The sequence below is a fragment of the Ramlibacter sp. Leaf400 genome (genome assembly GCF_001424545.1).
Classification (GTDB): domain Bacteria; phylum Pseudomonadota; class Gammaproteobacteria; order Burkholderiales; family Burkholderiaceae_C; genus Ramlibacter.
Genome location: NZ_LMQL01000001.1, coordinates 56688 through 167628, shown reverse-complemented (window position 1 = coordinate 167628; position 110941 = coordinate 56688). Strand labels below are relative to the sequence as shown.

Here is a 110941-nt window from a genome sequence, read left to right as displayed (position 1 = left end):
GGAATACGCCTCCAGCGGGTCCTTCCCGAGCGCCACGCCGCAGGGGTTGGCGTGCTTGACGATCACGCAGGCGGGCGTGGTGAAGCTCTTGACGCACTCCCAGGCCGCGTCCGCGTCCGCGATGTTGTTGTACGAGAGCTCCTTGCCCTGCAGCTGCCTGGCGGTCACCAGGGAGCCCGGCGCCGGATACAGGTCGCGGTAGAAAGCGGCCTGCTGGTGCGGGTTCTCGCCGTAACGCAGGTCCTGCACCTTCACGAAGCGGCCGTTGGCCTGTCCGCCGAACAGCGCGCGCGTGCCGTCCTCCTGCAGGCTGGAGAGGTAGTCGCTGATCGCGCCGTCGTAATCGCTGATGCGGTTGAAGGCGGCCACGCAGAGCGCGAAACGCGTCTTGTCCGACAGCTTGCCGGCGCTGCGCAGCTCCTCCAGCACCGGACCGTACTGCGCGGCGTCGGTGAGCACGCCGACGTCCTTCCAGTTCTTGGCCGCGCTGCGCACCATGGCCGGCCCGCCGATGTCGATGTTCTCGATCGCGTCCTCCAGCGTGCAGCCCGGCGTGGCCACGGTCTTCTCGAACGGGTAGAGGTTGACCACCAGCAGGTCGATCGTCCCGATGCCGTGCGCCTGCAGCGCCTTCATGTGCTCGGGCATGTCGCGGCGCGCCAGCAGGCCGCCGTGCACCATGGGATGCAGGGTCTTGACCCGGCCGTCGAGCATCTCGGGAAAGCCGGTGATCTGCGCCACCTCGGTGACCGGCAGGCCTTCGGCGGCCAGCAGCTTGGCGGTGCCACCGGTGGAGACCAGGCGCACGCCCAGCGCATGAAGCCCGCGGGCGAAGTCGACGATCCCGGTCTTGTCCGAGACGGAAAGGAGTGCGTTCATGGTGTGGTGGGGCCGGCGGCCCGTTCGAAGACGAAAAGGGGGATCTACTTGAGCAGCTTGTGCTCGACCAGCTTCTTGCGCAGCGTGTTGCGGTTCAGGCCCAGCCATTCGGCCGCGCGCGACTGGTTCTGGTCGGCCTTGGCCATCACCACCTCCAGCAGCGGCTTCTCGACCACCTTGACCAGCATCTCGTACATGCCGTCGGGCTCGGTGCCGCGCAGGTCCCGGAAGTAGCCCTCCAGGCTGTTGCGCACGCACTCCTCGATCTGTTTCTTGCTCATGCTTCCTGACGCGAGGTTTCTTCCTCGTCCTCCTCCTGGGCCGCCGGCGGCATCCGGTCGCCCTGACCGGCCAGCTCGTCGAAGAACCCGGCCACCGCGCGCAGCTGCTCGCCGCAGTCCTCGATGGCATTCATGCGTTCGCGAAAGGACGTTGCGCCGGGCAGGCCGCGCACGTACCACGCGATGTGCTTGCGCGCGCTGCGCACGCCCGTGTACTCGCCGTACAGGCCATAGTGGTCTTCCAGGTGCGCCAGCAGCAGTCGCCGCACCTCCACCACCAGCGGCGGCGCCAGCAGCTCGCCGGTGGCCAGGAAGTGCGCCACCTCGCGGAAGATCCACGGGCGCCCCTGGGCGGCGCGGCCGATCATCACGGCGTCGGCGCCGGTGCGCGCCAGCACCTCGCGCGCCTTCCACGGCGAATCGACGTCGCCGTTGGCGACCACCGGGATGCGCACCGCTTCCTTGACGGCGGCTACGGTGTCGTACTCGGCCCGGCCCTTGTAGCCCTGCTCGCGGGTGCGGCCGTGCACCGTCAGCATGCGGATGCCGGCAGCCTCGAACCCGCGCGCGAGACCCACCGCGTTGCGATGGTCCGCATCCCAGCCGGTGCGCATCTTGAGCGTGACCGGCACGCCGCGCGCCTCGCCCACGTTCACCACCGCCTGCGCGATCGACAGGGCCAGCGGCTCGTCCTGCATCAGCGCCGAGCCGGCCCACTTGTTGCAGACCTTCTTGGCCGGGCAGCCCATGTTGATGTCGATGATCTGCGCGCCGCGGTCGATGTTGTAGGCCGCGGCCTCGGCCATCATGTCCGCGTCGGTGCCCGCGATCTGCACCGCCACCGGCCCCGGCTCGCCCTCATGGTTGGCGCGGCGCGAAGTCTTCAGGCTGTTCCACAGCTCGCGCCGCGAAGTCACCATCTCGCTGACCGCGTAGCCGGCGCCGAGCGTGCGGCACAGCTGCCTGAAAGGCCGGTCGGTGACGCCCGCCATCGGCGCGACGAACAGGTTGTTCGCCAGGACGTGGGGGCCGATCTGCATGGATGGGGACGCGGGACGGGTTGCTGAAAAATGAGGCATGCATTGTAGGCCGCGCGCCTGACGCCGGGCCAACCTGCCGCGACTGCGTATGCGCCTACAGGTTTGCGCCGCTTGACTGCCTTAACATCCGCGCGCATGCAAGAGTGGCTCGAGTCCCTGCTGGCGCTGATGGCGCTTCCCCGCTTCGGCCTCTCGACGCTGTTCATCGTCGCCTTCGTGTCGGCCACGCTGCTGCCGCTCGGCTCGGAGCCGGCGCTCTTCGGCCTGCTCAAGCTCAACCCCGAACTGTTCTGGCCCGCCGTGCTGGTGGCCACCGCGGGCAACACGCTGGGCGGCATCGTCGACTGGTGGATGGGTTACGGCGCCCACCAGGTGGTCGACAAATGGGGCCACTCGCGATCGCACGTCAAGGCGATCGAATGGCTGGAGAAGCTCGGACCCAAGGCCTGCTTCCTCTCCTTCCTGCCCGCGGTGGGCGATCCGCTGTGCGCCGTCGCCGGCTGGCTGCGGATGCCCTTCTGGCCCTGCGTGGGCTGGATGCTGGTGGGCAAGTTCCTGCGCTACGTCGTGATGACGGTGGCGCTGCTGCGCATCTTCCCGGGGGGCATCCCCGGGATCAACGCGCCCTAGACGTTGAACAGGAAGTTCATCACGTCGCCATCCTTGACGACGTACTCCTTGCCTTCGCTGCGCATCCTGCCCGCGTCCTTGGCGCCCTGTTCGCCCTTGTACTGGACGTAGTCGTCGAAGGCGATGGTCTGGGCGCGGATGAAGCCGCGTTCGAAGTCGGTGTGGATCACGCCGGCAGCCTGCGGGGCGGTGGCGCCGACGCGCACCGTCCAGGCCCGCACTTCCTTCTCGCCGGCGGTGAAGTAGGTCTGCAGGCCCAGCAGCCGGAAGGCCGCGCGGATCAGGCGGTTCAGGCCCGGCTCGTCCTGGCCGATCTCGGCGAGGAACATCTGCTTGTCCTCCTCGCTCATGTCGGACATCTCGGATTCGATCTTGGCGCAGATGGCGACCACGGGCGCGCCCTGCTTCTCGGCGTACTCGCGCAGGCGGTCGAGGTAGGGGTTGTTCTCGAAGCCGCTCTCGTCGACGTTGGCCACGAACATGGCCGGCTTGGCGGTGATCAGGAACAGCGTCTTGAGCAGCGCCCTCTCCTCGTCGCTGAACGACAGCGTGCGCACCGGCTGGCCCTGGTCGAGCGTCGCCTGCAGCCGCGTGAGCAGCGCCACCAGCTTGGCCGCTTCCTTGTCGTTGCCGGACTTGGCGGCCTTGGTATAGCGCGAAAGGCTCTTCTCCACCGTGCCCAGGTCGGCCAGGCACAGCTCGGTCTGGATCACCTCGATGTCGGAGACCGGGTCAACCTTGCCGGCCACGTGGATGACGTTGGGGTCGTCGAAGCAGCGCACCACGTTGACCACGGCATCGGTCTCGCGGATGTGGGCCAGGAACTGGTTGCCCAGTCCCTCGCCCTTGCTCGCGCCCGCCACCAGGCCGGCGATGTCGACGAACTCGACAATGGCCGGCACAATGCGCTCCGGCTTCACGATGCCGGCCAGTTGCGCCAGACGCGGGTCAGGCAGCTCCACGATGCCGACGTTCGGCTCGATGGTGCAGAAGGGGTAGTTCTCGGCGGCGATTCCCGCCTTGGTCAGGGCATTGAACAGGGTCGATTTGCCCACGTTGGGCAGACCCACGATGCCGCACTTCAAGCTCATGGCAGTTCCAGACAGACAAGCGGGAAAGTGTATGCCATGGGCCCTGGCGGCCCGGGCGCTGGGGTCTGCGCGCCGCCTTGCCGGCGCGGCGGTCCTGCTGTTCCTGGCCTGCGCGGCCGCCGCGCAACCGCCGGCACCCCCAGGTTCGCGCGCCGGCGCGGTGGTGCTGACCGACGGCGTCGGCGCGCTGTCCGCCGAGTCGTTCGCCCAGGTGTGGCTGGACCCGCAGGGTGTCGCCGGGCTCGACCAGGTCCTGCAGACCCGGGCGCGCTTCGAGCGCGGGCAGCCCGACGCCGTCCACCCGCTGGAGCCTGGCGCGGCGCTGTGGATGCGGCTGCGGCTGCTGCGCGCCGAGGGCGAGCACCAGCAGTGGCTGCTGGTCTTTCCCAATCCGCTGGTGGACGAGGTCCACGTGTGGCAGCGCGACGAGCGCGGCCGCTGGCGCGTGCAGAGCGCCGGCGACCGGCTGCCGGTCGACCACTGGCCGGAGGCGGGCCGCTATCCGGTGTTCCGGCTCGACCTGCCCGCCGGCGAGCCGCACGACATCTACGTCCAGGTGCGCAGCGCCGTGCGCACCAGCGTGCCCGTGCGCCTGACCACCGGCTCCGCCCACAGCCAGCAGCAGCAGCTGGAGTACCTGGGGCTGGGGTCGGCCATCGGCGCCCTGCTGCTGCTGATCGCGGCCTGCGTGGCGCAGGGCTGGGCCTACCGCGATCGCGCCTGGGCGGGGTACGCGACCTATGCGGGCCTGAGCACGCTCTGCGTGCTCGCATACACCGGCGTGGCGGCGCACCTGCTGTGGCCGTTCGCCCGGTTTTGGTCCGACGCCGCGCCCGGCGTGCTGGCCTTCCTGTCCGCCGGCGCCGCCGTCCTGTTCGTTCGCGAGCTGACGGCGCTGCCGGCGCGCCACCGGCTGCTGGGCCGGGCCTCCTCGCTCTGCGGCTGGCTGGCCGTTCCCTTGTCGCCCGCCTACCTGGTGCTGGACCGGGCCGTGGCCCTGGACATCCTCTCGGCCTACCTGGCCGCGGCCTCGCTCCTGAACATCGGCGTGGCGACGCTGGCCTGGCGGCGCCGCGACGTGGTCGGGCTATGGGTGCTGTTCGCCTACCTGCCGCTGGCGGCCGCAGTCGCGGCGGCGATGCTGCGCCTGATGGGCCTGGTGCCGATCTCGTTCGTCACCCAGTACGCCGTCGTCGCGGCCATCGTGCTGGAAGTGCCGCTGATGCTGGTGGCGCTGTCGATCCGCTCGCGCGACCGCCACGGCGCGCAGATCCGCGAGCAGGCCCTGTCCACCCAGGACGCGCTCACCGGCCTGCTGGCGCAGCACCTGTTCCACGACCAGCTGCGCCAGGTGGTCTCGCGCTTCAAGCGCGACCGCGAGGACGCGGCCATCGTCTTCATCGACCTGGTGAACCACGCCCGCATCAAGACCCACTACGGCCCGACCGTGGCCGAGCAGGGCCTGCTGCGCAGCGTGATCAAGCTGCGCCGGCTGGTGCGCGACGTCGACACCGTCAGCCGCATCGGCGAGGCGCGCTTCGCCTTGATCCTGGAAGGCGTGCGTTCGCGCGCCGCGGTCAGCGACCGGGCCGCGCGCCTGATCGCCTCCGGCCTGATGCCGGTGGAAGGCCTCACGCCCGAGGTCACGCTGCACTTCCATGCGGCCGCGGTGCTGATGTGCGAGAACCCGGTCGAGGCCGATGAAGTGCCCAAGGCGCTGGGCGACCTGCTCGCGTCCATGTCCCCGCGCACGCGCCGGCCGATCCGTTTCCTCGAGCCGCCGACCACGCTGCCGGTGCCGCTGCAGGGCGACACCTCGGGCGGTCCCGGCGACGACAGCGAGCTGCCGCCGCAGCCGGTGCGCGGCTGACCGCGCCTTTCCGTTCCTAGTCGAACTTCCAGTCGCCCGAGACCGGCTGCCCCACGCGCAGCACCGCGTCCTCGCCTTCCAGCAGGATGGCGTTCATGGCGAAGGTGACCCGGCCGTCCAGGCGCGGGTTCTGCCGATAGGACTGCAACGTATCGCCCACGACGGGACTGGTCTCGCCGGTCTGCGGGTCGACGTTGGGGATGGGGCAGCGCGGGCAGGGCTTGACCAGCTTGAGCACGGTGCCGGGCTCCGAACCGATGCGCAGCGCGTCGGCGCGGTCCTCGTCGTGCGCCTCCACGCCTTCGATCACGATGTTGGGCCGGAAGCGTTCGATGCCCACCGGCGCATGGCCGGCGCTCGCCAGCCGTTCGTTCAGGCCCGCGAGCGAGGCGGTGCTCGCCACCAGGAAGGGGTAGCCATCGTTGAACTGGTTGGGCGCCTCCAGGCCGCCGGTCCACTCCAGGTTGGACAGGCGCCGGTGGTCCGGGTCGAAGCGCACCAGCCGCAACCGCTGGCCGAGGAAATCGCTGAACCACTGGGCCGCCACGCTGCCCATGTCGTAGGCCGGAACCTCGTCGTCCCAGAGGCGCACCTGCACCGGCTCTTCCACCGCGTCGATGGTCAGGTGCAGGGCCAGCATGCCCGGCGCGCGCAGGATCACCTCGTGGATCTTCAGCTGCGGGCGGATCAGTGCCATCCGCGGCAGCTCGCGCTGGCTGACGAAGTTGCCTTCGGCATCCACCACCATCCAGGCGCGGTCCAGGTCCAGCCCGGCGGGCGTGACGACCGCCTCGGCCAGTTCGACGCCGGCGCAGGACTTGACGGGGTAGACGAACAGGCGCGCGATGCGGCCGGAAAGGCCGGCGCCGGACTCGGGTTTCGGGGCTGCGGAACTCATCGGACCGATTGTGCCCCGGCTCCTACAATCGAACGATGGCGCCTGTTCTCGACGTCTGTATCCGCGGCGCGGGAATCGTCGGCCGCACGCTGGCGCTCCTGCTCGCCCGCGAGCGCCTGCGCGTGGGCCTGGTGCAGGCCGCGCCCACGCCAGGCCACGGCGACGTGCGCGCCTACGCGCTCAATGCGGCCTCGCGCCAGCTGCTCGAATCGGTGCGGGCCTGGCCCGACAGCGCCCACGCCACGCCAGTCACCGGCATGGAGGTGCACGGCGACGAAGGCGGCCGGGTGCAGTTCCGCGCCGGCTCCGAGCCAGCCCTGGCCTGGATCGCCGACGTGCCCGCACTCGAGCAGCGCCTGGCCGAGGCCCTGCGCTACCAGTCCCTGGTGACGATGCTCGACGCGCCCGCCAAGGCGGCGCTCACCGTCGTGTGCGAGGGCCGCGCCAGCGCCACGCGCGCCGATTTCGGCGTGCAGTACGACGTCCAGCCGTACGGCCAGAACGCCGTGGCGGCGCGGCTGAACAGCGAAAAGCCGCACGGCCACGTGGCGCGGCAGTGGTTCCTGGGCGGCGAAGTGCTCGCCCTGCTGCCGATGGGCGGGGAGGCGCCGGCGGAAGGCGGCAATTCCCTCGCGCTGGTCTGGTCCGTGGGACAGGATCGCGCCGAATCGCTGCTGCGCTGCCCGGCCGCGGACTTCGAGGAACAGCTCACCGCGGCCTGCCAGCAGGCCCTGGGCCGGCTCACGCTCACCAGCGAGCGCGCCGCCTGGCCGCTGCAGCTGGCGCGCGCCGACCGCTGGTGCGGCCCGGGCTGGGCGCTGGCAGGCGACGCGGCGCACACCATCCATCCCCTGGCCGGCCAGGGCCTGAACCTGGGCCTGGCCGATGCCCGGGCGCTGGCGCAGGTCTTGCACGAGCGGGAATACTGGCGCCCCGTCGGCGACCTGCGCCTGCTGCGCCGTTACGAGCGCTCGCGCAAGATGGACGTGCTGGCGATGGAGGCGGCCACCGACGGCCTGCAGCGGCTGTTCGCGCAGGATCACGCCGCCTTCGCCGCCGTTCGCAACACCGGCATGCGCGGCTTCGACGCCAGCGGGCCGCTCAAGCAGTGGGCGATCCGCCAGGCCGCCGGCCTGTGATCTCAGGAAGCATTGGAAAGAACATGAATCGCACCCTCACCGCCCTCCTGGCCGGCGCCCTGCTGGCGGGCGCCGCCTTCGCGCAGGAAGCCACCATCCGCAAGAACCTGCTGGAGCGGCTGCCGCAGATCGGCAAGATCGACGAGGTGACGAAGGGACCGGCCGCCGGCCTGTACGAGGTGCGCGTGGGCAGCGACATCTTCTACACCGACGCCGAGGGCAACTACCTCATCGAAGGCCAGGTGCTGGACCTGCGCACGCGCCGCAACCTGACCGAGGAGCGCCAGAACAAGCTGCTGGCGATCGACTTCGACAGCCTGCCGCTCAAGGACGCCTTCACCGTGGTGCGCGGCGACGGCAGGCGCCGCATGGCGGTGTTCCAGGACCCCAACTGCGGCTACTGCAAGAAGTTCGAGCGCGACCTGCAGAAGGTGGACAACGTCACCATCCACATGTTCCTCTACCCGATCCTGGGCAACGACTCGGTGGTCAAGTCGCGCAACATCTGGTGCGCCAAGGACAAGGCCCGCAGCTGGCAGGACTGGATGGTGCGCGACGTCGCCGCGCCGGCCGCGCCCACGCCCGGCTGCGACACCACGGCGCTGGACCGCAACCGCGAGTTCGGCCGCAAGCACCAGATCACCGGCACGCCCACCCTGCTGTTCGCGGATGGCCGCCGCGTGCCCGGCGCGCTGGGCGCGCCGGAGGTGGAAAAGCTGCTGTCCGGCGCCAAGTGAGCCCGCGCGCGCACGCCGCCCCCGCCTGGCGACTGCACTACCGGGTCGAGGCGGCCGACCTCCACGCGCACCTGTTCCACGTCGCGCTCACCATCGAGCAGCCCTCGGCGGCGCAGCGCGTGTCGCTGCCGGTCTGGATCCCGGGCAGCTACCTGGTGCGCGAGTTCTCCAAGAACCTGCAGAAGCTGGTGGCCCGACAGGACGGGCGGCCGGTGCCGGTGCACCAGCTGGACAAGTGCACCTGGCAGGTCGACTGCGTGCCCAGCAGCCCGCTGGTGCTGGGCTACGAGGTCTACGCCTTCGACAACTCGGTGCGCACCGCCTGGCTGGACGCCGACCGCGGCTTCTTCAACGGCACCAGCCTGTGCCTGCGGGTGCATGGCCAGGAGGCGCAGCCCCACGCGCTGGAGCTGGTGTCACCGCGCCCGGGCTGGGAGGCGGCCACCGGCCTGGCGCCGCTCAAGGCGGGCAAGCGCGGCTTCGGCCTGTACCTGGCGCACGACTACGACGAACTGGTCGACTGCCCGGTGGAGATGGGCGTCTTCTGGAGCACCGAGTTCAAGGCCAACGGCGTGCCGCACCGGCTGGTGGTGGCCGGCGCCGCCGAGTCCTTCGACGGCGCGCGGCTCGCGTCCGACGTGCAGAAGATCTGCGAGACCGAGATCCGCTTCTGGCACGACCGGCGCAAGCCGCCTCACAAGCATTACGTCTTCATGCTCAACGTGGTGGACGACGGCTACGGCGGGCTGGAGCACCGCAACTCCACCGCGCTGATCGCGTCGCGGCGCGACCTGCCGCGGCTGGGCGACGCGCGCATGAGCGACGGCTACACCACGCTGCTGGGGCTGATCAGCCACGAGTACTTCCACACCTGGAACGTCAAGCAGCTGAGGCCCGCGGAATTCGGCCGCTACGACTACTCGCAGGAGAACTACACCCAGCTGCTGTGGTTCTTCGAGGGCTTCACCAGCTACTACGACGACCTGCTGCTGCGCCGCGGCGGCCTGATCGACGAAGCCGCCTACGTGCGGCTGCTGAACAAGACCATCAACCAGGTGCTGCAGACGCCCGGGCGCGAGGTGCAGCCGGTGGCCAACGCCAGCTTCGACGCCTGGGTGAAGTACTACCGCCAGGACGAGAACACGCCCAATGCCACGGTGAGCTACTACACCAAGGGCTCGCTGGTGGCGCTGTGCTTCGATCTCACGCTGCGCGCCGAGGGCCACACCACGCTCGACGATGTGATGCGCGCCCTGTGGGTGCGCTGCAAGGGCGGCCCGATGACCGAGGCCGACTTCGCCGCCGTGCTGCGTGAGCTGGGCCAGCGCAGCTTCGCCCGCGAGATCGCGGCGTGGGTGCACGGCACGCGCGAGCTGCCGCTGGCCGACCTGCTGCGCAAGCAGGGCATCTTCGCGCTGGACGAGCCCTCGCAGCTGCAGCAGCGCCTGGGCATCCGCGCCGACGAGTCGGGCGCCACGATCAAGCTCAAGACCGTGCTGCGCGGCGGCGCCGCCGAACAAGCGGGCATGGCCGCGGGCGACGAGTGGCTGGGCGTGGAAGTGGGCGGCAACGCCTGGCGGCTGGCCAAGCTCGACGACCTGCTGCTGTACGCCGGCTCGCACCGCCGGCTGACCGCCCTGGTGGCGCGCGACCGCCGCCTGCACCGGCTGGAGCTGCACCTTCCGGCCGCGTCCACCACCTGGCGCCTGGTGCTGCGCGACCCGGCCCTGGCGCAGCCATGGCTGTCCCTCCAGACCTGAACCGCGGCTCGCGCCGGCGGCTGCTCGCGGTGGTGGCCGTGGTGCTGCTGGCGCACGTGGCGGCGCTCGAAGGCCTGTCGCGCTGGCAGGCCGAGACGCGCCTGCTCAAGCCGATGGTGTCGCCGCTGTACACGCGCATCCTGGAGCCCGAAGCGCCCAAGGCGCCGCCGGCGGTGGTGGCCCAGGCCGCACCGCCCTCCCCGCCGACGGCGACGATCCGGCCGACGCCCAGCCTGCCCGCGCAGGCGACGCGCACCTTGCCGCAGCCCAAGGCCGAGGAACCCGCGCCCGAGCCCCGGGCCGCGGCGCCCGAACCCGCGGTCCCCGAACCCGAGCCGCCGGCCGAAGTCGCGAGCCCGCCCGAGCCGCCGGCGCCCGCGGTGGCGCAGGCGGCCGATCCGCCTTCACCGAGAGCCTCGGCGCCGGCCACGGCCGGCAGCAGCGCGGTCGGCACCGGGACCGACACCGCCGCCGTCACCCCGGGATCGACCGAATCCTGGCCGTCCGACACCCGCCTGCGCTACCGTCTCGGCGGGCGCTTCCGCAGCGGCGAGCTGTATGGCGACGCGCGGGTGCTGTGGCAACGCGAGGGGGCGAAGTACCAGGTGCGGGTGGAGGTGGAACTCACCTTCATGGCCAAGCTGGTGATGACGAGCCAGGGCGAGGTCGGGCCGACGTCGCTTCAGCCCCAGGTCTATGAGGAGGTGCGCAACGGCCGGCCGCGGGGCTTGCGTGTCGGCGAGCGCGAGGTGTTGCTGGGCAACGGCAAGGTGGTGCCGCGACCGCCCGGCGTGCAGGACACCGCCAGCCAGTTCGTCGAGCTGAGCCACCGCTTCGCCAGCGGTCAGGAGCGGCTGGAGGTCGGCCGCGCGGTGAGCTTCTGGATGGCCCGGCCGTCGCAGGTGGACCTGTGGACCTACGACGTGGTGGCCAGCGAGACGCTGCGCACGAAGCTGGGCGACATCGAGGCCTTCCACCTCAAGCCCCGGCCGATCGCCAACCCCCGGGGGAACATCACGGCGGAGATGTGGTTCGCGCCGAGCCTGCAGTACCTGCCGGTTCGCATCCGGGTGAACATGGGGGACGAGGCGCACATCGACCTGCTCGTGGAGTCGATCGAGCAGCGGTGAGGCAAGTCACGGTCGTCCCCGCACAAAACCGTCATTCCCGCGAAGGCGGGAATCCAGTGCTTCCCTGAAGTCCGCTGAAGGCGGACGCTCTGGATTCCCGCCTTCGCGGGAATGACGACGGGGACGGGGACGGAGACGGGCGGTCAGCTCACTTCGGCCGCTTGTCCACCACCCGCTTGGCCTTGCCGACGCTGCGCTCCACGCCACCCTCGGCCCTCAGCTCGATCACCGCGGTGGTGCCGACGTAGGTCTTGATCTCGTGCGCCAGCGCGTCGGCCGCGCCGCGTGCTTCGGCGCTCTCGTGCGACAGCCCCTGGCGCGCTTCCACCGCCACGGTGAGGCAGTCCAGCGGCCCCTCGCGCGTGAGGATGCACAGGTAGTGCGGCGCCAGTTCCGTCCGCTTGCAGATCAGCTCCTCGATCTGCGTGGGGAACACGTTGACGCCGCGCACGATCATCATGTCGTCGCTGCGGCCGGTGATCTTCTCCATGCGCCGCATGCTGCGCGCCGTGCCCGGCAACAGCCGCGTGAGGTCGCGGGTGCGGTAGCGGATGATGGGCAGCGCCTCCTTGGTCAGGCTGGTGAACACCAGCTCGCCCAGCTCGCCGTCGGCCACCGGTTCGCCCGTCTCGGGGTCGATGATCTCGGGATAGAAATGGTCCTCCCAGATCGTCGGTCCGTCCTTGGTCTCGACGCATTCGCTGGCCACGCCCGGCCCCATCACCTCCGAGAGGCCGTAGATGTCGACCGCGTCCATGCCCATGCGCTGCTCGATGGCCAGGCGCATGTCGTTGGTCCAGGGCTCGGCGCCGAAGATGCCCAGGCGCAGGCTGGCTTCGCGCGGGTCCAGCCCCTGGCGCTCGAACTCGTCGGCGATGGCCAGCATGTAGCTGGGCGTGACCATGATGATGTCGGGCTTGAAGTCGGTGATCAGCTGCACCTGGCGCTCGGTCTGGCCGCCGCCGAACGGCACCACGGTCAGCCCCAGGCGCTCGGCGCCGTAGTGCGCGCCCAGCCCGCCGGTGAAGAGGCCATAGCCGTAGCTCACGTGCACCATGTCGCCCGGCCGCGCTCCGGCGGCGCGGATGCTGCGCGCCACCACCGTCGCCCAGGTGTTGATGTCGTTCTGCGTGTAGCCCACCACCGTCGGCTTGCCGGTGGTGCCGCTGGAGGCGTGGATGCGCACGCACTGCTCGCGCGGCACCGCGAACATCCCGAACGGGTAGTTGTCGCGCAGGTCGTGCTTGGTGGTGAAGGGAAACTTCGCCAGGTCCGCCAGCGAGCGGCAGTCGGACGGGTGCACGCCGGCCTTGTCGAACTTGGCCCGGTAGACCGGTGAATTCGCATAGGCATGGGCCAGCGTGGCCTGGAGGCGCTTGAGCTGGAGCCCGCGCAGTTCGTCCAGGCCGGACTTCTCGATCGCCTCGAGGGGGAAGGACTTCATGGTGCCTCCGGAAACACGGTGCCCGGGATCTGGGCGCTCTTGCCGCGGAACATGGCCACCACCTCGCCGCGCTGGTTGGTGACCCGCATGTCGTACACGCCGTGCCGGCCCTGCAGCACCTGCTCCACGCCCTCGCAGGTGAGCACGTCACCCAGCTGGCCCGGCTTGAGGAACTCGATGCTGCAGCCGGCCGCCACCGCCACCTTGTTGTGGCTGTTGCAGGCGAAGGCGAAAGTGGAATCGGCCAGGGTGAAGATGAAGCCGCCGTGGCAGATGCGGTGGCCGTTGAGCATCTCCTCGCGCACCACCATGCGCATGCTCGCGCGGCCCGGGGCGCAGCTGACGAGTTCCATCTTCATGAACTCGCGGCTGGCCAGGTCGGCCGCGAACATGGTTTCGCCGACCTTGGCGGCCTTCTGTTCGGGCGACATCGCTCACTCGCCCTTGAACTTCGGCGCGCGCTTCTCGCGGAAGGCCTTCACGCCCTCGATGTAGTCGTGCGTGCGGCCCAGGGCCGACTGGGTGTCGCGCTCCAGGTCCAGTTGCTTGTCCAGGTCGTTGCTCGCCGCCGCGCGCAGCACCTTGCGGGTGGCGACCAGGCCCGCCGTGGGCAGCACGGCCAGCCGCTCGGCCAGCTTGATCGCGGCCTGCAGGCAGTCCTCGCCCTCGGGCGCGACGTCCCAGATCATTCCCCACTCCCTGGCGTCCTGCGCACTGACCTTGTCGCCCAGCATGGCGCAGCCCATGGCGCGGGCCAGGCCCAGCTTCTTGATCAGGAAGTACGTGCCGCCGGCATCGGGGATCAGTCCCAGCTTGATGAAGGCCTGGATGAAGGTGGCGTTGTGCGCGGCGATCGCCAGGTCGCACGTCATCGCCAGCGAGGCGCCCGCGCCCGCGGCGACGCCGTTGACGGCCGCCACGGTGGGCACGCGCAGCGCCTGCAGGCGGCGCACGGTGGGGTTGAAGGCCTGGTCGATCAGCGGACCGGGGTCGGCGCGCCGGACCAGGTCGGGGCCTTCGGCGAAGTCGAACTCCGCCAGGTCGGCGCCTGCGCAGAACCCCCGGCCGGCGCCGGTGATCACCGCCGCGCGGACCGACTTGTCGGCCTCGATGCGCTCCAGCGCGGCCCACAATTCCTTGTGCATGGCGCGTGTGAAGCTGTTGAGCGCCTGCGGGCGGTTCAGCGTGATCAGCGCGATGGCGCCACGGGTCTCGTAGAGGACGGTCGGTTCGCTCATGTCGGGGGGTCTCCTGCGCCGAATCTAACATTCACCGACCGCTCGGTCGGGCCACGTTTTCGCTTGGGTATAGTGCCCGCTCCAAGGAGACGCCATGGCCTACGAGACCATCGAAACGCGCATCGAAGCCGGCAAGGTCGGCATCGTCGCGCTCAACCGCCCCAAGCAGCTCAACGCACTGAACGACCAGCTCATGGACGAGCTGGGCGCCGCGCTCAAGGCTTTCGACGCCGACGACGCGATCGGCTGCATCGTCGTCACCGGCAGCCAGAAGGCCTTCGCCGCCGGCGCCGACATCTCGGTGATGACCAAGTACAGCTTCGCCGACGTCTACAAGTCCGAATACATCAGCCGCAACTGGGAGCACGTGCGCAGCATCCGCAAGCCGGTGATCGCCGCGGTGGCCGGCTTCGCGCTGGGGGGCGGCTGCGAGCTGGCGATGATGTGCGACTTCATCATCGCCGCCGACAACGCCCGGTTCGGCCAGCCCGAGATCAAGCTGGGCATCATCCCGGGCGCCGGCGGCACCCAGCGCCTGCCGCGCTCGGTCGGCAAGTCCAAGGCCATGGACATGATCCTGACGAGCCGCATGATGGACGCGCAGGAGGCCGAGCGCGCCGGGCTGGTGAGCCGGGTCGTGCCGCTGGACAAGCTGATGGATGAGGTGCTGGCGGCCGCGATCGTGATCGCCGACATGCCCCGGTTGGCGGCGATGGCGGCCAAGGAATCGGTGAACCGGGCTTTCGAATCGCCGCTGAGCGACGGGGTGATGTTCGAGCGGCGCCTGTTCCACGCGCTGTTCTCGACGGCCGACCAGGAAGAGGGGATGGAGGCCTTCCTGGCCAAGCGTGCGCCCTCGTTCAGCCACCGCTGACGCCTGTTGGCTATAATCACGGGCTCTCGGCGCTTTAGCTCAGTCGGTTAGAGCGATGGAATCATAATCCACAGGTCCGCGGTTCGAGTCCGTGAAGCGCCACCAGACCCCCAAAGGCACTGTCCCGTACAGTGCCTTTGTTTTTTCCACTTCAGCCTCTGGATCAACACCATGAACCGCTGGATCCTCCTTCCCGCCGCCCTCCTGCTGGCCGCCGCCGTCGCGCAGGCCCAGGTCGTCATCCGCAGCGCCCCGGCCGGCGTCAAGCCGGCCAGGCTGACCGTCACGGCCCCGCCGCAGATCACGCTCAACGGCCAGCCCGACCGGCTGTCGCCCGGCGCCCGCATCCGCGGCACCAACAACCTCATGCTGCTGTCGGGCAGCGTAGTCGGCCAGGTGCTGCCGGTGGTCTACCGCCGCGATGCCGCCGGCCTGGTGCACGAGGTCTGGGTGCTCACGGACGAGGAGTACAGCCGGGTGGCCCCGGCGGAGGACGGCAGCCCGGACGGCCACAAGCGCTTTGCCGAACTGCTGGACCTGATCTTCGGCGCCCGGAAGTGACCGCCATGAAGAAGGTTTACGTCAAGACCTTCGGCTGCCAGATGAACGAGTACGACTCGGACAAGATGGCGGACGTCCTGCACGCGGCCGAAGGCTACGAACCGACGCAGGACCCGGAAGAGGCCGACCTCATCCTCTTCAACACCTGCTCGGTGCGCGAGAAGGCGCAGGAGAAGGTCTTCTCCGACCTGGGCCGGGTCAAGCACCTCAAGAAGAAGGGTGTGCTGATCGGCGTGGGCGGCTGCGTGGCCAGCCAGGAAGGCGCGGCCATCGTCGAGCGCGCGCCCTACGTCGACGTGGTGTTCGGCCCGCAGACCCTGCACCGCCTTCCCCAGCTGCTGGCCGAGCGCCAGCGACTGGGCCGGCCGCAGGTGGACATCCGCTTTCCCGAGATCGAGAAGTTCGACCACCTGCCGCCCGCGCGGGTGGAAGGCGCGACCGCCTTCGTCTCCATCATGGAAGGCTGCAGCAAGTACTGCAGCTACTGCGTGGTGCCCTACACCCGGGGCGAGGAAGTCTCGCGTCCGCTGGACGACGTGCTCGCCGAGGTGGCCGAGCTGGCCGACCAGGGCGTCAAGGAAGTGACGCTGCTGGGCCAGAACGTGAACGCCTGGCGCGGCCCCATGGGCGGCACCGCCGAGATCGCCGACTTCGCGTTGCTGCTCGAGTACGTGGCCGAGATCCCCGGCATCGAGCGCATCCGCTACACCACCAGCCACCCGAACGAGTTCACCCAGCGGCTGGTCGAGGCCTACGGCAAGGTGCCCAAGCTGGTCAGCCACCTGCACCTGCCGGTGCAGCACGGAAGCGACCGCATCCTGATGGCGATGAAGCGCGGCTACACCGCGATGGAATACAAGAGCACGATCCGCAAGCTGCGCGCCGTGCGACCGGACATCTCGCTGTCCAGCGACTTCATCGTCGGCTTCCCGGGCGAGACCGAAGAGGACTTCGGCAAGCTGATGAAGCTGGTCGAGGACGTCGGCTACGACGCCAGCTTCAGCTTCATCTTCAGCCCGCGGCCGGGCACGCCGGCGGCGGCGCTGCACGACGACACGCCGCACGAGGCCAAGCTGCGCCGCCTGCACCACCTGCAGGCCGTGCTGGAGGACAACGTGCGCCGCATCAGCGCCAGCCGCGTGGGCACGGTGCAGCGCCTCCTGGTCGAAGGCCCTTCGCGCAAGGACAAGACCGAGCTGATGGGCCGCACCGAATGCAACCGCATCGTCAACTTCCCCGGGCCGCAGCGCCTGGTGGGGCAGATGGTCGACGTCACCATCACCGAGGCGCTGCCGCACTCGCTGCGCGCGCAGGTGGCCGTGCGCGAAACCGCACCCGCCTGACCCCGGCGCATGGCCGGGACGCGCTTCCACCTGTCGTTCCATCAGCTGCTGCTGATCGCCTTCATGCTCGTGGGCGCGCTCCTGGGCGGCACCGCGCTGCGTGCGGTGGTGGTGCTCGACCGGCTGATGGCCCAGAGCGGCTCGGCCACCGCGGCCGCACTCGACCTGAACGCCAGCGCGCAGACGCTGGCCGAGCGCACCGTGGACATGGAACGTGCGGCGCGCCAGTCGCTGATCCTGAGCGATTCGGTGCTGCGCCGACGCTTCGATGAGGAGGCGTCCCGTGCCCGCGCGGCCCTGCGGCGGCTGACCGAGCAGGGCCTGACGCCTTCGCAGGGCCAGCGCTGGAACGAGCAGCTCGATGCCGTCGAGGCGCTGTTGTCCGGCCCGGCCGCCACCGCGCTCGAGCGCGAGCGCGTCGCGGCCCAGCGCTTTCGCGAATTCGACAGCCTCAACACCGGGATCACGCGCGAGGTCCAGCAGCTCATCGGCGAGCGCAACCGCCAGCTGCGCGAGCGCCTGGACAACAGCCGCGCGCGCCTGATGCAGCAGGTGGTGGTGGTGCTCGCGCTGACCTCGCTGCTGATCGCCGGCCTGGGCATCTGGCTGGCGCGGCCGTTCAAGCGGCTGGAGGCGGCGATCACAGGCCTGGGGCAGAACCGGCTGGACGAGCCGATCGAGATCCGGGGTCCCAACGACGTGCGGCGCCTCTCGCGCCAGCTCGACTGGCTGCGCCTGCGCCTGACCGAGCTGGACGCCGACAAGGCCCGCTTCCTGCGCCACGTCTCGCACGAGCTCAAGACCCCGCTGGCTTCGCTGCGCGAAGGCGTGTCGCTGCTGCAGGAGGGCGTGGCCGGCGAGATGAACAGCCGCCAGCAGGAGGTTGTTCGCATCCTGCAGCACAACGCCGCGGGGCTTCAGGAGCGCATCGAGGCGCTGCTGCGCTTCAACGCCGCCGCGTTCGAGGCGCGCCAGCTGCGCCGCAAGCCCACCGACCTGCTGGCCCTGCTGCAGGACCAGGTGGAGGCGCAGCGGCTGCAGTGGGATGCCAAGGAGCTCACCGTCGAGGTCGAGGGCGACAGCGTGGTCGCGCCGGTGGACCCGGACAAGCTGGGCACCGCCCTGGCCAACCTGCTGACCAATGCCATCCGCTTCTCGCCGCACGGCGGCCAGCTCCGCCTGCAGCTGCGGCGCCTGCCCGCCGCCGTGGAGATCGACGTGCGAGACCAGGGACCGGGCGTCGCCGAGGCCGACCGCGACCGCGTCTTCGAGCCCTTCTACCGCGGCGAACACCAGCCGCAGGACGCGCCGCCCGGCACCGGGATCGGACTGTCCATCGTGCAGGAATACATTGCAGCCCATGGCGGCCGGATCATCCTGCTGCCGCACGCCGGACCCGGCGCGCATTTCCGGATCGAACTGCCCCATGCCACTTGAGCCCGCCGCCCTTGTCCGCCTGCTCGCGCCCGGCCTCGCGGCCGCCGCGTTGACGGTCGGCTGCGCCGCGCCCATCCCCCTGCCGCCCCCGCCGCCGGAGCCGCCGCCGATGGTGATCGCGGTGATGCCCGAGCCGCCGCCGGCACCCCCGCCCCCGCCGGCCGCGGCCCCCGCCCCCGTCGAGACGACGCCGGCGGCCGCCATGCTCGCCTACGCCGACCGCGTCCGCGGGCTCACGCCGCCCAATGCGGCGGCGGAGCTTTCTCGCCTGACCGGCCAGGACCCCACGCCGGGCAACCTGTTCCAGATGGCGCTGGTGCTGATGCAGACCCGCGCGCCCGGCGACAGCGCGCGCGCCGCGCAGCTGCTGCAACGCGTGCAGGCCGAGGACACGCCGGACGCGCGCACGCTGCATCCGCTGGCGCGCCAGCTGCTGGCCCATCTGAACGAGCAGCGCCGGCTGGAGGAGATGGTGGACCGACAGTCCCAGCAGCTGCGCGACACCCAGCGCCGCGCCGAGCAATTGCAGGACCGGCTCGAGGCCCTGCGGGCCATCGAGCGGGCCCGCCCCAACCGCCCGGCCACGCCATGAGCACCACGTCCGGTCCCCGCATCCTGGTCGTCGACGACGATGCCGACATGCTGCGGCTGCTGTCGATGCGGCTGCACGCGGCCGGCTACCAGGTCAGCGCGGTCGGCTCGGCCGAGGCGGCGCTGTCGCAGCTGGCGGTGGAGCGGCCGCAGCTGGTGCTGAGCGACGTGCGCCTGCCCGGGCGTGACGGCCTGAGCCTGTACGACGAGATCCGCGGCCGCCATCCCTCGCTGCCGGTGATCCTGCTGACGGCGCACGGCACCATTCCCGACGCGGTGGAGGCCACCGCGCGCGGCGTGTTCGGCTACCTCACCAAGCCCTACGAACCTCGCGAGCTGCTGGACAAGATCGCGCAGGCCATCTCGCTGAGCAGTGCGCCCGTCACCGGCGAAACCGCCGACGAGCGCTGGCGAGAGGAGATCGTCAGCCGCTCCAGCCGCATGGCCGAACTGCTGGCCGAGGCGCGCATGGTGGCGCGCTCCGATGCGTCGGTGCTGCTGCGCGGCGACAGCGGCAGCGGCAAGGAGCTGCTGGCCCGCGCCATCCACAAGGCCAGCCCGCGGGCACGCCGGCCCTTCGTGGCGGTGAACTGCGGCGCCATCCCCGAGGCGCTGCTGGAGTCCGAGCTGTTCGGCCACGTCAAGGGCGCCTTCACCGACGCGGTGGCCAACCACAAGGGCCTGTTCCAGGCGGCCGACGGCGGCACGCTGCTGCTGGACGAGATCGGCGACATGCCGCCGGCGCTGCAGGTCAAGCTGCTGCGCGTGCTGCAGGAGCGCGCGGTGCGCCCGCTGGGCTCCAGCCAGTCGATCCCGGTCGACGTGCGCGTGATCTCGGCGACCCACCGCGACCTCGAAACCGCGATGGCCAGCGCCCAGTTCCGCCAGGACCTCTACTACCGTCTGAACGTGGTGACGCTGACGCTGCCCACGCTGGGCGAGCGCCGGGAGGACATCCCGCTGCTGGCCAACCACTTCCTGCACAAGCTCGCGGGCAAGTACACCAAGCGCGTGTCGGGCTTCGCGCCGGAGGCGCTCAAGGCGCTGGCTGCCGCGCCCTGGCCCGGCAACGTGCGCCAGCTCTACAACGTGGTGGAGCAGGTCTGCGCGCTGTCCACCACCGCCCTGGTGCCGCTGGCGCTGGTGCAGCGGGCGCTGCGCGTGCCGGGCGTGGAAGTGCTGACCTACGTCGAGGCCAAGCAGCGCTTCGAGCGCGAGTACCTGGTCGGGCTGCTGAAGATGACCGACGGCAGCGTGGCCGACGCGGCCCGGCTGGCCGGCCGCAACCGAACGGAGTTCTACCGGCTGCTGCAGAAGAACGAGCTCACGCCGGGCCTGTTCAAGGGCGACGCACAGGGCCTGTCGCCGGATGACGACAGGGCCGATGCCACCCCTGCCAAGGCGAAGGACCGGTAGAGAACGTTTCCCTGTCGCCCACCGGCGACAAAAACAGGCTTTTCGGGGCGCCTTTCCGGCCAAGGCCCCAACCCAACAGCAAAAAGCGCTCGTAAGTCCCTGTCAACAAAGGACTTTCAACCTGGCCTAGGGTTTGCACTAGCCAGGGCATGCCTTTGGTTCTTGCCGTGCTCGCGCCGGCCCGTCGTTTCTTCCTCGCCGCAGCGGTCTGGCTGCTTGTCGCGCCCCTCTCGATGGCCCAGGTCGGGCCGCTGGATTCCGTGGCCGAGCTGGCCCGCTCGCGCTCGACGCAGCCGTGGCGGGTTCCGGCCGCCGACCTGCCGGCCGAGCTGGCCGCGCTGGACTACGACGGCCTGCGCGACATCCGCTTCCGTCCCGATCAGGCCCTGGGGCGCGATGCCGGCCTGCCGTTCGAGACCATGTTCTTCCACCGCGGGCGCTACCACCCGCAGCCGGTGCGGGTGCACGAGGTGCTGGAGAACGGCCAGGTGCGCGACGTGCCCTGGCGCCGGACCGACTACGACTACGGCAAGAACACGCTCTCCACGCAGGGCTGGCCCGACCTCGGCCATGCCGGGTTCCGCGTCCACTACCCGCTCAACAACAGCGCCTACAAGGACGAACTGGTCGTCTTCCTGGGCGCGAGCTACTTCCGCGCCCTGGGCGCCGGCCAGCAGTACGGCCTGTCGGCCCGCGGCCTGGCCATCGACACGGCGGGCGCCAGCGGGCCGGAGGAGTTCCCCCGTTTTTCCGAGTTCTGGATCGAGCGGCCGCGCGCGGGCGCCACCGAGCTGGTGATCCACGCGCTGCTGGAGTCGCCGCGCGCCACCGGCGCCTACCGCTTCGTCGTGCGGCCGGGCCGCTCGACGGTGATGGACGTGAGCGCCCGGGTGTTCCTGCGCACCGGCGTCGCCCAGCCGGTCGCCACGCTCGGCCTGGCGCCGCTGACCAGCATGTTCCTGTTCGGCGAGAACCAGCCGCGGCCCGGCGACTTCCGTCCGGAAGTGCACGACTCCGACGGCCTGCTGGTCGAAAGCGCCAGCGGCGAATGGCTCTGGCGTCCGCTGCAGAACCCCGACAAGCCCGTGGTCACCAGCTTCGCCGTGCCCGGCGTGCGCGGCTTCGGCCTGATGCAGCGCGACCGCGCCTTCGCCAGCTACGAGGATGCCGAGGCCCGCTACGAGCGCCGCCCCAGCGCCTGGGTCAAGCCGGTCGGCGACTGGGGACCGGGCCGGGTCGAGCTGCTGCAGCTGCCCACGCCCGACGAGACGCACGACAACATCGCGGCCTACTGGGTGCCGGCCAGGCTGCCCGCGCCCGGCGAGGCGATCGCCTTCGCCTACGAACTGCACTGGCAGGGCGACGCGCCCCAGCGCCCGCCCGGCGCCTGGACGGTGCAGTCGCGCCGCGGCCAGGGCTACCAGCGGGCCGAACAGGCCGCGCTGACGGCCGGCCAGGTGCAGTTCGTGGTCGATTTCACCGGCCCGGCGCTGGACGCGCTGCCGCCGGACGCCCCGGTGCGCGTGGTCGCCAACAGCGACGCCAACGGCCGCATCGAGCAGCAGCTCGTCTATTTCAACGCCGCCAGCCGCAGCTGGCGCATGACCTTGCGGGTGCGCCCCATCGATCCGGCCCAGCCGGTCGAACTGCGCGCCTTTCTCCAACACGGCAACGACACCCTGAGCGAAACATGGACCTACATCGTGCTACCCGACGCCGCCCACTGAGGCAGGCCGGCGTTTCCGAGACCGGCGGCGACTCACCCGTTGCCCCCGTCGCGGTCCCCTCGCGCCGCAGCCGGTTGCGCGCCGAGCGCCATCCGAATGCGGTGACGGCGCCGCCCATCCACCGCGGCTCCATGCCGGTGGTGCCCTGGCGCGGCTTCTGGAACAGCGTCGCGCTGGCCACGCTCACGCGGCTGCAGCGGCTGCTGGGCGGCGGTGCGCCTTCGCGCGCCGCGTCCCGCCAGCCCTGGGAACGGGCGGCGCAACGCCGCCGCGCCGCCTTCGCCTCGATCGCGGTCCTGAGCAGCGCAGTCGCCACCGCCCTGTTCGCGTCGGCCCAGCCCCAGTACGACAACGCCTGGCTGTTCTACGGCGAAGTGGCCCTGTTCGCTGCCCTGTCGGCCTGGGTGGTCACCGGCTTTGCCACGGCCCTGATGGGCTTCTGGGTGATGGTGCGCGGCGATGCGCACGGCATCTCGGCTCGCGCGGTGCGCGACCAGGCGCTGGCTCCTGACGTGCGCACGGCGGTGATCATGCCGATCTGCGAGGAGCACGTGCCCACCGTGTTCGCCGGCCTTCGCGCCACCTGCGAGTCGCTGGCCGCAACCGGCCAGGGCCGGCAGTTCGACGTGTTCGTGCTGTCGGACAGCCGCGACCCGGCCACGCTGGCGGCCGAGCGCGGCGCGTGGGAAGCGCTGCGCGCCGCGCTCGCGGCCCAGCCCGAAGGCCCGCAGGTGGAGGTCTACTACCGCCACCGCACGCGCCGCACCCACCGCAAGGCCGGCAACGTGGCGGACTTCTGCCGCCGCTGGGGCCCCGACTACCGCTACATGGTGGTGCTGGATGCCGACAGCGTGATGAGCGGCGACTGCCTGGTGACGCTGGCCAAGCTGATGGAGGCGCATCCGCGCGCCGGCATCCTGCAGACCGCCACGCAGCCGATCGGCCATGCCACGCTGCACGCGCGCTCGCAGCAGTTCGCCGCCCGCGTCACGGGCCGCCTGTTCACGCTGGGACTGCAGTTCTGGCAGCTGGGCGAGTCGCACTACTGGGGCCACAACGCCATCATCCGCGTGGCCCCATTCATGGCGCACTGCGGCCTGGCGCCCATCCCCGGGCGTGGCGGCCTGTCGGGCGGCATCATGTCGCACGACTTCGTGGAAGCGGCGCTGATGCGCCGCGCCGGCTGGCAGGTGTGGCTGGTGACCGACCTGGCGGGCAGCTACGAGCAGCCGCCACCGGACCTGCTGTCCGAGCTGCAGCGCGACCGCCGCTGGTGCCAGGGCAACCTGCAGAACGCCCGCCTGATCGCCGAGCCCGGCTTCCACCGGGTGCACCGCGCCATGTTCGCGATCGGCGCCATGTCGTACCTGTCGGCGCCGCTGTGGCTGGCCTTCCTGCTGTCGGGAACGGCGCTGTGGCTGTCCGGCGCGCGCGTGCTGCCCGACCTGGGCGCGGCACCCGCCGAGCTGCTGGGCCTGTGGGCCTGGACGCTGTGCATGCTGTTCCTGCCGCGCGTGCTGGGCCTGGTGGCCGTGGTGATGCGCGGCGAGCAGCGCGAGTTCGGCGGCACCCCCCGCATGCTGGCCAGCGCGGCGCTGGAGACGGTGCTGGCCCTGGTGCAGGCGCCGGTGCGCATGCTGGCCCACACGCTGTTCGTGGCGGTGGCGCTGACCGGCATCCAGCTGCACTGGACCTCGCCCCCGCGGGAGGCCGCCGTCATCCGCTGGGGCGACGCGCTGCGCCAGCTGCTGCCGCTGACCCTGGTGTTCCTGGCGCTCGCCGCGGGCGTGGCCCTGGTGGAGGGCGGCGCGGCCCTGTCGCTGCTGCCGGTGGCACTGCCGCTGATGTTCGCGGCGCCGCTGGTGGTGCTCACCAGCCACGTGGAGCTGGGGCTGTGGCTGCGCTCGCGCGGGCTGATGCTGGTGCCGGAGGAGGCGGGCTCGCCGCCGGTGCTGCGGCGCGCGCGCCTGCACGCAGGGCGCGCGGCACGCGAACTGCGCGCCGCCTGAGACGGCGCGCGTTCTGCTCGTTCGTTATTCGATGCGGGCGCCGGACGCCTTGACCAGCGCGCCGGCGCTGTCGTAGTCCTCGCGCAGCAGCTTCTGGAACGGTTCGACCGCCAGGTTGCCTCCGACTTCCACGCCCAGGTTGGTCAGGCGCTGCTGCACGGCCGGATCGGCCAGCACCTTGTTCATCGCGGCGTTGAGCTTGTCCAGTTCGGCCTTGGGCATGCCGGCGGGCGCCAGCAGGCCGATCCAGGAATCGAACTTGTAGCCCTGCACGCCGGCTTCGGCCACCGTGGGCAGCTCCGGCAGGAAGCGGGAGCGCTGCGAGCCGGTGTAGGCCAGCAGCTTCACGCGCGCGTCCTGCTTGAACGGCACGATGCCGATCAGCGAGGACGTCACGCCCTGCACGCGGCCAGCCAGCAGCTCGTTGACGGCGTCGCCCGTGGACTTCATCGGCACGTGCTGCATCTCCACGCCGGCCTTCGACAGGAAGTACGCCATGCCCAGGTGCGTGGCGCTGCCGTTGCCGGCCGACGCGTAGTTGGTCTGCCCGGGCTTGGACTTGAGCAGCTTGACGTAGTCGGCGAGGTTGTTGACGCCCAGGTTGCCCGGCGCGGCGATGACGTAGCCGGAGTTGCCGATGTAGGCCAGGCCGGTGAAGTCCTTGATCGGGTCGTAGGCCAGCTTGCTGTACAGGTGGCCGGCCAGCGTGTGGCTGGCCGCGGCCAGCACCAGCGTGTTGCCGTCGGCCGGCGACTTGGCCACCTGGGCGGTGCCCAGCGTGCCGCCGGCGCCCGGCCGGTTCTCGACCACCACCGAGGCGCCGAGCAGCTGCCCCAGTTCGGCGTTGAAGGTCCGCGCGACCGTGTCCTGCACCGCGCCGGGACCGAACGGCACCACGATGCGGATGACGCGCTGGGCCAGCGCCGGCGATGCCGTGGCGGCGACGAGGGTGAACGCCATGACGGCGCGGGCGATGCTGCGAGGGCTCATGGAGGCTCCGTTTGCTTTGCTTGTGGACTCAGGGTTGGGCCAGCCACCGCTGCGCCAGCCGCACGAAGTAGCTGGCGCCGATGGGGATGATCTCGTCGTTGAAGTCGAACGAGGTGTTGTGGATGATGCAAGGACCGGGCCCGTGGTCGGCCAGGCGGTGCCCGCCATCGCCGTTGCCGATGAAGGCATAGCAGCCCGGCTTGACGCGCAGCATGTGGGCGAAGTCCTCCGCGCCCATCACGGCCGGATAGCTTTCATCCACCATCCCGTCGCCCACCACTTCGCGCATCGCCTCGGCCGCGAAGCGGGCCTCGGCCTCATGGTTGACCACCGGCGGCGACGCACGGCGGAAGAACACGTCGGCGCTGCAGCCGTGCGCCTGCGCGATGCCGCCTGCGAGTCTTCGCAAACCCTCTTCGATGCGGTCGAGCGCGTCCACCGAGAAGGTGCGCACCGTGCCGCCGACCGCCGCCGTGTCGGGGATGACGTTGGGGGCGTCGGACCCCTGCAGCTGGGTCACCGCCAGCAGGGCGCGCTCGGTGGAATTGACGACCCGGGGCACCAGCGACTGGAGCTGCTGGCCGAGGTCGATCACGGCGCCGATCGGGTCGATGCCGGTGTGCGGCATCGAGGCATGGGTGCCGCGGCCGGTCATGGTCACGCGCCAGGTGTTGCTGGAGGCCATCAGCGCGCCGTGGTTCAGCGCGAAGCCGCCCACGTTGCCGATCGGGAAGTTGTGCAGCGCGAACACCGCGTCGCAGGGGAAGCGCTCGAACAGGCCGTCCTGGATCATCTTCAGCGCGCCCGCCTTGCCCATCTCCTCGGCCGGCTGGAAGATGAAGTTCGCCGTTCCGCTGAAGTCGCGCGATTGCGAAAGGTGCCAGGCCGCCGCCAGCAGCATGGTGGTGTGCCCGTCATGGCCGCAGGCGTGCATGCGGCCATCGTGCTGCGACCGGTGCGGGAAGTGGTTTTCCTCCTGCAGGGGCAGCGCGTCCAGGTCGGCCCGCAGGCCGATGGTGCGCGGGCCGTTGCCGCAGCGCAGGACCCCGACGACGCCGGTCCCGGCGACGCCGGTGTGCACCTGGATGCCCCATTCGCGCAGCAGCTCGGCCACGATCTTCGAGGTGCGGTGTTCCTCGAAGCCGAGTTCAGGATGCATGTGGATGTCGCGGCGGATGGCGACGAAGCGGGAGATGTCCGCGAAGGAGTCGACGATCTTCATGGCGGGGCAGTATAGGAGCGGCCCCGCTGCAGGGCTGCCCCTAGAAAGGAAGCTTGGGCATGCCGCCCTTGCCGCCCATCCCGCCCATGCGCTTCATCATCTTCATGAGGCCGCCGCCCTTCATCTTCTTCATCATCCCCTGCATCTGCTCGAACTCGTTGAGCAGGCGGTTGACCTCCTGGACCTGCACGCCGGCGCCGGCGGCGATGCGGCGCTTGCGGGTGGCCTTGATGATCTCGGGCTTGCGGCGCTCGTGCGCCGTCATGCTGCAGATGATCCCTTCCTTGCGGCGGATGTCGCGCTCGGCCTTGTCCATGTCGACCTGGCCGGCCTTGGCCTGGACCTGCGCGGGCATCTTCTCCATCAGCGTGGACAGCCCGCCCATCTGCTTCATCTGCTGGATCTGGGCCAGGAAGTCGTTCAGGTCGAAGCCTTCGCCGCTCTTGACCTTGGCCGCCAGCTTCTGCGCGGCCTGCATGTCGACGCCGGCCGTGACCTGCTCGACCAGGGCGACGATGTCGCCCATGCCCAGGATGCGGCCGGCGTGGCGCTCGGCATCGAACACCTCCAGCCCGTCGATCTTCTCGGACACGCCGGCGAACTTGATCGGCGCGCCGGTGATCTGTCGCACCGACAGCGCCGCGCCGCCGCGCGAGTCGCCGTCGGTCTTGGTCAGCACGATGCCGGTCAGCGGCAGCGCTTCCTTGAAGGCCTTGGCGGTGTTCACCGCGTCCTGGCCCTGCATGGCATCGACCACGAACAGCGTCTCCACCGGCTTGAGCTCGGCGTGCAGGTCGCGGATCTCGCGCATCAGCACTTCGTCGATGGCCAGGCGGCCGGCCGTGTCGACCAGCAGCACATCGAAGTACTGCTTGCGCGCGTAGTCCAGCGCCGCGCGGGCGATGTCCAGCGGCTTCTGGTCGGGCGAGCTGGGGAACCACTCGGCGCCGGCCTGGTGCGTGACGGTCTTGAGCTGCTCGATGGCGGCCGGACGGTAGACGTCGCCGGAGACCGTCAGCACCTTCTTCTTGCGCTTCTCGATCAGGTGCTTGGCCAGCTTGGCCGTGGTGGTGGTCTTGCCCGCGCCCTGCAGGCCGGCCATCAGGATCACCGCCGGCGGCTGGGCCGCCAGGTTGATGTCGGACACGCCCTCGCCCATGGTGGCGACCAGCTCGCGGCTGACGATGCCCACCAGCGCCTGGCCGGGATTGAGCGAGCCCACCACCTCCTGGCCCAGCGCCTTTTCCTTGACCCGGGCGACGAAGTCGCGCACCACGGGCAGCGCCACGTCAGCCTCGAGCAGGGCCATGCGAACCTCGCGCAGCATGTCCTGCACGTTGGCTTCTGTGATGCGCGCCTGGCCGCGCATTTCCTTGACCAGGCGGGAGAGTTTGTCGGAGAGGGCGGAGGCCATGGGGGGTGCGCCGTAACCCGGCGGATGCGGGGCGAGCGACTAAACTGCGGCTCATGATTCTAGCGAGTGGTGGGTCCACGACCGGTGCCGTGCTGTCCCTGGCGGCCGCCGCGGCCTATGCCGTGCCCGCGGCGGGCGCGGCGCGCCTGAGCCAGCGCGCGGCGCGCTGGGCGCTGGTGGTCGCCTGGGTGCTCCATGCGGTGGTGCTGGGCTGGACCCTGCTGGGCGATTCGCCCCGATTCGGCTTCGCGCCCGCCCTGTCGGTCACGGCGTGGCTGGTGCTGACCGTCTACGCCGTCGAACGGGAGCTGTTCCCGCAACTGCAGGCCCGCTGGGCCATGGCCGGGCTGGGGTCGGCGGCGGTGCTCCTGGCGCTGGTCTTCCCCGGCACGCCGATGCACGCCACCACGCCGCTGCTGCCGCTGCACCTGGCCCTGGGCATCGCCTCCTATGGGCTGTTCGCCGCCGCCGTGGTGCACGCCTGGCTGATGCGCCGCGCCGAACAGATGATGCGGCTGGCCGCCGAACCGCGGGCCGGCCTGCCGCTGCTCACGCTGGAGCGCCTCACCTTCCGCTTCGCCTTCGCCGGCTTTGTGCTGCTGTCCGCCACGCTGCTGGCGGGGCTGCTGTTCGGCGAGTCGCTGTACGGCCGGGCCTGGCGCTGGGAGCACAAGACCATCTTCTCGGTGCTGGCCTGGGTCGCCTTCGCGATGCTGCTCCTGGGGCGCGCGCGCTTCGGCTGGCGCGGCCGCACGGCGGTGCGTGTGCTGTACACCGGCTCCCTGCTGCTCCTGCTGGCCTACGTGGGCTCGCGCTTCGTGCTGGAAGTGGTGCTGGGGCGGTCGACATGAAGTACCTGCTGGTGCTGGCGGTGCTGGTGATCGCCTGGCTGGTGTGGCGATCGGGACGCGAGCGCGAGCGCGATCGCGCCCGTGACGAAGCCGCGGCCGCCGCGCGTCCCAGCCCCGCACCTGCACCCGCCCTGCCGCAGGACATGGTGCGCTGCCCCGTCTGCGCGCTCCACCTGCCGCGGCCGGACGCGGTGCCGGGCGCCAGCGGGCGCCTGTACTGCAGCGCCGACCACCGCCGCGACGGCGGCAATTGAACATGGCCGCGGCGCCGTTCGACTCCGTCCTGCAAGAGTCGGGCGCTTCCCAGGAATCCGCCTTCGTCCGCCTCTGGCTGGGGTTCGCCACCGCGCGGGTCGCCATCGGGCTGTCGGTGCTGCTGCTCCTGATCGGCTCCCGGCTGCTGGGGCCGCAGACGGTCTCGGGCTGGCTGATCGGCCTGTGCGGCACCTACCTGGCCGCCGCGCTGGCGGTGCGCCTCTTCGTGCGGCCGCCCGATCCCGGCGCACCGTTCGATCCGCAGTGGGTTTCCAGCATCGGCGTGGACCTGCTGGTGTTCTCCTGCCTGCAGTTCCTCCAGGCGGGCGGCATCTATTACGCGCCGCTCTTCGCGGTGCCGGTGCTGATGGCGTCGGTGCTGGGCTCGTCCCTGCTGGCGCTGGGCACGGCGGCGGCGGTCGCCCTGCTGCTGCTGGCCGAGGCCTGGGTGCTGGCCCTTCAGTCGCCGGTCGACCTCGCCCCGCGCTTCCTGCAGGCGGGCCTGAGCGGCATCGGCTTCTTCGCGCTGGCCTTCCTGGCGCACCAGCTGGCCCTGCGGCTGGCGCGCGAGGAGGCGGCGGCGGCGCAGGGGCGCCGGGCCGCCCTGATGCAGATCCGGGTCAACCAGCTGGTGATCGAGACGCTGGCCGACGGCGTGCTGGTGGTGGACCTGAGCGGCCAGGTGCAGGCCGCCAATCCCGCGGCCCGCGAGCTGCTGGGTGCCGGCGCCCGGCAGCGTCGTCCGCTGCTGGCGCAGCCGGCCTGGGCGCCGCTGGCGTCGATGGCGCAGCGCACCTTCGACACCGGCGAGCCGCAGGTGTCGGACGTGGCGATCCCGCACGACGACGCGGTGCGCCGCATGGTCGTGCGCACCCGGCTGGCGGCCGCCGGCGACCAGCCGGGCGACAGCCTGTGCGTGGTGTTCCTGCAGGACCTGCGCGAGATGGAAGCGCGCCTTCGCACCGAGAAGCTGGCCGCCATGGGGCGCATGTCCACCGCGGTGGCGCACGAGATCCGCAATCCGCTGGCGGCCATCTCCCAGGCCAACGACCTGCTGGAAGAGGAACTGCAGGACCCCGGCCAGCGGCAGCTGAGCGCGCTGGTGCGGCAGAACGCGCAGCGGCTCTCGCGCATCGTGGAGGAGATCCTGGACGTGGCGCGGGTGCAGCACCAGTCGGCCGCGCCCGGCCAGGTCCGGCCCGAATTCGATCCGGCCGTGCGCGCCTGCTGCCAGGACTGGACCGACCAGAACCACAGCGGCGGGCAGCTGCAGCTGGTGCTGGAAGCCCCCGGCCAGGTCATCGCTTTCGAGCCCGACCACCTGCGCCGCCTGCTGGTGAACCTGCTGGACAACGCCCTTCGCTACGCGTCGTCGGCCTCCGATGCCATCCAGGTCGAGACCACGGTGGATGGCGCGGCGCCGGTGCTCACCGTGTGGAGCGACGGGGCCGCGCTGGAGCCGGCCGTCGAGCGCCATCTGTTCGAGCCCTTCTTCTCGTCGGAGAGCCGCTCCAGCGGGCTGGGCCTGTACATCTGCCGCGAGCTGTGCGAGCGGCATGGCGCCAGCATCGGCTACCGGCGCGGACCGTCGCCCCGGGGCGACGGACGCGCAGGCAATGCCTTCTTCGTGGCCTTCCGTACGACTTCCCCTATGGCCGCCACGGCTGCGTTTGCCAAAATGACGGCGTGAACGCCCCGGCTGCCGCCCCCGACCCCCAGATCCTCGTCGTCGACGACGAACCCGACCTGCGCACCCTGTACGAACTGGCGCTGCTGCGCGAGGGCTACCACGTCGATTCCGCTGGCACCCTGGCCGACGCCCGGCAGCACCTGCAGGACCGCCGCTTCGACGTCGTCATCACCGACATGCGGCTGCCCGACGGCCAGGGCCTGGAGCTGCTGCAGCACATGCTGGTGCAGCAGCGTCCCGAGCGCTGCATCGTGATGACCGCCTACGGCTCGGCCGAGAACGCGGTGGAGGCCCTCAAGGCCGGCGCTTTCGACTACCTCACCAAGCCGGTCGACTTGAAGCAGTTCCGCAGCGTCGTGGCCTCGGCCATCCAGGACCGCCAGTCCGGTGCCCGCGCGCGCCTGGCCGGCGGCAACCGCGCCGAGCGCGCGCCGGCCACCGGCCAGTCCTCGCTGGACCGGCTGGTGGGCACCTCGGCGCCCATGCAGCAGGTCAAGGAGAGGATCGCCAAGGTGGCCCGCAGCATGGCCCCGGTCCTGGTGCGCGGCGAATCGGGCACCGGCAAGGAGCTGGCGGCGCGCGCGCTGCATTCCTGCAGCCACCGCAGCGACGGGCCGTTCGTCGGCGTCAACTGCAGTGCGATCCCGGAGGCGCTGCTGGAGGCCGAGTTCTTCGGCGCCCGCAAGGGCTCCTACACCGGCTCCACCGCGGACCGCGAAGGCTATTTCCAGGCCGCCAGCGGCGGCACGCTGTTCCTCGACGAGATCGGCGACCTTCCGCTGGCCATGCAGTCCAAGCTGCTGCGCGCCATCCAGGAGCGGCACGTGCGCGCCCTGGGCTCCACGCAGGAGGACGCGGTCGACGTGCGCATCGTCAGCGCCACCCACCGCGACCTGGCCGCCGACGTTACCGCCGGGCGCTTCCGCCAGGACCTGTACTACCGCCTGAACGTCATCGAGATCGTGGTGCCGCCGCTGCGCGAGCGCCGCGAGGACCTGCCGGCGCTGTGCGACGCGCTGCTGGCGCGCATCGCCGCCGAGACCGGCATGCCGGTGCCCAAGCTGTCGGCGGCGGTGGCCGAGCAGCTGGCCCACCACCCGCTGGCCGGCAACGTGCGCGAGCTGGAGAACCTGCTGCACCGGGCCGTCGCCCTGTCCGACGGCGAGGCGCTGCAGGTCGACGGCGTGGCCAGCGCCCCCGCGCCGCTGAGGGCCACGCCGGCGGCGCAGGACATGCCTGTTCCCGGTGCGGCGCAGGTCGCCGACGTGCCCGCGCCCGCCGGCGATATCCCAATGCCCAGCGACCTGCAGGCCTGGCTGGACCACCAGGAGCGCGAGATCCTGGTGCGCGCGCTGCAGGAGACCGGCTTCAACCGCACGGCCGCGGCGCAGCGCCTGGGCCTGAGCCTGCGGCAGATCCGCTACCGCATCGCGCGGCTGGCGATCGCGGTGCCCGGTGGCGAAGAACCCAATGAATCCGTCGCCTGACGACGCGCTCTGGTCGCGGGGCTGGTACCGGTTCGCGCGCCGGCTGGATTCGCCCAACTTCGGTCCGCGGCCGGCCGGTTCGGCGATCGACCTGGTGGTCGTCCATTCCATCAGCCTGCCGCCCGGCCAGTACGGCGGCGACGAGGTGCAGGCGCTGTTCACCAACCGCCTGGACTGGGAAGCCCACCCCTATTTCAAGGCGATCGAGGGGATGCAGGTCTCGTCCCATTTCTACGTTCGCCGCGGCGGGGAGCTCTGGCAGTTCGTGAGCTGCGACGACCGCGCCTGGCACGCTGGCGCCTCGTCGTGGCAGGGGCGCGACAACTGCAACGATTTTTCGGTGGGCATCGAACTCGAGGGCCTGGAGGGTGGAACGTTCGAGCCCGCGCAGTACGAGGCGCTCGCGGGCCTGTGCGCGGCGCTGGCGCAACGCTATCCGATCCGCCACGTCGCGGGCCACGAGCACGTGGCGCCGGGGCGCAAGCAGGACCCGGGGCCCGGCTTCGACTGGATCGAATTGCAGGACAGCCTGGGCTGGCCACCGGCGTCGTTCCCTCCCACCGCCTGAGAGGCGTGTGTTCCTCTGCGGTCGAGTTGCGCGTTCGCCTCGCGCCGTGATGCGTGCCCGCGTCCTTGCACGTCGACACACGCCTGCTTCGCACGGCGAAACGCGATGCGCGCCGCACCGGCGCCGAGCCAGCAGCCGCGCGGCCTGCAAGGGCATTTGAGGCGCGAGCCCGCGCCGTCATTGGCCGGTGGATGATGGTTCTCGAAAACGCGCGGCCGAAGTCCGCGCGACGCACCGGGTGCCCACATGCTGTCCACAGCATCTCCACTCGTGATCCACGGGTCAACCACTACCTATAGTGCTTGATCTGCCCCGAGGCGCTATATATAGTGCCTCTCAGGCGAAGCGGCGTTTAAACTTCGCGCCCTTCAAAGAACAACTGCAGCAGAGGAACGACATGCAATCTGTGTCCAGCGTCGACAGCATTTCCCCCCAGACCCTGACCTCCTTCGACGCCCCCGCGGGCAGCGGACAGGCTGCCGCCAGCCCGCTCGCGCACTACCAGATCATCCGGCGCAACGGCGCCGTCGTCCCCTTCGAGCCGAACAAGATCGCCATCGCGATGATGAAGGCCTTCCTGGCCGTGCACGGCACCCAGGGCGCCGCCTCGGCCAGCGTGCGCGAGACGGTCGACGGCCTCACCCAGCAGGTGATCCGCGCCCTGGTGCGCTCGCGCCCGGGCGGCGGCACCTTCCACATCGAGGACGTGCAGGACCAGGTCGAACTGGGCCTGATGCGCGGCGGCCACCATGACATCGCCCGCGCCTACGTGCTGTACCGCGACCGCCGCGCCCAGGAGCGCGCCCGCCAGGGCACGCCGGCCGTGGTGGAGGCGCCGCTGCTGCACGTGGTCGACGGCGGCCAGCGCATCCCGCTGGACCTGGGCCAGCTCAAGGCGCTGATCGAGAACGCCTGCTCGGGCCTGTCGGCCGACGTCAAGCCCGATCCGATCGTGGCCGAGACCATGCGCAACCTGTACGACGGCGTGCCGATCGACGAGGTGTACAAGGCCGCCATCCTGGCCGCCCGCACCCTGATCGAGAAGGATCCGGACTACACCTACGCCACCGCGCGCCTGCTGCTGCACACCATCCGCAAGGAGGTGCTGGGCCAGGACATCACGCCGTCGGCCGCCGCCGAGGCGTACGCCGACAACTTCCCGCTCTTCATCAAGAAGGGCGTGGACGCCGAGCTGCTCAACCCCGACCTGCTGCAGTACGACCTCAAGCGCCTGGGCGGCGCCCTGAAGGCCGACCGCGACCTGAAGTTCGACTACCTCGGCCTGCAGACGCTGTACGACCGCTACTTCCTGCACGTGCGCAAGACCCGCATCGAGCTGCCGCAGGCGTTCTTCATGCGCGTGGCCATGGGCCTGGCGCTCAACGAGATCGACCGCGAGGCGCGCGCCATCGAGTTCTACGAGGTGCTCTCCAGCTTCGACTTCATGTCGTCCACGCCGACGCTGTTCAACAGCGGCACGCTGCGCTCGCAGCTGTCCTCCTGCTACCTGACCACGGTGCCGGACGACCTGGACGGCATCTACGAGTCGATCAAGGAGAACGCGCTGCTGTCCAAGTTCGCCGGCGGCCTGGGCAACGACTGGACCCGCGTTCGCGCGCTGGGCTCGCACATCAAGGGCACCAACGGCGAATCGCAGGGCGTGGTGCCGTTCCTGAAGGTGGTCAACGACACCGCCGTGGCGGTCAACCAGGGCGGCAAGCGCAAGGGCGCGGTCTGCACCTACCTGGAGAGCTGGCACCTGGACATCGAGGAATTCCTCGAGCTGCGCAAGAACACCGGCGACGACCGCCGCCGCACGCACGACATGAACACGGCCAACTGGATCCCGGACCTGTTCATGCGCCGCGTGATGGAAAAGGGCGAGTGGACGCTGTTCTCGCCCTCCTCCGTGCCCGACCTGCACGACAAGTTCGGCACCGACTTCGAGAAGGCCTACGTGGCCTACGAGGAGAAGGCCAAGCGCGGCGAGATCAAGCCCAGCAAGACGGTGCCCGCCAGCGACATGTGGCGCAAGATGCTCTCGATGCTGTTCGAGACCGGCCATCCCTGGATCACCTTCAAGGATGCCTGCAACGTGCGCTCGCCCCAGCAGCACGCCGGCGTGGTGCACTCGTCCAACCTGTGCACCGAGATCACGCTGAACACCAGCGACACCGAGACGGCCGTGTGCAACCTCGGCTCGGTCAACCTGGCCCAGCACCTGAAGAACGGCGCCATCGACCACGACAAGCTGAAGAAGACCGTGTCCACCGCGATGCGGATGCTCGACAACGTGATCGACATCAACTACTACGCGGTCAAGAAGGCGCGCGACTCCAACATGCGCCACCGCCCGGTCGGCCTGGGCGTGATGGCCTTCCAGGACGCGCTGTACGAGCTTCGCATCCCCTACGCGTCGCAGGAGGCCGTCCAGTTCGCCGACGAGTCGATGGAAGCGGTCTGCTACCAGGCCTACTGGGCGTCCACCGAGCTGGCCCGCGAGCGCGGCCGCTACTCCAGCTACAAGGGCTCGCTCTGGGACAAGGGCGTGCTGCCTCCCGACACGCTCGACCTGCTGGCCCGCGAGCGCGGCGGCTGGGTCGAGGTCGACCGGTCCTCCACGCTGGACTGGGAAGCCCTTCGCCGCAAGATCGCCCAGGACGGCATGCGCAACAGCAACTGCGTCGCCATCGCCCCCACCGCCACCATCTCCAACATCATCGGCGTGGACGCGTCGATCGAGCCCTGCTTCGGCAACCTGTCGGTCAAGTCCAACCTGTCCGGCGAGTTCACCGTCATCAACCACTACCTGGTGCGCGACCTCAAGCGCCTGGGCCTGTGGGACGACGTGATGGTCATGGACCTGAAGCACTTCGACGGTTCGCTGCGCCCGATCGACCGCGTGCCGCAGGAGGTCAAGGCCCTGTACGCCACCGCGTTCGAGGTCGAGCCGGTGTGGCTGGTGGAAGCCGCCGCGCGCCGCCAGAAGTGGATCGACCAGGCCCAGTCGCTGAACATCTACATGGCCGGCGCGTCGGGCAAGAAGCTGGACGACACGTACAAGCTGGCGTGGGTGCGCGGCCTCAAGACCACCTACTACCTGCGCACCATCAGCGCCACGCACGCGGAGAAGTCCACCGTGCAATCGGGCCGGCTGAACGCCGTGTCCTCGGGTGCGAGCGGCGGCATGTCCGCTCTCGATGCAGCGGCTGCCGCGGCGCAATCGCAGATGAACGCGACGCCCGCCACCGACATCAAGTTCTGCGCGATCGACGATCCGACGTGCGAGGCTTGCCAATAACAACGAGCAAGGTATCGGCGTTCTCCGACAGGACGCCGATGCAAACGAGCAACAAAATCGCGGCGTGATGTGAATGGACACTTTTCAATACACATCACTGCCCGGATAATCCGAGCACTGGACATCACATGCTGACCTGGGACGACGAAGTCAAGCCCCAACCGCCAATTCCGCCGAGCAGCGGTTCAAACTGGAACCGCGAGGTGAACCCTTCACCGTTGCCGACGGCGGCGCTCCAGATCCAACCCCTGAACTCCACCGCTTCACCGGTGCGCACGCTCGACGACGGTGCGCGCGTTCCGGTGGCGCAACCCGCTCCCGCGCGCGCCGCGGAACCCACCAGCCAGCGCCGCGTCAACGCGGCCGACAAGCGCATCATCAACGGCCAGACCGACGTCAACCAGCTGGTGCCGTTCAAGTACAAGTGGGCCTGGGAGAAGTACCTCGCCACCTGCGCCAACCACTGGATGCCGCAGGAAGTGAACATGACGCGTGACATCGCGTTGTGGAAGGACCCCAACGGCCTGACCGAGGACGAGCGCCGCGTCATCAAGCGCAACCTCGGCTTCTTCGTCACCGCCGACTCGCTGGCCGCCAACAACATCGTGCTGGGCACCTACCGCCACATCACGGCGCCCGAGTGCCGGCAGTTCCTGCTGCGCCAGGCGTTCGAGGAAGCGATCCACACCCACGCCTACCAGTACATCGTGGAGTCGCTCGGCCTGGACGAGGCCGAGATCTTCAACGCGTACAACGAGATCCCGTCGATCCGCGACAAGGACCAGTTCCTGATCCCGTTCATCGGCGCGATCATGGATCCCAACTTCCAGACCGGCACGCCGGAAGCCGACCAGACGCTCCTCAAGAGCCTGATCGTCTTCGCCTGCCTGATGGAAGGCCTGTTCTTCTATGTCGGCTTCACCCAGATCCTGGCGCTGGGCCGGCAGAACAAGATGACCGGTGCCGCCGAGCAGTACCAGTACATCCTGCGGGACGAGTCGATGCACTGCAACTTCGGCATCGATCTGATCAACCAGCTGAAGCTGGAGAACCCGCACCTGTGGACGGCCGAATTCAAGGCCGAGATCCGCGGCCTGTTCATGAAGGCCGTCGAACTCGAATACCGCTATGCCGAGGACACCATGCCCAGGGGCGTGCTGGGCCTCAATGCCTCCATGTTCAAGGGCTACCTGCGCTACATCGCCAACCGGCGCGCCACGCAGATCGGCCTGGAAGCGCTGTTCCCCAACGAGGAGAACCCCTTCCCCTGGATGAGCGAGATGATTGACCTGAAGAAAGAGCGCAATTTCTTCGAAACCCGCGTGATCGAATACCAGTCGGGTGGCGCACTTTCATGGGATTGAAGGCAACTGCGAGTAGTTTGGGTTCGTGAATTCGCCCGCAGGGCAGACCGGCCAGGAAGAAGCCGGCGTCCTGCGGGTTACGGTGTTCATGCGGCTGGGCCCCGGCCCAACCGCATGGATCGCTAGTCGCCACCAACAAGGCTGCTAGTGCTTCTTTCGTTGATATTGATGTCAACTTGAACAGGAGAATGGAAATGGCAACTGCGAAGAAAGCCGCCGCGAAGAAAGCTCCGGCGAAGAAATCGGCCGCCAAGAAGGCGCCGGCGAAGAAGGCCACCGCCAAGAAGGCCCCGGCCAAGAAGGCGGCAGCCAAGAAGGCTCCGGCCAAGAAGGCCGCTGCGAAGAAGGCTCCGGCCCGCAAGACCGCGGCCAAGAAGGCGCCGGCGAAGAAGGCCGCTGCCAAGAAGGCCCCTGCGAAGAAGGCCGCCGCGAAAAAGGCGCCTGCGAAGAAAGCCGCTGCGAAGAAGGCGCCTGCGAAGAAAGCCGCTGCGAAGAAGGCGCCTGCGAAAAAGGCCGCCGCGAAAAAGACCGGCGCCAAGAAGGCCGCGAAAGCGCCTGCGAAAAAGGCCGCGAAAAAGGCTGCGAAAAAGCCGGCTGCGAAAAAGGCCGCCAAAGCCCCTGCTGCCAAGCCCGCGGCTGCGCCAGCCGCGACCGCGGCTCCTGCGGCGCAGACCACTCTGAACCCGCAGGCCGCCTGGCCTTTCCCGACGGCTTCCAAGCCTTAAAGCGGCAGTACGCGCTTTATCCCAAGCCCGGCTTCGGCCGGGCTTTTTCGTTTTCGGGCCCGACGTCGCCCCTTCCGATGGGCCGCGCGGAGCGACACTGCGGCTTGTGAGCTTCTCGCAGTCCGACCTCTTCGGTTCCCCACCGGCCGTGGCGCTGCCGACCGGCTTGCGCTACGAAACCGATTTCCTCGATGCCGCGCAGGAAGCGGCGCTGCTGCGGCAGATCGAGGCGCTCCCGCTCGCGCCGATGAAGTACCAGGGCTTCAGCGCACTGCGCCGCGTGGTCAGCTACGGCGGCCAGTACGACTTCAGCGCCCAGCGCCTGAACGAAGCCGAGCCCCTGCCCGACTGGCTGCAGCCGCTGCGCGAGCAGGCGGCCGCCTGGCTGGGCATCCCGCCCGAGCGCTTCACGCAGGCGCTGGTGGCCGAGTACCGGCCGGGCACGCCGCTGGGCTGGCACCGCGACGTGCCGGACTTCGAGGACGTGGTGGGCATCTCGCTGCTGGACGAGGCCGTGATGCGGTTCCGCCCGTATCCGCCGAAAACCCCGAAGCGGGCCGACGTGATCAAGCTCACCCTCGAGCCGCGCTCCATCTACCTTCTGCGAGGACCGGCCCGCTGGGAATGGCAGCACAGCGTGGCGCCGACGAAATCCCTGCGGTACTCGATCACCTTCAGGACCCCTTCGGGCCGCCGCTGAAGCAACGCCGCGGACGCACCGGTCAGGACGGCGCCGAAGCCAGCGCGATGCGCCTGCGCAGCAGCGCCGCCTCTTCCTGCGCGCCCCGCTGCTCGGCCAACTGCAGCTGCGCGCCCAGCCAGGCGAGCAGGGGCCTGCGCCAGCCCTGGCGCGACGCCGTGTCCGCCGCCAGCTGCATCAGCTGCGGCGATCCGCCTCCCGAGCGCATGAGGACACCGGCGGCCACGAGCCTCGCAAGCGGGTCGGCCATCGCTTCCACCGCCTTCGCATCCGCGGCGCCGCCCGCGACGCTGCGGTGCTGCGAAGGCAACAGCTCGGGCGACACGCGCGCGCCCTGCAGGTAGTCGGCATAGGCCCTCTCCGGCGCCCCGACATCCGCGCGCAAGGCTTCAAACCCCGCACAAGGCTCGAACACCAGGCTGGCCACCTGCAGCGCGCACCGGGTGAGCTCCGCCCGCGCCACCAGGCTGGCCTGCGCCGTCGCCGCCAGCTCGCGCCGCGCGCGCGCGAACTCCGCATCGGCCGCACGCGTCTGGCCGGCGAGCCAGGCCTGCTCGAAGCGCTCCAGCGCGCCATGGGCATTGACCTGCCAGTCCGGCGCCGGCGGCTTGCTGCCGCAGGCGCCGAGCAGCGCGGTGACCAGGACGACAAGGGCTAGCTTCACGGAAGCTTGATCTCCGTCTCGCGCGCGAACGGCCACTTGCGGTTGATCTCGTTGATCAGCGACTCGACCTTGCGCAGGTTGGCTTCGACCTCGCCGCGCAGCGGCGCCAGGTCCTGGGTGGCGCCGCGCACGTTGGCGCCGACCGCCTGCGCCTCCACCAGCACCGCATCCACCTTCTGGAGACTCGCGCGAGTGTCGGCCAGCAGCCCGTTGAGCTGGACCACGGTGGCGCGCGCCTCGCGCACCACGCCCTCGGGCCCGAACACCTGGGTGTCGGCCTTGGCCGCCAGCGTGTCGAAGCGCGCCAGCAGCGCATTGGTGCGCTCCACCGTCGCCATCAGCTTGCGGGCGTCGGCCTCGTTGCCGAACAGCACGCCCAGCGCACCCTGCGGCCCCTTCAGCTTATCGGTGATGGCCTGCACGTTGCCGATGCTGTTGCGCAGGGCCGCGTCGTTGGCCGTCATGGCGGTGAGGTTCTCCAGCACCTCGCGGGCCGAGGCGATCACCCGCGGCAATTCGGCCGTGGCGTCCCCGCGCAGCACCGGCCGCACCGCGCCATCGGGCAGCGGCGGATCGGTCAGGACGCCGGTGAACGCGCGGATGGCGGTGCCGCCGACCAGCCCGCGCACCAGCGTGAAGACGCTGCCCGTTCGCAGCCAGCGCGCGTCCTTCCGGGCCACGTCGATCAGGATGCGCACCTCCCCGGTCGGGCCGAGTTCGACGCGGCGCACGCGTCCGATCGGAAAGCCGGAGAACGTCATGTCCATGCCGACCGCCACGCCCTCGGAGTCGTCGGTGGTCAGCACCAGCTGCTGCGTCGGCTCGAACACGCCCCGCGCGTACAGCAGGTACATCACGGCCGCGCCGATCAGCAGCACCGTGAACAGCAGCAGCAGCCGCGCCTTGGCGGCCAGGTGCGGCACCGCGGGCGCCGCCGCGGGTTCCGAATCCTGCAGGGGGGTCTGGTCCATCGCGCCCTAGTAGTAGTTGCCCACCAGCGAGACCGACTCCAGCAGCAACAGCACGGCGAACATGCGCACCAGCCCCTGCAGGGCCGCGCTCTCGCGCGAGCTGGGCGTGGCGGTGTCCTCGTGCGCGCCGGACGCCATCGGGATGGTGGAGACGGCCAGCGCGAAGAACGCTGTCTTGATCGCGAAGATCATGCTCACCGACGGGTTGAACACGTGGCCGAACATGCGCGTGTACGCTGGCAGCCCCGCAGGCGTGAGCTGGTAGACGGCCAAGTAAGCCAGCACCGCCGCGACGAAGCAGCTCAGGGCCGCCAGCGTGATGGTGGAGAAGGCGCCGGCCAGCATGCGCGGCAGCACCTCGCGCACCAGCGGGTCCACGCCCGCGCGGCGCAGCGCCTGGAAGCGGCCGCTGCGCCGCATCTCCGCCAGCGCGGCGCCGTTGGGGATGGTGCAGCGCAGCGCCACGAACAGGGCCGCGGTCAGCGGGATCAGCTCCAGCACCAGCACGCGGATCACCATCTCCAGCGCGTACTGCGACAGGCCGTAGCTCTGGGCCGTGACCACCACGATGCGCGTGAGCACCACGGTCAGCAGCGCGCACAGCATCGAGAAGCCGAGGAGGATCGGCGCCGTGTCGGTCCACGCATGCCGCGCGAGCGCCGCGCGCGTGCGCGGATCGCGGTAGCTGGAGGGCGACAGCGCCAGCACCATCAGCACCGCGCCGAAGAAGATCACGTCCCACCAGCTCAACAGCCAGCGCAGCGGTGCCGAGGCGGGACTCGCGCCCAGACGGTGCTGCCGGAGAGGAGCCGATGTCATGCGTCCGATGATAGCGAGCCCTTCCCTTCCCCACAGGCTCGGGCGGTGCTTCTGCAAGTGCACCGCGATCGTGCTGCAATCCGTCGTCACCGGAGGCCCCCATGCGAGACCACGACTTCGACCTCTTCGTCATCGGCGGCGGCAGCGGCGGCGTGCGCGCGGCGCGGATGGCGGCCCAGCGCGGCGCCCGGGTGGCGCTGGCCGAAGCCGCCGCGCTGGGCGGCACCTGCGTCAACGTCGGCTGCATCCCCAAGAAGCTTTACAGCTACGCCGCGCACTATTCGCACGACTTCGCCGAGGCCGCGGGTTTCGGCTGGGACGTGGGCGAACCGGCGCTGGACTGGCCCCGGTTGAAGGCCAACCGCGCCCGGGAGATCGCACGTCTGAACGGCGTGTACGAGCAGCTGCTCACCGGCGCCGGGGTGCAGTTGATCCGAGGCTGGGCGCAACTCCTGGACGGCCATTCGGTCAAGGTGCAGACGACAGCAGGCCCACGCACGCATTCGGCCCGACACGTGCTGATCGCCACCGGCGGCACCGCCTCGGTGCCTCCGCTGCCGGGAAGGAACCTGGCCGTGACGTCGGACAGCATGTTCGACCTCGATCCCTTCCCACGCCGGCTCGTGGTGGTGGGCGGGGGCTACATCGCCTGCGAGTTCGCCTCCATCTTCCGGGGCCTGGGCGCGCAGGTGAGCCTGCTCTACCGTGGCGAACAGATCCTGCGCGGCTTCGACGACGAGGTGCGGCACTTCATCGCCGGCGAGATGCTCAAGTCGGGCATCGACCTGCGGCTGGGGACGGAGGTCGAATCGATGACGAACGCGAACGACGGGGTGGACGTCGCGCTGCGGGATGGCAGCCGCCTGGGCGCCGAGACGGTGCTGTTCGCCACCGGCCGCGTGCCGAACGTCGAAGGGCTGGGCCTGGACGCCGCGGGCGTGAAGCAAGGCCATCTGGGCGCCATCGAAGTGGACGCCCACCATCGCACCTCGCGGCCATCCGTCTACGCGGTGGGCGACGTCACCGCCCGCCTGCAGCTCACGCCGGTCGCCCTGGCGGAGGCCATGGCGGTCGTGGACCACCTGTTCGGCGACGGCCGCCGGCGCATGGACTACGACCTGGTGCCCACCGCCGTCTTCACCCATCCCCCCATCGGCACGGTGGGACTGACCGAGGAGCAGGCGCGCGAGAAGTTCGCGCGGGTGGCCGTATTCCGCAGCGAGTTCAAGCCGCTGCGCCACACATTGAGCGGCAGCAGCGAGCGTTGCCTGATGAAGCTGGTGGTGGACGTTGCGAGCGACCGCGTGGTCGGCCTGCACATGGTGGGCCCCGAGGCCGGCGAAGTGGTCCAGGGCTTCGCGGTGGCGATGAAGGCGGGCGCCACCAAGGCGCTGTTCGATGCCACCATCGGCATCCACCCGACCGTTGCGGAAGAGTTCGTCACGATGCGCGAGCCGGTGCGCTGAAAACAAGAACGCCGTCGCACCCGAAGGTGGACGGCGTCCAAAGGAATGAGGGAGCGGGCCGGTCAGTTGTAAGGACGGCCGTAGCTGCGGGTGAGCGAAGACTGCTTGCTGTCTTCTTCCGGCGGCAGGTAGATGGTGGTGCGATCGATCTTGGAGTCGTAGGCCGCCAGTTCGGCGGTGGCGCTGCGGATCACCGCGCGGTCCAGGGGATGGCATTGCCGCTGACTGAGCTTGGAGAGCTGCTCGGACTTCTCGATCGTCTCCCGCACGGCGGCCGGATCCATCATCAGGGCGAAGGGGTTTGCGGCCAACGCTGCTGTCGTCATGGACTCACTCCTGTTCAAGTTTTCTGAGGTGTTCTCGGGTGGGAGTGAATGTCGCCGTTGGGCCAAAGATGTAACGTCAGGTGAGTTCGTTACGCTTTGTAGGACGCCTTCGCACGGCCCGAAAGAGGGGTCCGGACCCTCGAATGAGAGCCACTGCACAATAAGCCGCATGCCCTACATGCCCCCCTTCATCGCGCCCACTCGCCACAGCGATCCGGAGAGCGCGCTGGCCCAGGTGAGGACCATCTACACGCAGCAGATCCACCATCTGCGCGACGCCATGCAGCGGTTCGTGTCGGGCGAGACGCTGCCGGGCCATGTGCGGGCCTGCTATCCCTACGTGCGCATCAGCACCGAAACGGCGGTGCCGCAGGATGTGCTGGAGAACCTCGGCCTGTCCTACGGCTTCGTCTCGGGCGCGGGCCGCTTCGAGACCACGCTGACCCGGCCGGACCTGTACGGCAACTACTACCTCGAGCAGTTCCGGCTGCTGCGGCAAAGCCACGGCGTCGACCTGGAGGTAGGCACCAGCACCGAGCCGATCCCGGTGCACTTCTCCTTTGCCGAGAACGACCACATCGAGGGCACGCTCAGCCCGGCCCGCCGCGCGATGCTGCGCGACATGTTCGACCTGCCCGACCTGGGCGCGATGGACGACGGCATCGCCAACGGCAACTGGGAATCGCGGCCGGGCGAGGCGCTGCCGCTGTCCCTGTTCACCGCGGCGCGGGTCGACTATTCGCTGCACCGGCTGCGCCACTACACCGCCACCGCGCCCGACTGGTTCCAGAACTTCGTGCTGTTCACCAACTACCAGTTCTACATCGACGAGTTCGTGCGGCTCGGGCACGAGGAGATGGCCAACGGCGACAGCGACTACACGGCCTTCGTGGAGCCGGGCAACGTGGTCACGCGCCGCGTCGGCCTGGGCTCGACGGGCCCCGAAGGCCACGGAGGCACCGCGCCCGCGCGGCTGCCGCAGATGCCGGCCTACCACCTGATCCGGCCCGACCACACCGGCATCACCATGGTCAACATCGGCGTCGGCCCGGCCAACGCCAAGACCATCACCGACCACATCGCCGTGCTGCGGCCGCATGCCTGGCTGATGCTGGGGCACTGCGCGGGCCTGCGCAGCAGCCAGCAGCTGGGCGACTACGTGCTGGCCCATGCCTACGTGCGCGAGGACCACGTGCTCGACGAGGAACTGCCCGTGTGGGTGCCGATCCCGGCGCTGGCCGAGATCCAGCTGGCGCTGGAGAAGGCCGTGGCCGACGTGACGCAGTGCGAAGGCGCGGCGCTCAAGCGCATCATGCGCACCGGCACCGTGGCCAGCACCGACAACCGCAACTGGGAGCTGCTGCCCGGCAACGAGCCGCAGCGCCGCTTCAGCCAGAGCCGCGCGGTGGCCCTGGACATGGAAAGCGCCACGATCGCGGCCAACGGTTTCCGCTTCCGCGTGCCCTACGGCACCCTGCTTTGCGTGAGCGACAAGCCGCTGCACGGCGAGATCAAGCTGCCCGGCATGGCCAACCAGTTCTACCGCGAGCGGGTCGACCAGCACCTGCGCATCGGCATGCGGGCCATCGAGATCCTGCGCGCCGGCGGCAGCCAGCGGCTGCACAGCCGCAAGCTGCGCGCTTTCGACGAGGTGGCTTTCCAGTAAGTCGCTAGAGCGGGCTGGTGGCGCCCGCGATGGCGCCCATCGCCTCGCCCAGGCGCACGGGCTTGGTCGGCGCCCAGTCGGGGTGGAAGCTGACCACGTCCTGCGGGAACAGCATCACGATGGTGGAGCCGAGCAGGAAACGGCCCATCTCCTGGCCCTTGCGCAGCACGATGTCCTGGCCGCGGTAGTCCCAGCGCACCACGCGGTGCGGCCGCGGCGGGTTGACCACGCCATGCCACACCGTGGCCACGCTGCCCACGATGGTGGCGCCCACCAGCACGTTGACGAAGGGGCCGAACTCGGTCTCGAACTCGCAGACCACCCGCTCGTTGCGCGCGAACAGGCCCGGCACGTGGCGCGCCGTCACCGGGTTCACCGAGAACAGGTCACCCGGCACGTAGGCCATGGACACCAGCCGGCCGTCGCAGGGCATGTGGATGCGGTGGTAATCCTTGGGCGCGAGGTACAGCGTGGCGAAGTGGCCGTGGTCGAAGCGGCGCGCCAGGTCCGCGTCGCCGGCCAGCAGCGCCGTCGTGGAGTAGCTGTGGCCCTTGGCCTGGAAGATCTGGTCGTGCTCGATCGGCCCGTACTGGCTGATCGCCGCATCCACCGGGCAGACCAGGGATGCGTCGGCGATCGGGCGCGCGCCCGCGCGCAGCGCTCGGGTGAAGAAGTCGTTGAAGCTCGCGTACGACTCGATGCGCGGATCGGCCGCCTCCTGCATGTTCACGCCGTAGTGGGCGACGAAGCGGCGCACCAGGGCACGGGTGAAAGCCCCGCCATGAAGGTCCGCGAGCTTGCCCATCAGCACGGTGAGCAGTTTCTTGGGCAGCAGGTACTGCTGCTGGATGGAAAGAGGTGGGAACAAGCGCGAACACCTTGGAGTGGGCCAAAAATTCTAAGCGGCGGCGCGGCTTTGCGGGCTGCGACACAATGCCCCGCACATGTCCGTGCCCCTGTTCGAAGCCCGCGAGCTGCGCAAACGCTACGGCGGGACCGTCGTGGTCGACGGCCTGTCCTTCCACATCGCCCCCGGCGAGTGCCTGGGCGTCATCGGCCCCAACGGCGCCGGCAAGACCACCACCATCCGCATGTGCCTGGGCCTGACCGCGCCGGACGAAGGCGCTATCACCGCCCTGGGACTGACCATGCCGCGCGATGCCCTGGCCATCAAGGCGCAGGTCGGCGTGGTGAGCCAGTTCGACTCGCTCGATCCCGACTTCAGCTGCGCCGAGAACCTGCTGGTGTACGGCCGCTACTTCGGCCTGCCCGGCGCGCTCATCCATGAGCGCATCCCGCGGCTGCTGGAGTTCGCCGCGCTGTCGCACAAGGCCAAGGCGCGGCCGGTGGAACTCTCGGGCGGCATGCGCCGGCGCCTGTCGCTGGCCCGGGCGCTGGTGAACGACCCGCGCCTCTTGATGCTGGATGAGCCCACCACGGGCCTGGACCCGCAGGCCCGCCACCTGATGTGGGAGCGGCTGCAGCTGCTGCTCCAGCAGGGCAAGTCCATCCTGCTCACCACCCACTTCATGGATGAGGCCGAGCGCCTGTGTTCGCGCCTCATCGTGCTGGACCACGGCCGCAAGATCGCCGAAGGCACGCCGCGCGAGCTGATCGCGCGGCACCTGGAGCCCGACGTGGTCGAGGCCTACGGCAACGGCGCGCTCGCGCTGGTCGACTCGCCGCTGCGCCATCTGGCCGCGCGGGTGGAGGTCAGCGGCGAGACGGTGTTCTTCTACACGCAGGATGCGCGCGCCCTGCTCGATGCCCTGTCGGCGCATCACGGCCTGCGCACCCTGCACCGGCCGGCGAACCTGGAGGACCTGTTCCTCAAGCTCACCGGCCGCCAGATCCGGGAGGATGGATGACGGTCCGCAGCGCCCTGCGTTTCCCCGACCTGTCGCTGCGCTGGTGGCCGGTGTTCCAGCGCAACCTGCTGGTGTGGCGCAAGCTCGCCGTGCCCAGCCTGATCGGCAACATCGCCGAGCCGCTGATGTGGCTGGTGGCGTTCGGCTACGGCATGGGCGCGCTGGTCGGACAGGTGCAGCTGGAGGGCCGCGCCGTGCCCTACATCGTGTTCCTGGCCAGCGGCTCGATCTGCATGAGCGCGATGAACGCGGCCTCGTTCGAGGCGCTGTACTCGGCCTTCTCGCGCATGCACGTACAAAAAACCTGGGACGGCATCATGAACGCGCCGGTCAGCCTGGACAGCGTGGTGCTGGCCGAGATGCTGTGGGCCGCCTTCAAGTCGATCTTCACCGTCACGGCCATCCTGGTGGTGATGCTGGCACTGGGGATCAGCCACAGCCCCAAGCTGCTGGCCGCCTGGCCCATCCTGCTGGGCGCGGGCGTCACCTTCTCCTGCGTCGCCCTGATCTTCAACGCCCTGGCCAAGGGCTACGATTTCTTCACCTACTACTTCACGCTCTTCCTCACGCCGATGATGTTCCTCTCGGGCGTCTTCTTCCCGCGCGATCAGCTGCCCGGCGCGCTGCGGCAGGTCTCGGACTGGTTGCCGCTGACCAACGCGGTGGAGCTGGTGCGCCCGCTCTTCATCGACGAATGGCCCGCGCAGCCCCTGCGCCACGCGCTGGTGCTGGCGGCGTACGCCGTCGTTTCCTTCTGGCTGGCGCTCGCCCTCACGCGGCGCCGCTTCGGGCAGTAGCCATGGCCGACACCGTCCGCCTTCCCGCCGACCTGCTGGCCATGATGTCCCGCGGTGTCTCGGTCATCGTGGGCTCGCGCGACGAGGCGCTGCGGCCCAGCCTCATGCGGGCCGTGGGCAGCGAGGTCGCGACCGACGGCGCGAGCATCACGGTGTTCCTGGCGCGCAGCCAGTCGCGCCAGCTGCTGCAGGACATCGCCAGCACCGGCCACGTCGCCGCGGTGTTCAGCGAACCGTCCTCGCACCGCACGGTGCAGCTCAAGGCGCGCCAGGCCAGCATCCGCGCCGCCACCGAAGCCGACCGGCCGGCGCTGGACAGCTACCTGGCCTCGATGGAGCACGAGATCGAGCGCGTGGGCTACACGCGGGTGATGGCGCGCGCGATGCTCGCGCACCGGCTGGAAGACCTGGTGGCCGTCACCTTCACCCCGGAGCAGGCCTTCGACCAGACGCCCGGCCCGCGCGCCGGCAGCACGCTGGGGAGCCGTCCGTGACGCGCCTGGCCGAGATCCGCGCCTGCCTGGAAGGCGCCATCCCGGCCGTGCTGGCCACCTGCGGCGCGGACGGGGTGCCCAACGTGGCCTACATCTCGCAGGTGTTCCACGTCGACGAGCGGCACGTGGCGCTGTCCTTCCAGTTCTTCAACAAGACGCGGCAGAACATCCTGGCCAACCCGCGCGCCACGGCCCTGCTGCTGGACCCGTACACGGCGGCCTTCTGGCGCCTGCACATCCGCTACCTGCGCACCGAGTCCTCGGGCCCGGTGTTCGAGAGCATGAAGGCGCAGCTGGCCGGCATCGCCTCGCACAGCGGCATGGCCGGCGTGTTCCGGCTGCTCGGCTCGGACATCTACGAGGTGGAGAAGGTCGAAGGCGTGGCGGGCGATCCCCTGCCCGCGCCGCCGACACCGGCCGGGCGCCTGGCGGCCCTGCGCTCGCTCAGCGAGCGGCTCGCGCGCTGCGCCTCATTGGACGAGGCGCTCAATTCGGTGCTGGCGGTGATGAGCGATGCGATGGGCATGCGCCACGCCATGGTGCTGATGCTCGACGAACCCGCGCAGCGCCTCTACACGGTGGCCAGCGCCGGCTACGCCGTCTCGGGCGTGGGCTCGGAGATCCGCATCGGACAGGGCGTGATCGGCGTGGCGGCGCGCGAGCGCACGCCGGTGCGCATCTCCCACATGACGAACGCGGCGCTCTACAGCCAGGCGATGCGAACCAGCTTCGAGCGCGACATCCCGGACATCGAGCCGGTCACCGAGATCCCCTACCCCGGCCTGGCCGAACCCCACTGCCAGCTGGCCGTGCCCATCCAGTCGGCGGGCCGTTTGCTCGGTGTGGTCTTCGTCGAGAGCCCGCAGGAGATGCAATTCAGCTACGAGGACGAGGACGCCCTCGTGATCGTGGCCGGTCATCTGGGCGCGGCCATCGACCTGCTGCAGGCCGGCGCCGAGAGCGCCGAGGAGCCCGTCGCGCCCCCGCAGCCGGCGCCTTCGCGCGGCGAGGTGCTGCTGCTGCGCCGCTACCCGGCCAACGCCAGCGTCTTCCTGGACGAGCAGTACCTGATCAAGGGCGTGGCCGGCGCCATCCTGTGGAAGCTGGCGCGCGACCACGTGCAGCAGGGCCGCACCGAGTTCTCCAACCGCGAGTTGCGGCTCGATCCCTCGCTGGGCCTGCCCGACATCAGCGACAACCTGGAGGCGCGCCTGCTGTTGTTGCAGCGCCGGCTGCAGGAGCATGGGCCGCACCTGCGCATCGAGAAGACCGGCCGCGGGCGGTTCCGCCTCGTGGTGAACCGGCCGCTGAAGCTTCAGGAGGCCTAGACCTTCAGGCCGCGACCAGGCGCGGCACGGGCGGCAGCCCCAGGCCGCGGGCCAGCTTGGCCCATTCGCCCGCGGTGAGGTGCGGCCGCGCGACCTCCAGCATCGCCTCGAAGGCCGGCGCCGGCGCCTTGCCGCGGATGTCGGACAGCACGGCCAGGCGCTCGGCCGGGTTCAGGGCCGGCAGCATCCAGCGAGCGATCTGCATCATCTTCTCGGGCGGGATCGACGCCACCAGCGCGTCGTGGACCGCGGCCAGCTCCGCATCCGTGTAGCGTGCCCAGAGCACGGCGTTGTGGGCCGTTTCCTCCACGTTCATGTGGCGGAAGTTTTCGGCGGTGAACAGCGCCACCTGCCGATAGAGCTGCTGCGCGAGCACCGCGCGACCTCCGGGCGCACTGCCCTGCAGCGCCTGCGTGAGCGAGCGCAGGTGGCCGATGTGCTCGCCATGCTCGTCGTGGTCGTGGGCGACGGCCGCCGAGGCGCCGGCCGCCCGCGCTTCGATCGCGCGGTGCACGAAGTCGTTCTCGTGCTGCAGGTGCGAGGCGCAGATGTCCAGCAGGTCCAGCACGCGACGGCTGGCGGCGGCCACGTCCTGGGCGTCGTCCGCATCCAGGCGGCCCAACGCCAGCAGCGCGTCGGCCATGCAGGCGCGCAGCGCCTTGTGGATGCCGCTGTACATGTCCATGCGCGGCTGGGGGGCGGCGAGCCGTTCGAGTTCCTGGGCGTCGATCTTCATGGGGAGGTCCTTTGGGAGAGTGCGTTTTCGGGGTGGCGACGCGGTGTTCCGCGCCACGGAGGGCACTCTAGGGACGGGACGCCAGGGGCGTTCTGAAGATTTGCTTAAGCGTTCCTTCACCAAACCTTAAAAGAAGGTACGGCCGGGCATTCCAGGGATCGATGCCCATCGCGCGCCCTCGCAGCGAGCGCGACAGGAGCCTTCGCAAGCCGATCAATTGCACGCAATTGAATTTGGTGCTATATTTACGCCCATGACGAAGCAGGGCACCGCGTTGAAGGACCAGGCATTGCGCCTGGACAACCAGCTTTGCTTCGCCTTGTACTCCGCCTCCCTGGCGATGACCAAGCTGTACAAGCCCCTGCTCGATGAGCTGGGCCTGACCTATCCGCAGTACCTGGCCATGCTCGCGCTGTGGGAGGAGGACGGCCTGTCCGTCTCGCAGCTCGGCGAGCGCCTGCGGCTGGATTCCGGCACGCTCACGCCCCTGCTCAAGCGCCTGGAGGCGGCCGGCCTGGTCACGCGCCTGCGCGCGGTCGAGGACGAGCGGCGCGTCCACCTCACGCTCACGCCGGCTGGGCGCAAGCTGCGCGCCCGGGCCGAGAAGGTGCCCGGCTGCCTGCTCGAAGCCAGCCAGTGCACGCCGGCCGAGCTGGTGAAGCTCACCCGGGAGATCCAGTTGCTGCGCGACCGTCTCGCGCGCTGACCGGCCCTCCTCTTTCTTCCTGTTTCCTTCCCGTTCCGTTTCCCTCCCACCCCAGAAAGGCAAAGCCATGACCACCAAGCTCGACAAAGTGCTCTACACCGCCCGTGCCCACACCACCGGCGGCCGCGAAGGCCAGTCCCGCACCGACGACGGCCGGCTCGACGTCAAGCTGACGTCGCCCGGCGGCGGCGGCCAGGGCACCAACCCGGAGCAGCTGTTCGCCGCGGGTTACTCGGCCTGCTTCATCGGCGCGATGAAGGCCGTGGCCACCAAGCAGAAGATCACCCTGCCGCAAGACCTGGCCGTGGACGCGGAGGTCGACCTCGGCCCCGTGGCCCAGGTCTACGGCATCGCCGCGCGGCTGAACGTGAGCCTGCCCGGCATGGACAAGGCCGCCGCCCGTCAGCTGGTGGACGCCGCGCACCAGGTCTGCCCGTACTCGAACGCGACGCGCGGCAACATCGAGGTGCAGATCAACCTGGTCTGAAATGCCCCCGTCATCCCCGCGGAGGCGGGGATGACGGCATGAAATGGGAGCCCCGATGGCGACAACACTCCTCATTCGCAAGGACCGGCTCGGCGAAACCCGGCTGCGCACCGACACCGACGCCCCGCTTGCCCCGGGCCAGGCCCGCGTCGCGACCGACCTGCTGGCGCTGACGGCCAACAACATCACCTACGCCGCCTTCGGCGACCTGATGGACTACTGGCGCTTCTTCCCGAGCGCGGAGGAAGGCTGGGGCGTGCTGCCCGTGTGGGGCTTCGGCCGCGTCGTGCAGTCGCTGCATCCCGGCGTGGCGGTCGGCGAGCGGCTGTGGGGTTACTGGCCGCTGGCGGATGCCGCCGTGCTGTCGCCGGACAAGCTCACCGACGAAGGTTTCCGCGACGCCGCGCCGCACCGCGCGGAACTGCACGCGGTCTACAACCGCTACCAGCGCTGCAGCCGCGACCCGTTCTGGCGCCCGGACACGCAAGCCGAGCAGGCCCTGCTGCGGCCGCTGTTCACCACCTCCTGGCTGATCGACGACCTCATGGCCGACAACGGCTTCTTCGGTGCGAAGCGGCTGCTGCTGTCGAGCGCGTCGAGCAAGACCGCGTACGGCACGGCCCGCCTGCTGTCGGCGCGCGACGGCGTCGAGGTCGAGGGCCTCACCTCCGCCGCCAACCGCGCCTTCTGCGAGCAGCTGGGTTGCTATTCGCGGGTGCTGGCCTATGAGGACCTGGACCGGCTGCCGGCCGGCGATCCCTGCGTCTACATCGACTTCGCCGGCAACGCGGACCTGCGCCGCCGCGTGCACGAGCGCTTCGGCGACAGCCTGCGCTACAGCTGCGCGGTGGGCGGCACGCACGTGGACCGGCTGGGTGGCGGCGCCGGGCTGCCGGGGCCGAAGCCGACCTTGTTCTTCGCGCCCGCGCAGGCCAGGAAGCGACAGGCGGAATGGGGCGGCGCGGAACTGCAGGGCCGCATCGTCGCGGCCTGGAACGAGTTCCTCGCCCAGGTCCGGGGCGAGAGGCCCTGGTTGCGGGTCGAGCGCCACTGCGGCATGGCCGCGGCGCAGACGCTCTACGCGGACCTGCTCGCGGGCCGCGCCGATCCCGCCGCCGGGCACGTGCTGAGCCCGCGCTGACCCGGGAGGCCCGCGACAATGCGGGCATGTCGACCACCCATCCCTACGAGGCGCTCACGCCCGACACCGTGCTGGACGCCCTGGCCAGCGTGGGACTGCACGGCGACGGGCGGCTGATGGCGCTGAGCTCGTACGAGAACCGGGTCTACCAGGTCGCGCTGGAGGATGCCGTCGAAGGCAACGAGCAGGTCGTGGTGAAGTTCTATCGGCCCGGTCGCTGGAGCGACGAGGCCATCCTCGAAGAGCACGGGTTCTCGCGGGAGCTGGCGCAGGCCGAAGTGCCGGCGGTCGGGCCGCTGCTGCTGGAAGGCGGCACCCTGCACCACTTCGGCGGCTTCGCCTTCAGCGTCAGCCCGCGCCGCGGCGGCCGCGCACCCGAGCTGGACGACACGGAGGTGCTGGAGTGGATCGGCCGCTTCCTCGCGCGCATCCACACCGTCGGCGCCGCGGCGCCCTTCGCCCACCGGCCGATGCTGGACCTGCGCAGCTTCGGGCAGGAGTCGCGCGACTGGCTGCTGGAGCACCGGATGATCCCGATGGACGTCGAGGGCGCCTGGCGCGAGGCCTGCGACGCCGCGCTCACGGCCGTGGCGCAAGGCCTGGGCGGCGAAGGCGGCGCCTACGGCCCGCAGTACCGCCTGCTGCGGCTGCATGGCGACTGCCACCCCGGCAACATCCTGTGGACGCCGGACGAGGGACCGCATTTCGTGGACCTGGACGACGCCCGGACCGGCCCCGCCGTGCAGGACCTGTGGATGCTGCTCTCGGGCGAGCGTGCCCAGCGCCAGCGCCAGTTGGGCGCGCTGCTGGACGGCTACGACCAGTTCCGGGACTTCGACCGGCAGGAGCTGGCCCTCATCGAGCCGCTGCGCACGCTGCGCCTGATCCACTACAGCGCCTGGCTCGCGCGCCGCTGGGACGATCCGGCGTTTCCGGCCACCTTCCCGTGGTTCGGCAGCAGCGACTACTGGAAGGGCCAGGTGCAGATGCTGGAAGAACAGCTCGAAGCGATGGCAGAGCCGCCGCTGGTGGCCTGAGCGGCCGGAGCCCGATGCGACTAGGGCGCGACCTGCTGCGAGGCGTTCGGCGCCACCGTGCCGGGCCGGCCCGGGATCACCGGCGCATCGAGGCGGTTGGCCGGGTCGTAGATCACGGCGCCCGTGCCCACGCCCACGCCCGCACGCACCGGGCTGTCGCCGATCGGCACGCTGGCACCGACGCCGGCGCCCGTGTAGACCTGCCCGCGCTGGTTCACGCCGACCCCGACGCCGACCGGGCCCACGCCGGTGCCCACGCCGACGTTGAGGCCGCCGCTGCCGGCGCCCACGCCGATGCTGACCGGCCCCACGGGCACGCTCAGGCCCACGCCCGCGCCCAGGGAGCCGCAGCCGGCCAGCAGGCCGGCGAGCAGCACGGGAGCCAGGACGGTCGGGGTTCGCATGGCCTTCATTGTGGTCCTCCAGCGCGGCGGCAGGCCGCCGCTGTCACCGGATGCTTCAGCGCACCGGGTTCTCGAGCACGCCGATGCCGTCGATCTCGATGCGCACGCTGTCGCCCGGCTGCAGGTACTTGGGCGGCTTGAAGCCGATGCCCACGCCGACCGGCGTGCCGGTGGCGATGATGTCGCCGGGGTAGAGCGTGATGCCGGCCGACAGCGTCTCGATCAGGGTCGGGATGTCGAAGATGAGGTCGGCGGTCGCGGCGTCCTGCCGCAGCTCGCCGTTGACCCAGCAGCGCAGCTGCGTGCGCGTGCCATCCAGTTCGTCGGCGCTGACCAGCCAGGGACCCATCGGGCAGAACGTGTCGAACGACTTGCCCATGTCCCACTGCTGGTGGCGGCTCTGCCAGTCGCGCGAGGTGACGTCGTTGACGATGGTGTAGCCCCACACGTGGTCCATGGCGTCCTGCTTGCGGATGCGCCGCCCGCCGCGGCCGATGATCACCGCGAGTTCGGCCTCGTAGTCGATGGCGGTGGAGACCTCGGTCGGCACCACGATGGCTTCGCCGTTGGCGATCACGCACTCGGGCACCTTGGTGAAGATGATGGGCGCGGCGGGGATGTCACCGCCCGACTTGGCGCTGCTGTCGAAGCCGCTGCCGGCGAACTCCTTGGCGTGCGCGTGGTAGTTCTTGCCGACGCAAAAGAGGTTGCGCCGCGGGCGCGGGATCGGCGCCACCAGCTGCACCGCGTCGAGCGCGATCGGCGCGCCGGTGGCGGGCATCTGCGCGCCGGCCGCCAGCAGTTCCACCACGGGCAGGGCGCCGCGCACCCGCTCGGCTTCCGGCAACTGCAGCGGCAGCACGCTCTGCAGGTCGGACGAGACGATGCCCACTCCGGGGCGGCCACGGTCCAGGTAAGCAGCGATCTTCATGGGAAAAACCCTCTTTGGTTCCGGTTGCTCAACGTAGCATGCTAACGCTCATTCAAGGAGATCGAACCTCATGCATCGTCGCATCGCCCTTGCCGCCGCGCTGCTCGCGGCCAGCGGCCTCACTTTCGCTCAAGCGTCCTTTCCTTCCAAGCCCATCACCATGGTCGTGCCGTTCCCGCCGGGCGGCGTGGCCGACACCGTGGCCCGGCCGGTCGCCGAAGCCATGTCGCGCGACCTGGGCCAGCCGGTCGTGATCGAGAACCGCGGCGGTGCCGGCGGCGGCATCGGCATGGGCCACGCCGCCAAGGCCGCGCCCGACGGCTACACCATCCTGATGGCCCTGGCCTCGTACAGCGTGCTTCCTGAAGCCGACGCCATCCTCGGCCGCGCGCCCATGTACAGCTTCAATTCGCTGCGGCCCATCGCCCGCTTCACCGCCGACCCGACGGTGCTCGCGGTGCGGGCCGAGTCGCCGTGGAAGACCGCCAAGGATTTCGTCGAGGACGCCAAGCGCCGCCCGGGAGCGATCAACTATGGCTCGTCCGGCAACTACGGAACCATGCACGTGCCGATGGAGATCCTGGCGCAGAACACCGGCGTCAAGCTCACCCACGTGCCGTTCACCGGCGCCGGCCCGGCGGTGATCGCGCTGCTGGGCGGGCAGATCGATGCCGTGTCCACCGGTCCCGCCACCGTCGTGCAGCACGTCAAGGCCGGCAAGCTGCGCGTGCTGGCGCATTGGGGCAACGGCAAGCTGGAGTCGCTGCCCGACGTGCCTTCGCTCAAGGATGCGGGCTTCAACGCCGAGTACGCGCAGTGGTCCGGCCTCTTCATCCCCGCCGGCGTGCCCGAGCCGGTGGCCCAGCGGCTGCGCGCCGCCGCCCGCGCGGCCGGCAACGACGCCAAGGTGCGCGAGACCATCGGCAATGCCGGCAGCCCGGTGATGTACCAGGACACGCCCGACTTCGAGAAGTACGTGCAGGCCGACGTCAAGCGCATGGCCGACGTGGTCAAGAAGATGGGCAAGGTCGAGTGAGCCGGGTTCCACCCGCAAGGAGAACGCCATGGGCCCCGCAAGACTGCAACGCTGGATAGGCGCCCTGGCGCTGTCCGTCCTCGCCGCGGCGCCTGCCGCGGCTCAAACGTGGCCCGCCCGCCCGGTCAAGGTGATCGTGCCCTACGCCACCGGCGGTCCGGCCGACGTGTACGCGCGCTTCCTCGCGCAGCGCCTGGGCGACCAGCTCGGCCAGCCCTTCGTGGTGGAGAACCGGCCGGGCGCCGGCGCGGTGATCGGCACCGACGCGGTGGCCAAGGCCGCGCCCGACGGCTACACGCTGCTGGTGATGTCCAACACCCACACGGTCAACGAGACGCTGCTGGCCAACAAGCCCTACCAGCTGATGCGCGACTTCGTGGCCGTGGCGCCGATCAACTACTCGGACCTGCTGCTGGTCGCGCACCCCTCGGTGCAGGCGGCCAACGTGCAGCAGCTCGTCAAGCTGGCCAAGGACCGGCCGGGCCGGCTCAACTACGCGTCGTCGGGCACCGGCACGCCGTACCACATGGCCGGCGAGCTGTTCAAGAGCCTCTCGGGCACCAGCATCGTCCATGTCCCGTACAAGGGCAGCTCCGGCGCGCGCACCGACGTGCTGGGCGGCCAGGTCGACCTGATGTTCGACGCCGTCACCACGATGGCCGAGCAGGCCAGGGCCGGCAAGGTGAAGGCCATCGCCACCACCGGCAAGAAGCGCTCGGCCGTGCTGCCCGACGTGCCGACGGTCGAGGAAGCCGGCGTGCCGGGCTACGAGGCCACCATCTGGCTGGGCGTGCTGGCGCCCAAGGCCACGCCGCCCGTCGTGGTCACGCGGCTGAACGAAGCCATCACGAAGATCGTCAGCGCACCTGAAGTGCAGCAGGCCTGGGCCCAGCAAGGTGCCACCGCGCTGGTGATGGCGCCGGCCGCTTTCGACAAGTACATGCAGGAGGACATCGCCAAGTGGGCCAAGGTGATCCAGAGCGCCAACATCAAGGCGGACTGATGACGGAAACGGTGCAAATCCTCAGCGGGGGCGCGGCGCAGGGGCTGGTCGAGGGCCTGCAGCAGCAGTTCAGCGAGCGCGGCCTGCGCGTCGCCGGCACCTTCGGCGCGGTCGGCGCGATGCGCGACCGGCTGCTCGGCGGCGATCCCTGCGACCTGCTGATCCTGACGCAGGCGCTCATCGCCGAGCTGGAGCAGCAAGGCCATGTGCGGCCCGGCACGGCGCAGCCGCTCGGGCGCGTTCGAACGGGCATCGCAGTCAAGGCGGGCGTGCCGCTTCCGGGCGTGGCCGACGCCGCTTCGCTCAAGCAACTGCTGGAGAAAGCCGGCGGGGTCTACTTCCCCGACCCGCAGAAGGCGACAGCGGGCATCCACTTCATGAAGGTGCTGCGCTCGCTGGGTCTCGACGGACAGCTGAAGGACCGCATGCGGACCTTCCCCAACGGCGCCACCGCGATGAAGGCGCTGGCCGCCGCCCCCGAGGCCGGCGCGGTGGGCTGCACGCAAGTGACCGAGATCCTCTACACGCCCGGCGTGCAGCTGGCGGGCGGGCTGCCGCCCGAGTTCGAGCTGGCGACGGTCTACACGGCCGCGGTGTGCACGCGCGCCCGTTCGCCCGAAGCGGCCGCCGCGGTGGCGGCGCTGCTGGCGTCGCCCGCCAGCGCCGGCCTGCGGCGCAGCGGCGGGTTCGACCCGCTCTGACTCAGGCCAGCAGCGCGTTCACGCGCTTGACGTAGGCGGCCGGGTCTTCCGGCATGCCGCCTTCGGCCAGTACCGCCTGGTCGAACAGGATCTGGGCCAGGTCGTGGAAGTGGACCGAGCCGTCCAGCTTCTTCACCAGCGGGTGCTCGGGGTTCACCTCCAGCACCGGCCTGGCCTGGGGCACGTTCTGGCCGGCCTGCTTGAGCATGCGCGCGAGCTGCGTGCTCATGCCGCCGTCGCTGACCACCAGGCAGGCCGGCGAGTCGACCAGGCGCGAGGTGACGCGCACGTCCTCGGCGCGGTCCTTGAGCGCCTCCTTCAGCCTGGCCAGCACCGGCTTGAAGGCTTCGGCGGCCTCCTCGGTCGCCTTCTTCTCGGCCTCGTCCTGCAGCTTGCCCAGGTCCACCGCGCCCTTGGCCACCGACTGCAGCGGCGTGCCGTCGAACTCGTTCAGGTAGTTCAGCGCCCACTCGTCGACGCGGTCCGTCATCAGCAGGACCTCGATGCCCTTCTTGCGGAACACCTCCAGCTGCGGGCTGTTCTTCGCCGCGGCCAGCGTGTCGGCCGTGATGTAGTAGATGGCCTCCTGGCCTTCCTTCATGCGCGCCTTGTAGTCGGCCAGCGAGACGTTGGCCGTGTCCGATTGCGTGGAGGCAAAGCGCAGGAGGCGGGCGATGCGCTCCTGGTTGCCGAAGTCCTCGCCCAGGCCCTCCTTGAGCACCGCACCGAACTCGGCGTAGAACTTCGCGTACTGGCCCCTGGCTTCTTCGGAAGCGGATTCGTCCTTCTCGTGCTTCGCCAGGTCCTCCAGCATGGACAGCACGCGCTTGGTGCTGCCCTCGCGGATGGCGCGCACGTCGCGGCTTTCCTGCAGCAGCTCGCGGCTGACGTTGAGCGGCAGGTCGGCCGAGTCGATGACGCCCTTGACGAAGCGCAGGTACACCGGCATCAGCGCCTCGGCGTCGTCCATGATGAAGACGCGCTTGACGTACAGCTTCACGCCGGCCGCCTTCTCGCGGTTCCAGAGGTCCATGGGGGCGTGCGCCGGGATGAACAGCAGCTGCGTGTACTCGGTCGAGCCCTCCACCCGGTTGTGGCTCCAGGCCAGGGGGTCCTCGTGGTCGTGGCTGATCTGGCGGTAGAAGGCCTTGTACTGGTCGTCCGCGACATCCTTCTTCGGCCGGGTCCACAGCGCGCTGGCCTGGTTGACGGTCTCCCACTCGTCGGTGAGCACCATCTGGCCGCCCTTGTTGTCCTCGCCTTCCTTCCACTCTTCCTTGCGCATCAGGATGGGCAGGGAGATGTGGTCGGAATACTTGCCGACGATGGACTTGAGCTTCCAGGTAGAGAGGTAGTCGCTCGCGTCGTCCTTGAGGTGCAGGATCACGCTGGTGCCGCGCTGCGGCCGGGTGAGGGCCTCGACCTCGAAGTCGCCGGTGCCACCGCTGGTCCAGCGCACGCCCTGCTCGGGCGGCAGGCCGGCGCGGCGCGATTCCACCGTGATGCGGTCGGCGACGATGAAGCCGGAATAGAAGCCCACGCCGAACTGGCCGATGAGCTGCGCGTCGGCCTTCTGGTCGCCCGACAGCCGGCTCATGAACTCGCGGGTGCCGCTCTTGGCGATGGTGCCCAGGTTGTCGATCGCCTCCTGCTGCGACAGGCCGATGCCGTTGTCGGTGATGGTCAGCGTCTTCGCGTCCTGGTCGAAGGCGATGCGCACCTCGAGGTTGGGCGAGTCCTCGTACAGCGAGTTGTCGTTCAGCGCCTCGAAGCGCAGCTTGTCGCAGGCGTCGGAGGCGTTGGAGACCAGCTCGCGCAGGAAGATCTCCTTGTTGGAGTAGAGCGAGTGGGTGACCAGGTGCAGCAGCTGGGCGACCTCGGCCTGGAAGGAAAGGGTTTGCTTGTTCTGGGACATGGTGGAAACGGGGTTCGCGAAAGAAAACGCGAGCAGATCGTGAGGGCGGTGGCCGCATTTTCAAGGCCAGCGGCGCCAGTGCCCGCCGCCTGCTGGCGCGACAGGAGAACGCTTGTTTCGTGAAAAAAGTGGGATTCACCCCGGGCACGCGTGCCGAGCGGGCCAGATCACGGTATGACAAGTTGTTACAGTGAGCTCAGCCAACGAAGAGCCCATGTTCATCGAGCTTCCCCACACCCTCTCCTCCGCCACCGACCTCCTGCTGGACCCGGTGGAGGACTTCGACGGTCCCCAGACGGTCACCGTCGAGCGGCCGCCCCGCGGCAGCCGTGGCGCCGAAGCGGCGTCGCGCATCCGCGTGGCGACGGGCCCCGGCACGCGCCACTGGCCCGCGCATGCCAGCGTGGACGCGGGCACCTCCTTCGAGCTCACCTTCACGCTCGGCGACAGCTAGTCGCGGCGGCAAGAAAAAACGCCCCTCGCGGGGCGTTTTTGCGTTCCTGGGAAAGACCCGGTCAGGAGGCCAGCGCCGGCTTCCCGACAGCCCGGGCGGCGGGCTGTGCGCCCTCCGAAGCCACCGCGACGGCCACCGGCTCCAGGCGCGCGACCAGCCCGCTGCGGTCCTGCCGGTTGCGCAGCACGATGCGCAGCCCGCAGCGCTGGGCGGCGTTCTGCGCGATCGACAGGCCCAGGCCGCTGCCACGCGTGCCGTTGCCCGGCACGCGGAAGAAACGGTCGAACACCCGCCCGAGCTGGTCCGGCGGGATGCCCGGGCCGGTGTCCACCACCTCGATGGCCGGCCCCTGCGCGGTGGACGACAGCCGCACGTCCACCACGCCGCCTTCGGGCGTGTAGCGCAGCGCGTTCTCGATCAGGTTGTCCAGCGCGCTGCGCAGGTCGCCCGCGGCGCAGCGCAGCATCAGCGTGGTGGCGGGCAGGGGCGAGTCGACCTCCATGCCCAGGTCGATGTGGCGCTGGTCGGCCAGCGCGATCAGGCCGTCGATGCTCTGGTGCACCTGCGCCTGCAGGTCCACCGCCACCACCGGCTCCTGCCCCGCGCGCGCCTCGTTGCGCGACAGCTTGAGCAGCTGGTCCACCAGCCGCTGGGCGCGGTCGACGCCGGCCCGCAGCTGGCCCATGCTCTCCTGGCAGGCGCCGGCGGGCATGTCGCGGCAGACGTTCTCCAGCTGCAGGCCGACCGCCGTGATCGGCGTGCGCAGCTCGTGGGCCGCGTCCTGCACGAAGCGGCGCTGGGTGTCGAAGGCATCGCGAAGCCGCGACAGCAGGCTGTTGAAGGACGCCACCAGGGGCTTGATCTCGGCCGGCACCCGCGTCATGGGCAGCTCGCGGATGCTGTTCTCGTCCTGCAACGCCGCCTGGCGCCCGATGGCCTGGATCTCGCGGGACAGCGTGGCGGCCACGCCCCACAGGATCAGGATGGCCAGCGGCAGCAGGATCAGCACGGGCGCGAGCGCCGCCCCGGCCCGCTCCACCGCCAGGTGGCGGCGGAACTCGCCGCTTTGCAGGATCTGCACGCGGTGGCCGCTGCCGGCCGACGGCTCGGCGGCGTAAAGGCGCCAGTGGCGCCCGTCCACCGTCACGTCGTGGAAGCCGGGCGTGCGCGCCATCGGCGCGCCGATGGGGGTCATGGACGCGGCCTCGATCTGGCCGTCGCGGTTCCAGACCTGCGCGATGTAGCTGCCCCACTTGTGCACGCGCTCGGGCGCCACCGGCGGCAGCGCGATGCGGTCCTCGCGCTGGGCCAGCGAGTCGCCCAGCTGCTGCATCTGTTCGTCCATGAAGGACGCCACCATGCGGTTGTAGGTCCAGTAGGAGAAGCAGGCCGAGGCGGCGCCGACCACCAGGAACAGGGGCACCAGCCAGAACAGGAGCGCCCGCCGCAGCGAGCACATGGGACCGGAAGACAGGATGTGCATGTCAGTGGGCTCCCTTCTGAGCCGGCGCCGGCGAACCGGCGGCGATGCGCCAGCCCAGGCCGCGCACGTTGCGGATGACCTCGGCGCCCAGCTTGCGCCGCATGCCGTGGATCAGGACGTCGACCGCGTTGCTGCTGACCTCCTCGCCCCAGCCGTAGATGCGGCTTTCCAGCTGGTCGCGCGAAAGGATCGCGCCGGGCCGCTCCAGCAGCGCGTGCAGCAGCGCGAACTCGCGCGCCGACAGCTGCGAGCGCTCGCCCTGCACCATCACCTCGCGCGTGGTCAGGTCCAGTTGCACGGCCTCGCTGCCGATCACCGAATGGGCGGCGCCGTCGCGGCGGCGGATCACCGCCCGCATTCGCGCCAAGAGCTCTCGGAATTCATAGGGCTTGACCAGGTAGTCGTCGGCCCCGACATCCAGGCCCGTGATCCGGTCGTCCAGGCCGTCGCGCGCCGTGAGGACCAGCACCGGCGTGCGGTCACCCTTGGCCCGGGCGGTGCGCAGCACCTCGATGCCGTCGCGGCGCGGCAGGCCCAGGTCGAGCAGCACGCAGGCGTAGCCGCCGTCGTCCAGGGCGCTCTGCGCCAGCAGGCCTTCCTTGACCCAGTCGACCGACCAGCCGTTGGCCTCCAGGGCCTTGTGCAGGCTCTGTCCGATCATTTCATCGTCTTCGACCAGCAGGACGCGCATCAGGACTCCCAGTGGAAGGTGGGATCTCCATTCCAGCGCGCTTCCCGGCGCGCTTCAAGCAGGTAAACCGCGCCGGCTGCCGCCAGCAGCACGAGGAGCGCCGCTTCCAGCCCGGCCATGACGCCGCCGCTGGACTGCCAGGCCAGCAGGAAGCTGCCCTTGGTCAGCAGCGCCGCCAGCAGGGCCGGCCAGCGCCAGGCCGGAACGGCCACCGCCACCAGCAGCACCAGCCCCGTCGTGCCGGTGAGCCACTGGACCTGCTGGGCGGCCAGTTCGGGGCCGTCCGGCGGCACCAAGGCCAGGCCCAGGGTCACAGCGGCGGAGACGGCCAGCAAGGCTGTCGCGACACGGGCGGTCAGGTCATGCATCGCAGGCCTCCGGGAAGTGCGGTTTGGGGACCTTGGAGCGTAGCGAAGGTGTGTTAGCCGGGGGTTAGACGACCGTCGGCCGGTGGGGTCCGACGAGCGGAGCGGGGCGCCACTGATCCGTGCAACTGCGCCGCCGGTCGTGGCTGCACGGCGCTTTTCGTTGCTTACTCGCCACAAATCGGCTTGAGCTGATGCCAAAAGCGCCCGAGGGGAGGTGTTGTCTGCCGTCCGGACGGTTGGGCTTCATTGCAAAGCGTTACAGGCCCACCTAAAGTCGAGCCACCTTAAGCAATTGGCTTAAGCCCAGCTACAGCTACTCCCTAGGAGGCCCTAAGTGAAACAACTGATCCGTAACGCCGCCCTCAGCCTGGCCGCCCTGTCCGCCGTCGTGTTCGCCCCGGTCGCCAGCGCGCAGTCCCAGTTCAAGGTCGACCTGACCCTGACGCCCAAGTGCTACGTCAACATGGTGGCGGGGACTCCGGCCGACGTCGACACCACCGATGTCACCCTCACCTACACGGCGTTCCAGAGCACGGATGCGGAGAGCTCCACCGGCTTCAACGTGACCTGCACCAACACCCTGGGCTACTCCATTGCCGTCACCGCTGATACCAACACGATCGCGGGCGTCGACTACTTCCTCAAGCTCGCCGCTGGCACGACCGCCCAGTACACCAGCGCCACTGGCGGCGGGACGCTGAACACCCTCGCCGGCAGCGGCAGCGCCCAGGCCTACACGATCGGCGTGCGCGCACCGAAGGACCAGGCCGGCACCTGCGCCGGTCCCGCCGCCTGCAACGGCCAGAACACTCATACCATCACGGTCAGCTACTGACCTGGGGTACCTTTCCGGGAGTTCGGCACTCCCGACTGCACGGCATGATCAGGATCACCACTGCGCTGCTTGCAGCCCTGGCCGCCCCGGCCGCCTGGCCCGGGACCAGCCAGTTCTCGGTCCGGCTGACCGTCTCGGGCGAGAAATGCACCAGCGAGACCGTGAGCGCAACGGCCGAGGCCGTGGTCCAGGTGATCTGCAGCGGCGGTCCCTTCGTCAGCATCGAACCGGCGAACCCGCGCCCCCGCACGGCGTCCCTCACCCGCACGGTGGCCGGCGCCAGCGGCGGCGCCTTCCGATACGTCATCGGCTCGCCGGAGGCCGCCCTGGCAGGTTTCGTGCCGCTCGCAACGACGGACGGCACCACTGCCTATCCACCGGAGGGCACGGTCACGGGGTTCCGGGTCGTCGGCGACTCGGTAGCGGACAATCATTTCGAATTGCTCATCAGTTTCTGAAGGCAACTCCCGCCCAACCATGGCAACCCGCCCTGGCGGCCGCCACCGTGACCACCCCGCCATGAACGCTGCCCAACTGCTCGCCACCGGATTTCGCACCGCCTGCCTCGCTGCCGCGCTGGCGGCATCGTCCGCGGCGACGGCGGGCAACTTCTCGGTGATCCCGGTGCGCATCTACATGGCGCCGGCCGACCGGGCGGTGGCGGTGACCATCACCAACGAAGGAGACACCGAGGTCGCGCTGCAGGCGGACTTGTACTCCTGGAGCCAGAAGGCGGACGGCTCTGACGACCTGGTGCTCACCGAGGACCTGATCGTCGCTCCGCCCATCATCAAGCTGGCCCCCCGCGCCCGGCAGGTGGTGCGGCTGGCGCGCCTGACGCCGCCGGACCTGCAGCGCCAGCTCACCTACCGGCTGATCGTGCGCGAGGTCCCCGAGGTCACGGCGCCCAGGGACGACAAGGGCATCGTGATGCAGCTGCCGATCGCGCTGGCCATGTCCATGCCCATCTTCATCACGCCCCCGGCCGTCCAGCGCGACGTGCAGTGCCAGGTCTCCCGCATGGACGAGCAGAACCTCGCGGCGCTGTGCCAGAACACCGGCACCGCCTACGCCCAGATCCGGACGATCGTGCTGACCCGCGGCGACCAGGAGCTCGCCAAGTTCGAAGGCGGCACTTACATCCTTCCCGGTTCACGCCGGTCCATGAGCATCAAGGCGGAGCGCTCGATCGCCGCCGGCCCGGCCGTCGCGCGCGTGCTGTACGACGACGGCAAGACCAGCGAGCTCCCTGTCCGGCTTCCATGAGTCGACCAGGATGCGCAGCGGCCCCTCCACGTTCCCGCCTCCTTTGCGCCTTGATGGCCGCGATGGTGGTGGCGGGCGCGGGCTGGCGGGACGCTGACGCCCAGGTTCCAGGAGGGCCCGTGCCCGGCCCTGCACCTTCCCCCGCTGCCTCCCGCCCACCCACGCCAACCCGGGTGGTGGCCTTCGATGTGCGGCTCAACGGCCGGGCACTGGGCAACTGGTCGCTGCTGCAGCGCGGCGGCGCGTTCTACCTGCCCGTGACCGACCTGCCGATGTGGCGGCTGCGGCCCCGGGCCAACGTTCCGGTCTTCGAGGACCGCGGGATCCTCTGGTACCCGCTGGCCGCCCTCCCTGGCGTGGAGTTGCGGCTGGCCTCGTCGGAGAACCGGCTGGACGTGGTGGTGCCCGAGTCGGCCCTCCTGCCCCAGGGACTGCCGCCGCTTCCGGGCGGCGGAGCGGCCACTGCCGCCGCGCCCCCACCCGCCGCTCCCCTCGAGTCCACCCGCCGCTACCTGCCGATGGAGGTGAAGGTCAACGGCAGCCGCTCGGGCAACTGGGTGCTGCTGGACCAGCAAGGCGTGCTGCATGCGCCGGAGGAAGCCTTCACCGAATGGCGGGTCACGCGCTCGCCCCAGGCCACGCCGGTCGAGGCCAGGGGCCAGCGCTGGTATGCGCTGTCGTCCGTGCCCGGGTTCGAATCGCAGGTCGACCTGGCCACGCAGTCGATCGACCTGCGCTTCTCGCCACAGGCCTTCAACGCGACCCGCATCGCAACGAACGCGCCGCAACGGCCGGCACTCACGCCAGCCATTCCGGCGGCCTTCCTCAACTACGACGTCAGCTTCACCACGCAGAACGCGCGCGGCCAGGCCGACGTACGGGAGCTGGGCGCGCTGGTGGAACTGGGTGTCTCCAACGGCTGGGGCGTGCTCACCTCCAGCCAGGTGGCCACCGGCCTGGCGAATTCGACCGATCCTGCCGGCTCGCAATGGCGCCGGCTGGAAACCGCGTACACCCGCGACTTCCCGCTGGAGAACGTTACCGTCCGCGTCGGCGACAGCACCACCCGGCCGGCGGTCGGCGGGCGCGCGGTGTACTTCGGCGGCCTGCAGGTCGCCCGCAACTGGGCCCTGACGCCCGGCTTCGTCACGCAGCCGGTGCCGCTGGTCACCGGCGTGTCCACGGCGCCCAGCACCGTGGAGCTCTACATCAACGACGCGCTGCGCCAGACGTCGCGCGTGCCCACCGGCCCCTTCGCGATCGAGAACCTGCAGCAGCTCACCGGCAGCGGCCAGGCACGGGTGGTGGTGCGCGACGTGCTGGGCCGCGAGACCGTGTTGGTGCAGGACTTCTTCACCCACGGCGCCCTGCTGGAGCAGGGCTTGAACGACTGGAGCGTGGAGGTCGGCGCGGTGCGCCGCAACCTGCTGCAGCGCAACGCCGACTACGGCCCCCACTTCACCAGCGGGCTGTTCCGCCGTGGGGTGAGCCCGTCCACCACGGTGGAAGTCAAGGGGGAGGCCGCCGAGGACACGCAGGGCCTGACACTGGCGTTGACGCGGGCGCTGCCTGCCCAGGTGCTCGGCCAGGTCTCGGTGGCGCGCACTCGCGACGCACTCGCGGGCAACGGCTTCCAGGCCACGCTGGCCCTGGAACACCGCAACCTGCGCCATGGCTTCACCGCCCGCTGGGAACACGCCAGCGCCGCCTTCCGCCAGCTCGGTTTCGGCAGCGGCTTCCTGCCGCCGCGGCTGGTCGCCTCGTTCAGCTACAACTACACCCACCCGGACTGGGGCAATGTCGGCCTGGCCTTCGCGCGCAGCGACACGCGCACCAGCGGCGAACTCAACACCTATTCGCTGAACTACACCGCCCGCGTGGGCCTGGCCAGCTCGGTCGCCCTCTCGCTCACGCGCGTCACCGGCGCCAGCCGCGGCACGGCGCTGGGCATCAGCTTCGTGGCCCCGCTGGACAAGGGCATCACCGCCACCGGCAGCGCCAGCTCCCGCGACGGCCAGGCCGACGCCTATGCCGGCGTGAGCCTGCCGCTGAACCGGGAGACCGGCTTCGGCGGGCGAGCGCTGGCCGGCACGCGGGCGGGCGAGACCTTCAGTGAAGGCGGCGCCTACTACCAGGGCAATCGAGGCTTCGCGACCGCGGACCTGTTCGCCTCGACCAACCAGCAGATCCTGCGGCTGGGCGGGCGCGGCGGGCTCGCGGTGGCCGACGGCCAGGTGTTCGCCGCGCGCCAGATCGAGGACAGCTTCGCCGTCGTGCACGTGCCCGGCTACCCGAACGTGGGCATCGGGTTCCAGGGGAGCAGCCTGACGCGCACCAACGCCGACGGCGTGGCCATCCTGCCTCGCCTGCGCCCGTACGACGTCAACAGCATCCGGCTGGACCCACGCGAGCTGCCGATCAACGCCGAGCTCGACAACATCGAGCAGATCGCCGTCCCCGCCTCGCGCAGCGCCGTGAAGGTGACGTTCCCCGTGCGCAGCGGCCGCGGCGCACTCATCAAGCTGCTGCTCGATGACGGCGAGCCCGCACCGGCCGGCGCCGAAGTCGAGCTGGTGGGCGACCGCAAGGAATTCTTCGTGGCTCGCCGCGGCGAGGCCTTCGTCACCGGACTGCAGCAGAAGAACCAGATCCGGCTCAAGCACAACGGCCGCACGTGCAACGTCGACGTGAACCTGCCCCCGGCGGGTCCGGACGACACGATCGCCCGGGTGGGCCCCCTAACCTGTTCGGGAGTGACGCGATGAGACCCCTCCGGATCCCGGCCCTGCTGCTCCCGCTGGCCGCTGCCTTCATGCACGTGGACGCAAGCGCCGCCGGCAGCTGCACCGTCACCAGCGTGGCGTTCACCGGCGTGACCTACAACAACACCGCGCTCACCGGCACGGGCACGGTCAACTACACCTGCACCCGCACCTCCAATGGCACCGACGGCTCGCCGATCACGTTGCGGCTGAACGCGGGTCCCGGCTCCTTCTATGCCGGCAACAGCCGCAATGCCGGCAACGGCGGCAACCGGGTGGCCTACAGCCTGGCCACCACGGCGGCCTGGGGCGACGGCTTGACCGCCGGGCTGGGCAACGGCCACACGATCTCGGTGGCGTTCCAGGGCGGGCAGTCCACGACCTCCTCGGGATCGTTCGCCTTCACCTTCAGCATGGCGGGCTCGCTCAACCCGTTGAGCGGCCTGGTCTACACCGACACGGTGGCCATCACGGGCACCTGCACCACGGCCAAGTTCACGCCCTGCACCGTCATCGGCAGCAGCATCCCGATCAGCATCACTGTCCCCACCAGCTGCAGCGTCTCCACGCCTCCGGGGACGCTGAACCTGGGCTACACCTCGTTCCAGACGACTTCGGGCGTGGGCAACGTGTCGTTCGCGGCCCAGTGCAGCAACGGCGGGCCCTACCGGATGAGCGTGACTCCCACCAGCGGCACCGTGCTGGGCGTGAACTACAACCTGAAGCTGGGCACGACAGCAGGCAGCGCCACCGACATCAGCAGCAGCACCACGTACAACCTGACGGGCAACGGCTCACCGGTCACCTACTACATCAATGCGACGGCGGCGCAGGGCCAGTCGGGCACCTGCGCCACCGGTAGCTGCCTGGCCAGCAGCCCGCCGCACACGCTCAACGTCGAGTACTGAAGCGGCCGCTTCTCTCAGAACCTCTCCCCCGCCCCCAGATACCGCCAACTCCCCACCGGCAACTGCCCCAGCGCCACGCGCCCGATGCGCACGCGCTTGAGTCCCACCACCCTCAGCCCCACCAGCTCGCACATCCGCCGGATCTGCCGCTTGCGCCCCTCGGTCAGGACAAACCGCAGCTGCTCCGGGTTCTGCCAGTCGACCCGCGCGGGCTTGAGCTGGCGACCATCCAGGCTGAGTCCATGTCGCAGCCGGGCCAGTTGCGCGGCCGGGAAGGCGGCCTGCACGTTGCGCTCCACCGCGCCGAACTGCACGCGCACCAGGTACTCCTTTTCCATGCCGGAGTCCTCGCCGATCAGCTGGCGGGCGACGCGGCCGTCCTGCGTGAGCACCAGCAGGCCGGTCGAGTCGATGTCCAGCCGGCCGGCCGGCGCCAGGCCGCGCAACTGGGCCGGCGAGAAGCGCTGCTTCGAAGGGTCGCCCTGCCAGTGGTTGCGGTCCTGCACCAGCGTCACTGCCGGCTGGTAGCCGTCCTCGGCCTGGCCGCTGACGTAGCCCACCGGCTTGTGCAGCAGGATCGTCACCTGCTGCTGCTGGTGGCCCTTCGCGTGCTGGTCGACCTCGATGCGCGCCTGCGGTCCCACCTGCATGCCGACGGTGGCGACCGCGCCGTCGACGCGGACCCATCCGCGGCCGATCCAGTCGTCGGCCTCGCGGCGCGAGCACAGGCCCAGGTCGGCCATGCGCTTGTTCAGCCGCACCGGGGCGTTGGGGTCGGGCGTGGCGTTCTGCGGGTGGCGGTTCATCGGGCCACCGCCTTCCCGCCGGTGCTGCTGGTGCGCAGCGCCGACAGGTCCAGGATGCGCAGGCCGCCGTACTCGACGCGGATGGCGCCCTGCGCCTCCAGCGCCGCCAGCGCTTCGTTCACCCGCTGGCGCGACAGCCCGACCAGGTAGCCCAGTTCCTGCTGCGTGATGCGCAGGACCTCGCCCACGCCGGGGTACAGCACCGGGTTGAACAGCGCGGCCAGGCTGCGCGCCACCCGCACGTCGGGATCGTTCAGGCGGTCGATCTCGCGCGCCGCGATGAACTGGCCGAGACGCTCGTTGAGCTGGTTCATGATGAAGCGGTTGAAGCCGATCGAGTGGTCCAGCAGCCAGTGGAAGGTGTCGACCGGCAGGCCGGCCACCACGCTCTTGCGCAGCGGCTGGATGTTGTAGCGGTAGGCCTCGCGCTTGAGCACCGTGCCTTCGCCGAACCAGCCGCCGGGCGGCACGCCGGTGAACGTGACGGTCTGTCCCTGCGCGCTGTCGCTGCTCATCTTCAGCAGCCCCTCGACCACGCCGAACCAGTAGGTGGCCGGCCGTCCCACCCGGCAGACGAAGTCGCCGGGCAGCGCGTCGCCCACCGTGATGTGGCTGGCCGCGCGCTCGTACTCGGCGGGCTGCAGTTGCCGCAGCCAGGGGATGCCGTCGAGCTCCTGGGCCGTGGGGCGGCGCCTGCGCTGGTGCAGGGGCAGCTCGTGAGCAAGGGCTTGCATGCGGGAAAGTCCGTTGAGGGAAATCCCGCGGATTGTCGTTGCAAAGACAACTTGGCGTCAAAGTCCTGCCTACCATCCGCCCACTTCACGACCTTCGCCCATTCCAAGGACCCGGATGGACAGCACGTTCCCCCGCCTTTTGCTCCAGCATGCCGACCGCCGGCCCACGGCGGCCGCCATGCGCGAGAAGGAATACGGCATCTGGCAGACCCTCACCTGGTCGCAGCTGGCCCAGCTGGTCGAGCGGCTGGCCTGCGGCCTGCACCAGGCCGGCCTGCAACGCGGCGAGCACATCGTCGTGATCGGCACCAACCGCCCGCGCCTGTACGCCACCATGCTCGCCGCGCAGTCGCTCGGCGCCGTCCCGGTGCCGCTGTACCAGGACGCGGTGGGGGCCGAGTGCGTGTTCCCCATCACCAACGCCGAAGTGCGCTTCGCCTTCGCCGAGGACCAGGAGCAGGTCGACAAGCTGCTGGAGATCCGCCCGCAGTGCCCGCTGCTGCAGCGGGTCTGGTTCGACGACCCGCGCGGCCTGCGCAACTACAGCGAGCCGGGCCTGGCCGCGATGGACACCCTGCTTCAGGAAGGCCAGGCCTTCGCCGCGGCCAACCCGAAGTTCTTCCGGTCCGAAGTGGAGAAGGGCTCGCCCGAAGACGTGGCGGCCATGTTCTTCACGTCCGGCACCACCGGCAATCCCAAGGGCGTCGTCCACACCCACCGCGCCATGGTCGACCGGGCGATGGCCGGGGCCGAGTTCGATCGCCTCACCGAGCGCGAGGAGGTGCTGGCCTACCTGCCGCCGGCCTGGGTCGGCCAGAACATCTTCAGCTACGCCCAGTGGCTGGCCTGCGGCTACGTGGTCAACTGCCCCGAGTCGCCCGCCACGGTGATGATTGACCTCAAGGAGATCGGCCCCACCTACTACTTCGCGCCGCCGCGGGTGTTCGAGGGGCTGCTCACCACGGTGATGATCCGCATGGAGGACGCCGGCGCCCTCAAGCGCGCCGTGTTCCACCGCTTCATGAACCTGGCGCGCCGCGTCGGCCCCGCCCTGATGGACCGCAAGCCCGTGGGCGCGGGCGATCGCCTGCTGTACCGCCTGGGCGACCTGATGGTGTACGGGCCGCTGCGCAACAACCTGGGCTTCTCGCGCGTGCGCGTGGCGTACACCGCCGGCGAAGCCATCGGCCCCGACCTCTTCACCTTCTACCGCTCCATCGGCATCAACCTCAAGCAGCTGTACGGCTCCACCGAGACGGCGGTGTTCGTCTGCCTGCAGCCGGACAACCAGGTCCGCGCCGACACCGTGGGCGTGCCCTGCCGCGGCGTGGAGATCAAGCTGGCCGACAACGGCGAGATCCTGGTGCGCTCGCCCGGGCTGCTCAAGGGCTACTACAAGAACCCGCAGGCCACGGCCGAGGTGCTCACGCCCGATGGCTGGTACCACACCAGCGACGCGGGCTTCATCGACGCCACCGGCCACCTAAAGATCATCGACCGCGTCAAGGACGTCGGCCGCATCAAGGGCGGCGCCAACGACGGCGCCATGTTCGCGCCCAAGTACGTGGAGAACAAGCTGAAGTTCTTCCCGCACATCAAGGAAGCCGTGGCCTATGGCGACGGCCGCGAGAAGGTCTGCGTGATGATCAACATCGATTTCGAGGCCGTGGGCAACTGGGCCGAGCGGCGCAACCTGCCCTACGCCGGCTACACCGACCTGGCGCAAAAACGCGAGGTCTACGAGCTGGTCAAGGACTGCGTGGAGAAGGTCAACGCCGACCTGGCCACCGACGAGAAGCTGGCCGGCTCGCAGATCAGCCGCTTCCTGGTGCTGCACAAGGAGCTGGACGCCGACGACGGCGAACTCACCCGCACCAACAAGGTCCGGCGCGGCTACATCGCCGACAAGTACCAGGTGCTGGTGGACGCGCTGTACGGCGGCAAGTCCGAGCAGTACGTCGAGACCCAGGTCAAGTTCGAGGACGGGCGCACCGGCAAGGTGAGCGCCACCCTGCAGATCATGGACGCGAAGACCTTCGCGCCGGTGAGGGCGGCGGCATGAACATGATGACCGACGCAGCCGTCCTCGAGCAGCAACGACAGGCCACGCAGCGCACGCCCGAGCGCCGGCTGGGCGAGGTGGTGCTGGACGTGCGCAACATCTCGCTGGCCTTCGGCGGCGTCAAGGCGCTGACCGACATCTCCTTCGACGTGCGCGAGCACGAGATCCGCGCCATCATCGGCCCCAACGGCGCCGGCAAGAGCTCGATGCTCAACTGCATCAACGGCGTCTACCAGCCGCAGCAGGGCAGCATCACTTTCCGCGGCAAGACGTTCAGCCACATGAGGAGCCGGCAGGTCGCGCAGATGGGCATCGCGCGCACCTTCCAGAACCTGGCCCTGTTCAAGGGCATGAGCGTGCTGGACAACATCATGACCGGCCGCAACCTGCGCATCAAAAGCAACCTGCTGCTGCAGGCGCTGCGCATCGGGCCGGCCGAGCGCGAGGAGATCCGCCACCGCGAATACGTGGAGCGCATCATCGACTTCCTGGAGATCCAGGCCTTCCGCAAGACGCCGGTGGGCCAGCTGCCCTATGGCCTGCAAAAGCGCGTGGACCTGGGCCGGGCGCTCGCGATGGAGCCGCAGGTGCTGCTGCTGGACGAGCCCATGGCCGGCATGAACCTGGAAGAAAAGCAGGACATGTGCCGCTTCGTGCTGGACGTGAACGACGAGTTCGGCACCACCGTCGTGCTGATCGAGCACGACATGGGCGTGGTGATGGACATCTCCGACCGCGTGGTGGTGCTGGACTACGGCCGCAAGATCGGCGACGGCTCGCCCGACGAGGTGCGCAACAACCCCGAAGTGATCAAGGCCTACCTGGGCACCTCGCACTAGGAAGCAGAACAACCATGGGATTCTTCCTCGAGACCCTGCTGGGCGGCCTGATGTCCGGCATGCTGTATTCGCTGGTGGCGCTGGGCTTCGTGCTCATCTTCAAGGCCTCCGGCGTCTTCAATTTCGCGCAGGGCGCCATGGTGCTGTTCGGCGCGCTGGCGATGGCGCGCTTCGCCGAATGGCTGCCCGCCTGGACCGGCATCGAGAGCCGCGTGTTCGCCAACGTGGTCGCCTTCCTGATCGCCGGCGCCATCATGTTCGTGGTGGCCTGGCTGGTCGAATACCTGGTGCTGCGCCACCTGGTCAACCAGGAAGGCGCCACGCTGCTGATGGCCACGCTGGGCATCACCTACTTCCTCGAGGGCGTGGGCCAGACGGTGTTCGGCAGCAGCATCTACAAGATCGACATCGGCATGCCCAAGGACCCGGTGATCGCCTTCGAGAACGTGTTCCAGGGCGGCATCCTGATCAACAAGGAAGACCTGTACGCCGCGATCATCGCCGCCGCCCTGGTGGCGGTGCTGACGGTGTTCTTCCAGAAGACCTCCACCGGCCGCGCGCTGCGCGCGGTGGCCGACGACCACCAGGCGGCGCAGTCCATCGGCATCCCGCTGGCGCGCATCTGGGTGATCGTGTGGTGCGTCGCCGGCGTCGTGGCGCTGGTGGCCGGGATGATCTGGGGCAGCAAGCTCGGCGTGCAGTTCTCGCTGGCGACGGTGGCCCTGCGCGCCCTGCCCGTCGTCATCCTGGGCGGCCTGACGTCGGTGCCGGGCGCCATCATCGGCGGCCTGATCATCGGCGTGGGCGAGAAGCTCTCCGAGGTCTACATCGGCCCGCTGGTGGGCGGTGGCATCGAGATCTGGTTCGCCTACGTGCTGGCCCTGGGTTTCCTGCTGTTCCGGCCGCAGGGCCTGTTCGGCGAAAAGATCATCGACCGCGTCTAGGCCCCAGGAAACACCATGCTCTATCGCGAGAACGGCCAGTTCAAGACCGGCTACCGGGCCGACCAGCAGATCTTCCCCATCCGGCAGGACCGCATCGCCATCATGCTGCTGCTGGTGGCCGCCTACGTCGTGGTGCCGGGCCTGGCCAGCGACTACATGTTCCGCGCCATCCTGATCCCCTTCCTGATCATGGCGCTGGCGGCCCTGGGGGTGAACATCCTGGTGGGCTACTGCGGGCAGATCTCGCTGGGCTCGGGCGCCTTCATGGCCGTGGGCGCCTACGGTGCGTACAACTTCTTCGTGCGCATTCCCGACATGCCGCTGGTGCCGGCCATCCTGCTGGGCGGGCTGTGCGCCACGGCCTTCGGCATCCTGTTCGGCCTGCCCAGCCTGCGGGTCAAGGGCCTCTACCTCGCGGTGGCGACGCTCGCCGCGCAGTTCTTCTCCGACTGGATGTTCCTGCGCGTGAAGTGGCTCACCAACGACTCGCCCTCGGGTTCGGTGGGCGTGTCGGCGCTGCAGGTCTTCGGCTTCCCGATCGACAGCGCCACCAGCAAGTACTGGTTCTGCCTGGCCATCCTGACCGTGATGGCGCTGCTGGCCAAGAACCTGGTGCGCAGCGCGATCGGCCGCGAGTGGATGGCGATCCGCGACATGGACGTGGCCGCCGCGGTCATCGGCATCCGGCCGATGTACGCCAAGCTCAGCGCCTTCGCCGTGAGCTCCTTCATCGTGGGCGTGGCGGGCGCGCTGTGGGCCTTCGTCCACCTGGGCACCTGGGAGCCGGCCGCGTTCTCGGTGGACCTGTCGTTCCGCCTGCTGTTCATGGTGATCATCGGCGGGCTGGGCTCGATCATGGGCGCGTTCTTCGGCGCCGCCTTCATCGTGGTGCTGCCCATCTTCCTCAACCAGTTCCTGCCGGCCTTCGCCTCGGTGTTCGGCTTCAACATCTCCACCGCGGGCGTGTCGCACGCGGAGCTGATGATCTTCGGCGCGCTGATCGTGTGGTTCCTGGTGGTCGAACCGCACGGACTGGCGCGCCTGTGGTCCACCGGCAAGCAGAAGCTGCGCTTGTGGCCCTTCCCCCATTGATGCGGGCCAACCCCTAGCTGCAATTCCCGATGCGTTCGACGACCGGCTGGCATCCACTGTCGCTCTCACCCGTTCACCCACAAGGAGACATCCAATGAAGCTTCGTTCCCTCGTCCTGGCCGGCCTCACGGCAGTGGCCGCGCTGGGCTCGTCCACGGTCCTGGCGCAGGCCAAGGAGCAGTTCTTCCCGCTGCTGTCCTACCGCACCGGCCCGTATGCGCCTAACGGCACGCCCTGGGCCAACGGCAAGCAGGACTACCTGAAGATGATCAACGCGCGCGACGGCGGCATCAACGGCATCAAGCTCACGTGGGAAGAGTGCGAGACCGGCTACGCCACCGACCGCGGCGTGGAGTGCTACGAGCGCCTGAAGGGCCGCCCGGGCGTGACGCTGTTCGACCCGCAGGCCACCGGCATCACCTTCGCGCTGACCGACAAGGCGCTCAACGACAAGATCCCGCTGATCACCCTGGGCTACGGCCTGTCGGTGGCGCAGGACGGCATGGCCTTCCCGTGGAACTTCCCGCTCATGGGCCACTACTGGACCGCCGCCGACATCCTGGTGCAGCACATCGGCAAGAAGGAAGGCGGCCTGGGCAAGCTCAAGGGCAAGAAGATCGCCCTGGTCTACCACGACTCGCCGTTCGGCAAGGAGCCGATCCCGCTGTTGCAGGAGCGCGCGCGCATGCACGGCTTCGACCTGAGCCTGGTGCCCGTCACCGCGCCCGGCGTCGACCAGAAGGCCGCCTGGCTGCAGGTGCGCCAGCAGCGTCCCGACTACGTGATGCTGTGGGGCTGGGGCGTGATGAACTCCACCGCCCTGAAGGAAGCGCAGGCCACCGGCTACCCGCGCGACAAGATGTACGGCGTGTGGTGGTCGGGTGCCGAGCCGGACGTCAAGGACGTGGGCGATGGCGCCAAGGGCTACAACGCGCTGGCGCTCAACGGCTACGGCCAGCAGCCCAAGGTGATCCAGGACATCCTCAAGCACGTGCATGAGAAGGGCCAGGGCACCGGTCCCAAGGACGAAGTGGGCTCCGTGCTCTACACCCGCGGCGTGATCATCCAGATGCTGGGCGTGGAAGCCGTGCGCCGTGCGCAGGAGCGTTTCGGCAAGGGCAAGGTCGTGACGGCCGAGCAGGTCCGTTGGGGCCTGGAGAACCTGAGCCTGGACCAGAAGCGGCTGGACCAGTTGGGCTTCTCCGGCGTGATGCGGCCGATCTCCACCAGCTGCACCGACCACATGGGCTCGTCGTGGGCGCGCGTCCACACCTGGGACGGCAGCAAGTGGAACATGGGCGCCGACTGGTACCAGGCCGACGAACAGATCATCAAGCCGATGGTCAAGACCGGCGCCGAGAAGTACCTGCAGGAGAAGAAGCTGACGGCCCGCAACGCGGCGCAGTGCCAGTCCTGATGCGGAGGGGCTAGGGGCTGGGGGCTAGGGGCTAGGCAAGCCCCTCCCCACCCCCGCCTCGACGACTCGCATCCCCCCTAGTCCCTAGCCCCCAGCCCCTAGCCCCTGCCCCCCATGAGCACCATCGTCCTGAACGTCAACGGCATCGAGGTCATCTACAACCACGTGATCCTGGTGCTCAAGGGCGTCTCGCTGCAGGTGCCCGAGGGCAGCATCGTGGCGCTGCTGGGCGGCAACGGCGCGGGCAAGACGACCACGCTGCGCGCGGTGTCCAACCTGCTCAAGGGCGAGCGCGGCGAGGTCACCAAGGGCTCCATCGAGCTGCGCGGCGAGCGCATCGAGAACCTCTCGCCGTCGCAGCTGGTGCAGCGCGGCGTGGTGCAGGTGATGGAGGGGCGGCACTGCTTCGCCCACCTGACGATCGAGGAGAATCTCCTGACCGGGGCCTACACGCGCAAGGGCAAGGGCGAGGTCGCCGCCAGCCTGGACAAGGTGTATGGCTACTTCCCGCGCCTGAAGACCCGGCGCGACTCGCAGGCGGCCTACACCTCGGGCGGCGAGCAGCAGATGTGCGCCATCGGCCGCGCGCTGATGGCCAACCCCAGCATGGTGCTGCTGGACGAGCCCTCCATGGGCCTGGCGCCGCAGATCGTGGAGGAGGTGTTCGAGATCGTGAAGGACCTCAACACCAAGGAGCGCGTGACCTTCCTGCTCGCGGAGCAGAACACCAACATGGCGCTGCGCTACGCCAACTACGGCTACATCATGGAAAGCGGCCGCATCGTCATGGACGGGCCGGCGCAGGACCTGGCCAGCAACGAGGACGTCAAGGAGTTTTACCTGGGCGTGGGCTCCGGCGAGCGCAAGAGCTTCCGGGACGTCAAGAGCTACAAGCGCCGCAAGCGCTGGCTGGCCTGAGGGTGCAATAACAAAAAGGGATGGGAGCAATGACCGAGTTCTTCGACGATCGCGAGGCCTGCGATCCCGCGCGCCGCGAAGCCGAACTGATGCAGGCGCTGCCGCGGCAGGTCGCGCATGCGCAGCAGGCGTCCCCGGCGATGGCCCAGGTGCTGGCTGGCGTGGACGCGTCGGGCATCACCTCGCGCGAGGCGCTCGCGCGCCTGCCGGTCACGCGCAAGCACGAGTTGCTGGAGCGCCAGCGCGCTTCGGTGGCCAGCGACCCGTTCGGCGGCTTCTCCGCCCTGGTGCGCGGGCCGGACATGCCGCGCGTGTTCGCGTCGCCCGGGCCCATCTACGAACCGGAAGGCGCCACGCGGGACTACTGGCGCAGCGCGCGCGCCCTCTTCGCCGCGGGCTTCCGGCGCGGCGACCTGGTGCACAACGCCTTCAGCTACCACATGACGCCGGGCGCCTTCATCATGGAAGCCGGCGCGCACGCGATCGGCTGCACGGTGTTTCCCGCCGGCGTGGGCCAGACCGAGCAGCAGCTGCAGGCCATGGCCGAACTGCGCCCCAATGCCTATACCGGCACGCCCAGCTTCCTGCGCATCCTGCTGGAGAAGGCGCAGGAGACCGGCGCCGACGCGAGCAGCCTGCGCAAGGCGCTGACCGGAGGCGAGGCGCTGCCGCCCAGCCTGCGCGACTGGTTCGCGGGCCATGGCGTGGACGTCTACCAAAGCTACGCGACCGCGGACCTGGGCCTGATCGCCTACGAGACTTCGGCGCGGCAGGGCCTGGTTCTGGACGAGGGCCTGCTCGTGGAGATCGTGCGCCCCGGCACCGGCGACCCGGTGGCCGAGGGCGAGGTCGGCGAGATCGTGGTCACCACGCTGAACCCGGCCTATCCGCTGGTGCGCTTCGGCACCGGCGACCTCTCGGCCTTCCTGCCCGGCCCCTGCCCCACCGGCCGCACCAACGCGCGCATCAAGGGCTGGATGGGACGGGCCGACCAGACCACCAAGATCCGCGGCATGTTCGTGCACCCGGGCCAGGTGGCCGACATCGCGCGGCGCTTCCCCGAGGTGCTCAAGGCGCGCCTGGTGGTCAGCGGCGAGATGGCCAATGACCACATGACGCTCAAGGTCGAGACGGCCGGCCAGCCCCAGGGACTGGATGCGCGCATCGGCGAGGCCATCCGCGACGTGACCAAGCTGCGCGGCGACGTCGAACTGCTGGCGCCGGGCTCGCTGCCCAATGACGGCAAGGTCATCGAGGACGCGCGAAGCTACAAGTGAAACGGCCCGCGGGCGGCTCATCCGCAGGCCGCTCCCCGAGGGTTTCCCCCCAGTTCCGCGCCTAGGTCCCGGGCCTAAGTACTTCCCGCGATGATCGCGAATGACCCCCTGCCTATGATCGGCCGGTTTCCGAACCAAGGAGTGCAACTGATGAAGAGCCTGTTCAAGTCCCTGCTGCCGCTGGCCGTGCTGGCCGCCGCGGGCGCCGCCGGAGCGCAGAACTTCCCGGGCGACAAGCCCATCACCATCGTCGTGCCCTTCTCCGCCGGCGGCCCCACCGACCGCGTGGCGCGCGACCTGGCCGAGGCCCTGCGCAAGCCCCTGGGCGGCGTCACCGTGGTGGTGGACAACTCCGCCGGCGCCGGCGGCTCGATCGGCGCCAACAAGGTCGCCAAGGCCGCGCCGGACGGCCACACCCTGCTGCTGCACCACATCGGCATGGCCACCATGCCCACGCTGGTGCGCAACATCCCGTTCAAGGTCGAGTCCGACTTCGAGTACCTGGGCATGGTCAACGACGTGCCCATGACGCTGATCGGCCGCCCGACCCTGCAGCCGGCCAACTACAAGGACCTCACGACCTGGATCGGCCAGAACAAGGGCAAGATCAACCTGGCCAACGCCGGCGTCGGTTCCGCCTCGCACCTGTGCGGCCTGCTGTTCCAGAACGCCATCGGCACCGACATGACCACCGTGCCGTACAAGGGCACCGGCCCGGCGATGACCGACCTGATCGGCGGCCAGGTCGACCTGATGTGCGACCAGACCACCAACACCAGCGGCCAGATCGAGGGCAAGAAGGTCAAGGCGTACGCGGTCACCACGGCCAAGCGCCTGGCGCCTCCCGCGCTGAAGGACCTGCCCACGCTGCAGGAGTCCGGCCTGAAGGACTTCCAGGTCACCATCTGGCACGGCCTGTACGCGCCCAAGGGCACGCCGGCCCCGGTGCTGCAGAAGATCAACGACGCGCTCAAGGTCGCCCTGAAGGACCCGGACTTCATCAAGAAGCAGGAAGGCCTGGGCGCCGTGGTGGTGTCCGACGCGCGCGCCAATCCGGCCGACCACAAGAAGTTCGTGGCCGCCGAGATCGCCAAGTGGAGCCCGGTCATCAAGGCCGCCGGCGTCTACGCCGACTGATGTCCCTTCGCGGACGCCGCAACGGGCCGCCTTCGGGCGGCCTTTTGCTTGGCGCGCCCTTCCCGTCTTTCCCGTCCGTCCCCACATCCCCGTCATTCCCGCGCAGGCGGGAATCCAGCGCGTCCGCCTCCGGAGTTCACCGCCCATGAAGCTGCGGGTGGTCGACTCCATCACCGAACTCGGCCCGATGGACACCGGCTGCGTGGCGGTGAGCGGGTCGCACGGCGGCCTGAGCTCCGCCCGCTACGCCATCGCCGCGCGACCGGTGCTCAGCGTGTTCAACGACGCGGGCGTCGGCAAGGACCGCGCGGGCCTGGCCGGCCTCGCTTCGCTGCAGGCCGAAGGCCTGGCCGGCTGCACGGTGGCCCACGACAGCGCCCGCATCGGCGACGCCCGCAGCACGCTGGCCGATGGCATCATCAGCCACGCCAACGAGGCCGCCACGGCCCTGGGCGTGCGGCCCGGCCAGCACTGCCACGAAGCGGTCGATGCCCTGATCCAGAACAACTCCAGGAGACCCGAATGAAGCGTTCCCCCTCCATCACCCGTCGCCGCTTGGCGATGTCGGCCGTCGCGGCCGCGGCCGTGGTCGCCGCGCCCGCATGGGCCCAGGGCGGCTGGCCCACCAAGCCGGTGCGCATCGTCGTGCCCTTCGCGCCCGGCGGCACCACCGACATCCTGGCCCGTGCCACCGCGCTGGAGCTGAGCAAGGCCTTCGGCCAGCAGTTCGTGGTGGACAACCGCGCCGGCGCCGGCGGCAACATCGGCGCCGACATCGTGGCCAAGGCCGCTCCCGACGGCTACACGCTGCTGATGGGCACGGTGGGCACGCAGAGCATCAACAAGTGGCTCTATTCGAAGATGCCATTCGATCCGCAGAAGGACTTCATGCCGATCACGATGGTGGCCGCCGTGCCCAACGTGATGGTGGTGCCGGTGGAGAAGGCGCGCGTCAACGGCATCAACAACGTGGCCGACTTCATCCGCCATGCCAAGGCCAACCCCGGCAAGCTCAACATGGCCTCCAGCGGCAACGGCACCTCGATCCACCTGGCCGGCGAGCTCTTCAAGGTCATGACCGGCACCTACATGACGCACTTCCCGTACACCGGCTCCGGGCCGGCGCTGCTGGCGCTGATCGGCGGCGACATGGACGTGATGTTCGACAACCTGCCCTCGTCGATGCCGCACATCCGCGCCGGCAAGCTCAAGGCGCTGGCCGTCACCAGCTCGCAGCCCTCCGCGGCGCTGCCCGGCGTGCCCACGGTGGAGCAGGCCGGCAACCTCAAGGGCTTCGAGGCCTCGTCCTGGTTCGGCCTGCTCGGCCCGGCCGGCCTGCCGTCCGAGATCGCCAGCCGCATCCAGCAGGAAGTGGCCAAGGCGTTGTCCACGCCCGAGCTGAAGGACAAGCTGCTGGCCCAGGGCGCGATCCCCAGCGGCAACACGCCCCAGCAGTTCGCCGCGCACATCGATGCCGAGCTGAAGAAGTGGCAGCCGGTGGTGAAGGCGAGCGGAGCGAAGGTGGATTGAATCCCGTAGTCGTCATCCCCGCGGAGGCGGGGATCCAGTGCGTCCGCCTTCGTCGGACTGCTGGAAGCCCTGGGTTCCCGCCTTCGCGGGAATGACGGTCAGACGCCCCAGACGATCTCTTTGCCCGCCTTCTCGCAGCGCCGCAGCATGTCCATGAAGGGCAGCGCGCGCTGCCGCAGGGACACGGCTTCGAATGTCGGCGGGACCTGTCCCTTGGACTTGGCCTCGTCGATGGCCGCCTGCTGGTCCGCTTCTTCCCGTGCGATGGCCGACTCCAGGGCGGAGAGGGCGCCAGGCATCTGGGAGGGCTCGATGATCCCCTTGGGGCCGGGATCCTTGCCGATGATTTCCAGGACCCGCCGGCCGTTGGGCTCGAGCATGATCAGGTCGCCGGCTGCCTTGCTTTTGAATTTGTAGAGCATCGGTGCTTCAACGCGGGTACATGTACTCGCGGGTGAACGGGTAGGCCGATTGTGCGCCCTTGAGCGAGCCGGTTTCGGGCCGTCCGTCCGGCCGCGCGGCCAGCATCTGGTGCAGCGAGATCCAGCCCTGCTCGAACGTCATCGCACAGCCGGCGAGGTAGAGGCGATAAGCGCGCAGCACCTTGCCCGCGTCGCGCGCGCTGCCCGTGCCCTCGAGCACGCGCTGCGCCTCCTCCAGCCGATCCTCCAGCGCGTCGGACCAGGCCCACAGCGTGCGCGCGTAGTGCGGCCGCAGGTTCTCGGTGTCCAGCATCTCCAGCCCGGCCGCGGACAGCTCGCGCAGCACGTGGCTGACGTGCAGCAGCTCGCCCCCGGGAAAGATGTACTTGCCGATGAAGTCGCCCATCCCGGCGCCCAGCTGGGTGCTGTAGACGCCGCCAGCGGTGATGCCGTGGTTCATCACCAGCCCGCCCGGGCGCAGCAGCTGCTGGATCTGGCCGAAGTACACCGGCATGTTGGCGCGGCCCACGTGCTCGAACATGCCGACCGAGGCGATCTTGTCGAAGCCGCGCTCGTCCTCGAGCTCGCGGTAGTCGCGCAGCTCCATGCGCACCCGCCCCTTGAGGCCCTTCTCCTCGATCAGCCGGTTGACGTGGGCGTGCTGGTTCTTCGACAGCGTGATGCCGGTGGCGTCGACGCCGTAGTGCTCGGCCGCCCACATCAGCAGCCCGCCCCAGCCGGCGCCGATGTCCAGGAAGCGCTCGCCCTCGCGCAGCATCAGCTTGCGGCAGATGTGGTCCAGCTTGGCCTCCTGCGCCTGCTCGAGCGACATGCCGGCTTCGCGGTAGTAGGCGCACGAGTAGACCCGGCGCGGATCCAGCCACAGCGAATAGAAGTCGTCCGAGACGTCATAGTGGAACTGGACCTGCTCGGCGTCCTTCTGCGTCGAATGCGCCGCGCGCGACAGGGCGTTTCGCAGCACGCTGGTCCACCAGCCGGTGTCGCTGCCCACGGGGCTGCCGGGCAGCAGGTCGGCGGCCGCGGCCATCAGGTCGCGCATGCGCCCATGGATCTCGATGCGGCCCTCCACGATGTCCTCGGCCATCTTGCCGATCTGCCCGGCGGCCATGACCGCCAGGCTGGTCCAGTCGTGGAAGGCGAGCGTCACCGCGGGGTGGGCAGGCCCCAGCCGGCGCCCGCCGGGCAGGGTGACCGCCACCGGCACGGGCAAGGACTCCAGCTGGACCGAAATCTTTCGCTCGAGAGGTTCCATCGGCAAATTCTTGCGAGCGCACCGGTAGAGCGTCAATCGGCTCATCTGTAGGACGAGTTCGCTTCTTTGGCCCCACGAGGCTGCCCGGCAGGGGCCAGGGCCCGTTGACAGCAGTTACTTGAGGTTTAAACTATTTAGGTCTATCACTCCCAGGCCTCTCCCATGGACATGGAAGCGCGGGCGCACAGCGAGCACCCCGAAGCATTGCGCCTCTGGCTTCGGCTGCTGACCTGCACCCAGCTGGTGGAAAAGCAGTTGCGCAGCCGGCTGCGCGAGCGCTTCGACACCACCCTGCCGCGGTTCGACCTGATGGCCCAGCTCGAGCGCGCGCCCGACGGCCTGAAGATGAACGAGCTGTCGCGCCGGATGATGGTCACCGGCGGCAACGTCACCGGCATCACCGACCAGCTGGTGCAGGAAGGCCTGGTCGACCGCGTGGACGTCGAAGGCGACCGGCGCGCCTACCGCGTGCGCCTCACGCCGCGCGGCCGCAAGCTGTTCCACGACATGGCGCAGCAGCACGAGGACTGGATCGTGGAGGCGTTCTCCGCCCTGTCGGAGAAGGACGTCGCCACGCTGCACCGGCTGCTCGGCAAGGTCAAGGAGCATGCCCAGGCGCCCAAGCCGCAACAGCCGGCCTGAACCTCACGGAGTTTCCGCAATGTCCGCCCAGACCGATCGCTTCGCCCACGACCGCCTGCCCCCGCGCGGGCAATGGCCGCAACTGCGCTACGACCTTCCCGAACTGAAGCTGCCCGACCGCGTCAACCTGGTCGAGGCGCTGCTCGACCAGGCATCCGCCAAAGGCTGGGCCGACCGGCCGCTGCTGCGCTCGGCCCGCATCACCCTCAGCTACCAGGACGTGCGCGACCGGGTGGACCGCATCGCCCGCGTGCTGGTGGAGGACCTGGGCCTGGTGCCCGGCAATCGCGTGCTGCTGCGCGGCGGCAACTCCATCGGCCTGGCGCTCGCGTGGCTGGCCGTGGTCAAGGCCGGGCTGGTGGCGGTGGCCACCATGCCGCTGCTGCGCGCGCGCGAGCTGGGCGACATCATCGACAAGGCGCAGCCCACCGTCACGCTGTGCGACATCAAGCTGCTCGACGAGCTGGAGAAGGCCCGCGAGGGCCGGCCGGTGCTGCACACCGTGGTGCCGTTCAACACGCTCGACGAGCCCGGTTCGATGGCCGTGCGCTCGGCACAGAAGGACGGCGACTTCCCCGCCTGCCCCACTGCCGCCGACGACATCGCGCTGATGGCCTTCACCTCGGGCACCACCGGCAAGCCCAAGGCCGCGGTCCACACGCACCGCGACGTGCTGGCGGCCTGCGAGGCCTGGCCGCGCCACGTGCTGCGGGCCACGCCCGAGGACATCGTGGTCGGTTCGCCGCCGCTGGCCTTCACCTTCGGCCTGGGCGGGCTGCTGGTGTTCCCGATGTGGGCCGGCGCGTCCGTCTACTTTCACGAAGCGCCCTACACGCCCGAGGCGCTGGTGCGCACCATCATCGACGTGGGCGCCACCATCTGCTACACCGCGCCCACCTTCTACCGGCAGATGGCGCCGTTCGCGCGCGAGCTGGGCGTGGGGCGGCTGCGCACCTGCGTCAGCGCCGGTGAAGGCCTGCCGGACGCCACGCGCCAGCTGTGGAAGCAGGCCACCGGCATCGAGATGTGCGACGGCATCGGCGCCACCGAGATGTTCCACATCTTCATCTCCTCGGCCGGCCACGAGGTGCGGCCCGGCGCCATCGGCAAGGTGGTGCCCGGCTACCAGGCCAAGGTGGTGGACGACGAGGGCCGCGAGCTGCCGCGCGGCACCGTCGGCAAGCTGGCCGTGATCGGGCCGACCGGCTGCCGCTACCTGGACGAACCGCGCCAGGCCAACTACGTGAAGGACGGCTGGAACTACCCCGGCGACGCCTTCATGCAGGACGCCGACGGCTACTTCTTCTACCAGGCGCGCGCCGACGACATGATCATCACCGCCGGCTACAACGTCGGCGGCCCGGAGGTCGAGGATGCGCTGCTGCGCCATCCGGCGGTGGCCGAGTGCGGCGTGATCGGCAAGCCCGACGAGGAGCGCGGGATGATCGTCAAGGCCTTCTGCGTGCTCAAGCCCGGCCACGAGGCCGGCGAGGCGATGGTGCGCACGCTGCAGGAGCACGTGAAGAACTCCATCGCGCCCTACAAGTACCCGCGCGAGATCGAGTTCGTCACCAGCCTGCCGCGCACCGAGACCGGCAAGCTGCAGCGCTTCAAGCTGCGGCAGGCGAACCCCGGGTAGCCCTGCCGGAAGAACAGAACACAGAGGCACAGAGGCACAGAGACAAGAGGAGGAGCAATCCCTTGTGGGTGACCTCTTCTTTCCTCTGTGCCTCTGTGCCTCTGTGTTCTGCCCCCCGGATGTCCGTAAACTCCCCGCATGCCAGCTTATGCATTCGAGGCCCTCGACGCCCAGGGGCAGACCCGGCGCGGGGTGCTGGAGGCGGACACCGCGAAATCGGCGCGCAGCCAGTTGCGCGCCCAGTCGCTGGTGCCGATGGCGGTGGGCCTGGTCGAGGCGGGCGGCACCGGCGGTGTCTCCGGCCGCCGCTGGGGTCGCCGCGTGTTCAGCCCGACCCAGCTGACGGTCTGGACGCGGCAGCTGGCCGGGCTGGTGGCCTCCGGCCTGCAGCTCGAGCGTGCGCTCACCGCGCTGGCGGAAGAAGCGCCCACCGAAGCCGAGCGCAACCTGGTCGCCGCGCTGCGCGCGGAGGTGAATGCCGGCTCGACCTTCGGCTCGGCGCTGTCGCACTTCCCGCGCGAGTTCTCGGAGATCTACATCGCCGTGGTCGGCGCCGGCGAGCAGAGCGGCCACCTCGGCATGGTGCTGGAGCGCCTGGCCGACGACCTGGAGAACCGGCAGGCGCTCAAGGCCAAGCTCACCGGCGCCGCGCTGTACCCGGCCATCGTCACGCTGATGGCGATCGTGATCGTGGTCTTCCTGGTCACCTACGTGGTGCCCCAGGTGGCCAACGTGTTCGCCGGCACCAAGCGCGCCCTGCCCTTCCTCACCACGGCCATGCTGGGCATCAGCGCGCTGGTGCGCGACTGGGGCTGGGTGATCCTGGGCCTCCTGGTGGGCGCCGCGCTCATCCTGCGCGCCGCGCTGCGCCGCGAAGCCTTCCGCGAGAAGTTCGACGCGGGCTTCCTGACGGTGCCGGTGCTGGGACGACTGGCCCGCGGCTACAACAGCGCGCAGTTCGGCAACACGCTGGCCATGCTCACGGCCGCCGGCGTGCCCATCCTGCGGGCGCTGCAGGCCGCCGCCGAGACGCTGAACAACCGGGCGATGCGCGCCGACGCACTGGACGCCCTGGTGCTGGTGCGCGAAGGTGCGCCGCTGGCCTCGGCCCTGGCGCAGAAGAAGCGCTTCCCCGGCCTGCTGTCGATGTTCGCGCGGCTGGGCGAGCAGACCGGCCAGTTGCCCGTGATGCTGCAGCGCGCGGCCAACCAGCTGGGCAGCGAGGTGCAGCGCCGCGCCATGCAGCTGGCCACCATCCTGGAGCCGCTGCTGATCGTGACCATGGGGCTGGTGGTGATGCTGATCGTGCTGGCCGTGCTCTTGCCCATCATCCAGCTGAACCAGTGGGTCCGTTGAACGGAGGCGATGCCTTGAGCGTGTTCCCCGACGACAAGCTGGTGGTCGCGATCTCCTCGCGCGCGCTGTTCAACTTCGAGGAGGAGAACCGCTTCTTCGAAAGCGGCGACCCCAAGGCCTACATGGCGCTGCAGCTGGAGCGGCTGGACGAGCCGGCCAAGCCCGGCATCGCGTTCTCCCTCATCCGCAAGCTGCTCGCGTTCAACGACACGACCACCCAGCGCGTGGAGGTGGTGATCCTGTCGCGCAACGACCCGGTGTCGGGCATGCGCATCTTCCGCTCCGGCCACCACAACCAGATCAAGCTGGAGCGCGGCGTGTTCACCCAGGGGCGTTCGCCGTTCCGCTACCTCAAGCCGCTGCGGGCGCATCTCTTTCTCTCGGCCAACGCCGAGGACGTGCGCGAGGCGCTGGCCGCCGGCCACCCCGCCGCGCGCGTGGTGACCGAGTCGGTGCTGGCGGGGAACAACTATCCAAACGAGGTGCGGATCGCCTTCGACGGCGACGCCGTGCTGTTCTCCGACGAAGCCGAGCGCGTCTACCAGAGCGAGGGTCTGGACGCCTTCCAGCAGCACGAGCTGAGCAAGGCGTTGCAGCCGCTGCCGGAAGGCCCGTTCAAGCCCTTCCTGGCCGCGCTGCACCGGCTGCAGGCCGCGGGCACGCCGGCCATGAAGATCCGCACCGCGCTGGTCACGGCGCGCAGCGCCCCCGCCCACGAGCGGGCCATCCGCACGCTGATGCAGTGGAACATCCAGGTGGACGAGGCCATGTTCCTCGGCGGCCTGCCCAAGGGCGAGTTCCTGCGCGAGTTCGAGCCCGACTTCTTCTTCGACGACCAGACCCGGCACGTGGACCATGCGGCCCGGCACGTGCCGGCCGGGCACGTGTCCGGCGGCATCACCAACCAGCGCAGCTGAAGCGTGGGGCGCGTGTCGCCCTCGCGGCAGATGGGCATCGCGCAACTGCCGATAATCGATCCGTCTTCAGGGCGGGGTGGAATTCCCCACCGGCGGTAGGCAGCGCAAGCTGCGAGCCCGCGAGCGCCCGGGCCGCGCCAGCGGTCCGGGGTCAGCAGACCCAGTCCGATGCTGGGGCCGACGGTCAAAGTCCGGATGAAAGAAGATGCGCGCGCGCCGCCAGGCGCACGCGTGGTGCTGCCGTGCGGCCTCGCGTCGCGCGGTGGCGTTCTTCCCTTGGAGCGTTTTTGTTCTCAACCGACAGGAGCGTTTCATGACGATAGCTATCCCCACCGCCTCCCCGCAGGCGATCGAGCTGGCCCCGCTGCCGGCCATCCTCGACGCGATCCGCGCCGGCCGGCCCGTGCTGGTGCTGGACGACGAGGACCGCGAGAACGAGGCCGACCTGGTCTGCGCGGCCGAGCGCATCACGCCGCAGCTGATGGCCATGATGATCCGCGAGTGCAGCGGCATCGTCTGCCTGTGCATCCGGCCCGACCAGGCCAGCGCGCTGAAGCTGCGCCCCATGGTGGAGGTCAACCGCTCGCGCTACGCGACCGCGTTCACCCAGTCCATCGAGGCCGCGCACGGCGTCACCACCGGCGTGAGCGCGGCCGACCGCGTGCAGACCATCCAGTGCGCCCTGCGCTCGACGCTGGAGCGCAGCGAGATCGTCTCGCCCGGCCACGTGTTCCCGCTGGTGGCGCGCCCCGGCGGCGTGCTCGAGCGCGAAGGCCACACCGAAGCGGCAGTGGACCTGGCGGCGCTGGCCGGCCTGTTCCCGGCGGGCGTGCTGTGCGAGCTGATGAACCCCGACGGCAGCATGGCGCGGGGTGAGCAGGTGGCGGCCTTCGCGCGCACGCACGGGCTGCTGTGCACCACGGTGCGGGAGGTCGCCGACCACCGGCGGCGGGGAGGCCGCGTCAGCGCACGAGGACCTGGAAACCGAGCGTGAAAGACGTCGGCGAGGTCGGCGTCGCGGCAGCGGCCATCCGGCCCTTCGGGTTCACCCGGATGTTGGTGACGTTGGCGGCGTAGCAGCCCGGGGGCAGCGTGCCGTTGGCCGTCGCCACCGCGGGCACGAAGGCCCACGCCGGGCTGGCCGTCCAGGTGCCGCCGTTGTCGCTGGAGTACTGCAGGTCCGTCCCGGCGGTGAACGTGAGCCCGCTGCTGTTCGAGCCGTCGGCGAAGCCCACCGGGACGCCGGCCCCCGTGCAGCTGGTGGCGCCCGAAGGCAGGCCCACGTAGAGCGAGGTGTTGGCCGGAATGGGGTCGGTGACCACCACGGTGTTCTGGTCCACCCGTCCCCGCCCGCTGTTGCTCAGCGTGATGCTGTACTGCGCGATCGCACCGGGGATGTTCAGCGGAAGGCACGGCGCCGTGCTGCAGCCGGCGGAGCCGCCCGGGCCGCGCACCGGATCGCTCACCGTCACGACGGTCTTGGCGTTCGTCAGCTTCGGGTAGTGGACGGTGTCGGTGTCCACGGCGCTGATCGTCACGCCCTGCACGGTGACCGTCGCGGTGTTGGTGAGGCTTGCGCCATCGGCCGGCACCCACGGCGAGGCCGGCGTGCCCAGGCCGCTGGAGGTGATGGTCCCGGACACGTTGAAGGTGAGCGTGCTGCCGTGGGGCATGTTGCCGAGCGCCAGGCCCGCGGCCAGCGTGGCGGGGCTGAGGCCGGCGGGACAGGTCGCTCCCCCGGCCGCCGCGCAGGTCACCGCACCGACGGACAGCCCCGCCACCGCCGGGTCCGCCAGGGTCGACGCGGGAATGGCGCTGCCGGTCTGGTTCGACACCGTGATGGCGTACGTGGTGGCGTCGCCGGGGCTGAGGGTGGATACGCTGTTGGACTTGGCCACCTGCGGCAGCGCCACCACGTCGACGTCGCCGAGCGTGCCGGTGGGCGCGTTGCACTTGGACGTGGTGCCCGGACTCACCTGCGTCGGCCCGCTGCAGCTGTTGCCGGCGTTCTGCATCCACGACACGACGAACGGGATGTTCAGCTTGCCGGACGTGGAGCCGGTCGATGCGGAGCAGCGGATCGGCACGTCGTAGATGATGAAGGTGGCACTGCCGGTGCCGGTCGGCCTGCCGGTGGCCGCGGCGTAGGCGGCAGTGGGCACCGTGGTGCTCGATCCGTCGCCGCAGTAGCCGCCCGTCGCGTTGTTGAGGTTGTTGAACGGCGACGGCACGGTGCCGGTGCCGAAAGGGTTGGGGATGCCGCCGCTGTCCAGCGGCAGGATCGAGACCGTGCACTGCTGCGCACCGCCGGCGGATGTCGCCAGCAACTGCGGGTTGCCGCCGTCCTCGGCCAGGAAGATGCCGATGTCGTAACGGGCGGGCGAGTTGAACTGCACCGTCACGTTCAGGTTGGCCACCGCGCTCGTGCCGCCCACGCAGCCTGCGCCCGACAGCAGGTTGGCCGGCGCTGTCGTGTTCACGCCGGGGTAGTAGTTGCGGTTGATCGCGATCTGCGTGATGGCGACGTCGTTGGCGGTGCAGTTCAACGAGCCGCTGAACGAAGGCTGCTGCAGCACCTTGAACCGGTCCGCCGCGCACTGGTAGCCGTGCAGCAGCTGCTGCGCCTGGGCGCCCGGGGCGAGCGCCAGCCAGGCGGCGGCCACCGACAGCGTGCCGAGGCCGCGCATCGCGACGGAAAGGGGAGAGAACGTGCTCATGGTGTGGTGAGGGAAACCGGCCCGGCGGCGGGTGCGTTCAGGTCGAACGTGTCCTGGTCGAACTTGGTGCGCAGCGTGAGGTACAGGCCCTTGGCCCGGTACTGGGCGCCCGAGAAGTCGGCATCCCAGAAGCCCTGCGCGTTCCAGCCGACGACGACCGAGGTGTTGGTGGCGAGTCGGTAGCCCACCGAGACGCCGAGGTGGTAGGAGCGGGCATGGGCCGCCGCGACGCGCAGCATGCCGGCGTGCAGGCCCACGTCGACGTCGCGGGTGAGGTCGTGGCGCGTCTCCACGCCCAGGAGGTCGGTGTAGCCGGACGCCGAGAAGTCGCCCAGCATCTCGCGCACGAATTTCGCGCCGTACTGCAAGGCGACCTGCGTGTGCGCGTTCGGTCGGTAATTGGCATTGAGGTTGTTGATCAGCTTGCGGGTGAACAGCTGGGCCGCGATGCTCGGGCTGGCCTCCTGCACGTACTCCAGCCGGTCCAGCACGACCCAGTCGCTGCCGGCGGGCCGCCACACGTAAGAGAGGCGGGCATTCAGGCGCCGGCCCTCGCCGGTGCCCCCTTCCGTGCGGCTCCACAGCATCCCCGCGGCCACGGCCTCGCCATTGTCCAGCTTGCGCTGGGCACCGGTCAGCAGGTTGAGGCGGCGCTCGATGCTGCTCGTGCGCCATTCGACGCGCGCGTTGCCGCTCCACACGTCGTCGCGGTAGCCGGCGCCGGCGGTGACGGCGGTGAAATCCGTCGCGACCAGCCCGAGGCCGGACGGCGAGGACGCGCCGGACGGGATCGATGCGGCCGGCGAAGTGGCCGGGACGGTGCCGCTCGCCGGCACCTGGCCGATGCGCAGGGGATCGGCGGACTGCACGCCACGCAGCGTGCGGGTCTGCTCCAGGCCGCCGTCGACCGACCAGTTCTCGTTCAGGTGCCAGCGCTGGATGGCGCCGAGGCTGGCGAACAGGCGGTCGCCGTCGGCCGTGGCCTGGCTGCCCAGCGAGGAGCGCAGCTCGGCGCCGTCCCACAGGCGCGTGCGCAGGCCGACGGTGCTGGTCGACAGGCGGGTGTCGCCAGCCTGCGCGATCTCGTGCTGCGCGGTGAGCGTGACGTCCTGGGTCAGCCGGTAGTCGACGCCGAGCAGAACGCGGTCCGGGTAGGCCGCCAGTCCGCTGCTCGGCGCACGGCCGCCGACGCTCAGCTCGGTCGAGGCCCGCAGCGTCAGCCGCTCGCTGGCCTGGTGGGCGACTCCGCCGATCGCCTGCTGCGCCGTGCCCTCGCCGCCCAGGCCGTCCGACTCGCGAACCACCCGTGCGCCCAGCTGCACCTTGGTCGCCTCGCTGACGCCCCAGTTGGCGCGGCCTTCCACCACGTCGCGCGTGGCCGACGTCGACAGGTCCTCCGCGCGGCCCGCCTCCGCCTGCAGCTGCAGCGAATCGGAAACCTGCACGCGGCCCTCGACGCCGGCGCGACGCTGGCCCCGGCCCAGAACCGACTGCTGCCCCAGTCCGAAACCGACCTGCTGCTCGCGCACGTAGGCGCGTGCCTGCGTGGTGCCGGCCTCGTGCTGCACCTCGGCGAGGTAGGCGGTGCCGGATTCGTCCGCGCCCGTCGCCTCGTGGCGGCTGCCGGCGACTTCGAAGCGGGCGCGCGTGTGCTCGTCGATGCGCACCGTGGCGTCGGCCGCCGCGAGCGTTCCGCGCCGGCCCGGGTCGCCCTCGTGCACGCCCGTGACGCCGACCACCGTCGAGGGGGACACCTGCAGCGCGGCCCGGCCGCCGTAGGTCCAGGCCTCCACGCCACGGCCGTCCGACTCGTACTCGACAACGAGGAACTGCGGGTTGAAGTCGAGGTCGCGCGACGCGAGTGGCTCGCGCAGCCGGATCGTCCCGAGCGCGTAATCGATCTGGTAGTCCAGCCAGGGGGCGAGCGGGCGGGTCGCCAGCACGCGGTCGGGCTGGAAGCGGTCGCGCACCTCGATGCGGGCCTTGTCGGTGTTGGGCAGGATGTCGCGGGCGCGCAGCCGGTACAGCCCCGAGGTGCCGTCGCCCTGGATCTCGTCCTTCAGGTAGGCCTGCGCCGTCCGCGTCGCGAACGCGGTGTAGCTGGCCCTCTCGCCCTTGTATTCGGACTTGATGCCGTTGACGGTCCGGCTGTAGCGGCCCAGCTCGGTCACCGTCAGGCCGGTGTTGAGATCGCCGAACAGCGCGTAGAACTGCTGCTTCTCGATCTTCACGTACAGCTTGCGGATGCTGGCGGCGTCGTACTGCGCCTGCGTCGCGTCGCCGTACAGCGTGTAGAACTGGTTGGGGTCGATCGACTGGCGCAGCAACGGGTCCAGGCCCGTGCCGCGCTCCTTGGCGGAGTCGTAGGCGGCGGTCAGGAGGTATTCGCCCTTGACCATGCCCTTGGCATAGAACGCGAGCCGGTTCTGCTCGAACAGGCTGTCGTCCCCGCCCGCCTCGCGCAGCGCCTGCACGTTGCCCGACAGCGCCTTGTGCCCCACGGTGCCCTCGGCGAAGCCGACCAGCACCCACTCGCGCTGGTCCGCCTGCAGCCAGGCCCGCACCTCCAGCAGCTTGTTGGCGCCGAGCTCGAAGCGCAGCGTCGCCTCGCCGGACTGGCTGGTCGGGCGCAGCGGCACCAGGGCCACGCCGTTCTCGCCGATCTCGAAGCGGGCGCGGGCGCCGCCGGTGGGGCTGCCCAGCGGCTCGCGCTGCAGCGCATCGGCGGCGTCCTGCGGCGCGTAGGGCGGCTCCACCGTGAAGTCGCCCACCAGGCCGCGCCGCACCGGTTTGCCCTCGGGATCGAGGAATTGCACCGCGATCACCGGCGAGGTGCGGCCGTCCGCCACGGTGCGCGATTTCGACGCGTCGAACTCCGCCCGCGAGACCACGGTGCCGAAGTGGATCTCGCGCCGCTCCTCGAAGGCGACCTTGCCCTCGCCGTCGCGCACCGTCACCTCCAGCAGGTTCCTGCCGCTGCGGATCTCCACGCCGCGCCACAGCGAGAGCGCCACCGTGCCGGCCGGATTGAGCCTGGTGCCGTCGAACCGCAGCGGGTCCACCAGCGCGCCGTTGACGCGCAGTTCGACCGACTGCCGGCCCGCGTGCTTGACCGCGACCTTGATGGCCGGGAATGCCGGCGAGAAGTCCGCGCGCGGGTGCAGCCACTCCGGGCTGGGATCGGCGGCGGCCAGCCAGCGGTCGTCGTAAGGCAGCTGCTCCGCGTAGGCGGTGCCGTCCGCCTGCGTGCTGATCGCCGCGATGGCGCCCGACACCTGCGGCGTGGCGGCCTGCGCGGCGCTGGCCGCCTTCATCGCGCCGAGGTCGGCCGCCGGCAGCGCGCCGCACTGGTCGACCTGCGCCGCGCCCGGCGCCAGCGACAGGGGGGCCAGCGCGGTGTCGGCGCCGCTGGCGCCCCGCGTGCGCACCGAAGCCTTGATCTCGCCCGGCGTGTCTTCGGCCAGGCGCAGCGTGAGGCGCCGCTGCCAGCGCGCCGGCAGCGCCTGCGTGCGCACCACGACGAAGCCGTCCTCGACCTGCACGCCCGCGGCGGGCTGGCCGTCGAGCCGAACGGAGCCGGGCTCGACTCTGGCGCCCCGGGGCAGCAGCAGCGTCGCGCTGAGGGACTGCTGCCCGACCGGCGCGGAGAGCAGGAGTTCGACGTCGCGGCCATCGCGGCGCAGCGCCTGGCGCAGGCAGCTCGCGACCGGGGCGAACCGGAAGTCCGCGCGCCACAGGCTGCCGCCGCGCACGTTCACGAACTGCGAGAAGTCGCGGCCGCCCGTGCGATTGTTGTCCTCGCACGATTTCAGCTGCAGGCCCTCGGGCAGCGTGGTGGTGTCCAGTTGCACCACGTGCGTTCCCGGCCGCACGTTCTCGATGTGCCATTGGCCTTCGGCGTCCGTGATGACGTACGTGCCGTCCTGCAGCAGGATGCGGGCGTTCGCCACCGGGCGGCGCGAGGCGCGGTCGCTCGCGTCGGCCTCGCAGCTGGGCGCCACCGTGACCTGGCCCATGAGGATGGCGCGGCTGGCATTGAGTTCCTCGCGGATCACGATCGTGGCGCCGGCGGTGTTGGAGGCGATGCGGCCGATGGCCTGGATGGTGTTCTGGGCCGGGCCGAGCGGCGCATTCGGGCCGACGACGGCGACATAGGTCAGGGTGAGCGAGCCGCGCGCGGGCACGGTGCCGACGGTGAACACCAGCGAGCGGCCGTCCGGCCCGGCCTGCGGATCGGGGATCGCCACGCCGTTCAGGCGCGCCGATCCCGCGCGGTAGCGCAGCCCCGCCGGCAGGCGGTCCAGCAGCTGCAGGCCGGGCAGCGCCCGGTCGCTCGACGTGGAGATCGTCACCGTGTAGGGCACGAAGTCGCCGACCGCGGCGACGGTCTTCGGCGAAGACTTGGCCAGGTCGATGGCGCCATACGGGCCCGGGTCGAGCGGCACGTCGATCTCGACCGGCGGGCCGGGCAGCACGGTGAAGGGCGCGCCGCGCGACACCGCACTGAGGTTGTACGGCGCGGTGGGGAGCAACTGCAGCACGGGGTCGGCCACCGCCGACGGGTAGCGGTAGCCCAGCGGCGGATCGACCTGCAGCCGGTAAGTGCCGGGCGCGTTGACGCGCGGGAACTGGTAGCGCCCCGGCGCCATCGCGTAGACCCTGCCGCCGCTGTCGGTGACGGTGCTGCCCGTGAGCATGGTGTTGGGGTAGGTGCTCACGCCGTCGTCGCCGAACACCTGCGCGGGCAGGTTGGTGCCGACATCGATCAGCGTCACGCGCACGCCGTCGATCGGCTGGCCGGTGGCGGAATCGAACACCAGGCCCAGCGGGTCGACCAGGGCCGAGCTGGTGCTCACCGCGCTGGTGCCGCTCTGCACGTAGGTGGCCACGAGCTTCTCGTTGTTCGCCACCTCCAGCCGGCAGTTGCCGGTCTGGACGGCGCCCCGGTGCAGGGGCACGAAGCCGATGAAGATGCCGGTGGACGGGCCGGTCTCGTAGACCCGCAGCTTCTCGCTGTCACCCGACGCCGTGCTGACCGTCACCAGCAGCGGCTCGGCGACGGCGGGATCGGCATTGGCCGAGAAGTCGGTGACCTGGACGAAGGCGGTGTCCGCGGCGCCATAGGCGGTCGCCGGCGCCAGCGGGTAGGCGCCGGGGCTCGCGAGGGAACCGACGGCCGGCACCACCGGCGCCGGCAGCGCCGCGTAGGCGCCCCCTGCGGCGGCGCAGGCGGTGGTGGCGACCTGCCGCGTCGCCGCGATCGCACTGCCGTTCGGCACGTACGACACGAACTGGATGGTGGCCGGGGTCGTGGCCGCGGTCGTCACCGTCACGGCGCCGGAGGTGGTCAGCGTGGTGGCGCCGAGGTCGTAGCTGACGGAGGCCGTGTTCGCGATGTCGGTGCCCGGGGGCGTGGCCCCGAGGGCGGCCCACGAGCAGGTGACGGCGAGAAGGAAGGCGATCAGGCGCACGAACCAGGCCTGGGCCTGCACGCGGCGAGCGCGCACGCCCAGGCCTGCTGGAGCGGCGTCCAGCAGGCCTGTGGGAAGCCCGCGGCCGGGGAAGCCGGCGCGGGCGGTCGACGATGTCGACGCAGGAGTCACGGGTTACTGGACGACCGCGTTGAATTCGATCCTCAGCGTCTCGCCGGCCTTCAGGTCGCCGAGCGTGTACGCAGCGGCACCCGAGCCTTCGGCGGGCAGCACGGTGCCCCATGCGGTCGCGTCGTTGAACGTCAGCGTGCTGCCGACCAGGATCGTTCCGCTCGCGCCGTACAGGAACGTGTTGTTGGTCGCGCGCGTGCTGTTGGTCACGCGGAAGCGGACACCCTGGCCGGTCGCCGAGGTCGGAATTCCGGTAGCGGATGCGCAGGTGGTCGAGGTCGGCTGGGCGGTGTTGACGCCCCGCACCATGTTCGGGTCGAACGCGAGGGCGGCGTTCAGCTGGTCGGTGATGGTGGTCAGCCTCGCGGTCGAGGCGTCGGCCGCGTTGGCCACGGTGATCGTGTAGCGCACGATGGCCCCGGGCACGTTCTTCGGGTTGTTGCCCGCCGTCGAGTCGCCCGAGATGGGGTCGCACAGCGTGGCCATGGTCTTGGCGACCGACAGCAGCGCGGGCTTCATCTTGAACGCGCTGCGGGCCGAGTGCTGCGCGTCGCGCAAGCCGGTGGGCGTGCTGTCGTCCGAACCGGCCACGTCCGCGAACAGGATGTCCGCGGTGCCGCTCTGGGCGTTGGTGGTCGACGCGGTCAGCGCGCCGCCGCCGGAGGCCTGCACGGTCGCGCGAAGGGCGACGATGGCGACGTCCGTGATGGCGAACGGCGTCGCGGTCGCGCTGTCCTTGAGCGCAGGGAACGTGCACACCACCTTGACGACGGTCGGCAGCCCGTCCGGCAGAACGCTGCTCAGGCGGGCCGGCGACATCGGGCTCGTTCCGGTGTCGCTGTACACGTCGCACGAGTCCGGGTTGATGTTGTCGGTGAAGGTCGTGCTGCCCAGTTGCACGGTTCCGACGCGGTCACGCAGCGCCTCCAGGCCGATGTCCTGGGTGGAGTTGCCCTGGTTGCGGACGGTGAACGTCAGCGTCGTGGCGCCTCCCGGGACCGTCGACACGGCCGTCGGGTCGGACGTCGAGACCAGCACGTCGATCTTGGTGTCGACCGTGAAGACGGTCGGCGCGCAGTTCTTCGTGTTGTTCGGCGTCTCGCCCGAGCAGATCTCTTCCTGGTTGTTGCCGCCGACGGTGTAGTTCAGCTTCGCGGAGTTGGGAATCGAGGTTCCCGACGCCGTGCCGATGGCGTGGGCCGGCCCGGCGTAGGCGGCCATCAGGACCAGCGCGCAAGCGCCGGCCTGGGCCAGTCTGTTTCTTAACGAGGTCATTTCAATTTCCTTGGTTGCTCTTCTTGGGTACGGGTTGATCGAAGGGAAAGGGGTCGAAAAGGCGCGATGCGCGTCACCGAGGGCGGCGCGCATCCGGGGAATCGCGCGGGGGGTCCGCACCCGCCTTCGCGCACGGGAGCGTTCGCGTGGTCGGCCTTGTTCACGACGTCGCCGTCAGTTGACGGTGACGCGGAAGCCGACGCTGGACTCCTTGGCCGGCGGCAGTTCGCCGCGGTAGGTCCAGCGCACGTGGGTGATGTCGCCGACGGCAGCGGGGCGTTCCTTGCCGCCCGCCTCGCGCACCTTGAGCTGGTCCGCCGGCGCCCAGGTCTTGCCGCCATCGGCCGAGAACGTGATCGCCACGTTCTCGCCGAAGGCGCTGCCGCCCACGTAGGTGGTGTGCGGCGGCAGCGGGTTGGTAATGACGATGTTGCCGGCCGGCTTGGGGCCGATGTTCTTGAACCTCGAGGTGTAGATCACCTCCTCGCCGGGCGCGGCCTTCGCGGCCGGGATGCGTTTCTTCACGGACTGGCCGTTCTCGGTGACGGTGATCTCCTTCTCGGCCACGTTCGCGAGGGTGACGGTGCCGGGCTTGGGCGCGGGTTGCGCGTGCAGTGCCGGGGCGGCGAGCAGGCACGCGGCGAGAGCGAGGCTGGTGATGGAAAAACGCATGGGGGCTCCTTGGGTGAGGTCAATTGACCGCTGCTTTGAACTCGATGACGCGGCTCTGGGGGGCCGCGAGGGAAGGCAGCACGGTTCTCACCGTGCCGTTGCTGAAGGTGCTGTCGTCGGTGTCGACCGCGTCGGTGCGCGGCGCTCCGTCGACGGTGATGCTCCCGGGGACGTACGTGAGCGTCCCCGGCAGGGGGTCGGTGACGACGAGGTTGCTGGCGCTGCCGCTGCCCTTCGCCGTCACGGTGAGGCGATAGGTCAGGACGGAGCCGGACATCACGCGGTTGCCACCCTGCGTGTCGGCGACCGCGGCCACTGTCTTCTGGATGCCGACCGCGATCACGGCCACGAGGTAGGCGCCCGTCGCCGAAGAGCGGGCGCCTTGCGGACCGACCACGATGGGCACGCCCGCGTCGTCGCCGGCCACCGAACCCGGCACCGCATTGGCCGCCGCGATCGTGGAGCGCGCCTGAAGGCCCACCCGGCCGAGGGCCCCGGTGGTGAAGCCGGCAGGGATGCCGCTGGCCACGTAGACGATGCGGGTCGCATCGGGCGCGAGGGTCGGGTCGTTCGACCCGGCGACATAGGCGACGTCGGCGTTGGGGCCGCTGACCTGCAGGCCCGGCTGGGACCCGCTCTCCAGCCAGATGGCGCCCTGCGGGGTGTCGGTGGGGTCGAACTGGTCCCCCGCGATGGCGTTGTCGCGGGTGAGCAGGAAGGTGTCGGAGGCGTTGCCCAGGTTGGTGACGGCGAACGTCAGCGGCCGCGCGGTGTCGGGCGAGTTGGATGGCGTGGCGGTGCTGTCCTGCCAGGTCGTGCGAACCGCCAGCTGGCGGGCGACGACGATCGAGGGCGCGGCCGCCTGCTGGGTGTAGGGGGCGCCGTTGGAGACGTAGCCGATCGTGGCCGTGTTCGGGATGCGCGTGCCGGCCGGCGTGCCAGCGGCGTGGGCCGCGGGCAGGAACGCGAAGGCGGATGCCAATGTGAGTGCGCTAACACACCCGTGCATCGCCCAGCCTCGCCCCGTCCATGCGCCTTGCGCCACTTCCAAGTCCTTGTTTTCTTCCGTCCCGGGAGGGGGACGGGCACCTGCGCATACGGACTCGGATCAGCTCGCGCCCCGGGGGCGAGGCCCCGGAATTACTACGGTCGCGTTACGGCAAATCGAGTACACCACCTTAGGTGTTTGTACTCAACAGCAGGCATCTGTCGGAGGTCAGGAGCTGCACGCTTGTGTTGCGGCGCTGACACATTGCCTTACTGTAGGTTACATGAATCTACCTAAGACACATATCGTAACGTCTTAGGCGAAGGTAGGTGAAGACCCCAACCCATCCGTTCGTCGGCCGCTTGGGACCGCCGGGCAGGACCAAGGAAAACGGGCGGGGTCCGGCGGGGCGGAGGCCGTCCGACAAGGCGCAGGCCTTGAAACCTACATCCGATGCCTTATCATTAGCACTCGCTGGAGTTGAGTGCTAGCACACGAGCTAGCCGGATTCCCACCAGTTAAGGAAGCGCTGACTTTGTTGGCGCTTTTTGATGTCAACCGCATTCATCAAGGAGATGCAATGAAACTTCGTCCTCTGCACGACCGCGTGATCGTCAAGCGCCTCGAGAACGAAACCCGCACCGCGTCGGGCATCGTGATTCCGGACAACGTCGCCGAGAAGCCGGACCAGGGCGAGATCCTGGCCGTGGGCCCGGGCCGCAAGAACGACAAGGGCGAGCTGATCGCCCCGAACGTGAAGGTCGGCGAGCGCGTGCTGTTCGGCAAGTACAGCGGCCAGACCGTCAAGGTCGATGGCGAAGAGCTCCTGGTGATGAAGGAAGACGACCTGTTCGCCGTCATCGAAGGCGCCGCCGCCCTGAAGAAGGCCGCCTGAGGCGCCCTTTCCTCCTAAACCCATTCCTGTTGAGGTAATACACATGGCAGCTAAAGACGTTGTTTTCGGCGGCGACGCCCGCGCCCGCATGGTTGAAGGCGTGAACATCCTGGCCAACGCGGTCAAGGTCACCCTGGGCCCCAAGGGTCGCAACGTGGTGCTGGAGCGCTCGTTCGGCGCCCCCACCGTGACCAAGGACGGCGTGTCCGTGGCCAAGGAGATCGAGCTCAAGGACAAGCTCCAGAACATGGGCGCCCAGATGGTCAAGGAAGTCGCTTCCAAGACCAGCGACAACGCCGGTGACGGCACCACCACCGCGACCGTGCTGGCCCAGGCCATCATCCGCGAAGGCATGAAGTACGTGGCCGCGGGCATGAACCCGATGGACCTCAAGCGCGGCATCGACCGTGCCGTGATCCAGCTGACCGACCAGCTGAAGAAGGCTTCCAAGCCCACCACGACCTCCAAGGAGATCGCCCAGGTCGGCTCCATCTCCGCCAACAGCGACGAGTCGATCGGCAAGATCATTGCCGACGCGATGGACAAGGTCGGCAAGGAAGGCGTGATCACCGTCGAGGACGGCAAGTCCCTGGACAACGAGCTGGACGTCGTCGAAGGCATGCAGTTCGACCGCGGCTACCTGTCGCCCTACTTCATCAACAACCCCGAAAAGCAGAGCGCGATCCTCGAGAACCCGTTCGTCCTGCTGTTCGACAAGAAGATCAGCAACATCCGCGACCTGCTGCCCACGCTGGAGCAGGTGGCCAAGGCCTCGCGCCCGCTGCTGATCGTGGCCGAGGAAGTCGAAGGCGAAGCGCTGGCGACCCTGGTGGTCAACACCATCCGCGGCATCCTGAAGGTCGTGGCCGTCAAGGCGCCGGGCTTCGGTGACCGTCGCAAGGCCATGCTGGAAGACATCGCCATCCTCACCGGCGGCAAGGTCATCTCGGAAGAGACCGGCATGTCGCTCGAGAAGGTGACGCTGGCCGACCTGGGCCAGGCCAAGCGCATCGAAGTGGGCAAGGAAAACACCACCCTCATCGACGGCGCCGGCGCCGCGGGCGACATCGAAGCCCGCGTCAAGCAGATCCGCGTCCAGATCGAGGAAGCCACCAGCGACTACGACCGCGAGAAGCTGCAGGAGCGCGTGGCCAAGCTGGCCGGCGGCGTGGCCGTCATCAAGGTCGGTGCCGCCACCGAAGTCGAGATGAAGGAAAAGAAGGCCCGCGTGGAAGACGCGCTGCACGCCACCCGTGCCGCCGTCGAAGAAGGCATCGTGGCCGGTGGTGGCGTCGCGCTGCTGCGCGCCAAGCAGGCTGCCGGCGTGATCAAGGGCGACAACCCCGACCAGGACGCCGGCATCAAGCTGGTGCTCAAGGCGATCGAAGCGCCCCTGCGCGAGATCGTCTCCAACGCCGGCGGCGAAGCCAGCGTGGTGGTCAACCGCGTGCTGGAAGGCAAGGGCAACTTCGGCTTCAACGCCGCCAACGACACCTACGGCGACATGATCGAGATGGGCATCCTGGACCCGACCAAGGTGACGCGTACTGCCCTGCAGAACGCCGCTTCCGTCGCGTCCCTGATGCTGACGACCGAAGCCATGGTCGCCGAGGCGCCCAAGGACGAGGCTCCCGCCGGCGGCATGCCCGGTGGCATGGGCGGCATGGGCGGCATGGACATGTAAGTCCGCGCCGGGAGGCTTCGGCTTCCCGCAGCCTTTGCGCAGCAGACAAAAAGGCCGGCGGATCGCCGGCCTTTTTCATTGGTGTCGTCGGTACGCCTACTGAGCGCCGGGGGCCAGCGCGGTGCCTTCCCCCTCGGCCGGCTGCGCACCGTATTCGTTGGAACCGGGCTGGCCCGGCTGGGCCGCGAAGTACAGCAGCACCAGGCCCACCACCGGGACCAGCCCCAGCAGCAGCCACCAGCCGCTCTTGCCGATGTCGTGCATGCGGCGAATGCCCACTGCCACCGAGGGCAGCAGCAGCCCCGCGACGGCCAGCAGGTAGACCAGGCTGTGGATCATGCTGGCGACGACGTACACGCCAATCTGGAACAGGAAAAACCACCAGAACTCCGGCCGCGCGGCGCGCCCGTTGAAGTCGGCGTACTTGTTCAGGCAGGCCTTGACGGCTTTCTTGAAGTCTTCCATCCGGTTCTCCTCGATCGGGGCAAGTCCCCCAGTCACATCATAGGAGCACGGATCAGCCGCGCCTAGCTCAATCCCGCAGGCGCTGCACCAGGGCCGCCGTCGACGCATCGAGCCCGACCGTGTCGCCCGAGGCCAGGCGGGGCGCGATGTCCTTGGCCAGCACCTTGCCCAGTTCCACGCCCCACTGGTCGAAGCTGTTGATGCCCCACAGGGCGCCCGCGCAGAAGACACGGTGCTCGTACAGGGCGACCAGCGCGCCGAGGCTTCGCGGATCGAGCCGGTCGAGCAGCAGCATCGTGCTGGGCCGGTTGCCGGGGAAATGCCGGTGGCCGCCGGGATCGGACTTGCCCTGCATCAGCGCCGCGGCCTGGGCCAGCACGTTGGCCAGCAGCTGCGGGTGGTGTTCGGCCAGCCCGTGCTCGGGCTTCTTCACGGCGATGAACTCCACAGGGACCACGTCGGTCCCCTGGTGCAGCATCTGGAAATACGCGTGCTGCCCGTTGGTGCCGGGCTCGCCCCAGACCACCGGCGATGTTGCGTAGGGCAGCTCGCGCCCCTGGCGGTCGACGCGCTTGCCGTTGCTCTCCATCTCCAGCTGCTGCAGGTAGGCCGGCAGGCGGCGCAAGGCGCTGTGGTAGGGCGCCACGCTGCGGCTGGTGAAGCCGTGGAAGCCCCGGTACCAGACGTCCAGCAGCGCCAGGCGCACCGGCAGGTTGCGCTCCAGGGGCTGCTCGCGAAAGTGCCGGTCCATCGCATGCGCACCGTCCAGCAGCTCGCGGAACCGCTGGGCGCCCACCGCGATGGCGATGGGCAGGCCGATGGCCGACCACATCGAATACCGGCCGCCCACCCAGTCCCAGAACCCGAAGGTGCGCCCGATGCCGAATTCGGCCGCCGCCTGGACGTTGGTGGTCAGCGCCGCGAAATGGCGCGACACGTCCCGCCCGCCCTGCTGCGTGAACCACTGGCGCGCCGAGCGCGCATTGGTCATGGTCTCCACCGTGGTGAAGGTCTTGGACGCGATGAGGAACAGCGTGCCTTCGGGCTTGAGCTGGCGCAGCACCGCCGCGAGCTCATGCCCGTCGATGTTGGAGACGAAGTGAAAGCGCTTGCCGGGCGCGACGAACGAGTCCAACGCGAGAGTGGCCATCTGCGGCCCCAGGTCGGAGCCGCCGATGCCGATGTTCACCACGTCGGTGATGCTGGCGTCGGTCCGCAGCTCTTCGGCGAAAGCCAGCATGCGGGCTAGCGTCTCGTGCACCTGCGCGAGCTCGGCCGACAACCGGGCATCCGCCCCGCCCTGCCGCGGCGCGCGCAGCAGGAAGTGCATGACCTGGCGGCCTTCGGTGGCGTTGATCTTCTCGCCGGCGAACATCGCGTCGCGCTGCGCCGTCAATCCGCACTCCTGGGCCAGCTGCAGCAGCAGGCGGTCGGCCTGCGCATCGAGCAGGTTCTTGGACAGGTCGGCGAACACCTGCGGGGCTTCCAGGCTGAACGCCTGCACGCGCGCCGGATCGGCCTGGAGCGCCTGCCGCGCGTCGAAGCCGCGCCCCGTGCCGTCGAAATGCTGCCGCAGGGCTTTCCATGCCCCGGTGTCGTCGCAGCGGGGAAACGCAGGGGAGGCCATGCTCAGGCCTCCTTCATCAGCTTCTCGAGCTTGACCGCATCGGCCGCGAAGGCGCGGATGCCCTCGGCCAGCTTCTCGGTCGCCATCGCGTCCTCGTTGAGCGCGTAACGGAAGCCGGCTTCGTCATAGCTCACCGGCGGCAGGTCGGTATTCTTCGCCTGCTGCGGATCGAGCGCCCGGGGCACCGGTGCATCCGAACCGGCGAGCTGGGCCAGCAGTTCGGGGCTGATGGTCAGCAGGTCGCAGCCGGCCAGCGCGAGGATCTGGCCCGTATTTCGGAAGCTCGCGCCCATCACCTCGGTCTTGATGCCGAAATGCTTGTAGTGCAGGTAGATCTGCCGCACCGACTGCACGCCCGGGTCGTTCGGCCCCGCGTTGGCGGCCTCGTCCCATCCCGTGCCGGCCGACTTCTTGTACCAGTCGTAGATGCGGCCCACGAAGGGCGAGATGAGCTGGACCTTGGCCTGGCCGCAGGCGACCGCCTGGCAGAACGAGAACAGCAGGGTGAGGTTGGTCCGGATGCCGCGCTGTTCCAGGCGGGCGGCGGTCTGGATGCCTTCCCAGGTGGACGCGACCTTGATCAGCACCCGCTCGGGTGGCACGCCTTCGGCACGGTACATCGCGATGATTCGTTCCGCGCGGGCGAACGAGGCATCGGCATCGAAGCTCAGGCGGGCGTCGACCTCGGTGGACACGCGGCCGGGAATGATCGAGAGGATCTCGCGCCCGAAACGCACCAGCAGCCGGTCCATGGTCTCGTCCAGCGGCTGCTTGCGGTACTGGGCCATCGTCTCGGCGAGCAGGTGCGCGTAGTCGGCCTTCTGCACCGCCTTCAGGATGAGCGACGGGTTGGTGGTGGCGTCCTGCGGCTGGAACTGCGCGAGCTGGCGGAAGTCGCCCGTATCGGCGACGACGGTGGTGAACTGCTTGAGGGCGTCGAGTTGGTTCATGGCCTTGCGATTATCGGCGCTGGGGCGGCGACCGGGCCGGCATGGCCCGAATGGAGGAGCCGTAATCGGATTACGCCGCGCAAGCCGTTCTCTAAGCTAGAGCTGCGGGCGCCCGACCCCGCCCCAGGGTCGGAAATCATGAAACGAAGTTACAGTAACCGCTCGTCCCCGACACCAAGGAACCATGAGCTTCGACCTCGTCCTCTTCGGCGGCACCGGCGACCTGGCCTGGCGCAAGCTTCTCCCCGCCCTCTTCCAGGCGTTCCGCCACGGCACGCTGCCGGCCGACGGCCGCATCATCGGCGTGGCCCGCGACGACCTGGGCAATGAGCAGTACCGGCAGCTGATCCAGCAGCGCTTCGAGAACGTGGACCTGGCCAAACGGCCCAGCCCCGAGGAATTCGGACGTTTCGCCCAGCTGCTGCACTTCGTGCGCATGGACCTCTCGAAACCCGAGGACTACGCGCGCCTGAAGGACAAGCTGGTGCACCGCGGAGCCGACCAGGTCGTGATGTACCTCGCCACCGCGCCCACGCTGTTCACCCTGGCCTGCGAGCAGCTGGCCGCCGCCGGGCTGGCCACTGCGAACACCCGCATCGTCCTGGAAAAGCCGCTGGGCCACGACCTGGCCAGCAACCGCGAGATCAACGAGACGGTGCGGCGCGCCTTCAGCGAGCAGCAGATCTTCCGCATCGACCACTACCTGGGCAAGCCGTCGGTGCAGAACCTGTTCGCGCTGCGGTTCGGCAATTCGCTGTTCGAGCCGCTGTGGCGCCGCGAGACGATCGCCAACATCGAAGTCACGATCGCCGAGGACATCGGCGTGGAAAAGCGCGGCGCGTTCTACGACAGCACCGGCGCGCTGCGCGACATGGTGCAGAACCATGCTCTTCAGCTCGTGTGTGCGCTGGCGATGGAGCCGCCGATCAGTTCCGATGCCGACGCCATCCGCGACGAGAAGCTCAAGGTGCTGCGCTCCCTGCGTGCCTGGACGCCCGAGACCATGGCGCAGCACGCGATCCGGGGCCAGTACGGCCCGGGCACGGTGGCCGGCGAGCCGGTGCCAGGCTACCGGCAGGAGCCCGGCGTTCCGCACGAGAGCACGACCGAGACCTTCGTGGCGCTGCGCGCCGAGATCGCCAACTGGCGCTGGGCGGGCGTGCCGTTCTACATCCGCACCGGCAAGCGGCTGGCGGCGCGCGACGCCCACATCGCGGTGAACTTCCGGCCGGCGCCGCACGCCATCTTCAACACGCCGCTGGGCGCGGGCAACCGGCTGGTGATCGACCTGCAGCCGCGCGACGGGCTGGAGCTGCACCTGCTGGCCCAGGGGCAGGAAAACCGCCGGCATTTGCAATCGCTGACGCCGGTGCACCTGGACCTGGACTTCGACAAGCGCTTCGGCTCCGAGCGCGTGGGCGCGTACGAGCGCCTGCTGCTGGACGTGATCGACGGCCGGCTCAACCTGTTCGTGCGCAGCGACGAGCAGGAAGCCGCCTGGCGCTGGGTGGAGCCGCTGCTGGACAGCTGGCGCGGCAACTCCAGCGGGCTGCGGTCCTACGCGGCCGGCAGCTGGGGGCCGAGCGCGGCCAGCGCGATGATCGCGCGCGACGGTTTCTGCTGGAGCGAAGAGCAGTGACGTCCGCGGGCGGCACCATGCTCGACCGCATCAAGGCATCCCTCCCCTCCCTGGCCACCGCGGAGCAACGCGTGGGCAAGCTGGTGCTGGGCGACCCCCGCGCCTTTGCCAACCTGCCGGTGAGCGAGCTGGCCGAGCGGGCCCACGTGAGCAAGCCGACCGTCGTGCGCTTTTGCCGCAGCATGGGCTACGACGGGCTGTCGGACTTCAAGCTCAAGCTGGCCGGCAGCGTGAGCGAAGGCGTGCCCTTCATCCACCGCAGCGTGGACCCGGACGACAAGACCTCCGACGTGCTGGTGAAGGTCATCGACAACACGGTGGCGGCCTTCCTGAAGTACCGCAACGATGCGTCGACCTACGCGATCGAGCGGGCCTGCGCGGCGCTGGCGGCGACCTACCAGACCGGTCGGCGCATCGACTTCTACGGCGCCGGCAACTCGGGCATCGTGGCGCAGGATGCGCAGCACAAGTTCTTCCGCCTGGGCGTGAACACCATCGCCTACAGCGACGGGCACCTGCAGGTGATGGGGGCGTCGCTGCTCGGCCCCGGCGACTGCGCGGTGGTCATCTCCAACTCGGGGCGCACGCGCGACCTGATGGATGCGTGCGACATCGCGCGCAAGAACGGCGCGACGACGATCGTGATCACCTCCAGCGGCTCGCCGCTGGCGGCCGCCGGGCACATCCACCTAGCGGCCGACCACCCCGAGGGCTACGACCGCTACAGCCCGATGGTGTCGCGGCTGCTGCACCTGATGGTGATCGATGTGCTGGCCACCACGGTGGCGCTGAGGATCGGCGGTGCGCGCCTGCAGCCGCTGCTGCGGGAGATGAAGAACAACTTGAGGACCAAGCGGTACGCCTAGTCCTCGGCAGGGCCTAGATCCGGCCTTCTTCCACCGCGTGGCAGGCCACCCGGATGCCGCCGATCGTCAACAGTGCGGGGCGCTCGACGCGGCAACGCTCGTTGGCATGCGGGCAGCGCGGGTTGAATGCGCAGCCGGCGGGCGGATTCAGCGGGTTGGGCACCTCCCCCTGCACCGGCGTGCGGGAGCGGCCGGTGTCGTGCATCTTCGGGATGGCATCCAGCAGCATCCGCGTGTACGGATGCCGGGGGTTGCCGAACAGCTGGTGCTTGCCGGCCAGCTCCACCAGCCGGCCCAGGTACATCACGCCCACCTGGTCGGAGACGTGGCGCACCACGGCCAGGTTGTGCGAGATGAACAGGTAGGTCAGGCCCTGCTTGCGTTGCAGGTCCTTCATGATGTTGAGCACCTGCGCCTGCACCGACACGTCCAGCGCGCTGGTGGGCTCGTCGCAGACCAGGAACTCCGGCTCGGTGGCCAGCGCGCGCGCGATGGAGATGCGCTGGCGCTGGCCGCCGGAGAACTGGTGCGGGTACTTCACCATGTCCAGCGGCGACAGGCCGACGCTCTGCAGCAGCTGGCCGACGCGCTCCTTCAGCTGGGCGGCCTCGGTGACGATGCCGTGCTCCTTGAGCGGCTCGCCGACGATGTCCTCCACCTTCCAGCGCGGGTTGAGGCTGGCATAGGGGTCCTGGAAGATCATCTGGATGCGCCGGCGCAGCTTGCGGCCTTCGCCGGTCTTGAACACCTTGTGCGCTTCCACGCCGTCGAAGATGAGGTCGCCGCGGGTGGGCTCGTACAGGCCCACCAGCAGGCGCGCCACGGTGCTCTTGCCGCAGCCGGACTCGCCCACCAGCGCGAGCGTCTGGCCCTTCTCGATGTCGAAGCTCACCCCGTCCACCGCATGCAGCAGCTGGCGCGGCTTGCGCTCGATCACGCGGTTGAGCCAGGGCGCCGAGACGTCGAAGGTCTTGGCGAGGTCGCGCGCCTGCACCAGCGGGCCGGGCGTGGCTCCCTGCAGGGCGGTGGCCGTCGGCTGCGCCGACGCCTGGATGTCGGTGGCGATGGCGCTCATGCCGTGGCTCCTGCCAGTGCGGTGGTCTGGTGCGCGTCGTGCAGCCAGCAGGCGGCGCGGGTGGCGCCGGCGTCCAGCAGTTCGGGGCGCTCGCGCCTGCAGCGATCGAAGGCGCGCGGGCAGCGCGGGTTGTAGGGGCAGCCGGTCGGGATGGCGTTCAGCCGCGGCATCGCGCCGTCGATCTGGTTGAGGCGCTCGCGCTCGACTTCCATGTCCGGGATCGAGGCCATCAGGCCCAGCGTGTAGGGATGCGCGGGCGTGTTGATCACCTCGTGCACCGGACCGATCTCCGCGATGCGACCGGCGTACATCACGGCCACGCGGTCGCAGGTCTCGGCGATCACGCCCATGTCGTGCGTGATGAGCATCACGGCCGCGCCGCGGTCGCGGCAGATGCGCTTGAGCAGCTGGATGATCTGCGCCTGGATGGACACGTCCAGCGCCGTGGTGGGCTCGTCGGCCACGATCAGCTTGGGCTCGGCCGCGAGCGCCAGGGCGATCACCACGCGCTGCCGCATGCCGCCGGAGAACTGGTGCGGGAAGTGGTCGATGCGCTCGGCCGCCGCCGGGATGCCGGTGTCTTCCAGCAGGCTGATGGCGCGCTTGCGCGCCTCGGCCGCGTCCACCGGCAGGTGGGCCTGGATGGTTTCGGTGAGCTGCCGTCCCACCGTGTACAGCGGGTTCAGCGAGGTCAGCGGATCCTGGAAGATCGCGCCGATCCTGCGGCCGCGCACGTGGCGCATCTGGTCCTGCGACAGGTTGTCGATGCGCTGGCCTTCCAGCATGATCTGCCCGGACGCGACGCGCCCCGGCGGCTCCAGCAGGCCGATGATGGACGCGCCGGTCAGGCTCTTGCCGGCGCCGGACTCGCCCACCACGCCCAGGATCTCGCCCGGGGCGATGGAAAAGGAGATGTCGTCCAGCGCGCGCAGCGTGCCGCGGCGGTTGGGAAACTCGACGACGAGGTTCTTGACTTCGAGGAGGCTCATCTTGTTCTCACGGTCCGTCACTGCAGGCGCGGGTTGAGCGCGTCGCGCAGCCAGTCGCCCAGCAGGTTCACCGACAGGGCAATGAGGATGAGCATCAGCCCGGGGAAGATGGTGATCCACCACTCGCCCGAGAACAGGTAGTCGTTGCCCACCCGGATCAGGGTGCCCAGCGAGGGCGAGGTGGGCGGCACGCCCACGCCAAGGAAGGACAGTGTCGCCTCGGTGATGATGGCCGTGGCCACGTGGATGGTGGCCAGCACCAGCACCGGGCCCATGACGTTGGGCAGCACGTGGCGCACCATGATGCGCAGCGGCGCCACGCCGGTCACGCGCGCGGCCTGCACGTATTCCTTGTTGCGCTCGACCAGGGTGGAGCCCCGGACGGTTCGCGCGTACTGCACCCAGCCGGTCAGCGTGATCGAGACGATCAGCACGCCGAAGGCCACCGTGTCGTGCGCGTTCGGGAAGAGCGCGCGGCCGACGCCGGCGATCAGCAGGGCCACGAGGATGGCGGGGAAGCTGAGCATCACGTCGCACAGCCGCATCAGGAAGCCGTCGATCCATCCGCCCTTGAACCCGGCGAGCAGGCCCAGGGCCACGCCGATGAACATGGACAGGACCACCGAGACCAGGCCCACCACCAGGGAGATGCGGGCGCCGTACATCAGGGCGGAGAGGATGTCGCGGCCCTGGTCGTCCGTGCCCAGCAGGTACTTGCTGCTGCCCTCGGCCTCCCAGGCCGGCGGCAGGCGCGCGTCGGACAGCACCAGCGTGGTGAGGTCGAACGGGTTGTGCGGCGCGACGAAGCCGGCGAAGGCGGCGCAGAACGCGCAGACGAAGGCGATGATGGCGGCCATGATGGCCACCGGCGAATTGCGAAAGCTGTAGCCGATGTCGCTGTCGAACCAGCGGGCGAGCGTCTGTCTCATGGGATCCTTGATGGACGAACGCCGCGGGACGGGGGCCCCGCGGCGTCGGGCCTGCTCAATGCTTTACTTCTGGACGGTGATCCACTTGAAGTCGAGGTAGTTGTCGCCGCGCTGGACCACCTTGACCTTCTTGCTCACGCCCCACGCCAGCGACTGCTGGTGCAGCGGCAGGTGGCCGACATCATTGGTGTGGATGTCGAACGCCTGCTTGATCATCGCCATGCGCTTGGCCTTGTCCGTCTCGGACTGGACCGCGCGCGTGAGCTTGTCGAACTCCGGGTTGCAGTAGCTGCCCAGGTTGAACTGGCCGGCGCCCTTGTCGTCCGGGCAGGCCATCAGCGCATTCATCGCGTTGTGCGAGTCGTAGGTGCTCGGCGTCCAGCCCAGGAGGTAGAAGCTGGTGTCGCGACGCAGGATCTTCGGGAAGTAGGTGCCCTTGGTCTCGGCCGCCAGGTTGATCTTGACGCCGATGCGCGACAGGTTGGCCGCCACGGTCTGGCAGATGCGCGCGTCGTTGACGTAGCGGTCGTTGGGGCAGTTCATCGTGACCTCGAAGCCGCTGGGGTAGCCGGCTTCGGCCAGCAGCTTCTTGGCCGCTTCGGGGTCGTACGGGAGGCGCTTGTTCTGCTCCTGCACGAAGCCGTTGATGCCGGGGCCGACCATCAGGCCGGTGGGCAGCGAGACGTTGCGCATCACGGTGCGCTTGATGCCGTCGATGTCGATGGCCTGGTAGAAGGCCTGGCGCACCCGCTTGTCCTTGAACGGGTTCTTGCCCTTGACGCTGGAATACAGCAGCTCGTCGCGCTTCTGGTCCATGCCCAGGAAGATGGTGCGCAGCTCGGGCGCGACCAGGGCCTGCGCGTTGGGCGAGGAGCTGATGCGGTCGATGTCCTGGACCGGCACGGGCTCCATCACGTCGACTTCGCCCGACAGCAGGGCGGCGACGCGCGTGGCATCGCTGCCGATCGGGGTGAAGATCACCTCCTGAACGTTGCCTTCGATCTTGCCCCAGTAGTTGCCGTTGCGCACGAACGTGGTGCGCACGTTCGGCTGGCGCTCGCGCAGGCGGTACGGGCCGGTGCCATTGGCGCGGAACGAAGCCGCGTTCTCGACGCCCTTGCGGCGGTCGACCGGGCGCGTGGCCTGGTTGGTCTCGCACCACTTCTTGCTCATGATGAAGACCTGCGTGAGCACGTCCGGCAGGATCGGGAACGGCGCGTTGGTCTCGATCTCGACGGTGTGGTCGTCGATCTTGCGCACGGCCTTCACATCGTTGGTGTAGCTCTTCATGTCCGAGCCGTCGACCTGCGTGCGGGCCATCGTGAAGAGCACGTCGTCGGCGGTGAACGGCGAGCCGTCATGGAACTGGACGCCCTTGCGCAGCTCGAAGCGCCACACCGTCGGCGAGGTCTGCTTCCAGGACGTGGCCAGCGAAGGCGCCAGCGAGAGGTCCTTGTTGCGGCCGACCAGCGGCTCGTAGACGTTGCTGGTGACGGACAGCTGCAGCGACTCGTTCAGCGAGTGCGGGTCCATCGACAGGGCATCGCCCTGGTTGGCGACGCGCACGGTCTGCGCGGAGGCAGCGCCGGCGAAAGCGCACAGGAGTGCGGCGTACAGCAGCGTGGTCTTCATCTTCA

General features: G+C 69.8%; 100 protein-coding genes, 1 tRNA gene and 1 riboswitch (2 of these 102 only partly in view). Of the genes, 62 read left to right on the top strand and 39 right to left on the bottom strand.

The window, feature by feature from the left end; genetic code table 11:
* The 3 genes in view from purH to dusB are tightly spaced (at most 44 nt apart) and all read right to left on the bottom strand, a layout consistent with a single transcriptional unit that may run on beyond the window.
* On the bottom strand, positions 1 to 879 hold the 5' portion of the coding sequence (purH, locus tag ASG30_RS00770; RefSeq protein WP_055891143.1) for a bifunctional phosphoribosylaminoimidazolecarboxamide formyltransferase/IMP cyclohydrolase. Its footprint begins 693 nt before the window's first position; the window shows 879 of its 1572 coding nt (coding positions 1–879); its start codon is at positions 877 to 879; its stop codon lies off the left edge, out of view.
* A 44-nt stretch (positions 880 to 923) separates the two neighbouring features.
* Positions 924 to 1160: a Fis family transcriptional regulator gene (locus ASG30_RS00765; protein ID WP_055891141.1), complete on the bottom strand. Its 237-nt coding sequence runs from the start codon at positions 1158 to 1160 to the stop codon at positions 924 to 926.
* The gene (gene dusB, locus ASG30_RS00760) at positions 1157 to 2200 is read right to left on the bottom strand and encodes a tRNA dihydrouridine synthase DusB (protein WP_055891138.1); all 1044 of its coding nucleotides are present in this window, start codon (positions 2198 to 2200) and stop codon (positions 1157 to 1159) included. Before dusB ends, ASG30_RS00765 begins: the two co-directional genes overlap by 4 nt.
* 135 nt (positions 2201 to 2335) lie before the next feature.
* On the opposite strand from dusB, the gene ASG30_RS00755 reads away from it, so the two are divergent.
* The gene (locus ASG30_RS00755; RefSeq protein WP_055891135.1) at positions 2336 to 2830 is read left to right on the top strand and encodes a YqaA family protein; all 495 of its coding nucleotides are present in this window, start codon (positions 2336 to 2338) and stop codon (positions 2828 to 2830) included.
* On the opposite strand, the gene ychF is transcribed toward ASG30_RS00755, so the two are convergent.
* The gene (ychF, locus tag ASG30_RS00750) at positions 2827 to 3921 is read right to left on the bottom strand and encodes a redox-regulated ATPase YchF (protein ID WP_055891128.1); all 1095 of its coding nucleotides are present in this window, start codon (positions 3919 to 3921) and stop codon (positions 2827 to 2829) included. The genes ASG30_RS00755 and ychF overlap by 4 nt on opposite strands.
* 31 nt (positions 3922 to 3952) lie before the next feature.
* Between ychF and ASG30_RS00745 the strand changes: the two genes are divergently transcribed.
* Positions 3953 to 5791 carry a sensor domain-containing diguanylate cyclase gene (locus ASG30_RS00745; RefSeq protein ID WP_055891125.1) on the top strand — a complete coding sequence of 613 codons (1839 nt, stop codon included), beginning with the start codon at positions 3953 to 3955 and terminating at the stop codon, positions 5789 to 5791.
* A gap of 16 nt (positions 5792 to 5807) precedes the next feature.
* On the opposite strand, the gene ASG30_RS00740 is transcribed toward ASG30_RS00745, so the two are convergent.
* Positions 5808 to 6689: an MOSC domain-containing protein gene (locus tag ASG30_RS00740; protein WP_055891121.1), complete on the bottom strand. Its 882-nt coding sequence runs from the start codon at positions 6687 to 6689 to the stop codon at positions 5808 to 5810.
* 35 nt (positions 6690 to 6724) lie between these two features.
* On the opposite strand from ASG30_RS00740, the gene ASG30_RS00735 reads away from it, so the two are divergent.
* Genes ASG30_RS00735 through ASG30_RS00720 form a run of 4 tightly spaced genes read left to right on the top strand, consistent with a single transcriptional unit; the run spans position 6725 to position 11455 of the window.
* Positions 6725 to 7828, top strand: a complete 1104-nt coding sequence (locus ASG30_RS00735; RefSeq protein ID WP_055891119.1) for an FAD-dependent monooxygenase — start codon at positions 6725 to 6727, stop codon at positions 7826 to 7828.
* A 23-nt stretch (positions 7829 to 7851) separates the two neighbouring features.
* Complete coding sequence (locus ASG30_RS00730) at positions 7852 to 8565, top strand: DsbC family protein (RefSeq protein WP_055891117.1); 714 nt, start codon at positions 7852 to 7854, stop codon at positions 8563 to 8565.
* Positions 8562 to 10325 carry a M61 family metallopeptidase gene (locus ASG30_RS00725; protein WP_055891114.1) on the top strand — a complete coding sequence of 588 codons (1764 nt, stop codon included), beginning with the start codon at positions 8562 to 8564 and terminating at the stop codon, positions 10323 to 10325. Before ASG30_RS00730 ends, ASG30_RS00725 begins: the two co-directional genes overlap by 4 nt.
* Positions 10304 to 11455 carry a DUF3108 domain-containing protein gene (locus tag ASG30_RS00720; protein ID WP_082521793.1) on the top strand — a complete coding sequence of 384 codons (1152 nt, stop codon included), beginning with the start codon at positions 10304 to 10306 and terminating at the stop codon, positions 11453 to 11455. The genes ASG30_RS00725 and ASG30_RS00720 overlap by 22 nt, the downstream gene beginning before the upstream one ends.
* 148 nt (positions 11456 to 11603) lie before the next feature.
* On the opposite strand, the gene paaK is transcribed toward ASG30_RS00720, so the two are convergent.
* The 3 genes from paaK to ASG30_RS00705 are packed head-to-tail and all read right to left on the bottom strand — an operon-like array spanning position 11604 to position 14137.
* Positions 11604 to 12899: a phenylacetate--CoA ligase PaaK gene (gene paaK, locus ASG30_RS00715; RefSeq protein ID WP_055891110.1), complete on the bottom strand. Its 1296-nt coding sequence runs from the start codon at positions 12897 to 12899 to the stop codon at positions 11604 to 11606.
* Positions 12896 to 13330 carry a hydroxyphenylacetyl-CoA thioesterase PaaI gene (paaI, locus tag ASG30_RS00710; protein WP_055891107.1) on the bottom strand — a complete coding sequence of 145 codons (435 nt, stop codon included), beginning with the start codon at positions 13328 to 13330 and terminating at the stop codon, positions 12896 to 12898. The genes paaK and paaI overlap by 4 nt, the downstream gene beginning before the upstream one ends.
* A 3-nt stretch (positions 13331 to 13333) precedes the next feature.
* Positions 13334 to 14137, bottom strand: a complete 804-nt coding sequence (locus ASG30_RS00705) for an enoyl-CoA hydratase-related protein (protein WP_055891104.1) — start codon at positions 14135 to 14137, stop codon at positions 13334 to 13336.
* 94 nt (positions 14138 to 14231) lie between these two features.
* Between ASG30_RS00705 and ASG30_RS00700 the strand changes: the two genes are divergently transcribed.
* The 9 genes from ASG30_RS00700 (at position 14232) to mdoH (ending at position 24095) form a co-directional block, all read left to right on the top strand.
* Entirely contained in the window at positions 14232 to 15011 is a 780-nt protein-coding gene (locus ASG30_RS00700) for an enoyl-CoA hydratase (RefSeq protein ID WP_055891101.1), read from the top strand.
* Positions 15012 to 15039: 28 nt separating this feature from the next.
* A tRNA-Met gene (locus tag ASG30_RS00695) sits at positions 15040 to 15116 on the top strand.
* A 66-nt stretch (positions 15117 to 15182) separates the two neighbouring features.
* Positions 15183 to 15572, top strand: a complete 390-nt coding sequence (locus ASG30_RS00690) for a hypothetical protein (protein ID WP_082521792.1) — start codon at positions 15183 to 15185, stop codon at positions 15570 to 15572.
* Positions 15573 to 15577: 5 nt separating this feature from the next.
* On the top strand, positions 15578 to 16915 hold the full coding sequence (gene miaB / locus ASG30_RS00685; protein WP_055891099.1) for a tRNA (N6-isopentenyl adenosine(37)-C2)-methylthiotransferase MiaB: 1338 nt from the start codon (positions 15578 to 15580) through the stop codon (positions 16913 to 16915).
* A gap of 9 nt (positions 16916 to 16924) precedes the next feature.
* Positions 16925 to 18352, top strand: coding sequence for a sensor histidine kinase (locus ASG30_RS00680; protein WP_055891095.1), 1428 nt, complete (start codon positions 16925 to 16927; stop codon positions 18350 to 18352).
* The gene (locus tag ASG30_RS00675) at positions 18342 to 18944 is read left to right on the top strand and encodes a hypothetical protein (RefSeq protein ID WP_055891093.1); all 603 of its coding nucleotides are present in this window, start codon (positions 18342 to 18344) and stop codon (positions 18942 to 18944) included. The genes ASG30_RS00680 and ASG30_RS00675 overlap by 11 nt, the downstream gene beginning before the upstream one ends.
* Positions 18941 to 20359 carry a sigma 54-interacting transcriptional regulator gene (locus ASG30_RS00670; protein WP_055891090.1) on the top strand — a complete coding sequence of 473 codons (1419 nt, stop codon included), beginning with the start codon at positions 18941 to 18943 and terminating at the stop codon, positions 20357 to 20359. Before ASG30_RS00675 ends, ASG30_RS00670 begins: the two co-directional genes overlap by 4 nt.
* Before the next feature lie 149 nt (positions 20360 to 20508).
* Entirely contained in the window at positions 20509 to 22086 is a 1578-nt protein-coding gene (locus tag ASG30_RS00665) for a glucan biosynthesis protein G (RefSeq protein WP_082521790.1), read from the top strand.
* Entirely contained in the window at positions 22050 to 24095 is a 2046-nt protein-coding gene (gene mdoH, locus ASG30_RS00660) for a glucans biosynthesis glucosyltransferase MdoH (RefSeq protein ID WP_055891086.1), read from the top strand. Before ASG30_RS00665 ends, mdoH begins: the two co-directional genes overlap by 37 nt.
* Positions 24096 to 24119: 24 nt before the next feature.
* On the opposite strand, the gene ASG30_RS00655 is transcribed toward mdoH, so the two are convergent.
* From ASG30_RS00655 to ffh, 3 genes are read right to left on the bottom strand one after another with little or no spacing between them, the layout of a single operon-like run.
* Positions 24120 to 25085, bottom strand: a complete 966-nt coding sequence (locus ASG30_RS00655; protein ID WP_055891083.1) for a tripartite tricarboxylate transporter substrate binding protein — start codon at positions 25083 to 25085, stop codon at positions 24120 to 24122.
* Positions 25086 to 25113: 28 nt separating this feature from the next.
* Entirely contained in the window at positions 25114 to 26307 is a 1194-nt protein-coding gene (locus tag ASG30_RS00650) for a M20 aminoacylase family protein (RefSeq protein ID WP_055891080.1), read from the bottom strand.
* Between the two features lie 40 nt (positions 26308 to 26347).
* On the bottom strand, positions 26348 to 27721 hold the full coding sequence (ffh, locus tag ASG30_RS00645; RefSeq protein ID WP_055891078.1) for a signal recognition particle protein: 1374 nt from the start codon (positions 27719 to 27721) through the stop codon (positions 26348 to 26350).
* Positions 27722 to 27774: 53 nt separating this feature from the next.
* Here ffh and ASG30_RS00640 point away from each other — a divergent pair, with 53 nt between their 5' ends.
* From ASG30_RS00640 to ASG30_RS00600, 9 genes are all read left to right on the top strand, one after another.
* Positions 27775 to 28572: a cytochrome C assembly family protein gene (locus tag ASG30_RS00640; protein WP_055891075.1), complete on the top strand. Its 798-nt coding sequence runs from the start codon at positions 27775 to 27777 to the stop codon at positions 28570 to 28572.
* A complete protein-coding gene (locus ASG30_RS00635; protein ID WP_055891073.1) occupies positions 28569 to 28826 on the top strand; it encodes a PP0621 family protein in 258 nt (85 codons plus the stop codon). Before ASG30_RS00640 ends, ASG30_RS00635 begins: the two co-directional genes overlap by 4 nt.
* A gap of 2 nt (positions 28827 to 28828) precedes the next feature.
* Entirely contained in the window at positions 28829 to 30517 is a 1689-nt protein-coding gene (locus ASG30_RS00630) for a sensor histidine kinase (protein ID WP_055891070.1), read from the top strand.
* Positions 30514 to 32004: a sigma-54-dependent transcriptional regulator gene (locus ASG30_RS00625; RefSeq protein ID WP_055891067.1), complete on the top strand. Its 1491-nt coding sequence runs from the start codon at positions 30514 to 30516 to the stop codon at positions 32002 to 32004. The genes ASG30_RS00630 and ASG30_RS00625 overlap by 4 nt, the downstream gene beginning before the upstream one ends.
* On the top strand, positions 31988 to 32572 hold the full coding sequence (gene ampD / locus ASG30_RS00620; RefSeq protein ID WP_055891064.1) for a 1,6-anhydro-N-acetylmuramyl-L-alanine amidase AmpD: 585 nt from the start codon (positions 31988 to 31990) through the stop codon (positions 32570 to 32572). The genes ASG30_RS00625 and ampD overlap by 17 nt, the downstream gene beginning before the upstream one ends.
* A gap of 397 nt (positions 32573 to 32969) precedes the next feature.
* Positions 32970 to 35873 carry a ribonucleoside-diphosphate reductase subunit alpha gene (locus ASG30_RS00615; RefSeq protein ID WP_055891062.1) on the top strand — a complete coding sequence of 968 codons (2904 nt, stop codon included), beginning with the start codon at positions 32970 to 32972 and terminating at the stop codon, positions 35871 to 35873.
* Positions 35874 to 36001: 128 nt separating this feature from the next.
* Entirely contained in the window at positions 36002 to 37237 is a 1236-nt protein-coding gene (locus ASG30_RS00610) for a ribonucleotide-diphosphate reductase subunit beta (RefSeq protein ID WP_055891058.1), read from the top strand.
* Between the two features lie 194 nt (positions 37238 to 37431).
* The gene (locus tag ASG30_RS00605) at positions 37432 to 37962 is read left to right on the top strand and encodes a histone H1-like DNA-binding protein (protein ID WP_055891056.1); all 531 of its coding nucleotides are present in this window, start codon (positions 37432 to 37434) and stop codon (positions 37960 to 37962) included.
* Between the two features lie 106 nt (positions 37963 to 38068).
* Positions 38069 to 38662: an alpha-ketoglutarate-dependent dioxygenase AlkB gene (locus ASG30_RS00600; RefSeq protein ID WP_055891053.1), complete on the top strand. Its 594-nt coding sequence runs from the start codon at positions 38069 to 38071 to the stop codon at positions 38660 to 38662.
* Between the two features lie 22 nt (positions 38663 to 38684).
* On the opposite strand, the gene ASG30_RS00595 is transcribed toward ASG30_RS00600, so the two are convergent.
* The 3 genes from ASG30_RS00595 to ASG30_RS00585 are packed head-to-tail and all read right to left on the bottom strand — an operon-like array spanning position 38685 to position 41116.
* Complete coding sequence (locus ASG30_RS00595) at positions 38685 to 39326, bottom strand: hypothetical protein (RefSeq protein WP_156385367.1); 642 nt, start codon at positions 39324 to 39326, stop codon at positions 38685 to 38687.
* Positions 39323 to 40297 carry an MlaD family protein gene (locus ASG30_RS00590; protein WP_055891047.1) on the bottom strand — a complete coding sequence of 325 codons (975 nt, stop codon included), beginning with the start codon at positions 40295 to 40297 and terminating at the stop codon, positions 39323 to 39325. The genes ASG30_RS00595 and ASG30_RS00590 overlap by 4 nt, the downstream gene beginning before the upstream one ends.
* Positions 40298 to 40303: 6 nt before the next feature.
* On the bottom strand, positions 40304 to 41116 hold the full coding sequence (locus tag ASG30_RS00585; RefSeq protein ID WP_055891044.1) for an MlaE family ABC transporter permease: 813 nt from the start codon (positions 41114 to 41116) through the stop codon (positions 40304 to 40306).
* Between the two features lie 101 nt (positions 41117 to 41217).
* Between ASG30_RS00585 and gorA the strand changes: the two genes are divergently transcribed.
* The gene (gorA, locus tag ASG30_RS00580) at positions 41218 to 42582 is read left to right on the top strand and encodes a glutathione-disulfide reductase (protein ID WP_055891041.1); all 1365 of its coding nucleotides are present in this window, start codon (positions 41218 to 41220) and stop codon (positions 42580 to 42582) included.
* A 62-nt stretch (positions 42583 to 42644) separates the two neighbouring features.
* Here gorA and ASG30_RS00575 read toward each other — a convergent pair whose 3' ends face one another.
* On the bottom strand, positions 42645 to 42908 hold the full coding sequence (locus ASG30_RS00575; RefSeq protein WP_200947213.1) for a hypothetical protein: 264 nt from the start codon (positions 42906 to 42908) through the stop codon (positions 42645 to 42647).
* Positions 42909 to 43077: 169 nt separating this feature from the next.
* On the opposite strand from ASG30_RS00575, the gene ASG30_RS00570 reads away from it, so the two are divergent.
* Positions 43078 to 44574: an AMP nucleosidase gene (locus ASG30_RS00570; protein ID WP_055891036.1), complete on the top strand. Its 1497-nt coding sequence runs from the start codon at positions 43078 to 43080 to the stop codon at positions 44572 to 44574.
* A gap of 4 nt (positions 44575 to 44578) precedes the next feature.
* On the opposite strand, the gene asd is transcribed toward ASG30_RS00570, so the two are convergent.
* Complete coding sequence (asd, locus tag ASG30_RS00565; RefSeq protein ID WP_082521826.1) at positions 44579 to 45379, bottom strand: archaetidylserine decarboxylase; 801 nt, start codon at positions 45377 to 45379, stop codon at positions 44579 to 44581.
* Positions 45380 to 45518: 139 nt separating this feature from the next.
* On the opposite strand from asd, the gene ASG30_RS00560 reads away from it, so the two are divergent.
* Genes ASG30_RS00560 through ASG30_RS00545 form a run of 4 tightly spaced genes read left to right on the top strand, consistent with a single transcriptional unit; the run spans position 45519 to position 49061 of the window.
* Complete coding sequence (locus ASG30_RS00560; RefSeq protein WP_055891031.1) at positions 45519 to 46442, top strand: ATP-binding cassette domain-containing protein; 924 nt, start codon at positions 45519 to 45521, stop codon at positions 46440 to 46442.
* A complete protein-coding gene (locus ASG30_RS00555; protein ID WP_055891028.1) occupies positions 46439 to 47239 on the top strand; it encodes an ABC transporter permease in 801 nt (266 codons plus the stop codon). Before ASG30_RS00560 ends, ASG30_RS00555 begins: the two co-directional genes overlap by 4 nt.
* 2 nt (positions 47240 to 47241) lie before the next feature.
* Positions 47242 to 47733 carry a hypothetical protein gene (locus tag ASG30_RS00550; protein WP_055891021.1) on the top strand — a complete coding sequence of 164 codons (492 nt, stop codon included), beginning with the start codon at positions 47242 to 47244 and terminating at the stop codon, positions 47731 to 47733.
* A complete protein-coding gene (locus ASG30_RS00545; RefSeq protein ID WP_055891018.1) occupies positions 47730 to 49061 on the top strand; it encodes a GAF domain-containing protein in 1332 nt (443 codons plus the stop codon). The genes ASG30_RS00550 and ASG30_RS00545 overlap by 4 nt, the downstream gene beginning before the upstream one ends.
* Positions 49062 to 49065: 4 nt before the next feature.
* Here ASG30_RS00545 and ASG30_RS00540 read toward each other — a convergent pair whose 3' ends face one another.
* The gene (locus ASG30_RS00540; protein ID WP_055891014.1) at positions 49066 to 49797 is read right to left on the bottom strand and encodes a hemerythrin domain-containing protein; all 732 of its coding nucleotides are present in this window, start codon (positions 49795 to 49797) and stop codon (positions 49066 to 49068) included.
* A gap of 253 nt (positions 49798 to 50050) precedes the next feature.
* On the opposite strand from ASG30_RS00540, the gene ASG30_RS00535 reads away from it, so the two are divergent.
* The 4 genes from ASG30_RS00535 to ASG30_RS00520 all read left to right on the top strand — a co-directional run bounded on the left by ASG30_RS00535 (position 50051) and on the right by ASG30_RS00520 (position 53168).
* Positions 50051 to 50503 (top strand): MarR family winged helix-turn-helix transcriptional regulator, encoded by a 453-nt coding sequence (locus ASG30_RS00535; protein ID WP_055891011.1) that lies wholly within the window; start codon positions 50051 to 50053, stop codon positions 50501 to 50503.
* 67 nt (positions 50504 to 50570) lie between these two features.
* A complete protein-coding gene (locus ASG30_RS00530) occupies positions 50571 to 50990 on the top strand; it encodes an organic hydroperoxide resistance protein (protein WP_055891008.1) in 420 nt (139 codons plus the stop codon).
* A gap of 55 nt (positions 50991 to 51045) precedes the next feature.
* A complete protein-coding gene (locus ASG30_RS00525; protein WP_055891005.1) occupies positions 51046 to 52131 on the top strand; it encodes a DUF2855 family protein in 1086 nt (361 codons plus the stop codon).
* A 26-nt stretch (positions 52132 to 52157) separates the two neighbouring features.
* Positions 52158 to 53168 (top strand): serine/threonine protein kinase, encoded by a 1011-nt coding sequence (locus ASG30_RS00520; RefSeq protein ID WP_055891002.1) that lies wholly within the window; start codon positions 52158 to 52160, stop codon positions 53166 to 53168.
* 20 nt (positions 53169 to 53188) lie between these two features.
* On the opposite strand, the gene ASG30_RS00515 is transcribed toward ASG30_RS00520, so the two are convergent.
* Together ASG30_RS00515 and ASG30_RS00510 are read right to left on the bottom strand one after the other, a co-directional pair.
* Entirely contained in the window at positions 53189 to 53572 is a 384-nt protein-coding gene (locus tag ASG30_RS00515) for a hypothetical protein (protein ID WP_235579709.1), read from the bottom strand.
* Between the two features lie 55 nt (positions 53573 to 53627).
* Complete coding sequence (locus ASG30_RS00510) at positions 53628 to 54503, bottom strand: fumarylacetoacetate hydrolase family protein (protein ID WP_055890997.1); 876 nt, start codon at positions 54501 to 54503, stop codon at positions 53628 to 53630.
* 70 nt (positions 54504 to 54573) lie between these two features.
* On the opposite strand from ASG30_RS00510, the gene ASG30_RS00505 reads away from it, so the two are divergent.
* Genes ASG30_RS00505 through ASG30_RS00495 form a run of 3 tightly spaced genes read left to right on the top strand, consistent with a single transcriptional unit; the run spans position 54574 to position 57243 of the window.
* Positions 54574 to 55539, top strand: coding sequence for a tripartite tricarboxylate transporter substrate binding protein (locus ASG30_RS00505; RefSeq protein WP_055890994.1), 966 nt, complete (start codon positions 54574 to 54576; stop codon positions 55537 to 55539).
* Between the two features lie 28 nt (positions 55540 to 55567).
* A complete protein-coding gene (locus ASG30_RS00500) occupies positions 55568 to 56542 on the top strand; it encodes a tripartite tricarboxylate transporter substrate binding protein (RefSeq protein ID WP_055890990.1) in 975 nt (324 codons plus the stop codon).
* Positions 56542 to 57243, top strand: a complete 702-nt coding sequence (locus ASG30_RS00495; RefSeq protein ID WP_055890987.1) for a molybdate ABC transporter substrate-binding protein — start codon at positions 56542 to 56544, stop codon at positions 57241 to 57243. Before ASG30_RS00500 ends, ASG30_RS00495 begins: the two co-directional genes overlap by 1 nt.
* 1 nt (position 57244) lies before the next feature.
* On the opposite strand, the gene htpG is transcribed toward ASG30_RS00495, so the two are convergent.
* Positions 57245 to 59158, bottom strand: coding sequence for a molecular chaperone HtpG (gene htpG / locus ASG30_RS00490; protein ID WP_055890983.1), 1914 nt, complete (start codon positions 59156 to 59158; stop codon positions 57245 to 57247).
* A 214-nt stretch (positions 59159 to 59372) separates the two neighbouring features.
* Here htpG and ASG30_RS00485 point away from each other — a divergent pair, with 214 nt between their 5' ends.
* The gene (locus ASG30_RS00485; RefSeq protein ID WP_055890980.1) at positions 59373 to 59612 is read left to right on the top strand and encodes a hypothetical protein; all 240 of its coding nucleotides are present in this window, start codon (positions 59373 to 59375) and stop codon (positions 59610 to 59612) included.
* Positions 59613 to 59673: 61 nt separating this feature from the next.
* Here ASG30_RS00485 and ASG30_RS00480 read toward each other — a convergent pair whose 3' ends face one another.
* From ASG30_RS00480 to ASG30_RS00470, 3 genes are read right to left on the bottom strand one after another with little or no spacing between them, the layout of a single operon-like run.
* A complete protein-coding gene (locus ASG30_RS00480) occupies positions 59674 to 61095 on the bottom strand; it encodes an ATP-binding protein (RefSeq protein ID WP_055890977.1) in 1422 nt (473 codons plus the stop codon).
* 1 nt (position 61096) lies between these two features.
* The gene (locus ASG30_RS00475; RefSeq protein ID WP_055890974.1) at positions 61097 to 61786 is read right to left on the bottom strand and encodes a response regulator; all 690 of its coding nucleotides are present in this window, start codon (positions 61784 to 61786) and stop codon (positions 61097 to 61099) included.
* On the bottom strand, positions 61786 to 62154 hold the full coding sequence (locus ASG30_RS00470) for a hypothetical protein (protein WP_156385366.1): 369 nt from the start codon (positions 62152 to 62154) through the stop codon (positions 61786 to 61788). Before ASG30_RS00470 ends, ASG30_RS00475 begins: the two co-directional genes overlap by 1 nt.
* 334 nt (positions 62155 to 62488) lie before the next feature.
* Here ASG30_RS00470 and ASG30_RS00465 point away from each other — a divergent pair, with 334 nt between their 5' ends.
* The 5 genes from ASG30_RS00465 (at position 62489) to ASG30_RS00445 (ending at position 67925) form a co-directional block, all read left to right on the top strand.
* Positions 62489 to 62989, top strand: a complete 501-nt coding sequence (locus ASG30_RS00465) for a hypothetical protein (protein WP_055890968.1) — start codon at positions 62489 to 62491, stop codon at positions 62987 to 62989.
* 44 nt (positions 62990 to 63033) lie between these two features.
* The gene (locus tag ASG30_RS00460) at positions 63034 to 63447 is read left to right on the top strand and encodes a hypothetical protein (RefSeq protein ID WP_055890965.1); all 414 of its coding nucleotides are present in this window, start codon (positions 63034 to 63036) and stop codon (positions 63445 to 63447) included.
* A gap of 61 nt (positions 63448 to 63508) precedes the next feature.
* Positions 63509 to 64255, top strand: coding sequence for a fimbrial biogenesis chaperone (locus ASG30_RS00455; RefSeq protein ID WP_055890963.1), 747 nt, complete (start codon positions 63509 to 63511; stop codon positions 64253 to 64255).
* Positions 64256 to 64431: 176 nt separating this feature from the next.
* The gene (locus tag ASG30_RS00450; protein ID WP_235579708.1) at positions 64432 to 67020 is read left to right on the top strand and encodes a fimbria/pilus outer membrane usher protein; all 2589 of its coding nucleotides are present in this window, start codon (positions 64432 to 64434) and stop codon (positions 67018 to 67020) included.
* Positions 67017 to 67925, top strand: coding sequence for a spore coat protein U domain-containing protein (locus ASG30_RS00445; protein ID WP_055890960.1), 909 nt, complete (start codon positions 67017 to 67019; stop codon positions 67923 to 67925). Before ASG30_RS00450 ends, ASG30_RS00445 begins: the two co-directional genes overlap by 4 nt.
* Positions 67926 to 67939: 14 nt before the next feature.
* Here the strand turns inward: ASG30_RS00445 and ASG30_RS22305 are convergent, their stop codons facing one another.
* Positions 67940 to 68731, bottom strand: coding sequence for a pseudouridine synthase (locus ASG30_RS22305; protein ID WP_055890953.1), 792 nt, complete (start codon positions 68729 to 68731; stop codon positions 67940 to 67942).
* On the bottom strand, positions 68728 to 69465 hold the full coding sequence (locus ASG30_RS22300) for a Crp/Fnr family transcriptional regulator (protein ID WP_055890950.1): 738 nt from the start codon (positions 69463 to 69465) through the stop codon (positions 68728 to 68730). The genes ASG30_RS22305 and ASG30_RS22300 overlap by 4 nt, the downstream gene beginning before the upstream one ends.
* 115 nt (positions 69466 to 69580) lie before the next feature.
* Here ASG30_RS22300 and ASG30_RS00430 point away from each other — a divergent pair, with 115 nt between their 5' ends.
* The 10 genes from ASG30_RS00430 to ASG30_RS00385 all read left to right on the top strand — a co-directional run bounded on the left by ASG30_RS00430 (position 69581) and on the right by ASG30_RS00385 (position 80681).
* Positions 69581 to 71527 (top strand): AMP-dependent synthetase/ligase, encoded by a 1947-nt coding sequence (locus tag ASG30_RS00430; RefSeq protein ID WP_055890947.1) that lies wholly within the window; start codon positions 69581 to 69583, stop codon positions 71525 to 71527.
* Entirely contained in the window at positions 71524 to 72366 is an 843-nt protein-coding gene (locus ASG30_RS00425; protein ID WP_442965640.1) for an ABC transporter ATP-binding protein, read from the top strand. The genes ASG30_RS00430 and ASG30_RS00425 overlap by 4 nt, the downstream gene beginning before the upstream one ends.
* Before the next feature lie 14 nt (positions 72367 to 72380).
* On the top strand, positions 72381 to 73310 hold the full coding sequence (locus ASG30_RS00420) for a branched-chain amino acid ABC transporter permease (protein WP_055890944.1): 930 nt from the start codon (positions 72381 to 72383) through the stop codon (positions 73308 to 73310).
* Between the two features lie 15 nt (positions 73311 to 73325).
* A complete protein-coding gene (locus ASG30_RS00415) occupies positions 73326 to 74402 on the top strand; it encodes a branched-chain amino acid ABC transporter permease (protein WP_055890941.1) in 1077 nt (358 codons plus the stop codon).
* Positions 74403 to 74496: 94 nt separating this feature from the next.
* Positions 74497 to 75819: an ABC transporter substrate-binding protein gene (locus tag ASG30_RS00410; RefSeq protein ID WP_055890940.1), complete on the top strand. Its 1323-nt coding sequence runs from the start codon at positions 74497 to 74499 to the stop codon at positions 75817 to 75819.
* A 114-nt stretch (positions 75820 to 75933) separates the two neighbouring features.
* A complete protein-coding gene (locus tag ASG30_RS00405) occupies positions 75934 to 76737 on the top strand; it encodes an ABC transporter ATP-binding protein (RefSeq protein ID WP_055890932.1) in 804 nt (267 codons plus the stop codon).
* Positions 76738 to 76766: 29 nt separating this feature from the next.
* Positions 76767 to 78014 carry a phenylacetate--CoA ligase family protein gene (locus ASG30_RS00400; RefSeq protein ID WP_055890929.1) on the top strand — a complete coding sequence of 416 codons (1248 nt, stop codon included), beginning with the start codon at positions 76767 to 76769 and terminating at the stop codon, positions 78012 to 78014.
* A gap of 150 nt (positions 78015 to 78164) precedes the next feature.
* A complete protein-coding gene (locus ASG30_RS00395) occupies positions 78165 to 79151 on the top strand; it encodes a tripartite tricarboxylate transporter substrate-binding protein (protein WP_055890926.1) in 987 nt (328 codons plus the stop codon).
* Positions 79152 to 79296: 145 nt separating this feature from the next.
* On the top strand, positions 79297 to 79677 hold the full coding sequence (locus tag ASG30_RS00390) for a hypothetical protein (protein ID WP_055890925.1): 381 nt from the start codon (positions 79297 to 79299) through the stop codon (positions 79675 to 79677).
* Between the two features lie 35 nt (positions 79678 to 79712).
* Entirely contained in the window at positions 79713 to 80681 is a 969-nt protein-coding gene (locus ASG30_RS00385; protein WP_235579715.1) for a Bug family tripartite tricarboxylate transporter substrate binding protein, read from the top strand.
* A gap of 98 nt (positions 80682 to 80779) precedes the next feature.
* Here the strand turns inward: ASG30_RS00385 and ASG30_RS00380 are convergent, their stop codons facing one another.
* Both ASG30_RS00380 and ASG30_RS00375 read right to left on the bottom strand, forming a co-directional pair.
* Positions 80780 to 81103 carry a DUF1840 domain-containing protein gene (locus tag ASG30_RS00380; protein WP_055890919.1) on the bottom strand — a complete coding sequence of 108 codons (324 nt, stop codon included), beginning with the start codon at positions 81101 to 81103 and terminating at the stop codon, positions 80780 to 80782.
* A gap of 7 nt (positions 81104 to 81110) precedes the next feature.
* Positions 81111 to 82376: a class I SAM-dependent methyltransferase gene (locus ASG30_RS00375; protein ID WP_055890917.1), complete on the bottom strand. Its 1266-nt coding sequence runs from the start codon at positions 82374 to 82376 to the stop codon at positions 81111 to 81113.
* A 162-nt stretch (positions 82377 to 82538) separates the two neighbouring features.
* Here ASG30_RS00375 and ASG30_RS00370 point away from each other — a divergent pair, with 162 nt between their 5' ends.
* The 5 genes from ASG30_RS00370 (at position 82539) to ribB (ending at position 87924) form a co-directional block, all read left to right on the top strand.
* A complete protein-coding gene (locus ASG30_RS00370) occupies positions 82539 to 83018 on the top strand; it encodes a MarR family winged helix-turn-helix transcriptional regulator (RefSeq protein ID WP_055890914.1) in 480 nt (159 codons plus the stop codon).
* Positions 83019 to 83037: 19 nt separating this feature from the next.
* The gene (locus ASG30_RS00365) at positions 83038 to 84657 is read left to right on the top strand and encodes an AMP-binding protein (RefSeq protein WP_055890911.1); all 1620 of its coding nucleotides are present in this window, start codon (positions 83038 to 83040) and stop codon (positions 84655 to 84657) included.
* Between the two features lie 138 nt (positions 84658 to 84795).
* Positions 84796 to 86013: a type II secretion system inner membrane protein GspF gene (gene gspF / locus ASG30_RS00360; protein ID WP_055890908.1), complete on the top strand. Its 1218-nt coding sequence runs from the start codon at positions 84796 to 84798 to the stop codon at positions 86011 to 86013.
* Between the two features lie 14 nt (positions 86014 to 86027).
* Entirely contained in the window at positions 86028 to 86930 is a 903-nt protein-coding gene (locus tag ASG30_RS00355; RefSeq protein ID WP_055890906.1) for a 5'-nucleotidase, read from the top strand.
* Positions 86931 to 86988: 58 nt separating this feature from the next.
* Positions 86989 to 87141, top strand: a riboswitch (FMN riboswitch).
* Positions 87142 to 87243: 102 nt separating this feature from the next.
* The gene (ribB, locus tag ASG30_RS00350; protein WP_055890902.1) at positions 87244 to 87924 is read left to right on the top strand and encodes a 3,4-dihydroxy-2-butanone-4-phosphate synthase; all 681 of its coding nucleotides are present in this window, start codon (positions 87244 to 87246) and stop codon (positions 87922 to 87924) included.
* On the opposite strand, the gene ASG30_RS00345 is transcribed toward ribB, so the two are convergent.
* The 5 genes from ASG30_RS00345 to ASG30_RS00325 form a co-directional block, all read right to left on the bottom strand.
* Positions 87893 to 89647, bottom strand: a complete 1755-nt coding sequence (locus ASG30_RS00345; RefSeq protein ID WP_162243699.1) for a hypothetical protein — start codon at positions 89645 to 89647, stop codon at positions 87893 to 87895. The genes ribB and ASG30_RS00345 overlap by 32 nt on opposite strands.
* Positions 89644 to 95154, bottom strand: coding sequence for a DUF11 domain-containing protein (locus tag ASG30_RS00340; RefSeq protein ID WP_055890897.1), 5511 nt, complete (start codon positions 95152 to 95154; stop codon positions 89644 to 89646). The genes ASG30_RS00345 and ASG30_RS00340 overlap by 4 nt, the downstream gene beginning before the upstream one ends.
* Before the next feature lie 99 nt (positions 95155 to 95253).
* A complete protein-coding gene (locus ASG30_RS00335) occupies positions 95254 to 96525 on the bottom strand; it encodes a hypothetical protein (protein ID WP_055890894.1) in 1272 nt (423 codons plus the stop codon).
* Between the two features lie 174 nt (positions 96526 to 96699).
* Positions 96700 to 97197: a DUF11 domain-containing protein gene (locus ASG30_RS00330; protein ID WP_055890891.1), complete on the bottom strand. Its 498-nt coding sequence runs from the start codon at positions 97195 to 97197 to the stop codon at positions 96700 to 96702.
* 19 nt (positions 97198 to 97216) lie between these two features.
* Positions 97217 to 98179, bottom strand: coding sequence for a DUF11 domain-containing protein (locus ASG30_RS00325; RefSeq protein WP_055890888.1), 963 nt, complete (start codon positions 98177 to 98179; stop codon positions 97217 to 97219).
* 586 nt (positions 98180 to 98765) lie between these two features.
* Between ASG30_RS00325 and ASG30_RS00320 the strand changes: the two genes are divergently transcribed.
* Positions 98766 to 99080 carry a co-chaperone GroES gene (locus tag ASG30_RS00320; RefSeq protein WP_055890885.1) on the top strand — a complete coding sequence of 105 codons (315 nt, stop codon included), beginning with the start codon at positions 98766 to 98768 and terminating at the stop codon, positions 99078 to 99080.
* A 43-nt stretch (positions 99081 to 99123) separates the two neighbouring features.
* Complete coding sequence (groL, locus tag ASG30_RS00315; RefSeq protein ID WP_055890883.1) at positions 99124 to 100764, top strand: chaperonin GroEL; 1641 nt, start codon at positions 99124 to 99126, stop codon at positions 100762 to 100764.
* 96 nt (positions 100765 to 100860) lie between these two features.
* Here groL and ASG30_RS00310 read toward each other — a convergent pair whose 3' ends face one another.
* The 3 genes from ASG30_RS00310 to tal form a co-directional block, all read right to left on the bottom strand.
* A complete protein-coding gene (locus tag ASG30_RS00310; protein ID WP_055890880.1) occupies positions 100861 to 101229 on the bottom strand; it encodes a DUF805 domain-containing protein in 369 nt (122 codons plus the stop codon).
* 67 nt (positions 101230 to 101296) lie between these two features.
* Positions 101297 to 102856: a glucose-6-phosphate isomerase gene (gene pgi, locus ASG30_RS00305; protein ID WP_055890877.1), complete on the bottom strand. Its 1560-nt coding sequence runs from the start codon at positions 102854 to 102856 to the stop codon at positions 101297 to 101299.
* 2 nt (positions 102857 to 102858) lie between these two features.
* Positions 102859 to 103806, bottom strand: a complete 948-nt coding sequence (tal, locus tag ASG30_RS00300; protein WP_055890874.1) for a transaldolase — start codon at positions 103804 to 103806, stop codon at positions 102859 to 102861.
* Positions 103807 to 103990: 184 nt separating this feature from the next.
* Here tal and zwf point away from each other — a divergent pair, with 184 nt between their 5' ends.
* Both zwf and ASG30_RS00290 read left to right on the top strand, forming a co-directional pair.
* Positions 103991 to 105445, top strand: coding sequence for a glucose-6-phosphate dehydrogenase (zwf, locus tag ASG30_RS00295; protein WP_055890872.1), 1455 nt, complete (start codon positions 103991 to 103993; stop codon positions 105443 to 105445).
* 17 nt (positions 105446 to 105462) lie between these two features.
* Positions 105463 to 106311 carry a MurR/RpiR family transcriptional regulator gene (locus ASG30_RS00290; protein WP_055891883.1) on the top strand — a complete coding sequence of 283 codons (849 nt, stop codon included), beginning with the start codon at positions 105463 to 105465 and terminating at the stop codon, positions 106309 to 106311.
* 13 nt (positions 106312 to 106324) lie between these two features.
* Here ASG30_RS00290 and ASG30_RS00285 read toward each other — a convergent pair whose 3' ends face one another.
* From ASG30_RS00285 to ASG30_RS00270, 4 genes are all read right to left on the bottom strand, one after another.
* A complete protein-coding gene (locus ASG30_RS00285; protein WP_082521788.1) occupies positions 106325 to 107386 on the bottom strand; it encodes an ABC transporter ATP-binding protein in 1062 nt (353 codons plus the stop codon).
* Complete coding sequence (locus tag ASG30_RS00280) at positions 107383 to 108375, bottom strand: ABC transporter ATP-binding protein (protein WP_055891875.1); 993 nt, start codon at positions 108373 to 108375, stop codon at positions 107383 to 107385. The genes ASG30_RS00285 and ASG30_RS00280 overlap by 4 nt, the downstream gene beginning before the upstream one ends.
* A gap of 17 nt (positions 108376 to 108392) precedes the next feature.
* Positions 108393 to 109304: an ABC transporter permease gene (locus ASG30_RS00275; RefSeq protein WP_055890869.1), complete on the bottom strand. Its 912-nt coding sequence runs from the start codon at positions 109302 to 109304 to the stop codon at positions 108393 to 108395.
* A gap of 63 nt (positions 109305 to 109367) precedes the next feature.
* On the bottom strand, positions 109368 to 110941 hold the 3' portion of the coding sequence (locus ASG30_RS00270) for an ABC transporter substrate-binding protein (RefSeq protein ID WP_055890866.1). The gene runs 1 nt beyond the window's last position; 1574 of the gene's 1575 nt are visible here — the last part of the coding sequence; only part of the start codon is in view: it crosses the right edge, with 2 bases visible at positions 110940 to 110941; the stop codon is at positions 109368 to 109370.

What these genes read in the sequence shown, in the direction of transcription:
- ASG30_RS00765 (WP_055891141.1), bottom strand. Translation starts at nt 1,160, where the DNA reads ATGAGCAAGAAACAGATCGAGGAGTGCGTGCGCAACAGCCTGGAGGGC.
- dusB (WP_055891138.1), bottom strand. Translation starts at nt 2,200, where the DNA reads ATGCAGATCGGCCCCCACGTCCTGGCGAACAACCTGTTCGTCGCGCCG.
- ASG30_RS00755 (WP_055891135.1), top strand. Translation starts at nt 2,336, where the DNA reads ATGCAAGAGTGGCTCGAGTCCCTGCTGGCGCTGATGGCGCTTCCCCGC.
- ychF (WP_055891128.1), bottom strand. Translation starts at nt 3,921, where the DNA reads ATGAGCTTGAAGTGCGGCATCGTGGGTCTGCCCAACGTGGGCAAATCG.
- ASG30_RS00745 (WP_055891125.1), top strand. Translation starts at nt 3,953, where the DNA reads ATGCCATGGGCCCTGGCGGCCCGGGCGCTGGGGTCTGCGCGCCGCCTT.
- ASG30_RS00740 (WP_055891121.1), bottom strand. Translation starts at nt 6,689, where the DNA reads ATGAGTTCCGCAGCCCCGAAACCCGAGTCCGGCGCCGGCCTTTCCGGC.
- ASG30_RS00735 (WP_055891119.1), top strand. Translation starts at nt 6,725, where the DNA reads ATGGCGCCTGTTCTCGACGTCTGTATCCGCGGCGCGGGAATCGTCGGC.
- ASG30_RS00730 (WP_055891117.1), top strand. Translation starts at nt 7,852, where the DNA reads ATGAATCGCACCCTCACCGCCCTCCTGGCCGGCGCCCTGCTGGCGGGC.
- ASG30_RS00720 (WP_082521793.1), top strand. Translation starts at nt 10,304, where the DNA reads ATGGCTGTCCCTCCAGACCTGAACCGCGGCTCGCGCCGGCGGCTGCTC.
- paaK (WP_055891110.1), bottom strand. Translation starts at nt 12,899, where the DNA reads ATGAAGTCCTTCCCCCTCGAGGCGATCGAGAAGTCCGGCCTGGACGAA.
- paaI (WP_055891107.1), bottom strand. Translation starts at nt 13,330, where the DNA reads ATGTCGCCCGAACAGAAGGCCGCCAAGGTCGGCGAAACCATGTTCGCG.
- ASG30_RS00705 (WP_055891104.1), bottom strand. Translation starts at nt 14,137, where the DNA reads ATGAGCGAACCGACCGTCCTCTACGAGACCCGTGGCGCCATCGCGCTG.
- ASG30_RS00700 (WP_055891101.1), top strand. Translation starts at nt 14,232, where the DNA reads ATGGCCTACGAGACCATCGAAACGCGCATCGAAGCCGGCAAGGTCGGC.
- ASG30_RS00690 (WP_082521792.1), top strand. Translation starts at nt 15,183, where the DNA reads ATGAACCGCTGGATCCTCCTTCCCGCCGCCCTCCTGCTGGCCGCCGCC.
- miaB (WP_055891099.1), top strand. Translation starts at nt 15,578, where the DNA reads ATGAAGAAGGTTTACGTCAAGACCTTCGGCTGCCAGATGAACGAGTAC.
- ASG30_RS00680 (WP_055891095.1), top strand. Translation starts at nt 16,925, where the DNA reads ATGGCCGGGACGCGCTTCCACCTGTCGTTCCATCAGCTGCTGCTGATC.
- ASG30_RS00675 (WP_055891093.1), top strand. Translation starts at nt 18,342, where the DNA reads ATGCCACTTGAGCCCGCCGCCCTTGTCCGCCTGCTCGCGCCCGGCCTC.
- ASG30_RS00670 (WP_055891090.1), top strand. Translation starts at nt 18,941, where the DNA reads ATGAGCACCACGTCCGGTCCCCGCATCCTGGTCGTCGACGACGATGCC.
- ASG30_RS00665 (WP_082521790.1), top strand. Translation starts at nt 20,509, where the DNA reads ATGCCTTTGGTTCTTGCCGTGCTCGCGCCGGCCCGTCGTTTCTTCCTC.
- mdoH (WP_055891086.1), top strand. Translation starts at nt 22,050, where the DNA reads ATGGACCTACATCGTGCTACCCGACGCCGCCCACTGAGGCAGGCCGGC.
- ASG30_RS00655 (WP_055891083.1), bottom strand. Translation starts at nt 25,085, where the DNA reads ATGAGCCCTCGCAGCATCGCCCGCGCCGTCATGGCGTTCACCCTCGTC.
- ASG30_RS00650 (WP_055891080.1), bottom strand. Translation starts at nt 26,307, where the DNA reads ATGAAGATCGTCGACTCCTTCGCGGACATCTCCCGCTTCGTCGCCATC.
- ffh (WP_055891078.1), bottom strand. Translation starts at nt 27,721, where the DNA reads ATGGCCTCCGCCCTCTCCGACAAACTCTCCCGCCTGGTCAAGGAAATG.
- ASG30_RS00640 (WP_055891075.1), top strand. Translation starts at nt 27,775, where the DNA reads ATGATTCTAGCGAGTGGTGGGTCCACGACCGGTGCCGTGCTGTCCCTG.
- ASG30_RS00635 (WP_055891073.1), top strand. Translation starts at nt 28,569, where the DNA reads ATGAAGTACCTGCTGGTGCTGGCGGTGCTGGTGATCGCCTGGCTGGTG.
- ASG30_RS00630 (WP_055891070.1), top strand. Translation starts at nt 28,829, where the DNA reads ATGGCCGCGGCGCCGTTCGACTCCGTCCTGCAAGAGTCGGGCGCTTCC.
- ampD (WP_055891064.1), top strand. Translation starts at nt 31,988, where the DNA reads ATGAATCCGTCGCCTGACGACGCGCTCTGGTCGCGGGGCTGGTACCGG.
- ASG30_RS00615 (WP_055891062.1), top strand. Translation starts at nt 32,970, where the DNA reads ATGCAATCTGTGTCCAGCGTCGACAGCATTTCCCCCCAGACCCTGACC.
- ASG30_RS00610 (WP_055891058.1), top strand. Translation starts at nt 36,002, where the DNA reads ATGCTGACCTGGGACGACGAAGTCAAGCCCCAACCGCCAATTCCGCCG.
- ASG30_RS00605 (WP_055891056.1), top strand. Translation starts at nt 37,432, where the DNA reads ATGGCAACTGCGAAGAAAGCCGCCGCGAAGAAAGCTCCGGCGAAGAAA.
- ASG30_RS00590 (WP_055891047.1), bottom strand. Translation starts at nt 40,297, where the DNA reads ATGGACCAGACCCCCCTGCAGGATTCGGAACCCGCGGCGGCGCCCGCG.
- ASG30_RS00585 (WP_055891044.1), bottom strand. Translation starts at nt 41,116, where the DNA reads ATGACATCGGCTCCTCTCCGGCAGCACCGTCTGGGCGCGAGTCCCGCC.
- gorA (WP_055891041.1), top strand. Translation starts at nt 41,218, where the DNA reads ATGCGAGACCACGACTTCGACCTCTTCGTCATCGGCGGCGGCAGCGGC.
- ASG30_RS00575 (WP_200947213.1), bottom strand. Translation starts at nt 42,908, where the DNA reads ATGACGACAGCAGCGTTGGCCGCAAACCCCTTCGCCCTGATGATGGAT.
- ASG30_RS00570 (WP_055891036.1), top strand. Translation starts at nt 43,078, where the DNA reads ATGCCCTACATGCCCCCCTTCATCGCGCCCACTCGCCACAGCGATCCG.
- asd (WP_082521826.1), bottom strand. Translation starts at nt 45,379, where the DNA reads ATGGGCAAGCTCGCGGACCTTCATGGCGGGGCTTTCACCCGTGCCCTG.
- ASG30_RS00560 (WP_055891031.1), top strand. Translation starts at nt 45,519, where the DNA reads ATGTCCGTGCCCCTGTTCGAAGCCCGCGAGCTGCGCAAACGCTACGGC.
- ASG30_RS00555 (WP_055891028.1), top strand. Translation starts at nt 46,439, where the DNA reads ATGACGGTCCGCAGCGCCCTGCGTTTCCCCGACCTGTCGCTGCGCTGG.
- ASG30_RS00550 (WP_055891021.1), top strand. Translation starts at nt 47,242, where the DNA reads ATGGCCGACACCGTCCGCCTTCCCGCCGACCTGCTGGCCATGATGTCC.
- ASG30_RS00540 (WP_055891014.1), bottom strand. Translation starts at nt 49,797, where the DNA reads ATGAAGATCGACGCCCAGGAACTCGAACGGCTCGCCGCCCCCCAGCCG.
- ASG30_RS00535 (WP_055891011.1), top strand. Translation starts at nt 50,051, where the DNA reads ATGACGAAGCAGGGCACCGCGTTGAAGGACCAGGCATTGCGCCTGGAC.
- ASG30_RS00530 (WP_055891008.1), top strand. Translation starts at nt 50,571, where the DNA reads ATGACCACCAAGCTCGACAAAGTGCTCTACACCGCCCGTGCCCACACC.
- ASG30_RS00525 (WP_055891005.1), top strand. Translation starts at nt 51,046, where the DNA reads ATGGCGACAACACTCCTCATTCGCAAGGACCGGCTCGGCGAAACCCGG.
- ASG30_RS00520 (WP_055891002.1), top strand. Translation starts at nt 52,158, where the DNA reads ATGTCGACCACCCATCCCTACGAGGCGCTCACGCCCGACACCGTGCTG.
- ASG30_RS00515 (WP_235579709.1), bottom strand. Translation starts at nt 53,572, where the DNA reads ATGCGAACCCCGACCGTCCTGGCTCCCGTGCTGCTCGCCGGCCTGCTG.
- ASG30_RS00510 (WP_055890997.1), bottom strand. Translation starts at nt 54,503, where the DNA reads ATGAAGATCGCTGCTTACCTGGACCGTGGCCGCCCCGGAGTGGGCATC.
- ASG30_RS00505 (WP_055890994.1), top strand. Translation starts at nt 54,574, where the DNA reads ATGCATCGTCGCATCGCCCTTGCCGCCGCGCTGCTCGCGGCCAGCGGC.
- ASG30_RS00500 (WP_055890990.1), top strand. Translation starts at nt 55,568, where the DNA reads ATGGGCCCCGCAAGACTGCAACGCTGGATAGGCGCCCTGGCGCTGTCC.
- ASG30_RS00495 (WP_055890987.1), top strand. Translation starts at nt 56,542, where the DNA reads ATGACGGAAACGGTGCAAATCCTCAGCGGGGGCGCGGCGCAGGGGCTG.
- htpG (WP_055890983.1), bottom strand. Translation starts at nt 59,158, where the DNA reads ATGTCCCAGAACAAGCAAACCCTTTCCTTCCAGGCCGAGGTCGCCCAG.
- ASG30_RS00485 (WP_055890980.1), top strand. Translation starts at nt 59,373, where the DNA reads ATGTTCATCGAGCTTCCCCACACCCTCTCCTCCGCCACCGACCTCCTG.
- ASG30_RS00480 (WP_055890977.1), bottom strand. Translation starts at nt 61,095, where the DNA reads ATGCACATCCTGTCTTCCGGTCCCATGTGCTCGCTGCGGCGGGCGCTC.
- ASG30_RS00475 (WP_055890974.1), bottom strand. Translation starts at nt 61,786, where the DNA reads ATGCGCGTCCTGCTGGTCGAAGACGATGAAATGATCGGACAGAGCCTG.
- ASG30_RS00470 (WP_156385366.1), bottom strand. Translation starts at nt 62,154, where the DNA reads ATGCATGACCTGACCGCCCGTGTCGCGACAGCCTTGCTGGCCGTCTCC.
- ASG30_RS00460 (WP_055890965.1), top strand. Translation starts at nt 63,034, where the DNA reads ATGATCAGGATCACCACTGCGCTGCTTGCAGCCCTGGCCGCCCCGGCC.
- ASG30_RS00455 (WP_055890963.1), top strand. Translation starts at nt 63,509, where the DNA reads ATGAACGCTGCCCAACTGCTCGCCACCGGATTTCGCACCGCCTGCCTC.
- ASG30_RS00445 (WP_055890960.1), top strand. Translation starts at nt 67,017, where the DNA reads ATGAGACCCCTCCGGATCCCGGCCCTGCTGCTCCCGCTGGCCGCTGCC.
- ASG30_RS22305 (WP_055890953.1), bottom strand. Translation starts at nt 68,731, where the DNA reads ATGAACCGCCACCCGCAGAACGCCACGCCCGACCCCAACGCCCCGGTG.
- ASG30_RS22300 (WP_055890950.1), bottom strand. Translation starts at nt 69,465, where the DNA reads ATGCAAGCCCTTGCTCACGAGCTGCCCCTGCACCAGCGCAGGCGCCGC.
- ASG30_RS00430 (WP_055890947.1), top strand. Translation starts at nt 69,581, where the DNA reads ATGGACAGCACGTTCCCCCGCCTTTTGCTCCAGCATGCCGACCGCCGG.
- ASG30_RS00425 (WP_442965640.1), top strand. Translation starts at nt 71,524, where the DNA reads ATGAACATGATGACCGACGCAGCCGTCCTCGAGCAGCAACGACAGGCC.
- ASG30_RS00420 (WP_055890944.1), top strand. Translation starts at nt 72,381, where the DNA reads ATGGGATTCTTCCTCGAGACCCTGCTGGGCGGCCTGATGTCCGGCATG.
- ASG30_RS00415 (WP_055890941.1), top strand. Translation starts at nt 73,326, where the DNA reads ATGCTCTATCGCGAGAACGGCCAGTTCAAGACCGGCTACCGGGCCGAC.
- ASG30_RS00410 (WP_055890940.1), top strand. Translation starts at nt 74,497, where the DNA reads ATGAAGCTTCGTTCCCTCGTCCTGGCCGGCCTCACGGCAGTGGCCGCG.
- ASG30_RS00405 (WP_055890932.1), top strand. Translation starts at nt 75,934, where the DNA reads ATGAGCACCATCGTCCTGAACGTCAACGGCATCGAGGTCATCTACAAC.
- ASG30_RS00400 (WP_055890929.1), top strand. Translation starts at nt 76,767, where the DNA reads ATGACCGAGTTCTTCGACGATCGCGAGGCCTGCGATCCCGCGCGCCGC.
- ASG30_RS00395 (WP_055890926.1), top strand. Translation starts at nt 78,165, where the DNA reads ATGAAGAGCCTGTTCAAGTCCCTGCTGCCGCTGGCCGTGCTGGCCGCC.
- ASG30_RS00390 (WP_055890925.1), top strand. Translation starts at nt 79,297, where the DNA reads ATGAAGCTGCGGGTGGTCGACTCCATCACCGAACTCGGCCCGATGGAC.
- ASG30_RS00385 (WP_235579715.1), top strand. Translation starts at nt 79,713, where the DNA reads ATGTCGGCCGTCGCGGCCGCGGCCGTGGTCGCCGCGCCCGCATGGGCC.
- ASG30_RS00380 (WP_055890919.1), bottom strand. Translation starts at nt 81,103, where the DNA reads ATGCTCTACAAATTCAAAAGCAAGGCAGCCGGCGACCTGATCATGCTC.
- ASG30_RS00375 (WP_055890917.1), bottom strand. Translation starts at nt 82,376, where the DNA reads ATGGAACCTCTCGAGCGAAAGATTTCGGTCCAGCTGGAGTCCTTGCCC.
- ASG30_RS00370 (WP_055890914.1), top strand. Translation starts at nt 82,539, where the DNA reads ATGGACATGGAAGCGCGGGCGCACAGCGAGCACCCCGAAGCATTGCGC.
- ASG30_RS00365 (WP_055890911.1), top strand. Translation starts at nt 83,038, where the DNA reads ATGTCCGCCCAGACCGATCGCTTCGCCCACGACCGCCTGCCCCCGCGC.
- gspF (WP_055890908.1), top strand. Translation starts at nt 84,796, where the DNA reads ATGCCAGCTTATGCATTCGAGGCCCTCGACGCCCAGGGGCAGACCCGG.
- ribB (WP_055890902.1), top strand. Translation starts at nt 87,244, where the DNA reads ATGACGATAGCTATCCCCACCGCCTCCCCGCAGGCGATCGAGCTGGCC.
- ASG30_RS00345 (WP_162243699.1), bottom strand. Translation starts at nt 89,647, where the DNA reads ATGAGCACGTTCTCTCCCCTTTCCGTCGCGATGCGCGGCCTCGGCACG.
- ASG30_RS00335 (WP_055890894.1), bottom strand. Translation starts at nt 96,525, where the DNA reads ATGACCTCGTTAAGAAACAGACTGGCCCAGGCCGGCGCTTGCGCGCTG.
- ASG30_RS00330 (WP_055890891.1), bottom strand. Translation starts at nt 97,197, where the DNA reads ATGCGTTTTTCCATCACCAGCCTCGCTCTCGCCGCGTGCCTGCTCGCC.
- ASG30_RS00320 (WP_055890885.1), top strand. Translation starts at nt 98,766, where the DNA reads ATGAAACTTCGTCCTCTGCACGACCGCGTGATCGTCAAGCGCCTCGAG.
- groL (WP_055890883.1), top strand. Translation starts at nt 99,124, where the DNA reads ATGGCAGCTAAAGACGTTGTTTTCGGCGGCGACGCCCGCGCCCGCATG.
- ASG30_RS00310 (WP_055890880.1), bottom strand. Translation starts at nt 101,229, where the DNA reads ATGGAAGACTTCAAGAAAGCCGTCAAGGCCTGCCTGAACAAGTACGCC.
- pgi (WP_055890877.1), bottom strand. Translation starts at nt 102,856, where the DNA reads ATGGCCTCCCCTGCGTTTCCCCGCTGCGACGACACCGGGGCATGGAAA.
- tal (WP_055890874.1), bottom strand. Translation starts at nt 103,806, where the DNA reads ATGAACCAACTCGACGCCCTCAAGCAGTTCACCACCGTCGTCGCCGAT.
- zwf (WP_055890872.1), top strand. Translation starts at nt 103,991, where the DNA reads ATGAGCTTCGACCTCGTCCTCTTCGGCGGCACCGGCGACCTGGCCTGG.
- ASG30_RS00290 (WP_055891883.1), top strand. Translation starts at nt 105,463, where the DNA reads ATGCTCGACCGCATCAAGGCATCCCTCCCCTCCCTGGCCACCGCGGAG.
- ASG30_RS00285 (WP_082521788.1), bottom strand. Translation starts at nt 107,386, where the DNA reads ATGAGCGCCATCGCCACCGACATCCAGGCGTCGGCGCAGCCGACGGCC.
- ASG30_RS00280 (WP_055891875.1), bottom strand. Translation starts at nt 108,375, where the DNA reads ATGAGCCTCCTCGAAGTCAAGAACCTCGTCGTCGAGTTTCCCAACCGC.
- ASG30_RS00275 (WP_055890869.1), bottom strand. Translation starts at nt 109,304, where the DNA reads ATGAGACAGACGCTCGCCCGCTGGTTCGACAGCGACATCGGCTACAGC.